At 60.9% G+C, this 114,131-nt stretch carries 105 protein-coding genes and 1 tRNA gene (2 of these 106 only partly in view); 78 read left to right on the top strand and 28 right to left on the bottom strand.

Going from position 1 to position 114,131, the window contains the following annotated elements; all coding sequences use genetic code 11:
• A protein-coding gene (locus ACHZCU_RS02595; RefSeq protein WP_319517526.1) for an adenosine deaminase crosses the window boundary here: on the top strand, positions 1-708 show its 3' portion. The gene continues 261 nt to the left of window position 1, outside the view; 708 of the gene's 969 nt are visible here — the last part of the coding sequence; the start codon falls outside the window, past its left edge; the stop codon is at positions 706-708.
• Between the two features lie 108 nt (positions 709-816).
• The gene (upp, locus tag ACHZCU_RS02590; RefSeq protein WP_319517525.1) at positions 817-1,446 is read left to right on the top strand and encodes a uracil phosphoribosyltransferase; all 630 of its coding nucleotides are present in this window, start codon (positions 817-819) and stop codon (positions 1,444-1,446) included.
• Positions 1,447-1,453: 7 nt separating this feature from the next.
• Here upp and ACHZCU_RS02585 read toward each other — a convergent pair whose 3' ends face one another.
• Both ACHZCU_RS02585 and ACHZCU_RS02580 read right to left on the bottom strand, forming a co-directional pair.
• Positions 1,454-1,909 carry a GNAT family N-acetyltransferase gene (locus tag ACHZCU_RS02585; RefSeq protein ID WP_319517524.1) on the bottom strand — a complete coding sequence of 152 codons (456 nt, stop codon included), beginning with the start codon at positions 1,907-1,909 and terminating at the stop codon, positions 1,454-1,456.
• Positions 1,906-2,856, bottom strand: coding sequence for an aldo/keto reductase (locus ACHZCU_RS02580; protein WP_319517523.1), 951 nt, complete (start codon positions 2,854-2,856; stop codon positions 1,906-1,908). The genes ACHZCU_RS02585 and ACHZCU_RS02580 overlap by 4 nt, the downstream gene beginning before the upstream one ends.
• Positions 2,857-3,025: 169 nt before the next feature.
• Here ACHZCU_RS02580 and ACHZCU_RS02575 point away from each other — a divergent pair, with 169 nt between their 5' ends.
• From ACHZCU_RS02575 to ACHZCU_RS02560, 4 genes are all read left to right on the top strand, one after another.
• Positions 3,026-4,015: a Gfo/Idh/MocA family oxidoreductase gene (locus tag ACHZCU_RS02575; protein ID WP_319517522.1), complete on the top strand. Its 990-nt coding sequence runs from the start codon at positions 3,026-3,028 to the stop codon at positions 4,013-4,015.
• Positions 4,016-4,227: 212 nt separating this feature from the next.
• Entirely contained in the window at positions 4,228-4,581 is a 354-nt protein-coding gene (locus tag ACHZCU_RS02570) for an ArsC family reductase (protein WP_319517521.1), read from the top strand.
• Positions 4,582-4,584: 3 nt separating this feature from the next.
• Complete coding sequence (gene ybaK / locus ACHZCU_RS02565) at positions 4,585-5,058, top strand: Cys-tRNA(Pro) deacylase (RefSeq protein ID WP_319517520.1); 474 nt, start codon at positions 4,585-4,587, stop codon at positions 5,056-5,058.
• Positions 5,059-5,218: 160 nt separating this feature from the next.
• Complete coding sequence (locus ACHZCU_RS02560; protein WP_319517519.1) at positions 5,219-6,475, top strand: aminopeptidase; 1,257 nt, start codon at positions 5,219-5,221, stop codon at positions 6,473-6,475.
• Positions 6,476-6,557: 82 nt separating this feature from the next.
• On the opposite strand, the gene xseA is transcribed toward ACHZCU_RS02560, so the two are convergent.
• The 3 genes from xseA to rpsT form a co-directional block, all read right to left on the bottom strand.
• Positions 6,558-8,048, bottom strand: a complete 1,491-nt coding sequence (gene xseA / locus ACHZCU_RS02555; protein ID WP_319517518.1) for an exodeoxyribonuclease VII large subunit — start codon at positions 8,046-8,048, stop codon at positions 6,558-6,560.
• A gap of 86 nt (positions 8,049-8,134) precedes the next feature.
• A complete protein-coding gene (dnaA, locus tag ACHZCU_RS02550) occupies positions 8,135-9,589 on the bottom strand; it encodes a chromosomal replication initiator protein DnaA (RefSeq protein ID WP_394706090.1) in 1,455 nt (484 codons plus the stop codon).
• Between the two features lie 898 nt (positions 9,590-10,487).
• Positions 10,488-10,754, bottom strand: a complete 267-nt coding sequence (gene rpsT / locus ACHZCU_RS02545) for a 30S ribosomal protein S20 (protein WP_319517516.1) — start codon at positions 10,752-10,754, stop codon at positions 10,488-10,490.
• 319 nt (positions 10,755-11,073) lie between these two features.
• Between rpsT and ACHZCU_RS02540 the strand changes: the two genes are divergently transcribed.
• Positions 11,074-12,066, top strand: a complete 993-nt coding sequence (locus ACHZCU_RS02540; protein ID WP_106310674.1) for a 2-hydroxyacid dehydrogenase — start codon at positions 11,074-11,076, stop codon at positions 12,064-12,066.
• 6 nt (positions 12,067-12,072) lie between these two features.
• Here ACHZCU_RS02540 and mutM read toward each other — a convergent pair whose 3' ends face one another.
• Positions 12,073-12,963 carry a bifunctional DNA-formamidopyrimidine glycosylase/DNA-(apurinic or apyrimidinic site) lyase gene (gene mutM / locus ACHZCU_RS02535; RefSeq protein ID WP_319517515.1) on the bottom strand — a complete coding sequence of 297 codons (891 nt, stop codon included), beginning with the start codon at positions 12,961-12,963 and terminating at the stop codon, positions 12,073-12,075.
• Between the two features lie 140 nt (positions 12,964-13,103).
• Between mutM and ubiE the strand changes: the two genes are divergently transcribed.
• From ubiE to guaA, 11 genes are all read left to right on the top strand, one after another.
• A complete protein-coding gene (gene ubiE, locus ACHZCU_RS02530) occupies positions 13,104-13,880 on the top strand; it encodes a bifunctional demethylmenaquinone methyltransferase/2-methoxy-6-polyprenyl-1,4-benzoquinol methylase UbiE (protein WP_106310482.1) in 777 nt (258 codons plus the stop codon).
• Between the two features lie 9 nt (positions 13,881-13,889).
• Positions 13,890-15,482 (top strand): 2-polyprenylphenol 6-hydroxylase, encoded by a 1,593-nt coding sequence (gene ubiB / locus ACHZCU_RS02525; RefSeq protein ID WP_319517514.1) that lies wholly within the window; start codon positions 13,890-13,892, stop codon positions 15,480-15,482.
• 305 nt (positions 15,483-15,787) lie between these two features.
• A complete protein-coding gene (locus ACHZCU_RS02520) occupies positions 15,788-17,083 on the top strand; it encodes an RsmB/NOP family class I SAM-dependent RNA methyltransferase (protein WP_319517513.1) in 1,296 nt (431 codons plus the stop codon).
• A gap of 151 nt (positions 17,084-17,234) precedes the next feature.
• A complete protein-coding gene (locus ACHZCU_RS02515; protein WP_319517512.1) occupies positions 17,235-18,521 on the top strand; it encodes an imelysin family protein in 1,287 nt (428 codons plus the stop codon).
• A gap of 138 nt (positions 18,522-18,659) precedes the next feature.
• Entirely contained in the window at positions 18,660-20,186 is a 1,527-nt protein-coding gene (locus ACHZCU_RS02510) for a di-heme oxidoredictase family protein (RefSeq protein ID WP_319517511.1), read from the top strand.
• Positions 20,187-20,200: 14 nt separating this feature from the next.
• Entirely contained in the window at positions 20,201-21,289 is a 1,089-nt protein-coding gene (locus ACHZCU_RS02505) for an imelysin family protein (protein ID WP_319517510.1), read from the top strand.
• Between the two features lie 4 nt (positions 21,290-21,293).
• Complete coding sequence (locus tag ACHZCU_RS02500; protein WP_319517509.1) at positions 21,294-22,397, top strand: DUF1513 domain-containing protein; 1,104 nt, start codon at positions 21,294-21,296, stop codon at positions 22,395-22,397.
• 12 nt (positions 22,398-22,409) lie between these two features.
• Positions 22,410-22,865 carry a TspO/MBR family protein gene (locus ACHZCU_RS02495; protein ID WP_319517508.1) on the top strand — a complete coding sequence of 152 codons (456 nt, stop codon included), beginning with the start codon at positions 22,410-22,412 and terminating at the stop codon, positions 22,863-22,865.
• 61 nt (positions 22,866-22,926) lie between these two features.
• Entirely contained in the window at positions 22,927-23,376 is a 450-nt protein-coding gene (locus ACHZCU_RS02490; RefSeq protein ID WP_106310503.1) for a PaaI family thioesterase, read from the top strand.
• Positions 23,377-24,009: a 5'-methylthioadenosine/S-adenosylhomocysteine nucleosidase gene (locus ACHZCU_RS02485; RefSeq protein ID WP_319517507.1), complete on the top strand. Its 633-nt coding sequence runs from the start codon at positions 23,377-23,379 to the stop codon at positions 24,007-24,009.
• Between the two features lie 45 nt (positions 24,010-24,054).
• Positions 24,055-25,617 carry a glutamine-hydrolyzing GMP synthase gene (gene guaA / locus ACHZCU_RS02480; protein ID WP_319517506.1) on the top strand — a complete coding sequence of 521 codons (1,563 nt, stop codon included), beginning with the start codon at positions 24,055-24,057 and terminating at the stop codon, positions 25,615-25,617.
• A gap of 130 nt (positions 25,618-25,747) precedes the next feature.
• Here guaA and ACHZCU_RS02475 read toward each other — a convergent pair whose 3' ends face one another.
• On the bottom strand, positions 25,748-26,506 hold the full coding sequence (locus ACHZCU_RS02475; protein ID WP_319517505.1) for an IclR family transcriptional regulator C-terminal domain-containing protein: 759 nt from the start codon (positions 26,504-26,506) through the stop codon (positions 25,748-25,750).
• Between the two features lie 109 nt (positions 26,507-26,615).
• Here ACHZCU_RS02475 and ACHZCU_RS02470 point away from each other — a divergent pair, with 109 nt between their 5' ends.
• The 3 genes from ACHZCU_RS02470 to pcaF are packed head-to-tail and all read left to right on the top strand — an operon-like array spanning position 26,616 to position 29,226.
• Positions 26,616-27,335 carry a 3-oxoacid CoA-transferase subunit A gene (locus ACHZCU_RS02470; RefSeq protein ID WP_319517504.1) on the top strand — a complete coding sequence of 240 codons (720 nt, stop codon included), beginning with the start codon at positions 26,616-26,618 and terminating at the stop codon, positions 27,333-27,335.
• A complete protein-coding gene (locus ACHZCU_RS02465; protein WP_319517503.1) occupies positions 27,335-28,027 on the top strand; it encodes a 3-oxoacid CoA-transferase subunit B in 693 nt (230 codons plus the stop codon). Before ACHZCU_RS02470 ends, ACHZCU_RS02465 begins: the two co-directional genes overlap by 1 nt.
• Entirely contained in the window at positions 28,027-29,226 is a 1,200-nt protein-coding gene (gene pcaF, locus ACHZCU_RS02460; RefSeq protein ID WP_319517502.1) for a 3-oxoadipyl-CoA thiolase, read from the top strand. Before ACHZCU_RS02465 ends, pcaF begins: the two co-directional genes overlap by 1 nt.
• A 7-nt stretch (positions 29,227-29,233) precedes the next feature.
• On the opposite strand, the gene ACHZCU_RS02455 is transcribed toward pcaF, so the two are convergent.
• The gene (locus ACHZCU_RS02455; RefSeq protein ID WP_319517501.1) at positions 29,234-30,142 is read right to left on the bottom strand and encodes a LysR substrate-binding domain-containing protein; all 909 of its coding nucleotides are present in this window, start codon (positions 30,140-30,142) and stop codon (positions 29,234-29,236) included.
• Between the two features lie 92 nt (positions 30,143-30,234).
• On the opposite strand from ACHZCU_RS02455, the gene pcaD reads away from it, so the two are divergent.
• From pcaD to ACHZCU_RS02430, 5 genes are read left to right on the top strand one after another with little or no spacing between them, the layout of a single operon-like run.
• The gene (gene pcaD / locus ACHZCU_RS02450) at positions 30,235-31,014 is read left to right on the top strand and encodes a 3-oxoadipate enol-lactonase (RefSeq protein WP_394706003.1); all 780 of its coding nucleotides are present in this window, start codon (positions 30,235-30,237) and stop codon (positions 31,012-31,014) included.
• A complete protein-coding gene (gene pcaC, locus ACHZCU_RS02445) occupies positions 31,007-31,393 on the top strand; it encodes a 4-carboxymuconolactone decarboxylase (RefSeq protein ID WP_319517499.1) in 387 nt (128 codons plus the stop codon). Before pcaD ends, pcaC begins: the two co-directional genes overlap by 8 nt.
• Positions 31,386-32,114: a protocatechuate 3,4-dioxygenase subunit beta gene (gene pcaH, locus ACHZCU_RS02440; RefSeq protein ID WP_319517498.1), complete on the top strand. Its 729-nt coding sequence runs from the start codon at positions 31,386-31,388 to the stop codon at positions 32,112-32,114. The genes pcaC and pcaH overlap by 8 nt, the downstream gene beginning before the upstream one ends.
• 1 nt (position 32,115) lies before the next feature.
• Entirely contained in the window at positions 32,116-32,715 is a 600-nt protein-coding gene (pcaG, locus tag ACHZCU_RS02435) for a protocatechuate 3,4-dioxygenase subunit alpha (protein ID WP_319517497.1), read from the top strand.
• A gap of 51 nt (positions 32,716-32,766) precedes the next feature.
• Positions 32,767-33,819: a 3-carboxy-cis,cis-muconate cycloisomerase gene (locus ACHZCU_RS02430; RefSeq protein ID WP_319517496.1), complete on the top strand. Its 1,053-nt coding sequence runs from the start codon at positions 32,767-32,769 to the stop codon at positions 33,817-33,819.
• Between the two features lie 7 nt (positions 33,820-33,826).
• Here the strand turns inward: ACHZCU_RS02430 and ACHZCU_RS02425 are convergent, their stop codons facing one another.
• Positions 33,827-35,491, bottom strand: a complete 1,665-nt coding sequence (locus ACHZCU_RS02425) for an alpha/beta hydrolase fold domain-containing protein (RefSeq protein ID WP_319517495.1) — start codon at positions 35,489-35,491, stop codon at positions 33,827-33,829.
• Positions 35,492-35,652: 161 nt separating this feature from the next.
• On the opposite strand from ACHZCU_RS02425, the gene ACHZCU_RS02420 reads away from it, so the two are divergent.
• The 8 genes from ACHZCU_RS02420 to ACHZCU_RS02385 all read left to right on the top strand — a co-directional run bounded on the left by ACHZCU_RS02420 (position 35,653) and on the right by ACHZCU_RS02385 (position 43,772).
• Positions 35,653-36,549, top strand: coding sequence for a shikimate dehydrogenase (locus ACHZCU_RS02420; protein ID WP_319517494.1), 897 nt, complete (start codon positions 35,653-35,655; stop codon positions 36,547-36,549).
• A 4-nt stretch (positions 36,550-36,553) separates the two neighbouring features.
• Positions 36,554-38,446 (top strand): TIM barrel protein, encoded by a 1,893-nt coding sequence (locus ACHZCU_RS02415; RefSeq protein ID WP_319517493.1) that lies wholly within the window; start codon positions 36,554-36,556, stop codon positions 38,444-38,446.
• Positions 38,447-38,460: 14 nt separating this feature from the next.
• The gene (locus tag ACHZCU_RS02410) at positions 38,461-39,342 is read left to right on the top strand and encodes an SMP-30/gluconolactonase/LRE family protein (protein WP_394706002.1); all 882 of its coding nucleotides are present in this window, start codon (positions 38,461-38,463) and stop codon (positions 39,340-39,342) included.
• A 24-nt stretch (positions 39,343-39,366) separates the two neighbouring features.
• Positions 39,367-40,353 (top strand): sialic acid TRAP transporter substrate-binding protein SiaP, encoded by a 987-nt coding sequence (locus ACHZCU_RS02405; protein ID WP_319517491.1) that lies wholly within the window; start codon positions 39,367-39,369, stop codon positions 40,351-40,353.
• A 109-nt stretch (positions 40,354-40,462) separates the two neighbouring features.
• Entirely contained in the window at positions 40,463-41,449 is a 987-nt protein-coding gene (gene dctP, locus ACHZCU_RS02400; RefSeq protein WP_319517490.1) for a TRAP transporter substrate-binding protein DctP, read from the top strand.
• Positions 41,450-41,514: 65 nt separating this feature from the next.
• Complete coding sequence (locus tag ACHZCU_RS02395) at positions 41,515-42,024, top strand: TRAP transporter small permease subunit (protein WP_319517489.1); 510 nt, start codon at positions 41,515-41,517, stop codon at positions 42,022-42,024.
• A complete protein-coding gene (locus tag ACHZCU_RS02390; RefSeq protein ID WP_319517488.1) occupies positions 42,024-43,316 on the top strand; it encodes a TRAP transporter large permease in 1,293 nt (430 codons plus the stop codon). Before ACHZCU_RS02395 ends, ACHZCU_RS02390 begins: the two co-directional genes overlap by 1 nt.
• A gap of 6 nt (positions 43,317-43,322) precedes the next feature.
• Positions 43,323-43,772 (top strand): type II 3-dehydroquinate dehydratase, encoded by a 450-nt coding sequence (locus ACHZCU_RS02385; RefSeq protein WP_319517487.1) that lies wholly within the window; start codon positions 43,323-43,325, stop codon positions 43,770-43,772.
• A 54-nt stretch (positions 43,773-43,826) separates the two neighbouring features.
• On the opposite strand, the gene ACHZCU_RS02380 is transcribed toward ACHZCU_RS02385, so the two are convergent.
• A complete protein-coding gene (locus tag ACHZCU_RS02380) occupies positions 43,827-45,332 on the bottom strand; it encodes a serine hydrolase domain-containing protein (protein ID WP_319517486.1) in 1,506 nt (501 codons plus the stop codon).
• Positions 45,333-45,667: 335 nt separating this feature from the next.
• Between ACHZCU_RS02380 and ACHZCU_RS02375 the strand changes: the two genes are divergently transcribed.
• From ACHZCU_RS02375 to ACHZCU_RS02345, 7 genes are all read left to right on the top strand, one after another.
• The gene (locus tag ACHZCU_RS02375) at positions 45,668-47,101 is read left to right on the top strand and encodes a M20 family metallopeptidase (protein WP_319517485.1); all 1,434 of its coding nucleotides are present in this window, start codon (positions 45,668-45,670) and stop codon (positions 47,099-47,101) included.
• A 113-nt stretch (positions 47,102-47,214) separates the two neighbouring features.
• Complete coding sequence (locus ACHZCU_RS02370; protein ID WP_319517484.1) at positions 47,215-48,810, top strand: ABC transporter substrate-binding protein; 1,596 nt, start codon at positions 47,215-47,217, stop codon at positions 48,808-48,810.
• Positions 48,810-49,883 carry an ABC transporter permease gene (locus tag ACHZCU_RS02365; protein ID WP_319517483.1) on the top strand — a complete coding sequence of 358 codons (1,074 nt, stop codon included), beginning with the start codon at positions 48,810-48,812 and terminating at the stop codon, positions 49,881-49,883. Before ACHZCU_RS02370 ends, ACHZCU_RS02365 begins: the two co-directional genes overlap by 1 nt.
• A gap of 13 nt (positions 49,884-49,896) precedes the next feature.
• The gene (locus ACHZCU_RS02360) at positions 49,897-50,823 is read left to right on the top strand and encodes an ABC transporter permease (RefSeq protein WP_106310575.1); all 927 of its coding nucleotides are present in this window, start codon (positions 49,897-49,899) and stop codon (positions 50,821-50,823) included.
• A gap of 9 nt (positions 50,824-50,832) precedes the next feature.
• A complete protein-coding gene (locus ACHZCU_RS02355) occupies positions 50,833-51,693 on the top strand; it encodes an ABC transporter ATP-binding protein (RefSeq protein WP_319517482.1) in 861 nt (286 codons plus the stop codon).
• Positions 51,693-52,457: an ABC transporter ATP-binding protein gene (locus tag ACHZCU_RS02350; RefSeq protein WP_319517481.1), complete on the top strand. Its 765-nt coding sequence runs from the start codon at positions 51,693-51,695 to the stop codon at positions 52,455-52,457. The genes ACHZCU_RS02355 and ACHZCU_RS02350 overlap by 1 nt, the downstream gene beginning before the upstream one ends.
• Before the next feature lie 15 nt (positions 52,458-52,472).
• Positions 52,473-53,843, top strand: a complete 1,371-nt coding sequence (locus ACHZCU_RS02345; RefSeq protein WP_319517480.1) for an MmgE/PrpD family protein — start codon at positions 52,473-52,475, stop codon at positions 53,841-53,843.
• 32 nt (positions 53,844-53,875) lie between these two features.
• Here the strand turns inward: ACHZCU_RS02345 and ACHZCU_RS02340 are convergent, their stop codons facing one another.
• Positions 53,876-54,823: a LysR family transcriptional regulator gene (locus ACHZCU_RS02340; protein WP_106310587.1), complete on the bottom strand. Its 948-nt coding sequence runs from the start codon at positions 54,821-54,823 to the stop codon at positions 53,876-53,878.
• Between the two features lie 244 nt (positions 54,824-55,067).
• Between ACHZCU_RS02340 and ACHZCU_RS02335 the strand changes: the two genes are divergently transcribed.
• A complete protein-coding gene (locus tag ACHZCU_RS02335) occupies positions 55,068-56,276 on the top strand; it encodes a M20/M25/M40 family metallo-hydrolase (RefSeq protein WP_319517479.1) in 1,209 nt (402 codons plus the stop codon).
• An 80-nt stretch (positions 56,277-56,356) separates the two neighbouring features.
• Here the strand turns inward: ACHZCU_RS02335 and ACHZCU_RS02330 are convergent, their stop codons facing one another.
• The 5 genes from ACHZCU_RS02330 to ACHZCU_RS02310 form a co-directional block, all read right to left on the bottom strand.
• Entirely contained in the window at positions 56,357-57,382 is a 1,026-nt protein-coding gene (locus ACHZCU_RS02330; RefSeq protein ID WP_319517478.1) for a serine hydrolase domain-containing protein, read from the bottom strand.
• 42 nt (positions 57,383-57,424) lie between these two features.
• Positions 57,425-59,026 carry an ABC transporter substrate-binding protein gene (locus ACHZCU_RS02325; protein ID WP_319517477.1) on the bottom strand — a complete coding sequence of 534 codons (1,602 nt, stop codon included), beginning with the start codon at positions 59,024-59,026 and terminating at the stop codon, positions 57,425-57,427.
• A 30-nt stretch (positions 59,027-59,056) separates the two neighbouring features.
• On the bottom strand, positions 59,057-60,871 hold the full coding sequence (locus ACHZCU_RS02320; RefSeq protein WP_319517476.1) for a S9 family peptidase: 1,815 nt from the start codon (positions 60,869-60,871) through the stop codon (positions 59,057-59,059).
• 166 nt (positions 60,872-61,037) lie between these two features.
• On the bottom strand, positions 61,038-62,579 hold the full coding sequence (locus ACHZCU_RS02315) for a hydantoinase/oxoprolinase family protein (RefSeq protein WP_319517475.1): 1,542 nt from the start codon (positions 62,577-62,579) through the stop codon (positions 61,038-61,040).
• Positions 62,579-63,655 (bottom strand): DUF917 domain-containing protein, encoded by a 1,077-nt coding sequence (locus tag ACHZCU_RS02310; RefSeq protein WP_106310599.1) that lies wholly within the window; start codon positions 63,653-63,655, stop codon positions 62,579-62,581. The genes ACHZCU_RS02315 and ACHZCU_RS02310 overlap by 1 nt, the downstream gene beginning before the upstream one ends.
• 139 nt (positions 63,656-63,794) lie before the next feature.
• Between ACHZCU_RS02310 and ACHZCU_RS02305 the strand changes: the two genes are divergently transcribed.
• From ACHZCU_RS02305 to ACHZCU_RS02280, 6 genes are all read left to right on the top strand, one after another.
• Positions 63,795-64,751, top strand: coding sequence for an AroM family protein (locus tag ACHZCU_RS02305; RefSeq protein WP_319517474.1), 957 nt, complete (start codon positions 63,795-63,797; stop codon positions 64,749-64,751).
• 176 nt (positions 64,752-64,927) lie between these two features.
• The gene (locus tag ACHZCU_RS02300) at positions 64,928-65,605 is read left to right on the top strand and encodes an AroM family protein (RefSeq protein ID WP_319517473.1); all 678 of its coding nucleotides are present in this window, start codon (positions 64,928-64,930) and stop codon (positions 65,603-65,605) included.
• A gap of 34 nt (positions 65,606-65,639) precedes the next feature.
• Positions 65,640-67,244, top strand: a complete 1,605-nt coding sequence (locus ACHZCU_RS02295) for an ABC transporter substrate-binding protein (RefSeq protein WP_319517472.1) — start codon at positions 65,640-65,642, stop codon at positions 67,242-67,244.
• A 63-nt stretch (positions 67,245-67,307) separates the two neighbouring features.
• On the top strand, positions 67,308-68,318 hold the full coding sequence (locus ACHZCU_RS02290) for an ABC transporter permease (protein ID WP_319517471.1): 1,011 nt from the start codon (positions 67,308-67,310) through the stop codon (positions 68,316-68,318).
• Positions 68,315-69,229 carry an ABC transporter permease gene (locus tag ACHZCU_RS02285; protein WP_106310614.1) on the top strand — a complete coding sequence of 305 codons (915 nt, stop codon included), beginning with the start codon at positions 68,315-68,317 and terminating at the stop codon, positions 69,227-69,229. The genes ACHZCU_RS02290 and ACHZCU_RS02285 overlap by 4 nt, the downstream gene beginning before the upstream one ends.
• On the top strand, positions 69,226-70,869 hold the full coding sequence (locus ACHZCU_RS02280) for an ABC transporter ATP-binding protein (protein WP_319517470.1): 1,644 nt from the start codon (positions 69,226-69,228) through the stop codon (positions 70,867-70,869). The genes ACHZCU_RS02285 and ACHZCU_RS02280 overlap by 4 nt, the downstream gene beginning before the upstream one ends.
• A gap of 100 nt (positions 70,870-70,969) precedes the next feature.
• Here ACHZCU_RS02280 and mscL read toward each other — a convergent pair whose 3' ends face one another.
• The 4 genes from mscL to hemB all read right to left on the bottom strand — a co-directional run bounded on the left by mscL (position 70,970) and on the right by hemB (position 74,006).
• Entirely contained in the window at positions 70,970-71,422 is a 453-nt protein-coding gene (gene mscL / locus ACHZCU_RS02275) for a large conductance mechanosensitive channel protein MscL (RefSeq protein ID WP_106310620.1), read from the bottom strand.
• A gap of 137 nt (positions 71,423-71,559) precedes the next feature.
• The gene (locus ACHZCU_RS02270; RefSeq protein ID WP_106310623.1) at positions 71,560-72,312 is read right to left on the bottom strand and encodes an arginyltransferase; all 753 of its coding nucleotides are present in this window, start codon (positions 72,310-72,312) and stop codon (positions 71,560-71,562) included.
• 100 nt (positions 72,313-72,412) lie between these two features.
• Positions 72,413-72,880, bottom strand: coding sequence for an RDD family protein (locus tag ACHZCU_RS02265; protein WP_106310626.1), 468 nt, complete (start codon positions 72,878-72,880; stop codon positions 72,413-72,415).
• Positions 72,881-72,983: 103 nt separating this feature from the next.
• Positions 72,984-74,006: a porphobilinogen synthase gene (hemB, locus tag ACHZCU_RS02260; protein WP_319517469.1), complete on the bottom strand. Its 1,023-nt coding sequence runs from the start codon at positions 74,004-74,006 to the stop codon at positions 72,984-72,986.
• Between the two features lie 143 nt (positions 74,007-74,149).
• Here hemB and ACHZCU_RS02255 point away from each other — a divergent pair, with 143 nt between their 5' ends.
• The 6 genes from ACHZCU_RS02255 to ACHZCU_RS02230 all read left to right on the top strand — a co-directional run bounded on the left by ACHZCU_RS02255 (position 74,150) and on the right by ACHZCU_RS02230 (position 81,017).
• A complete protein-coding gene (locus tag ACHZCU_RS02255) occupies positions 74,150-74,557 on the top strand; it encodes a DUF6163 family protein (protein ID WP_146132358.1) in 408 nt (135 codons plus the stop codon).
• Positions 74,558-74,700: 143 nt separating this feature from the next.
• Positions 74,701-75,981: a L,D-transpeptidase family protein gene (locus ACHZCU_RS02250; protein ID WP_106310688.1), complete on the top strand. Its 1,281-nt coding sequence runs from the start codon at positions 74,701-74,703 to the stop codon at positions 75,979-75,981.
• A 127-nt stretch (positions 75,982-76,108) separates the two neighbouring features.
• Entirely contained in the window at positions 76,109-77,413 is a 1,305-nt protein-coding gene (gene glyA, locus ACHZCU_RS02245; protein ID WP_319517468.1) for a serine hydroxymethyltransferase, read from the top strand.
• Complete coding sequence (gene nrdR / locus ACHZCU_RS02240; protein ID WP_106310632.1) at positions 77,413-77,895, top strand: transcriptional regulator NrdR; 483 nt, start codon at positions 77,413-77,415, stop codon at positions 77,893-77,895. Before glyA ends, nrdR begins: the two co-directional genes overlap by 1 nt.
• 152 nt (positions 77,896-78,047) lie before the next feature.
• Positions 78,048-78,515 (top strand): transcription antitermination factor NusB, encoded by a 468-nt coding sequence (nusB, locus tag ACHZCU_RS02235; RefSeq protein ID WP_319517467.1) that lies wholly within the window; start codon positions 78,048-78,050, stop codon positions 78,513-78,515.
• A gap of 366 nt (positions 78,516-78,881) precedes the next feature.
• Positions 78,882-81,017, top strand: coding sequence for a sodium-translocating pyrophosphatase (locus tag ACHZCU_RS02230; protein ID WP_106310636.1), 2,136 nt, complete (start codon positions 78,882-78,884; stop codon positions 81,015-81,017).
• 104 nt (positions 81,018-81,121) lie between these two features.
• Here ACHZCU_RS02230 and ACHZCU_RS02225 read toward each other — a convergent pair whose 3' ends face one another.
• On the bottom strand, positions 81,122-81,646 hold the full coding sequence (locus ACHZCU_RS02225; RefSeq protein WP_394706001.1) for an outer membrane protein assembly factor BamE: 525 nt from the start codon (positions 81,644-81,646) through the stop codon (positions 81,122-81,124).
• Between the two features lie 301 nt (positions 81,647-81,947).
• Between ACHZCU_RS02225 and ACHZCU_RS02220 the strand changes: the two genes are divergently transcribed.
• The 11 genes from ACHZCU_RS02220 to ACHZCU_RS02170 all read left to right on the top strand — a co-directional run bounded on the left by ACHZCU_RS02220 (position 81,948) and on the right by ACHZCU_RS02170 (position 94,692).
• Positions 81,948-82,502 (top strand): ubiquinol-cytochrome C chaperone family protein, encoded by a 555-nt coding sequence (locus tag ACHZCU_RS02220; RefSeq protein WP_319517466.1) that lies wholly within the window; start codon positions 81,948-81,950, stop codon positions 82,500-82,502.
• Positions 82,495-83,079 carry a DUF177 domain-containing protein gene (locus ACHZCU_RS02215; RefSeq protein ID WP_319517465.1) on the top strand — a complete coding sequence of 195 codons (585 nt, stop codon included), beginning with the start codon at positions 82,495-82,497 and terminating at the stop codon, positions 83,077-83,079. The genes ACHZCU_RS02220 and ACHZCU_RS02215 overlap by 8 nt, the downstream gene beginning before the upstream one ends.
• Positions 83,080-83,257: 178 nt before the next feature.
• A complete protein-coding gene (plsX, locus tag ACHZCU_RS02210) occupies positions 83,258-84,304 on the top strand; it encodes a phosphate acyltransferase PlsX (protein ID WP_106310692.1) in 1,047 nt (348 codons plus the stop codon).
• A gap of 54 nt (positions 84,305-84,358) precedes the next feature.
• Entirely contained in the window at positions 84,359-85,327 is a 969-nt protein-coding gene (locus ACHZCU_RS02205) for a beta-ketoacyl-ACP synthase III (RefSeq protein ID WP_319517464.1), read from the top strand.
• Positions 85,328-85,431: 104 nt separating this feature from the next.
• Entirely contained in the window at positions 85,432-85,776 is a 345-nt protein-coding gene (locus tag ACHZCU_RS02200) for an integration host factor subunit alpha (protein WP_106310646.1), read from the top strand.
• Positions 85,777-85,881: 105 nt separating this feature from the next.
• Positions 85,882-86,406 (top strand): MerR family transcriptional regulator, encoded by a 525-nt coding sequence (locus tag ACHZCU_RS02195; protein WP_319517463.1) that lies wholly within the window; start codon positions 85,882-85,884, stop codon positions 86,404-86,406.
• 286 nt (positions 86,407-86,692) lie between these two features.
• Entirely contained in the window at positions 86,693-89,242 is a 2,550-nt protein-coding gene (locus ACHZCU_RS02190) for a plasma-membrane proton-efflux P-type ATPase (RefSeq protein WP_319517462.1), read from the top strand.
• A gap of 31 nt (positions 89,243-89,273) precedes the next feature.
• Positions 89,274-90,107: a polyphosphate kinase 2 family protein gene (locus ACHZCU_RS02185; protein ID WP_319517461.1), complete on the top strand. Its 834-nt coding sequence runs from the start codon at positions 89,274-89,276 to the stop codon at positions 90,105-90,107.
• 598 nt (positions 90,108-90,705) lie between these two features.
• Positions 90,706-93,294: a cation:proton antiporter gene (locus tag ACHZCU_RS02180; protein WP_319517460.1), complete on the top strand. Its 2,589-nt coding sequence runs from the start codon at positions 90,706-90,708 to the stop codon at positions 93,292-93,294.
• 151 nt (positions 93,295-93,445) lie between these two features.
• A tRNA-Pro gene (locus ACHZCU_RS02175) sits at positions 93,446-93,522 on the top strand.
• Positions 93,523-93,738: 216 nt separating this feature from the next.
• Positions 93,739-94,692: a formylglycine-generating enzyme family protein gene (locus ACHZCU_RS02170; protein ID WP_319517459.1), complete on the top strand. Its 954-nt coding sequence runs from the start codon at positions 93,739-93,741 to the stop codon at positions 94,690-94,692.
• Positions 94,693-94,714: 22 nt separating this feature from the next.
• Here the strand turns inward: ACHZCU_RS02170 and clcA are convergent, their stop codons facing one another.
• The gene (gene clcA, locus ACHZCU_RS02165; RefSeq protein WP_394706089.1) at positions 94,715-96,061 is read right to left on the bottom strand and encodes a H(+)/Cl(-) exchange transporter ClcA; all 1,347 of its coding nucleotides are present in this window, start codon (positions 96,059-96,061) and stop codon (positions 94,715-94,717) included.
• Positions 96,062-96,298: 237 nt separating this feature from the next.
• On the opposite strand from clcA, the gene ACHZCU_RS02160 reads away from it, so the two are divergent.
• On the top strand, positions 96,299-97,342 hold the full coding sequence (locus ACHZCU_RS02160; RefSeq protein ID WP_319517457.1) for a magnesium transporter: 1,044 nt from the start codon (positions 96,299-96,301) through the stop codon (positions 97,340-97,342).
• 3 nt (positions 97,343-97,345) lie between these two features.
• On the opposite strand, the gene ACHZCU_RS02155 is transcribed toward ACHZCU_RS02160, so the two are convergent.
• Positions 97,346-98,194: a hypothetical protein gene (locus tag ACHZCU_RS02155; RefSeq protein WP_319517456.1), complete on the bottom strand. Its 849-nt coding sequence runs from the start codon at positions 98,192-98,194 to the stop codon at positions 97,346-97,348.
• A gap of 214 nt (positions 98,195-98,408) precedes the next feature.
• Here ACHZCU_RS02155 and ACHZCU_RS02150 point away from each other — a divergent pair, with 214 nt between their 5' ends.
• The 5 genes from ACHZCU_RS02150 to ACHZCU_RS02130 all read left to right on the top strand — a co-directional run bounded on the left by ACHZCU_RS02150 (position 98,409) and on the right by ACHZCU_RS02130 (position 101,451).
• The gene (locus tag ACHZCU_RS02150) at positions 98,409-98,909 is read left to right on the top strand and encodes an acyl-CoA thioesterase (protein WP_106310662.1); all 501 of its coding nucleotides are present in this window, start codon (positions 98,409-98,411) and stop codon (positions 98,907-98,909) included.
• Positions 98,906-99,451 (top strand): sugar O-acetyltransferase, encoded by a 546-nt coding sequence (locus ACHZCU_RS02145; RefSeq protein ID WP_319517455.1) that lies wholly within the window; start codon positions 98,906-98,908, stop codon positions 99,449-99,451. The genes ACHZCU_RS02150 and ACHZCU_RS02145 overlap by 4 nt, the downstream gene beginning before the upstream one ends.
• Positions 99,452-99,647: 196 nt before the next feature.
• Positions 99,648-100,223 carry a YceI family protein gene (locus ACHZCU_RS02140; RefSeq protein WP_319517454.1) on the top strand — a complete coding sequence of 192 codons (576 nt, stop codon included), beginning with the start codon at positions 99,648-99,650 and terminating at the stop codon, positions 100,221-100,223.
• A 78-nt stretch (positions 100,224-100,301) separates the two neighbouring features.
• Positions 100,302-100,874: a cytochrome b gene (locus ACHZCU_RS02135; RefSeq protein ID WP_319517453.1), complete on the top strand. Its 573-nt coding sequence runs from the start codon at positions 100,302-100,304 to the stop codon at positions 100,872-100,874.
• A gap of 19 nt (positions 100,875-100,893) precedes the next feature.
• Complete coding sequence (locus ACHZCU_RS02130) at positions 100,894-101,451, top strand: YceI family protein (RefSeq protein WP_319517452.1); 558 nt, start codon at positions 100,894-100,896, stop codon at positions 101,449-101,451.
• Positions 101,452-101,529: 78 nt separating this feature from the next.
• On the opposite strand, the gene lepA is transcribed toward ACHZCU_RS02130, so the two are convergent.
• Complete coding sequence (gene lepA, locus ACHZCU_RS02125) at positions 101,530-103,356, bottom strand: translation elongation factor 4 (protein WP_106310672.1); 1,827 nt, start codon at positions 103,354-103,356, stop codon at positions 101,530-101,532.
• 355 nt (positions 103,357-103,711) lie between these two features.
• Here lepA and ACHZCU_RS02120 point away from each other — a divergent pair, with 355 nt between their 5' ends.
• The 7 genes from ACHZCU_RS02120 to ACHZCU_RS02090 all read left to right on the top strand — a co-directional run bounded on the left by ACHZCU_RS02120 (position 103,712) and on the right by ACHZCU_RS02090 (position 109,893).
• Entirely contained in the window at positions 103,712-105,100 is a 1,389-nt protein-coding gene (locus tag ACHZCU_RS02120) for a hypothetical protein (protein ID WP_319517451.1), read from the top strand.
• A 92-nt stretch (positions 105,101-105,192) separates the two neighbouring features.
• The gene (locus ACHZCU_RS02115) at positions 105,193-106,011 is read left to right on the top strand and encodes an IS5 family transposase (protein ID WP_319519719.1); all 819 of its coding nucleotides are present in this window, start codon (positions 105,193-105,195) and stop codon (positions 106,009-106,011) included.
• 108 nt (positions 106,012-106,119) lie between these two features.
• Positions 106,120-106,686: an XRE family transcriptional regulator gene (locus tag ACHZCU_RS02110; RefSeq protein WP_319519728.1), complete on the top strand. Its 567-nt coding sequence runs from the start codon at positions 106,120-106,122 to the stop codon at positions 106,684-106,686.
• Between the two features lie 9 nt (positions 106,687-106,695).
• Positions 106,696-107,226: a GNAT family N-acetyltransferase gene (locus ACHZCU_RS02105; protein WP_319517450.1), complete on the top strand. Its 531-nt coding sequence runs from the start codon at positions 106,696-106,698 to the stop codon at positions 107,224-107,226.
• 149 nt (positions 107,227-107,375) lie between these two features.
• The gene (locus ACHZCU_RS02100) at positions 107,376-108,413 is read left to right on the top strand and encodes a histone deacetylase family protein (protein ID WP_319517449.1); all 1,038 of its coding nucleotides are present in this window, start codon (positions 107,376-107,378) and stop codon (positions 108,411-108,413) included.
• A 148-nt stretch (positions 108,414-108,561) separates the two neighbouring features.
• Positions 108,562-109,221, top strand: coding sequence for a BA14K family protein (locus ACHZCU_RS02095; protein WP_319517448.1), 660 nt, complete (start codon positions 108,562-108,564; stop codon positions 109,219-109,221).
• A 180-nt stretch (positions 109,222-109,401) separates the two neighbouring features.
• Complete coding sequence (locus ACHZCU_RS02090; RefSeq protein ID WP_319517447.1) at positions 109,402-109,893, top strand: BA14K family protein; 492 nt, start codon at positions 109,402-109,404, stop codon at positions 109,891-109,893.
• 163 nt (positions 109,894-110,056) lie between these two features.
• On the opposite strand, the gene ACHZCU_RS02085 is transcribed toward ACHZCU_RS02090, so the two are convergent.
• The 4 genes from ACHZCU_RS02085 to ACHZCU_RS02070 form a co-directional block, all read right to left on the bottom strand.
• Complete coding sequence (locus ACHZCU_RS02085; protein ID WP_319517446.1) at positions 110,057-111,310, bottom strand: class I SAM-dependent RNA methyltransferase; 1,254 nt, start codon at positions 111,308-111,310, stop codon at positions 110,057-110,059.
• Positions 111,300-112,079, bottom strand: a complete 780-nt coding sequence (locus ACHZCU_RS02080) for a TlyA family RNA methyltransferase (RefSeq protein ID WP_319517445.1) — start codon at positions 112,077-112,079, stop codon at positions 111,300-111,302. Before ACHZCU_RS02080 ends, ACHZCU_RS02085 begins: the two co-directional genes overlap by 11 nt.
• 59 nt (positions 112,080-112,138) lie before the next feature.
• On the bottom strand, positions 112,139-114,058 hold the full coding sequence (dxs, locus tag ACHZCU_RS02075; protein ID WP_319517444.1) for a 1-deoxy-D-xylulose-5-phosphate synthase: 1,920 nt from the start codon (positions 114,056-114,058) through the stop codon (positions 112,139-112,141).
• Between the two features lie 61 nt (positions 114,059-114,119).
• On the bottom strand, positions 114,120-114,131 hold the 3' portion of the coding sequence (locus tag ACHZCU_RS02070) for a pirin family protein (protein WP_319517443.1). Its footprint extends 918 nt past the window's final position; the window shows 12 of its 930 coding nt (coding positions 919-930); its start codon lies beyond the right edge, outside the window; its stop codon occupies positions 114,120-114,122.

The raw sequence follows: 114,131 nt of genomic DNA, 5'->3' as shown, positions 1-114,131 counted from the left end.
TTTGTCTCTCCCGAGCAGGGGCTTGCTGCGGGTCTTTCCCGCGACGGCTATATGCGGGCGATTTCGGCGGGCATCGAGGCGGCCAGAAACAGGACCGGCATTGAATGCCGGATGGCGATGATCGGCGAGCGGCATATGGGGCCGGAGCAGGTCGAGGGTGCTGCGCGCTACGCCGTTTCCTGTGATTTTCCATTGCTGACCGGCTTCAACATGGCTGGCGATGAACGTGTGGGTCGCGTGGCGGATTATGCCCGCGCCTTTGACATCGCCCGCGACGGCGGGCTGAAACTGACCATCCATGCCGGTGAAGTCTGCGGACCGGGTTCGGTGCGGGATGCGCTGGATCTGGTGCGTCCGGACCGGATCGGCCACGGTGTGCGGGCGGTTGAAGACCCCGGCCTTGTCCGCCGGCTTGCCGATGAGGGCGTGGTGCTCGAGGTCTGCCCCGGTTCCAATATCGCGCTGTCGGTCTATCCTGATTTCCGCTCCCATCCGTTGCGAAAGCTGTTCGATGCCGGTGTCCGGGTCACGCTCAATTCCGACGATCCGCCGTTCTTCGACACCTCGCTTGCGCGTGAATATGCGGTGGCACAAAGCGAAATGGGCCTTTCCGCCACAGCGATTGCCGCCATGACGCGCCAGGCGATTGCGGCGGCATTCGTGGATGAGCCGACGCGCGCGCGACTTTACGCCCGGCTTGACGGCTGAAACGGTGGAAAATGCCGGGATATGTGTGCAAAGCCTGCGTGATGCTTGCTGCATTGCTGTCTTTTGCGCCATAACGGGGCCAGTGCACAAAAAGACGGGAAGACCTCCATGAACGGCGCAACGGTCATCGACCATCCTCTGGTTCAACACAAGCTGACGAAGATGCGTCAGAAAGATACGTCGACGGCCGGTTTTCGCAGGCTGCTCAGGGAAATCTCGACCCTGCTCTGTTACGAGGTCACGCGCGATCTCGAACTGACCATGGAGACGATCGAGACCCCGCTGACGACGATGGAAGCGCCGGTTCTCGAGGGCAAGAAACTGGTGTTTGCCTCGATCCTGCGCGCCGGCAACGGTCTTCTGGAAGGCATGCTCGATCTGGTGCCGTCTGCCCGCGTTTCTCATATCGGGGTTTACCGCGATCATGAAACGCTTGAGGCGATCGAATATTTCTTCAAGGCGCCGGAAGATATCGGCGAACGGCTGGTGATTGTGGTCGATCCGATGCTGGCGACCGGCAATTCATCGATCGCGGCCGTTGACCGGCTGAAGGAACGCGGCGTGACCAATCTGCGGTTCCTGTGCCTGCTGGCCGCGCCCGAGGGCATCGTGCACTTTCACAAAAGCCATCCCGACGTGCCGATCTACACGGCCGCCATCGACAGCCATCTGAACGAGAAGGGCTATATCGTTCCGGGGCTGGGCGATGCCGGCGACCGGATGTACGGCACCAAGTAAACTTCCGTCACGATGTCAACGGCAGGCGATACCGCACGAAATTATCGGCCTTGTCGTACCGATCATAGAGCCGGCGCGCGGTTTCGTTATCTTTGTTGGTGTGCCAGTAGAGATTCGTCCAGCCATCGCGCCGGCCCATCGCGATCAGGTCGTCAATCAGCCGTTTGCCGATGCCGCGCCCGCGCTGATTTTCGTCCACGAACAGATCCTCCAGATAACACGCGGGTTCGACCGCCCATGTGCGCGGATGGAGAATGCAGGTCGCAAAACCCACCGGCCTGTCATCGACAACCGCAAGCCGCGTGAACACAGGGGCAATCGGATCAATGATCCGCGACCATGTCATTTCCGTCACATCCGGGGCAATGTCGGAGCCATAAAAGGTCAGATAGCCCTGCCAGAGTGTAAGCCATGCGGCCTTGTCTTCGGCTTTCGCTGTACGAATGCTGATATTTTCGTTCATTCTCCGGCTTCCTGAAGCATTTGCAGGGCTTCCTGGGTGAGGTCGATGTCGGGCGCACGCAGCAGCGTGTCCATCTGTTCGGGGCGTGAAGCGCTGGCAATCGGCGCCGTCACGCCGCGCCGTGTCATCAGCCATGCAAGCGCTATTGCCGCAGGATGTTCACCGGTCTGCGATGCGACGGTTTCAAGCGCGGCGAGAATGCGTCTTCCCCGGTCGTCGAAATATTTCTCGACATGTCTTGCACGCGCCGTCGCCGCGGCGTCGTCGAAAGACCTGTATTTGCCGGTCAGGAAGCCTGCAGCAAGGCTGAAATAGGTGATGACGCCGATATCATGCTCGACACAGAGTTCGGCGAGCGCCCCCTCAAAGCCCGAGCGGTCATAAAGATTGTATAGCGGCTGCAACACATCATAGCGCGCCCGGCCGGTGTGCTCGGCAACCGTCAGTGCCTCCTCAAGCTGCTGCGCATCGAGATTGGATGCACCGATTGCCCTGACCTTTCCCTGTTCGCGCAGTCTTGTGAAAGCGCCGATTGTCTCATCATAGTCGGTATCGGGGTCCGGCCAGTGGGCCAGATAGACATCGAGATAATCGGTCTGCAGGCGTTTGAGCGAATCCTCCACCGCGCGCATGATCCAGCCTTCTCCGAGGCCTTTCCTGCCGGGCCCCATTTCCGATCCTACCTTGGTGATGATGACGACGTCCTCGCGCGCAACGCCTCCGCGCTTCAGCCAGTTGCCGATGATCGTTTCCGATTCGCCGCCGGTGTTGCCCTCCGCCCAGGCGGAATAGACATCCGCCGTATCGATTGCGTTGAAGCCGGCGCCGACAAAGCGGTCGAGCAGCGCAAAGGACGTCTGCTCATCCGCTGTCCAGCCGAACACATTGCCTCCGAAGACAACGGGCGATATTTCTATATCCGTTCTGCCAAGTCTTCGTCTGTGCATTGTTTCCTCCCGGGTGCTGACCCTTTTTCCATCCTTAACGTAGGTTGCCGGCGCCCGCATGGCAATGGAACCGACGTCGAAGCGAAAGCGACAAAACGCCCGATTTGCCGGTTGCACACGTGCCGGCCGATTTCTATGCTGGCCGCGGAATAACAGGTGAGGAAATCCCATGTTGCGTTTTGGAATTGTTTCGACCGCCAAAATCGGTCGTGAAGCCGTCGTGCCGGCAATCGTCGATGCGGACAATGCCGTGCTGTCGGCTGTCGCCAGCCGCGATCTCGAGCGGGCGCAGGCCATGGCCACCCGTTTCGGCGCGCCGCACGCTTTCGCCTCTTACGAGGAGATGCTGGCGAGCGATGTGATCGACGCGGTCTATATTCCGCTACCGACCTCGCAGCATGTGGAATGGGCCATCAAGGCCGCGGATGCCGGAAAGCATGTTCTGGTCGAAAAGCCGCTGGCACTGAAGGCGGAGGATATCGAACCGGTCATCGCGGCGCGTGATCGCAACAATGTGCTGATCAGCGAAGCCTTCATGGTTACCTACGCGCCGGTCTGGCACAAGATACGCGCGCTTCTTGCCGATGGCGCGATTGGCACGCTGCAGCAGGTTCAGGGCTCCTTCACCTATTTTCTGCGCGATGCCACCAATATGCGCAACATTCCCGCGCTTGGCGGTGGCGGATTGCCCGATATCGGCGTCTATCCGACCGTGACCACGCGGTTTGCCACGGGTGCAGAGCCCACGCGGCTTCAGGCAACGGTGCGCTATGACAGCGAATTCGGCACGGATATTTATGCGTCTGTGCGGGCGGAATTCCCGGGCTTCGAGGCAAGCTTTTACATCTCCACGCAGCTTGCCCACCGGCAGTCGATGACCTTCCATGGCACCGAGGGCATGATCGAGGTGCTCTCCCCCTTCAATGGCGAGCGCTGGGGTGAGGAAGCCTTGCTGCTTTCCAACCAGAACCATAGCGAGACCCAGGCCTTCCGCTTTCAGGACAGCCGCCAGTATGTTCGTGAGGTCGAGGCGTTTTCCGAAGCAGCGAGCGGCGGCAAGGCCGAGGTGTTCACGCTCGAAAATTCGGTGAAGAACCAGCGGGTGATCGATGCGATCTACCGTGCGGGCAAGCTCGACGGCGGCTGGGAAACCGTGTGACTGCCGACAGGCAGGTCATTTCTCTCTCGTCACCCCGGCCTTGAGCCGGGGTCCAGGGCCATACGGTGGCGCGTATCGAAGTCGTCGTTGCGCGCGCGTCTTGCGAAGGCCGTGCCGCGTCGCTTTGGATGCCGGCTCAGGGCCGGCATGACGGAGAATCGGCGGTATATTGCTTATCTAAGGGCCACATTCGACTTTGGAAGGACAAGGTCATGGCGGTAACGCTTTACGGAATTCGAAACTGCGACACCATGAAGAAGGCGTGGACATGGCTGGACAATCACGGGGCCAGCTACGAACTCCATGATTACAAGAAAGCCGGCATCGACCGCGCGCATCTGGAGCGCTGGTGCGATGAAGCCGGCTGGGAAAAGGTGCTGAACCGCGCCGGCATGACCTTCCGCAAGCTTTCCGATGCCGAAAAACAGGATCTCGACCGGGAAAAGGCCATCGGTCTGATGCTTTCCAATCCTTCCATGATCAAGCGTCCGGTGCTGGAGGACGGCGACCGGCTGATCGTCGGCTTCAAGCCGGAAACCTATGCGGACTTTTTCGACAAGGCGTGAACGATGGCGAAGACCACCCAGGCAACCCGGTTTCTCGACAAGGCCGGTGTTTCCTACACCATCCAGCAATATGATTATGACCCCAATGCCTTCAAGGTGGGGCTGCAGGCCGCCGAAGCCATCGGGGAACCGGCCGAGCGGGTGCTGAAGACGCTGATGGCGGAAGTCGATGGCAAGCCGGTCTGCGCCGTTTTGCCGTCGAATGCCGAAGCGTCGATGAAAAAGCTGGCTGCCGCCTTTTCGGGCAAGTATGCCCATATGCTGGAAGTGCCTGCGGCCGAGCGCCTGTCCGGCTATCACGTCGGCGGTATCTCGCCTTTCGGCCAGAGAAAGCGCGTGCCTGTGGTCTTCGAAATCGCCGCCCTTGATCATCCCTATGTCATCATGAATGGCGGTCAGCGCGGCCTTCAGGTCAAGCTTGCCCCGGCAGATGCTGTGAAGGCTCTGGGCGCGGCAACCGTGGGCATCATCGCATAACGCCAGACCGATCCGGCAGTCTTCGGCTTGGCCATCGCTTCGGCTTTGCCCTGCGCCAAAGTGCTTGGATCTGGCGCAAATTCCTTGCCGCAGAACGATTCCATTTCAGTCTGAAACGCTTTAGATAGGTCTCAACAGAAACCATCAGCGTGAGGCAATCATGACCGGCGAAACAAAGCTTCCCCATCCCATAGACCTGAAAGCGCTGGAAAAACTGGCGGAAGTGGCTGTGCATGTCGGCCTCAACCTGGCTGAGGGGCAGGATCTGGTGATGACCGCGCCGATCGAGGCGCAGCCGCTGACCCGGCTGATCACCCGCCATGCCTACAAGGCCGGCGCGGGCGTGGTGACGACGGTCTTTTCCGATCCGCAGGCAACCCTCGAGCGTTTCGAAAATGCCCATGATGCCAGCTTCGACAAGGCCGCCGGCTGGCTTTACGAGGGCATGGGGCTGGCTTACGAGCGCGGTGCCGCCCGGCTTGCGATTGCCGGCGACGACCCGATGCTGCTGGCCGCGCAGGACCCGGAAAAGGTTTCGCGCGCCAACCGGGCGAATTCGACGGCCTATAAACCCGCACTGGAAAAGATCGCCGGTTTCGACATCAACTGGAATATCGTCTCCTATCCCTCGCTCGCCTGGGCCAAGACCGTGTTTCCCGACGATCCCGACGCCATGGCCGTTGCCAAGCTGGCAAGGGCGATCTTCGCCGCCTCGCGGGTCAACCAGCCTGACCCGATCGCGGCCTGGCGCGAACACAACGACCAGCTTCACAGCCGCTCTGCGTGGCTGAACGGCAAGCGCTTTTCGGCACTGCATTATACCGGGCCGGGGACCGATCTGACCATCGGGCTTGCCGATGACCATGAATGGAGCGGCGGCGCCTCGATGGCCAAGAACGGCATTGTCTGCAATCCCAATATCCCGACAGAGGAAGTGTTCACCACGCCGCACCGGCTGCGGGTTGAAGGTCATGTCTCCTCGACCAAGCCGCTGTCCCATCAGGGAACGCTGATCGACGATATCCGCGTCCAGTTCGAAAACGGCCGGATCGTGCATGCCGCCGCCGCAAAGGGCGGCGATGTGCTCAACAAGGTGCTGGATACCGACGAGGGGGCGAGCCGTCTCGGCGAGGTGGCGCTGGTGCCGCATTCCTCACCGATTTCGGCAAGCGGCATCCTGTTCTACAACACCCTGTTCGATGAAAACGCCTCCTGCCACATCGCGCTCGGGCAGTGCTATTCGAAATGCTTCATCGACGGCGACAAGCTTTCCTCAGATGAAATTGCGGCCAAGGGCGGCAATTCCTCGCTGATCCATATCGACTGGATGATCGGGTCGGACAAGATCGATATCGACGGCATCGACGCAAACGGCAATGCCACGCCGGTGATGCGTGGCGGCGAATGGGCCGATTGAAACACTGTTTTGCAATAGAAAATTATCCCGTCCCGGAACCGGGGCGGGAGGCATTGGCACCGGCTGCAAAAGGCAAGGCTGGCTAAAACAGGCTGCCCTGTTCGGGCGGTTTTGCCTTCGAGGCGGGCTTCTTGCGGGCCGGTTTCGGCTTTACCGCCTTTGGCTTTTCCGTATTGGGCTCTGCCGGCGACGGGCCGGGCGCACTGTCGCCTGTGACCGCGCTGATACGGCCATCGGCAAACTCGATTTCGATACCGGTGGCAGGGCCAAGGCCTTCGGCCCGGGAGACGGGCCGGTTCTCGCCATCGCGGATCACGGCAAAGCCGCGGGCCAGCACATTCTTGTAGGACAGTGAGTTCAAGACCCGATGCTGGCTGGCCAGGGCGGCACGGTGGGTTTTCATGTTGGCCGCGATCGCCGTGTCGGCACGTGCGGTGAGAACCTGGATCTGCTCGCGGTCTCGAGCCACCATCATCGAAAGCCGCTGCGGCATGCCCGAAAGCCCGGAGACGCTGCGCTCGAACGTCCGCCGCTTGTTGATGGTGTTGAGTTCCAGCGCCCGGCCCAGCCGCAGGCCGGCCTCGTCGAAACGGCGGCGCGGCAGCGCCAGCAACTGGTCGAGCGAGGGCAGGCCGCGCGCAAGACCGGTCAGGGTCTGGCGGCGGAAATCCATCAGCCGGGTCATTGCCGAGGCAAGTCTTGCGGATGTGCGCGCCTGATCTGCGACAAGCTCCGCCTTGACCGGAACGGCACGTTCGGCGGCCCCCGTCGGCGTCGGTGCACGGTAATCGGCGGCGTGGTCGATCAGGGTCCAGTCGGTCTCATGCCCGACGGCGGAAATCAGCGGGAGTTCGCTCTCATAGGCCGCCCGCACCACGGCCTCGTCGTTGAAGCCCCAGAGATCTTCCAGCGAACCGCCGCCGCGCGCGACGATCAGCACATCCGGCCGCTTGACCGGCCCATCGGGCGCGCAGGCATTGAAGCCGCGAATGGCTGCCGCCACGGCATCGCCGGAGCCTTCGCCCTGGACCTTGACCGGCCAGACCACGACGTGAACGGGGAAGCGATCGGTGATGCGGTGCAGAATATCGCGGATGACCGCGCCGGTCGGCGACGTCACGACACCGACGACACGGGGCATGAACGGGATCGGCTTCTTGGCTTCGGCGTCAAAGAGCCCCTCGGCGGCAAGCTTCTTGCGCCGCTCTTCCAGAAGCGCCATCAGCGCGCCGGCGCCCGCAGGCTCCAGCGATTCCACCACGATCTGGTATTTCGAGGCGCCGGGGAAGGTGGTGACCTTGCCGGTGGCAATCACCTCCATGCCTTCTTCCGGCTTGATCTTCAGCCCCGAGAAGACACCTCGCCAGATGACGGCGTCAATGCGCGCCCGCTCATCCTTCAGCGAGAAATAGGCATGGCCGGACGAATGCTGCCCGCGAAAGCCCGAGATTTCGCCACGCAGGCGTATCCGGTCGAAACGGTCTTCGACCGTGCGCTTGATGGAGCCGGAAAGCTCCGAAACGGTGAACTCGGTCAGATTGCCGGCTGATTCGGTGTCAAACAGATTGCTCATGGCGCCAGTCTAACCGATCTGCCCACGTCTTTCACCGGTGACCGCCTTTGGTTTTGGCGATCACCGGGTGAGAGCGTTTGCCGTGTTTACTCGTTGATCAGCCGCTTCAAAAGCTCGACTTCCTGCGAAAGCTTCTGATCCTGTTCCAGAAGATCCTCGATCTTGCGCACGGCATGCAGAACCGTGGTGTGATCGCGGCCGCCGAACCGTCTTCCGATTTCGGGGAAGGAGCGCGGGGTCATGGTCTTGGCAAGGAACATGGCGATCTGGCGCGGCTTCACGATCACCCGCGTGCGGCGGTTGGAAACGAGTTCCTGTCGCGTCACGCAGTAATGACGGGCGACAACGCGCTGGATATCCTCGATCCGGACCCGCCGGGGCTCGCCCGTGCCGACCAGATGGACCAGCAGTTCGTCGACGCGCTCGATCGAAAGGTCGGGTTCGAAGGACCGGCGGAAAAGCAGCTGGTTGAAGGCACCTTCCAGTTCGCGGCCGCTTGCCGTCACCTTGCCGGCGACATGCTCGAGTACGCTTGTGGGAATGTCGATGGACGGATCTTCCTGCTGCGCCAGAAACAGCCGGCGCTTCAGCATTTCGAGCCGCATGGCATAGTCGGGCGCTTCGATTTCAAGCGAGACGCCGCCGGTCAGGCGGGAGCGAACACGCGGATCGAGCGATTCCAGCTCCCAGGGCGCGCGGTCGGCGGCAACGACGACCTGCTTGGCACTGTCGAGCAGCGTATTGAGGAGATGGCAGAATTCGTGCTGGATCATCTTGCCCTGCAGGAACTGCATGTCATCGATCACCAGAAGGTCGATATTGCGCAGCGAATCCTTCAGCGTCAGCGCGTCGTTGTCGCGGATGGCTGTGGCGAATTTCCACATGAAATATTCGGCTGTCAGATAGACCACGCGCTGCTTGTCCGGCGAGGCCAGTGCGGCATTGGCGATGGCCTGCAGCAGATGGGTCTTGCCCAGCCCGACCGAGGAATGGATGAACAGCGGGTTGAAGCGCACGGCTGCCATGCCCGATTCCGCAATCGTCTTGGCGGCCGCAAAGGCAACGCGGTTGGACGACCCTTCGACAAAGCTGTCAAAGGTGAAGAAAGGGTCGAGTGGAGAGCCGAAGACGGTCTTCGCGCCACTGTTCACGCCGCGGGCCGGGGTGTTGTCGGGCTCGGGCATCAGCGGCTGGTCGTTCATCGCACGCGGGATCGGCCGGGTGACCGCTGCCTGCTGTACCGGCGCGGATTTCGGCTTTTCCTGCGAAGGCTGCGGCCGCTGCGGGCGCGTTGCCGAACGCACAAGGACCTCGACCTTGAGCACTTGCGGGCGTTCGTTACGGACCAGCTCGCCGAGTAGGTCGATATAATGGTTGTTGATCCACGATTTCAGAAACGCGGTCGGAACCGAAAAACGAATGACGCTCTTGGAGGACGATTGCAGCTTCAGCCGGCCGAACCAGCTTGCATAGACATCGGCACCCACATGGGCCTTGAGCGCTGTGCAGAAGCGCTCGAAAAACTGATTGTCGGTGTTCAAGTCCGCGTCCGGTGTTTCATCATGCTCCCCGTTATAGACCTCCGAAATGCCCGCATCGTGCCCATTGCCCGGAGCTCCCGTTCTCGTTCTCATTCCTTGCCGCCTTTCAAACTCATCACCCTGGCGCAAGCGAGAAGTGCGCTTGCAGCCTTTTTCCCTGGGGCCTTTTTTTAAAAAAGGCCTTTCGTTGAATTCCCGGTCATTGCCGGGTTTGGGACAGCCCTCACCAACAGCGTCACCTCCTCGTAAAAGATGATGCCGGCGGTAAAGTGTCCGGTCAGTCGATTGTATTTGCCCCCGTATACCCTCGCACGCTTTACTGCCTTCAGAAAAAAGACATAGAATATCCAGCCCGGATTTCGTGAAGAAAACCAGGATGCAACCTGAAATTGTTGGAAAGACGAAGTCGAAACGACTACGCTTCCAGCTTCGGGAAGACAACACGCCCATTGAGAGCGCGCCCCTCCCGATAGGCTCGGGAGCTCAATCCGTCCGCTGATGTGAGACGCATTTAGGCAAGAACGCCGGGTAATTTCAACAGGGATTTTTCACCGAATCGGCGCTGCCAGCATTGACTCGTAGTGGCGATTTTGACTCACGCGCCAAGGCTCAAAAAGAATCGCTGTTGAATCAATTAGATTCAGAAATGGCTCATTTTTTGAGGCTGATTCTGGCCCGAAAAAATAAATTGGCTTGACGCGTTTTGGCGTCGTGATTTCCGGCTGAAAATGGTTGAAATGTGGCGTACCTTCTGCAACCGATTGATATCACATGAAAAAAGCGGTCATTTTTTTGACATCTGTCTGAAACGCAATTGTCACGAAGGGCAAGCCTATGAAGAAAAACAAAAAACCCGGCACATGGCCGGGTTCTAATATTAGATGATGCTGTTGCGCTGTTAGGCGGACAGCGTCTTCACGCGCTGTGCCAGACGCGAAACTTTCCGCGAGGCCGTATTGCGGTGCAGGACCCCCTTGCTGGCGGCGCGTGCGATTTCCGGCTCGGCTGCCTTCAGCGCTTCCTTTGCCTGGTCGACATTGCCGGCTGCGAGCGCCTCTTCAACCTTACGGACGAAGCCGCGAACACGCGAGCGGCGGGACTTGTTGATGGCGGTACGGCGGGCCATTTTGCGCGTCGCCTTTTTCGCCGAAGTTGTATTGGCCATTTAAAGTCTCTCTTCGAATTTGGTCGCAAGCTCCGACATCGGCGGCGCGCCGTAAGGCTCAGATCGCTTTTTTGCCGGAAGCAATTGATGAAGCTGTCATCAGCTTTCAACTCTGTGGGCGGGCATATAAAGGCAAACGGACTGTCCGTCAATGTACAATTGTTGAAAAGTCCCGCCGAAAACCGCGTATACCCGTGCTACACGGCGCATTGCGACGTGTCGCGCCATTGCCATTATGCCGGCGCGTTCTAGAATTCAAGTCGGAGATAATGTCATCCGGCGCCTGTTCCGGCCGGCGCCAGCACAACGGGTAATGAATATGCGTGTCACAGTCTTTTCGGCAAAACCCTATGACGAGGAATTCCTGAAGGCCGCCAATGAAGGGCGCCACGATCTGATCTTCACCGAGGCGGCGCTGCATGCCCCGACGGCGAAGATTGCGGCCGGCACCAAGGCGGTCTGCGCCTTTGTCAACGACGATCTCGGCGCTTCGACACTGTCGGAGCTGAAAAAGGCCGGAGTGAAACTCGTGGCGCTCAGATGCGCCGGCTTCAACCGGCTCGACCTGACGGCGGCGGATCATCTTCATATGGCAACCGCCCGTGTGCCGTCTTATTCGCCCTATGCCATTGCCGAACATACGCTGGCGCTGGTGATGACGCTGAACCGCAAGATCCACCGCGCCTATAACCGGGTGCGCGAGGGCAATTTCGCCTTGAACGGGCTTCTCGGTTTCGATCTGCATGGCAAGACGGTCGGGGTTGTCGGTACAGGGGGGATAGGCCGCAATGTGATGCGTGCTTTCAGCGGATTCGGCTGCGAGATTCTCGCCTTCGATCCCTATCCCAATGAGGAGGCCGTGGCGCTCGGCGCGCGGTATGTGGACAAGGACGAACTTCTCGAGCGCTCCGAGATCATTACGCTGCACTGCCCGCTGACACCGGAAACCCGGCACTTCATCGACGAGGCGGCGATCAGCGCCATGCAGCGCTGCCGTATGCTGGTCAACACCAGCCGCGGCGGGGTCGTCGATACGCTGGCCGTCATCGACGGGCTGAAATCGGGGAAAATCGGCGCGCTGGCGCTGGATGTCTATGAAGAAGAGGAAGACCTGTTTTTCCGGGACCTGTCCTCGACTGTGATCCGCGATGATATCTTTGCCCGGCTGCTGACATTTCCCAATGTGCTGATCACCGGTCACCAGGGGTTCTTCACCGAGGAGGCTCTTTATAATATCGCCCACACCACCATTGCCAATATCACCGCCTTTGAGGAGAAGGGCACGGCGCTCCATCCGATCGAGCGGCGCTGAGCGTCACTAGCCTTTCTGGCAGGCCGGGCAATAGAAGGTCGAGCGGCCGGTCTGGACGGCGCGTGCGACCGTGCCGTTGCAATCTTCATGCGGGCAGGGCGCGCCGGTGCGGTCGTAGACGGAGAAGGAATGCTGGAAATAGCCCAGCGTTCCGTCGGTCTTGCGGTGGTCGCGCAATGTCGAGCCGCCGGCCTCGATCGCCTCGGCGATCACGTTGCGGATGGCGGGCACCAGCCGTTTCAGCCCTTCGCGGGGCTTGCCCGACGGCGTGACGAGATGACCGGCGGTGCGAAACGGCGAAAGCCGCGCCCGCCACAGCGCCTCGCAGACATAGATATTGCCGAGACCGGCAATATTGCGCTGGTCGAGCAGGGCGGATTTGATCGCCTGGGATTTGCCGGCAAAACGGCGGGCGAGGAAGTCTGCATCGAGACTGTTGCCGGTCGGTTCCGGCCCGAGGCCGGCAAAGCTCGGATCGACTTCGAGCATGGTTTTGGGGGCCAGTTTGATGAAACCGAAGCGGCGCGGGTCATTATAGATGATGCGCCGTGCCGGTAATCCACCCAGCTGAAACACCACATGATCATGCAGCGTGTTGACGTTGCGGGGCGTGTGAAACCGGCCCGGCACGTGTTCCTCGTCGTGGTCTTCAACCCGGTAGGAACCCGACATGCCGAGATGGGCAATGATCGTCATGTCGTTGTCGAGGTCGATCAGCAGATATTTCGCGCGCCGTCCAAGGGCGATAATCGTCCTGTTTTCCACAGTCTCGACAAGGTTTTCGGGGAAGGGAAAGCGCAGGTCTGCGCGGTTCAGCACAAGCTTTTCGATCCGGCGGCCCTCCATGGCAGGCGCCAGTCCGCGGCGGACGGTTTCGACTTCGGGCAGTTCCGGCATGTTATTTTAAGCCTTTGGCGTTTCGCTTTTTTCCGTTTCGGTTTATAGCCGCACTGTCGGCAGGCGGCAGCAATAGCGCAAGGTTTCAGGTTTCGCTATGGTCGCCTGAAATTTCAATCGGGTAACAGATAGGTGCGAACATGGCGCAAAGCCGGACCGGTTCGAACGGCGGTATGGAAACCTCCTTCGGCTTCAAGGATGTCGCCGATGGCGAGAAGCAGCCGCTCGTCAACGACGTGTTTCACAAGGTCGCCAAGCGCTACGACATAATGAACGACCTGATGTCGATGGGCCTGCATCGCGCCTGGAAAGACGGCGTGGTGAGCGCGCTCAACCCACCGCCGGACCCGGATTATCGCGTGCTCGACGTTGCCGGCGGCACCGGCGATATCGCATTCCGCATCGTCAAGGCATCGCGTGGCATGGCGAAAGCGACCGTGCTCGACATCAATGGCTCGATGCTCACCGTCGGTGAAGAGAGGGCGAAAAAGAAGGGGATTTCCGACAATCTCACCTTCGTTGAAGCCAATGCCGAGGACCTGCCCTTCGACGACAAGAGCTTTGACGCCTATACGATCGCTTTCGGCATTCGCAATGTGCCGCATATCGACAAGGCGCTGTCGGAGGCCTACCGCGTCCTGAAGCGGGGCGGGCGGCTTCTGGTGCTGGAATTTTCCGAGGTCGAGGCCCCGATCCTCGACAAGGTTTACGATCTCTGGTCCTTCCATGCCATTCCGGTGGTCGGCAAGGTGGCTGCGGGCGACGGCGAGCCTTATCGCTATCTGGTCGAATCGATCCGCAAATTCCCGAGCCAGCAGGATTTTGCCTCCATGATCGAGCGCGCCGGTTTCTCGCGCGTCAAATTCACCAATTATTCGGGCGGCATTGCCGCACTTCATTCAGGCTGGAAGCTTTAGGCACGGCTCATGAGCGCGTTTCGATCCTATTTCAATCTCCTCGGCGTGGGCTGGGTGCTCGCCCGCGAAGGCGTGATCAATGCGCTTCCGTCGGACGGGCTGCCGGCTTATGTGCGGCTGGTCAAGGCGCTGCTCGTGCCCTTTGCCCGACCAAGCGCGCGCAAGAAGGACCGCTCGGACCGGCTCGGCAAGGCGATTTCGCGGCTTGGTCCCTCCTATGTGAAGATGGGCCAGTTTCTGGCAACCCGGCCCGATGTGGTCGGCGATGGCTTCGCCAATGATCTGGCGCAGTTGCAGGACCGGATGCCGTTCTTCTCGGTCGAAGCCTCGAAAGCCACCATCCGCAATTCGCTCGGCCGCCCGGTGGATGACCTCTACACCTCTTTCGGCGATCCGATTGCCGCCGCCTCGATTGCCCAGGTGCATCCCGCCGAAGTGACCGACCGGGAAGGGCGCCGGCAGAAGGTCGCCGTCAAGGTGATCCGCCCCGGCATCCGCCAGCGGTTTCAGGAAGACCTCGGCGCGATGTATCTGGTCTCACGCATGCAGGAGCGGTTCATCCGCTCCAGCCGCCGGCTGCGCCCGGTCGATATCACCCGCACGCTGGAACAGACCACCAGGATCGAGATGGACCTGCGCCTTGAGGCCGCAGCCATCTCAGAGATGACGGAAAACACCGCTGACGATCCGGGTTTCCGTCTGCCGAAAGTGGACTGGGAGCGTACCGGCCGCGACGTCGTGACCATGGAATGGATCGACGGCGTCAAGATGTCGGACCTTGAGGGGCTGAAGGCAGCTGGCCATAATCTCGAGGAACTGGCCGTCACCCTGATCCAGTCCTTCCTGCGCCATACGCTGCGCGACGGCTTCTTTCATGCCGACATGCACCCCGGCAATCTGTTCGTCGACAATGACGGCATGATCGTCGCCGTCGACATGGGCATTGTCGGCCGGCTCGGAAAGAAGGAAAAGCGGGTGCTTGCCGAAATCCTCTACGGCTTCATCACCCGCGATTATATGCGCGTTGCCGAAGCGCATTTCGAGGCAGGCTATGTGCCGGCGCATCATAACAAGGCCTCGTTCGCGCAGGCTGTACGCGCCATCGGCGAGCCGATCCACGGCCAGTCGGCGGAAACCATTTCGATGGGCAAGCTTCTGACGCTGCTGTTCGAGATCACCGAAATCTTCGACATGTCGACCCAGACCCAGCTGATCAACCTGCAGAAAACCATGGTGGTGGTGGAGGGCGTGTCGCGCATGCTCGATCCGCATTTCAACATGTGGAAGGCCTCTGAACCGGTGGTCGGCAAGTGGATCGAGGACAATCTTGGGCCGAAGCGCGTGCTCTCCGATATGCGCGATGGTTTTCACGCGGCGCTGAAACTGGCCGAAGCCATACCGGAAATCGCCGACAAGACGGAGAAATTCCACAACGAGGTCATCGCCATGAGCGAGAAGGGCCTGCGTTTCGACGAAAGCACCGCCGAGGCGATCGGCAAGGCGGAGGCCCGGCATACGCGTTCGGGCCGGGTCGCGCTGTGGCTGATTGCGCTGGTGATGATCTATCTGGCTGGCGTGGCGTCGTTCATGTGGCTGGGGTAGGGCTTGGCTGTGATTTCGACGGGCGATACTTGTGGCCTTTCAGCCTCTCCTCTCTCTCAGGCGTCATCCTCGGGCTTGACCCCAGGATCCAATCACGTTGCAACACGAGCGGAGATGCTGGTTGATCGGCAGAGCGCGAACAAACCAGCGTCATCCTTGTGGCTGTCGTGGATAGATTCTCGGGTCAAGCCCGAGAATGACGCAAGTGGGGACGAGTGGGAGACCGCTTCGAACCTGTCGCGTGCAGCCAATGCTGACCGTTGCTGTCGGTGGCATTTCCCCTCTTATTCCATGGAGCAAAGCTGATGCGCATCGGCGGGCGCCTTGCAGGCGCAATTGAAATTCTGGCAGACGTTGAAGAGCGGCGGCGGCCGATTGCCAGTGCGCTGAAGGACTGGGGCACGGCGCATCGGTTTGCCGGTTCCGGCGACCGCGCGGCAATCGGAAACATTGTCTATGACGCGCTGCGGCTGAAGCTTTCCCATGCCTTCATGATGGATGATGACAGTCCGGCCGCACTTGCCCATGCGGTGCTGTTTCGCCAGTGGGGCATTACGCCGGACGCGCTTGCCGAACGGCTGGACGGCGACAAGTTCGCGCCGGAGCCTTTGCCCGAGGCCACTCTTGCGGCCTTTGCCAGCCGTGATCTTGCCGACGCGCCGGACGCGGTTCGCGGGGATCTTCCGGAATGGATATTGCCGTCGTTCCGGGAAAATTTTGCTGAAAACTGGCTTGGAGAGGCCGAGGCGCTGAACCTGCGTCCGCCGCTGGATCTGCGCGTCAACACGCTGAAGGCGAGGCGGGAGAAGGTGCTGAAGGCGCTCAGCCGTTCAGGGGCGGCGGCGGGTGCAATCGCACCGGAGGCCATCCGCATTCCGCCGGGAAGCGGGCCGGACCGACTGCCCAATGTTACCGCCGAACTGTCCTTTCAGAAGGGCTGGTTCGAGGTTCAGGATCAGGGATCGCAGATCGTTGCCAAACTGGCCGGGGCGAAGGCCGGCGATCAGGTGCTCGATTTCTGTGCCGGCGGCGGCGGCAAGACGCTGGCGCTTGCAGCCGCGATGGACAATGCCGGGCAGGTCCATGCCTATGATGCCGACCGCACGCGGCTTGCGCCGATTATCGAGCGGCTGAAACGGGCCGGCACGCGCAATGTTCAGGTGCATGATGCGCTTGAGGGGCTTTCCGGGCTTGAAGAGCGCTTCGACCGCGTTCTGGTTGATGCGCCGTGCACGGGGACCGGCACATGGCGGCGGCGGCCGGATATCAAATGGCGGCTTTCGGAAAAGAACCTGGAAGAGCGCATGGCCCAGCAGGCCGAGGTGCTGGCGGAAGCGTCGCGGTTCGTCAAACCGGGCGGGCAACTCGTCTATGTGACCTGTTCGCTTCTGCCGGAGGAAAACCAGAATCAGATCGCCGGTTTTCTGGCCAGCGACGCCGGCAGCGCATTCGAACCTGTCGATATGGAAACGATGTGGTCCTCGACCTTTCCCGGCATCGAGGCCAGACCGTATTTTCCCGCCCGCGGCGCTGTCACGCTGACACCGGCGGCAACCGGAACTGATGGTTTCTTTTGCGCAATACTGGACCGTAAGGCGTAATTTACATTATTAATCCGCGATAATAATCAGGTTAAACTGACGCCTGATATTCTCTATTTGTGTCGATAACTGGATTGTTTGACACAAGTTTGGTTTTCCTTCATGTAGACCCGATCGATCAAGTGTGAACTCATTGAAGGAGAGGGATTTCATGAAACGCACGACCCAACTGCGCCTTGCGCTGTCCGCATTTGCGGCTTCCACCGCATTTGTGGCCATGCCGGCGCTTTCGGCAGATGTGACCCCGGAGGACGTCGTCAAGCATTATGCCGACGTGGCGCATGCCAAATATCAGGATTCCCTGACAACGGCACAGGAACTCGACGCGGCAATCCAGGCCTTCATCGAAAACCCGAGCGAGGAAACGCAGGCCGCTGCCAAGGATGCCTGGCTTGCTGCCCGCGTTCCCTATCAGCAGACCGAGGTTTACCGCTTCGGCAACCCGGCCGTTGATGACTGGGAAGGCAAGGTCAATGCCTGGCCGCTGGATGAAGGCCTGATCGACTATGTCGACGCCTCCTACGGCATGGAGAGCGACGAGAACACGCTTTACACCGCCAATGTCATCGCCAATCCGGAAATCGAGATCAATGGCGAGGCCGTCGATGCGACCGAGATCACGCCGGATCTGCTGGCCAACACGCTGCATGAGGCCGGCGGGATCGAAGCCAATGTCGCCACCGGTTATCACGCCATCGAATTCCTGCTGTGGGGCCAGGACCTGAATGGCACGGATGAAGGTGCGGGCCAGCGCTCCTACACGGATTACCTGACGGGCGATGATTGCACCAACGGCAATTGCGACCGCCGCGCCGCCTATCTTTCGGCCGCGTCCGAACTGCTGATCTCCGATCTGGAAGACATCGTGGCGGCCTGGGAACAGGGTGGCGAAGCTTATGCCTATGTCACCGAGGACCCGACCGTCGGCGTTTCCGCGATCCTGACGGGCATGGGCTCGCTTTCCTATGGTGAGCTTGCCGGCGAGCGCATGAAGCTTGGCCTTTTGCTGCACGATCCGGAAGAAGAGCATGATTGCTTTTCCGACAACACCCATGCCTCGCATCTGAACGATGCCATCGGCATTCTGCAGGCCTATACCGGCGATTATGTGCGTGTTGACGGCACGGAAATGAGCGGCGCTTCGGTTTCCGATCTCGTTGCCGCCAATGATCCGGCGCTGGACGAGGAAATCAAGGCAAAGCTGGTCGACACGGTCGACGCCATGGAAGCCATGGCAACGCGTGCCCAGACGGTCGAAGCCTATGACCAGATGATCGGTGAAGGCAATGACGAGGGCAACGCCACCGTTCAGGCCGCAATCGACGGCCTGATTGCCCAGACCCCGTCGATCGAGCGGGCGATTGCAGCGCTGGAGCTTGGCCAGATCGAGCTGGAAGGCTCCGACAGCCTGGACAATCCGGACGCTGTCTTCCAGTAAGAACGGATTGAGGGCGTTGGTCTCTGTCATTTGATTGACCGTGGCCAACGCTCCTTTGCGAACTCCGCGTCATCCTCGGGGATAACGCGGATGGGCAGCAGTTTGAACGTATGGAAGGCTGGAGCGGTCGGGGGTGAGATGACAGCAGCGAAACGGTATCTTCTGGTGGTTCTCGCCACCGCTCTTTGTCCCGTGGTGGCGTTTGCAGACGACTGGACGCCACCCGCCGAACGCACCGATCTTACGCCTAAGGACATGAAGCGGGTGGAAAGCGTTACCCGCCCGACGACGGATTTTTCCAAACCCGAACGGTTCGAGACCATGCAGGGCGGGGCGGCAACAACAAAGGCCACCGTCAACCGCGATGTGTTCTCGCAGTCATCGGAAAACATCACCTTTGCCGAAGAAGAAACCTTCAAGCTCGGCAATGCCCTGTTTCGCAAGTTCTGGGTATCCTCACCGTCATCCACGCAGGCTTCCGACGGGCTTGGCCCGCTTTTCAACGCGCGCTCCTGTCAAAGCTGTCACCTGAAGGACGGGCGCGGTCATCCGCCGGAAGGCGACAGCGACGCGACCTCGATGTTCCTGCGACTGGCGCGGCCCGCCCGCACGCCGGAAGAGCAGGCGCGCATCGACAGCTACGAGACCATCAATTTTCCCGACGCGGTCTATGGCGGCCAGTTTCAGGACTTTGCCGTGCCCGGCCTTGCCGCCGAAGGTCATATGAAGATCGATTATACGGAAAAGCCGTTCACGCTGGGCGATGGCACGGTCGTTTCCCTGCGCGAGCCGACCTACAGCGTGACCGATCTTGCCTATGGCCCCATGGGCGAAGACACGACGCTTTCGCCGCGCATCGCCAACCAGATGATCGGCATGGGGCTGATCCAGGCGATCCATCCCGCCGATATTCTGGCCAAGGCCGATCCCGATGACGCAGATGGCGACGGCATTTCCGGCCGTCCGGCGATCGTCAGCGATCACCGCACCGGCGACGTCAAGCTTGGCCGGTTCGGCTGGAAGGCGCAGAACGCATCCGTCCGCGACCAGTCTTCCGGCGCCTTTTCCGGCGATATCGGCATTTCCTCGCCCGATGCGCCCAATCACTGGGGCGACTGCTCCGAAACCGAGGCCGACTGTCTGGCGATGCCGCATGGCGCCCAGCCCCGTCTCGGCGAAACGGAAGCGCCCGATCCGGTGATGGAGCTGGTGACGTTTTATTCCGAAAATCTGGCCGTTCCCGCGCGTCGCGATGTTGACGACCCCGAGGTGCTGCGCGGTAAACAGGTATTTTACGAGGCCGGCTGCACGTCCTGCCATACGCCGAAATACGTCACCAGCCGCGATGCGGAAAACGCTGCCCACCGCTTCCAGCTGATCTGGCCCTATTCCGATTTCCTGCTGCATGATATGGGCGAAGGACTTGCCGATCATCAGCAGGTGGGCGTTGCCGACGGCTATGAATGGCGCACCGCGCCGCTTTGGGGCACGGGGCTGACCGAGGTTGTCAGCGGTCATTCCTTCTTCCTGCATGATGGCCGGGCGCGCAACCGCACCGAGGCAATCCTCTGGCATGGCGGCGAAGCGGAAGACGCACGCGACAATTTCGCCAATGCCTCGAAAGAGGATAGAGATGCACTGATCAAATTTCTGGAATCGCTGTGAGACATGAGGTCGCTGTGAGACATCTTGCCGGAACCGCCTTTGCCGTCCTTCTTGCGCTGCCCTTGGGCGCAGGCTCCGCCCGGGCCATGAACGAGGACGCCGTGCCGATGGTGTTGGAAAAGGCCGTCGACGGCTTCATCCGCCCCGGCTACCATGCCTTCGAACAGGCCTCCGGCACCATGGCTTCGGCCATGAACGCCTTCTGCGCTACGCCCGACGAGGCGACCTATGGCGAGGCGACGGCAAGCTTTGACGCGCTGGTTGGCGCATGGTCGCATATCGAGATCGTGCGCACAGGCCCGGTGATCGACGATCATCGCTTCGAGCGCATCCTGTTTTATCCCGACCGCAAGAGCATCGGTCTGAAACAGGTGCAGGCGGCGATCATCGAGAAGGACCAAACCGCTACCGATCCCGGTTATCTGCCGGAAAAGAGCGTTGCCATGCAGGGGCTGCTGGCGCTCGAATTCGTGCTGTTCGGCACGCAATACGAGACCATGTTCGATGAGGCAGAAACCTATCGCTGCCGCTACGGCGCGGCGATTGCAGAGAATATCGACACGATTGCCGGCGAACTGGCCGCCGAGTGGGACGCGCCCGATGGCGTTGCCGCCCACTGGAAGAACCCCGGTCCGGACAATCCGCTGTTTCGCACCGATGACGAGGCGTTGACGGCGCTGCTCGGCGTGCTGGTGCACGGCATGGAGACCGTGCGCGACTACCGCATCGAATATTTCTATCGCGGCGAGGAAGGCCCGAATATTCCCACTCGCGCGATCTACTGGCGCTCGGAAAATACCTGGCCCTCGATCCTCGCCAATCTTGAAGGGCTTCAGAACCTGCTCAACAATTCGGACATGGTCGACCTGCTGGATGAAGACGTGCGCTCCATCGTCTCCTCCATCAACTTCCTGTTTGCCTCGGTCGAAGGCGTGGTTGGCGACATGAACCCGGATATCGAGGTCGTGCTTTCCGATCCCGACCAGGTTGCCAAGCTCGACTACCTGCTGATCAACACCAAGGACCTGATCCTCAGGCTCAACGACCGCTATGGCGGCGCGATCGGCCTTGGCGCGGGCTTTTCCTTTTCCGACGGAGACTGACGCCATGCGTTCGGGGCTCGTGGATCGTCGCAGCTTCGTGAAGGCCGCCGGTGCAGCTTTCCTGGCGGGACTCGCCCCATCGGCCGCCTTTGCGTTGGCGCGCGCCGATGCGGTCTATGCCACCGGCATTCGCAAACCCGACCGCAGCTTTGCGCTTGCGCTGATGAGCGAGGGCGGCGACTTCATCGCCGAAATCGAACTGCCGGACCGCATTCACGGCCTTGCAGCCTCACCGGCAACGGGGCAGGTGGCGGCTTTCGCGCGCCGCCCCGGCACGTTCATTCTGGTGTTTTCGCCGGATGGGCGCGGCAGCCGGGCCATCATCCACGCAGCCGATGACCGGCATTTTTACGGCCACGGCACCTTTTCGCCGGATGGACGGTTTCTCTACACCAGTGAAAACGATTTCGAGACCCGCCGGGGCGTGATCGGCATCTATGACGGCCGGAACGGCTTCGCGCGGATCGGGGAATATCCGACCTATGGCATCGGCCCGCATGATCTGGCGGTCTCGCCGGACGGGCGTTTTCTGGTCGCGGCCAATGGCGGCATCGAGACGCATCCCGATTTTGGCCGCACGAAACTCAATCTCGACCATATGGAGCCGTCGCTGGCGCTGATCGACGCGGCTTCGGGCGCTCTTGTCGAAAGGCATGAGCTGCCGGCCGGTCTCAGCCAGCTGTCGACGCGGCATCTGGCCGTGGGAGAGGCCGGGCGCGTCTGGTTTGCCTGCCAGTATGAGGGCCCGCGCAATGCGCTGCCGCCGCTTGCCGGCCGGTTTGCGCCGGGCGAGGCGCTTTCCTTTGCCGCATTGCCGGAAGAGGTGACGATCGGCCTTGGCAATTATGTCGGCGCCATTGCCTATAATCCGCGTGACGGGCTGATCGGCCTGTCGTCGCCGAAAGGCGCGGGCATGGTGGTAACGCTTGATGAGGCCTCCGGCAAACTGCTGTCCTCGCGCAGGCTCGCCGATGCGGCGGGCATTGCGCCGGCGCTTCACGGCTTTGCCGTCGGCACCTATGGCGGATCGTTCAGGGGGCGCCATCATGACGTCGCCTTCGACCAGCATATCCAGCGGCTGACTGGACAACCTGCTGAAGGGCGCTAGATCAGTTTCGCCATGAAAAACATTCTTATCCACGCTGCTTTCATTGTCGGCGTCGTTGTCGCCGGCTTCATCGTCGGCATCGTCAATATCCCGGGCGAATGGTACCAGTCGCTGGCCAAGCCGCCTTTCAACCCGCCGAACTGGGTGTTCGCGCCCGCCTGGAGCCTGCTTTACGTGCTGATCGGCTGGGCCGGCGCCCGGCTTTTCATTGCCCGGCCCGAAACATCGGGCGCGCTGACGCTGTGGACCGCGCTTCTGGTGCTCAATCTTGCCTGGTCGCCGCTGTTCTTCGGCATGGAAATGCCGTCGGCGGCTCTTGTCGTGGTGGTGGCGCTTCTGGCCGGTATCCTGCTGTTTGTCGCCCGCACCTGGAACAAGGACCGGCTTTCAGCCGCTCTGTTCCTGCCCTATGCGGCCTGGGTTTGTTTCGCAACACTGCTCAATGGCGCGATCGTTTACCTCAATTGATGTTTCCGGCTTGCTGGGACAACCCGGCCGTGCCACTCTCGCGCCTGCGACGAGGTAACGCATGACAAATTTCGAGCGCGGCGATTTTCACGCCCGGATCATGAACAGTTTTGCAAGTCAGGGCGCGATGGAGATGCTCGGGGCCGAGCTTACCCGTATCAGCCATGGCGTGGTCGAGATCGAACTGCCGTTCGACCCGAAGCTGACCCAGCAACACGGCATTCTCCATGCCGGTGTGATTGCGACGGGGCTGGAGACCGCCTGCACCTATGCGTCCTACACGCTGATCGATACCGATGCCTCGCTACTCACCATCGAATTCAAGGTCAATCTGCTGTCGCCGGGGCGGGCCGGGCGGTTTCTGTTTCGCGGCGAGGTCACCAAGCCGGGCAGCAACATCATCGTCACCGACGGGCGCGGTTATGCGATGGGCGATGGCCCGGCCAAGCTGATCGCCTCGATGACCGGCACATGCATGGTCGTGCGCGACCGGGAAGGGTTTCAGGGCTAGATGCGGATCGAGACGATTGCGGGAAAGACGGTTCTTTTCGTGATGGCGGCCGATGCCGAATATGGGGAGAAGCTGCGCGCCCGCATCGAACCGCTGATGACGGGTGTCGGGCCGGTGGAGGCGGCAATCTCGCTGACGAAGGCGCTCACCGTTGCAACCGCTGCCAACAGTCCGCCGGCGCTGGTCGTGTCGCTCGGTTCGGCCGGTTCCGCCACGCTGGAACAGACCGAAATCTATCAGGCCGCCTCTGTTTCCTATCGCGACATGGATGCTTCGCCGCTCGGTTTCGAAAAGGGGCGGACGCCGTTTCTGGACCTTCCGGCCGAAGTCGTCCTGCCGTTTTCAATACCCGGCCTGCCGACGGCGCGCCTGTCGAGCGGCGCCAATATCGTCTCCGGCGCGGCCTATCAGTCAATCGATGCGGATATGGTCGATATGGAAACCTTCGCGCTTTTGCGTGCCTGCCAGCTGTTTGGCGTGCCGCTGATCGGGCTGCGCGGTATTTCCGATGGCAGGGACGAACTCAAACACGTCACCGACTGGACCCAATATCTGCATATCATCGATGAAAAACTCAGCCATGCCGTTGATCAACTCGAAAGCGCCATTGAAACCGGCGCGATTCCGCTCTAAAGGCAGCGCTTAGCCCTTCCTTTCGTCGGCAAGAAGGCCCCAGCCATGACAGAGATTACGCATCCCGATTCCGTTCTCATCATTGATTTCGGCAGCCAGGTGACGCAACTGATCGCGCGCCGTGTGCGCGAAACCGGCGTGTTCTGCGAAATCGTGCCGTTTCAGAAAGCTGAGGAAGGGTTCGAAAGGCTGAAGCCGAAGGGCGTGATCTTTTCCGGCGGGCCGGATTCAGTCACCCGCGAAGGCTCGCCCCGCGCCCCGCAGGCGGTGTTTGACAGCGGTGTGCCGATCCTTGCGATCTGTTACGGCCAGCAGACGCTGGCGCTGCAGCTTGGCGGCGAGGTCGAGGGCGGTCATGCGGCCGAGTTCGGCCGTGCGGATGTGGAAATCCTGAAACCTTCGCCGCTGTTCGAAGGCATCTGGGAGGTCGGCCAGAAATATCCGGTGTGGATGAGCCATGGCGACCGTGTGACCCACGCGCCGGAGGGTTTTGAAGTCATCGGCACTTCGCCGCACGCCCCGTTTGCCATCTGCGTCAACGAGGAAAAGCGCTACTACACCACCATGTTCCACCCGGAGGTGGTGCACACGCCTGATGGCGGCAAGCTGCTTTCCAACTTCGTGCACAAGATCGTCGGGCTGAAATCCGACTGGTCGATGGCCGCCTACCGCGCGGAAATGGTGCAGAAGATCCGCGATCAGGTCGGCGACAAACGCGTGATCTGCGCGCTTTCCGGCGGCGTTGACAGTTCGGTTGCCGCATTGCTCATTCACGAGGCGGTCGGCGACCAGCTGACCTGCATCCTCGTCGACCACGGGCTGATGCGCAAGAATGAGGCGGCCGAGGTCGTTGCCATGTTCCGCGAGCACTACAATCTGCATCTCATTCACGTGGATGCCGTGGACCGGTTCGTCGGCGAACTGGAAGGCGTCGCCGACCCGGAAACCAAGCGCAAGATCATCGGCCGGCTGTTCATCGAAACCTTCGAGGACGAGGCGAAGAAGCTTGGCGGCGCCGATTTCCTGGGGCAGGGGACGCTCTACCCGGACGTCATCGAAAGTGTGTCCTTCTCCGGTGGTCCCTCGGTCACGATCAAGTCGCACCACAATGTCGGCGGCCTGCCCGAGCGGATGAACATGCAGCTCGTCGAACCCTTGCGCGAATTGTTCAAGGACGAGGTCCGCGTGCTCGGCAAGGAACTCGGCCTGCCCGACAGCTTCATTGGCCGCCATCCCTTCCCGGGACCGGGCCTTGCGATCCGCTGCCCCGGCGGCGTGACCCGCGAAAAGCTCGACATCCTGCGCGAGGCCGATGCCATCTATCTTGACGAGATCCGCAAGAACGGCCTTTACGACGTCATCTGGCAGGCCTTCGCCGTGCTGCTGCCGGTCCAGACCGTCGGCGTGATGGGCGACGGCCGCACCTATGAATTCGTCTGCGCGCTGCGCGCCGTCACCTCGGTCGACGGCATGACCGCCGATTTCTACCAGTTCGACATGAACTTCCTCGGCAAGGCCGCGACCCGCATCATCAACGAAGTCCGCGGCATCAACCGCGTCGTCTACGATGTGACGTCAAAACCGCCGGGCACGATCGAGTGGGAATGATATCGGGTCTCGGCTCATAATAGTGAGCGAGGCCAGACTTTACGGCTCAGGGGGGCAAGCGCGCACATATCCGCTGTCTTCCGAGCCATGTCTGCTCGTCTCCCCGCCTCTCATGCCTTTTGTCTCCAGATCACAGCACGCGGCGAAGGCCTGACTGGACGCTGAGCAGTTTTGGCAGGAAGCGTTCGGCAAGCGAATCCGCATCTGCAGAGGTTGCGGACAGGCCGATATTGAGTGCGGCAACGGTTCTGCCGTGCTTGTCGAAAAGGGGGATGGCGATGGAGCAAAGGCCGAGTTCCACCTCCTGGTCGATGACGGCGAAGCCGTTTTCGCGGGCCTGATCGACGCGTCTGATGATCTCTGCCGGATCGGTCACCGAAAAGGGCGTGCGGGGCGTGAGATCGGATTTTTCGATCAGGGCGATGGCCTGTTCGCGCAGCAGCGATGCCAGCAGGATACGGCCCATCGATGTGCAAAAGGCCGGCAGGCGCGAGCCGGGCATCAGGCCGATGGACATCACGCGCTTTTGCGCGGCGCGGGCCACATAGACGATTTCCGTTTCATCCAGAAGCGCGACAGAACAGCTTTCGCCGATCTGTTCGGAAAGCTGGTCCAGCCATGGCTGGACAAGCTGCGGCAGCGGCAGGGAGGCCAGTGCCGAAACACCCAGACGCAGGACGCGCGGCGTCAGCGTGAAGAATTTTCCGTCATAATCGGCGTAGCCCTCACGCGCCAGCGTCAGCAGCACGCGCCGTGCCGTGGCGCGGTCAAGGCCGGTTGCCGATGCCGCTTCGGCGATCGAAAGCCGGGGTGTGTCCGTGCCGAACGCCTCGATCACCCTGAGGCCTTTCGCGAGCGAGGCGATGTAGTCGGTCGGTTTGTTCAGCATGCGCACGCCATTATTCATTATTTGAACAAATCTCAATATATGAACAAATAGACTGGTCACGCAAGCGATTGACGCCTTATTTGTCTTTTAGGAAAATGAGGAGAACATCATGAAAAAGGTCATGTCATCGGTCGCCGAGGCGGTTGCCGACATCCATGACGGCGCTTGCGTGATGATCGGCGGGTTCGGCGGCTCCGGCGCGCCGATCGAGCTGGTCCATGCGCTTGTCGACCGGTTTCGCGCCACCGGCAGCCCCGCCAATCTGACCATCATCAACAACAATGCCGGCAATGGCGCGGTCGGTATCGCCGCGATGATCAAGGCTGGCATGGTGGCGAAGATGATCTGTTCATTTCCGCGCTCCTCCAATGCGGAGGCCTTCAACGCGAAATACGGCGCCGGCGAGATCGCGCTGGAACTTGTTCCCCAGGGCACGCTTGCCGAGCGCATCCGTGCTGCCGGGGCTGGCATTCCGGCCTTCTTCACGCCGTCGGGCTACGGCACGGAACTGGCGGAAGGCAAGCCGGTCGAGGAATTCGATGGCAAGATGTATGTACGCGAGCGCTGGCTGAAGGCCGATTTCGCCCTCATCAAGGGCCAGAAGGGCGACCATGCCGGCAATCTCACCTATCGGCTGGCGGCGCGCAATTTCGCGCCGCTGATGGCCATGGCCGCGGACAGGACGATTGCGCAGGTCTCGGAACTCGGCGCACCCGGTTCGATCGATCCCGAACAGGTGATCACGCCGGGTATCTTTGTCGATGTTGTCGTCGCGGTGCCCGAGCCGCAACAGGAAGAAGCGCTGGTGCGCGCGGGAGAGGTCTACTGATGAGTGATTTCAACATCAATGACGTCAAGCTGTCCAATGCGCAGATCGCATGGCGCGTCGCGCAGGATATCGAGGACGGTTCCTATGTGAACCTCGGCATCGGTTTTCCGGAGATGATCGCGACCTTTCAGCCCGAGGGGCGTGAGGTGACCTATCACACCGAAAACGGCGTGCTGGGCTTTGGCCGGGCGCCGAAACCCGGTGAGGAGGACTGGGACCTGATCAATGCCGGCAAAAAGGCGATCACGCTCAAGCCCGGCGCATCCTTCTTTCATCATGCCGACAGCTTCGCCATGGTGCGCGGCGGTCATCTCGATCTTGCCGTGCTCGGCGCCTATCAGGTGGCTGAAAATGGCGATCTTGCGAACTGGCGGGTCGGTTCGAAGGGCGTTCCCGCCGTCGGCGGCGCGATGGACCTCGTGCATGGCGCCGGGCGCGTTGCGGTGATCACCGACCACGTCGCCAAGGATGGTTCGCCCAAACTGGTCAAGGCCTGCACTTTCCCCTTGACCGGCGTGGGCTGCGTCGACCGCGTCTACACATCGCTTGCCGTGATCGACATCGTGGATGGCCATTTCGTGCTGCGCGAAAAACTGGCCGCCATCTCCATGGACGCGCTCCAGTCCGTGACCGGCGCACCGATCCACCTTGACGGCGATGTCGCCGAGCTTGCCGTACCGGAGGATATCTGATGGCTGACGTTTTTATCTGCGACTATATCCGCACGCCGATTGGCCGCTATGGCGGTGCCTTGTCAGCCGTTCGCCCCGATGATCTCGCGGCCATTCCGCTTCGCGAACTGGTGGCGCGCAATCCGGGCATGGACCTTGCCGCAATCGACGAGGTGATCCTCGGTTGTGCCAATCAGGCCGGCGAAGACAACCGCAATGTGGGGCGGATGTCGCTTCTGCTCGCGGGTTTCCCGGAAAGCGTGCCGGGCTCGACCGTGAACCGCTTGTGCGGTTCCGGCATGGATGCGGTTATTACCGCAGCTCGCGCGATCAGGGCAGGCGAGGCCGAGCTTGTTATCGCGGGCGGTGTGGAAAGCATGTCGCGCGCGCCCTTCGTCATGCCGAAGGCCGAGACGGCGTTTTCGCGGGCCAATGCGATCGAAGACACCACCATCGGCTGGCGGCTGATCAATCCGTTGATGAAGGCGCAATATGGCGTCGATTCCATGCCTGAAACCGCTGAAAACGTGGCGGAGGATTTTTCCGTCTCCCGCGCCGATCAGGACGCATTCGCTCTTCGCTCGCAGCAGAAAACGGCGCAGGCCATGAACAGCGGACGTCTTGCGCAGGAAATTGTTCCTGTCGCGGTGCCGCAGCGCAAGGGCGATCCGGTCATTGTCGATACCGATGAACATCCGCGTCCGTCGACCGATCTTGCCGGTTTGCAGCGGCTGAAAACCTTCGTCAAGGCGGATGGCACGGTTACCGCCGGCAACGCATCCGGCGTCAATGATGGCGCTGCGGCACTGGTGCTGGCAACCATGGACGCGGCCCGCAAACACGGCCTGACGCCGATTGCCAAAGTTCTCGGCGGCGCAAGCGCCGGTGTGCCGCCGCGCATCATGGGTTTCGGTCCCGCGCCGGCATCGGCAAGGCTGATGGAGCGTCTCGGGTTGCGGACGGATGATTTCTCCGTGATGGAGTTCAACGAGGCCTTCGCATCGCAGGCGCTCGCCACCCTTCGCCATCTCGGCATCGCCGACGACGACCCTCGGGTCAATCCCAATGGCGGCGCGATTGCGCTTGGCCATCCGCTTGGCATGTCCGGCGCGCGGATTACCGGCACGGCCATGCGCGAACTGAAATCCGGCGAGAAATCGCTTTCGGCCATGTGCATCGGCGTCGGTCAGGGCATCGCAATCGCGCTGGAAGCCGTGTAATCTCGGTCTACCGCCGGCCTGCGGCTTCGACGAGTGCTAAGAGCAGGGAGCGTTGTTCGTCGGTCATCACCGCATTATTGCGCATGGCGACGCCGACCGGGCCGCCCAGCAGGTCGTCGTTCAGGCGGATGCCGGAAAGCAGGCCGGTTTCAAGCTCGTCGTGAACCACGCCGGCGGAGATAAACCAGATCGCGTCGGATGACAGAACCACCTTGCGACCGAAGGCAAGGCCGACATTTTCGAAGGCTGCCTGCGGATCGAAAAGCCCGATCCCGTGCAGATAGGCCTGCACCAGCGGGGCAATGACCGCGCCCGGCGGCGGCAGCATCAGCGGAAAGCGACCAAGCGTGGCGCCATCCGCCTCCTTGCCGTCTAGAGGATGGCCGGGGCGTACGACCGCCATGATCGGCTCGGAATAAAGCTGGCGAAAGGAAAGCCCTTCCATCAGTTGAGCCGCGGCCATGCGCCCGACCACCATGTCGAGTGTGCCTTCGCGCAATTGCGATAAAAGCAGCCAGTTCGGCCCGGTCGTCACCCTCAGCAGGCATTCCGGCGCGGACTGCCTAAGCGAAAGGGCGGCCTGCGGCAAAAGCACGGTGGATGCCGTCGGCAGCGCGCCGACGGCGATGCGCGAGCGCCGCGCCGGCCGTTCGCGGACCAGTTCCTGCGCGCGGCCGAGTTCGATAAGCGCGGACCCGACATAGCGCTGAAAGGTCTTGCCGGCCTGTGTCAGCGCCAGCCTGCGGCCCGACCGGTCGAAAAGCGCGACCTCGAGAATATCCTCAAGCTCCCGGATCGTCTTCGATGCGGCGGGCTGGCTGACATTCAGTGTTTGGGCGGCGGCACTCAGCGAGCCGCGGCGCGCGGTCTCGACAAAGCAGTGCAGGTGCCGCATGCGAATACGGGGATCGAACATACATATAACCCTGGGGTTATGAATTTTTCCGGAAAATATAATTTTTAATGCCGGTTGGCTATGGCAAAAAGAAATCAGGAGGACAGAGGATGATGATCCGTTCGGGAGATGCTGCACTTCATGTGCGTGACGAGGGGCCGCGTGACGGCCCGGTGGTTCTGTTCGCCAATTCGCTTGGCACCGACCTTCGGGTTTTTGACGCGCTTGTTGCACAGCTGCCGCCGGATTTGCGGATCGTGCGCTACGACAAGCGCGGCCACGGCCTTTCCGACCTCACCCCCGGACCCTACACGATCGACATGCTCAGCGATGATGCCATCGCCATCTGTGAGACGCTCGATCTTCGCAACGTAACCTTTGTCGGCCTGTCCATCGGCGGGCTGATTGCCCAGTCTTTCGCAATCAAGCGTCCCGACCTGACGCAGGCGCTGGTGCTGATGGATACGGCGGCGAAGATCGGCACGGCGGAAAGCTGGGGCGAGCGCATCGCAGCCCTCAGCGAAGGCGGCATTGCCGCGATTTCCGATGGCATTCTGCCGCGCTGGTTTTCCCCTGCGTTTCTTGGCAGCCCCGAGGCATCGCAGTGGCGCAACATGCTCGAGCGCACGACGCTTGAGGGCTATATCGCCTGCTGTCACGCTCTGGCAGCGGCGGATCTGACCGAAGGCAGCACGCAGATCGCCTGTCCGGCAATGGCGATTGCCGGTGCGCTCGATGGCTCGACGCCGCCCGAACTGGTCGCCGAAACCGCAAAGCTCTGCCATGCGACATTCCATATCGTTGACGATGCCGGGCATCTGCCCTGTGTCGAAAAGCCGGAGGCCGTCGCCGCATTGATCACCGACTTTCTGGAGAAGACCCGCCATGACTGAGCGTTATGCAGACGGCATGAAAACCCGCCGCGCCGTGCTCGGCGATGCCCATGTCGACCGGGCCGAGGCGGCAAAGACCGGGCTGGACGAAGCCTTTCAGACGCTGATTACCGAAAGCGCCTGGGGTACGGTCTGGGCGTCCGATGCCATTTCCCGGCGCGAACGGTCTATGCTGACGCTGGCGCTTCTGGCGGCAACCGGAAATTTCGATGAAATACCCATGCATATCCGCGCCACCCGGCGCACCGGTGCCAGCAGGCAGGATGTCATCGAGGCATTCCAGCATGTGGCGATCTATGCGGGCGTGCCGCGCGCCAATCATGCCCTGAAGCTGGCAAAGGCAACTTATGCCGAAATGGAGGAGAATGACGATGACTGATCTCGGGCCTTTGATCCCGCGAAACCGCACGGTTCATCCACCGGCCTATGCGCCGGACTACAAGACGTCGGTCGCGCGTTCGCCGACGCTGCCGCTGCTCTCTCTTGAAAGCGGCCCGTCGGAGGAGACCGGGCCGATGTTCGGCCACGGCATGTTCGGTGCGCTCGACAACAATCTGATCCTGAACTGGACCAAGGGCGCAGCACCTGCCATCGGCGAGCGCATCCTCGTATTCGGCCATGTGCTGGATGAGCGCGGCAGGCCGGTTCCCGAAACGCTGGTGGAAATCTGGCAGGCCAATGCCGGTGGCCGCTATCGCCACAAGAAGGACAGCTATCTGGCGCCGCTCGATCCGAATTTCGGCGGCTGCGGGCGCACGCTCACCGATGAGAACGGCTATTACGAGTTTCTGACCATTCGCCCCGGCGCCTATCCCTGGCCCAATCGCGGCAATGACTGGCGGCCGATGCATATCCATGTTTCGGTCTACGGTCACAGCTTCGGCCAGAGGCTGATCACCCAGCTCTATTTCGAAGGCGACCCGCTGATCGACCTCTGTCCCATCGCCAACACCATCAAGGAACGCAGCAATCTCGACCGGCTGGTCGCGCCGCTGGACATGTCGATGGCCCGCCCGCTCGATTTCCTGGCCTACCGGTTCGATATCGTCCTGCGCGGCCGCCGGCAGACCATGTTCGAAAACAGACTGGAGGGGTTGTGAGATGATCAAGAGACCCGAAATTCTGGCCGAAACGCCGTCGCAGACCGCAGGTCCCTACGTTCATATCGGCTGCATGCCGACCTACGCCGGCAATCCCGGAAGCTACGACGAGGAGATCGGCGAACACGCGATTTCAGATGGCGCGAAAGGCGAGATCATCGAAATTCGCGGCTGCGTCCTCGATGGAACCGGTTATGCCATCCGCGATGCGATGTTCGAAAGCTGGCAGACCGATGCCGCCGGTATCTTTCCCGGTCAGCCGGGTGCCGATCCCGCCGTTTCTGGCCATTGCCGCTTTGCCGCCGATGCCGATAGCGGTGAGTTCGTGCTGCGCACCGTCAAGCCGGGTGCCTTCAGGGGGCGCGGCGGATCGCATAATGCGCCGCATATCTCGATCTGGATCGTGGCGCGCGGCATCAATATCGGCCTCAACACCCGCATCTATTTCGATGACGAGGACAATAGCGGCGACCGGCTGCTGAGTGCCGTTGAACTGAAGCACCGGGTGCCGACGCTGATCGCGAAAAAGACGGTCGAGGGGCAATATCGTTTCGATATCCGCTTGCAGGGCGAGGGCGAAACGGTTTTCCTCGACATCTGATCAGTCGCGCCGGCGCGGAAACACTGTGCCGGCGCTCTTGGAGCATAATGCGTGAACACATCGGTCTTCGATCATCCCTGGCTTGGTGGCCTTTTCGGCGATACGGAAACGGCGGCGATCTGGTCGCCTGAAAGCCAGTTGCGGCACATGCTGGCCTTCGAGGCGGCGTGGAGTCGGGCGCTGGGCGCCTGCGGGATTTTCGACGCGGCACAGGCTGAAAGCGCGGCCAGCGCCATCGAGCAGGCGGACGTAGAGCCGCAGGCGCTTGCGGCAGGCACCGGTGCTGACGGTGTGCCGGTTCCGGCGCTTGTCGAAATGCTCCGCCGGGTCGCGCCTGCCGAGGCCGTGCACAAGGGCGCGACATCGCAGGACGTGATCGATACGGCGCTGGCGATGACCCTGCGCGAAACGACCGCGCTTTTCCTCGCCCGTCTCGAACGGCTGATTGCGGCGCTGACCGCGCTGGAACGGCATTTCGGCGAGAACCGGTTGACCGGGCGAACACGCATGCAGGCCGCCGTGCCGATTACGGTCGGTGACCGGCTGCTGTCCTGGCGGCTGCCGCTTGGCGATCATGTCCCGCGTCTCAAGGCATTGCGCCTGCGCGTCGAAAAGGTGCAGATCGGCGGGGCGGCGGGAAACCGTGCCGCATTGGGCGACAGGGCGGATGCCGTTGTTGCCGATGTCGCCGAAAGGCTGGGCCTTCAGCCGACACAAAAAGCCTGGCATGCCATGCGCGACGGGATCGGCGAATATGCCGCGGTGCTGTCGCTGATCTCCGGCACGCTGGGAAAGATGGGGCAGGATATCGCGCTGATGGCGCAGCAGGGCGTCGATGAAATCGCGCTGTCGGGCGGCGGCGGATCATCAGCCATGCCGCACAAGAGCAATCCGGTTCTGGCCGAGCTTCTGGTCACCCTTGCCCGCTTCAACGCCGCCCAGCTTTCCGGCCTGCATCAGGCGCTGGTCCATGAACAGGAGCGCTCGGGCGCGGCCTGGTCGCTGGAATGGATGATCCTGCCGCAGATGGCGCTGGCGACCGGCCGCGGGCTCGGTGCCGCCATCGACCTTTGCGGAAAGGTCGAGCGGATGGGTACGGGCTGAAACCGTGTCAGGCACCGTCACCGGCAAACCGGAAGACCTCATAAAGCCAGTCGCTGATGATCCTGAGCTTGTCTTCGGCAAGCGGGCAATGGCTCAGGGTTCGCAGATAGTCGTGGGCGAGGCCCTCGCCCTCGTCGATGCTCACCGCAACGCCAGCCTTCTTCAGGGCCGAGGCATAGGCCGCGCCGCTGTCGCGCATCGGGTCGTTGGCGGCAAGCGCGATGAAGGCCGGAGGCAGATCCGTAAGCGTCGGCGCCGAGAGCGGCGTGATCATCGGGTCGGACATCAGTCGTTTTTTGTCCGGACAGTAGCGGGCGCCCATGTCGGCGACGTTCTCCGGGCGCAGCAAGGGGCCCTCGGCATTCTGCCTGCAGGACGTCCGGGTCAGGTCGAAATCGCAGATCGGATAGATCAGCAGTTGGGCGCAAAGCGGTATGTTCCTGTCCCGGCAGGTCATCGCCGTGACGGCGGCGAGGTTTCCGCCCGCGCCGTCGCCGCCGATGGCGATTCGCTCCGCATCGATACCGAGCGTCTCCGCCTTTGCGCGCGCCCAGGCAATGACCGAAAGCGTCTGTTCCAGCGCCGTCGGACAGGGATGCTCGGGCGCCAGCGCATAATCCACGGAAATCACCGTCTGCCGTGTCCACGAGGCAAGGCGGGCCGTGGTGTCCCAGTGCGATTCGGGGCTGCCGCGCCAGAAACCGCCGCCGTGCAGATAGATCAGGGCCGGTTGCGGGCCGCTGCTCATGTGCCGGAAGATGCGCACGCGCACGGGCCCGCCGTCACTGTCGATCCAGTGTTCGGTGTCGGTCTCGATATTGGGCGGCGTGGGCAGTCGCAGGTTGCGGGCAATCGAATTGTAGAGCACGCGCCGCGCCTCGAGCGTCGTGCCGGCGGGAAGGCTGGCCTGTTGTGCTTCCAGAACCTCGATAAAGCGGTAGATTCCGGGATCGATCTTGCGCGGTTTCGTCTGCGGGCGCTGCTCGACATCCTCGGGCGAAAGCCCCGGCTTCATCACGAAGCGCAGCACCATGTCGCCGGTGTGCCGGCGCAGCATGTCCTGCCCCTTGGGTTCGAACAGCTCTGTGCCGAAAATGTTCGAGAAGGTGGCGCGGTTGGAAACGTTGAAGATGGCAAGCGCCGAGATGTGCCAGTGCAGCTCCAGCGCCGTCAGGCCGGAGCGGAACAGGCCCTCGTCGCAGCCGCGCCTGTAGATCTCCTCCAGAAGCCGGATGGCGGAGCTGTTCTGCCCCGCGATCATCTCGGATTTCGACATGTGACGGCCCTGGTGGATGTTCTCGACCATCACCAGCCGCACGAAATCGCGCTCCCGGCTGTGGTGGTCGAATGTGAACTCCGTCAGCTGCCGCAGGGCCTCCACCGGATGAAGGCTTTCGAGTTCGAGATCGTCCTCCGCGCGGCGCATGCGGGCATAGGCATCTTCCAGAACGGCGCGGTAAAGGCCCTCCTTGTCGCCGAAATAGTAATAGATCATGCGTTTCGAGGTGCGGGTGCGCGCCGCGATTTCGTCCATCTTGGCGCCGGAAAGCCCGTGGGCGACAAACACGGCGCGGGCCGTCTGCAGGATATTTTCGCGTACGGCCTCCGGATCCTGCTTCCAGCTTCGCCGCGCGGTCACATCTACCTCGTCCCTGATTTCGCCCTTCGCCAAGTTCTCTCCTCCCGAACGTGTCCCCATGCGCGTCTACTACATAATAAACCGCAATTTCACGACCCACAAAACAAAACTAACCGTGCCGAACATTCCCTTGACATAATTAACCGAATTGAACAAAATCAAGAACAGGAGATTATTTGGGAGGTTGTTTCTGCATGGTCGTCACACAGGCACGTTCGGCGCGGGCCGGCTCGGGGCAGGTCTTCAAGGCCGGTCTCCTGGGGCAGGGAATCGGTGGTTCGCGGACGCCGGGCATGCATATGGCCGCCGCGAAGGCGCTGGGTCTCGACTACCAGTACGATTTTATCGACGTGCTGGAACGTGACCTGCCTTCCGATGTCGGCGCGATCCTCGATCTGCTGCAAGCCGAAGGCTATCGCGGCCTCAACGTGACCTATCCCTTCAAACAGGCGGTAATGCCGCATCTCGATGAATTGTCGCAGGACGCGCAAATGGTCGGCGCGGTGAATACGGTCGTTTTCGAGGATGGCCGGCGCATCGGCCACAACACAGATTGCTGGGGCTTTGCCCAGAGCCTGCGCCGCGGGCTGGCCGAAGATGCCGCGCGCGACCGGGCGTTGCTTATGGGCGCCGGCGGCGCCGGTGGGGCGGTCGCGCATGCGCTTCTCGATGAAGGCATTGGCCGGCTGTTCGTGTTCGATCCCGACCGAAAAAAGGCTGACGCGCTGGTCGCGGTTCTGGCGCAGCATTTCAGTGCGGAGCGGGTTCAGGCCGTTGAAAATACGGACATTGCCGCCGATGTCGATGGCATCGTCAATGCCTCGCCCGTGGGCATGGAAAAACTGCCGGGCTGTCCGCTTCCAAAACATCTGATCGCGCCGCGTCACTGGGTGGCCGATATCGTCTATTTCCCGCCGGAGACGGAACTGATCAAGGCTGCGACCGAAAAGGGGTGTGCGGTTTTGCCGGGCACCGGCATGGCGCTCTGGCAGGCTGTGCGCGCCTTTGAGCTGTTTACCGGCAAGGAACCCGATATTGCCGAAATGAAGCCGGTTCTGCTTGCAAAAGCTGCACCGGAGAGGGGAGCGTGACGGGATGAAGACCTCAATCGCCACCGTTTGCATTGCCGGCGATCTGCCTGAAAAACTGGCCGCCATCGCTGCCGCCGGTTTCGATGGCATCGAGATTTTCGAGCAGGATTTCATCGCCTTCGACGCCTCGCCGCGCGAGGTCGGACGCATGGTGCGCGATCACGGGCTGGAAATCACGCTGTTCCAGCCGTTCCGCGATTTCGAAGGGCTGCCGGAGCCGTTGCGGGCGCGCGCCTTCGACCGCATGGAGCGCAAATTCGACCTGATGCAGGAACTGGGCACCGATCTGGTGCTGGTCTGCTCGTCGACCCACCCGGAAGCGCTCGGCGGGATCGACCGCATGGCGAATGACTTCGCAGCGCTCGGTGAACGGGCGGCAAAGCGGGGCTTGCGCGTCGGTTTCGAGGCGCTGGCATGGGGCAAGCATGTCTGGGACCATCGCGACGCCTGGGAAGTGGTGCGCCGCGCCGACCATCCGAATATCGGGCTCATTCTCGACAGTTTTCACACGCTCGGCCGCGGCATCGATCCCGATACCATCCGCCGCATTCCCGGCGACCGCATCTTTTTCGTGCAGCTTGCCGATGCGCCGATCATCGAGATGGACCTGCTCTACTGGTCGCGTCACTTCCGCAATATGCCGGGCGAGGGCGATCTCGATGTCGTCTCCTTCATGCGCGCGGTTGCGGCAACGGGATATTCCGGGCCGCTGAGCCTTGAAGTCTTCAACGACCAGTTCCGTGGCGGCAGTCCCGGTGCGATTGCGCGCGACGGACACCGTTCGCTGGTTTATCTGATGGATCAGGTCCGACGGCAGGAGCCGGACAATGCCTTCAACCTGCCCGACATGCCGCCGCGGATTTCGACACGTGGCGTTTCCTTCGTGGAATTTGCCGCCGATGAGACGGAAGCGGCGGAACTGGCCGGTATTCTGTCGGCGCTCGGTTTCCGGCGGGCGGGGCGGCACATCTCCAAACAGGTGGAACTCTGGCAGCAGGGCGACATCCGCGTGGTCATCAATACCGAACGCGAGGGCTTTGCCCACAGCGCGCATATCGTGCACGGCCTCAATATCTGCGATATCGGGCTGCAGGTGGAAAGCGCCGCCGATACCGTCACGCGCGCCGAGGCGCTCGGCATCACGCCGTTCCATCAGCCGGTGGGAACCGGAGAGCTGGACATTCCAGCGATTCGCGGCGTCGGCGCGGGACTGATGCATTTCATTGATGATACCAGCGGCCTTGCCGGGGTCTGGGACAAGGAATTCCGCCCGGTCTCCGACGATACGCCAACGCGTGACGCCGGGCTGAAACGGATCGACCACATTGCCCAGACAATGAACTACGAAGAAATGCTGACATGGTCGCTGTTCTACCTGTCGCTTTTCGAGACCGAAAAAACGCCGACCGTCGATGTCGTCGATCCCGGCGGTCTGGTCCGCAGTCAGGCCATTCAGTCGCCCGATGGCGCGCTGCGCGTGACCCTGAACGGCGCCGAGACGCACAGAACCTTTGCCGGCCGGTTCGTTGCCGACAGTTTCGGTTCGTCGGTGCAGCATGTCGCCTTCGAGACCGATGACATCTTCGCCACGGCCGAGGCGCTTGCGGCAAACGGTTTTGCATTCCTGCCGATGCCGGACAATTACTACGACGACCTCGTGGCGCGACTGGCGGTGGAGCCGGAGACGATCGATCGTCTCAAACGCCACAATATCCTTTACGACGAAGACAAGAACGGCGCCTATTTCCAGCTTTACAGCCGGCCGTTCGGCGATGGCATTTTCTTCGAGATCGTTCAGCGGCAGGGTGCGTATTCGGGCTATGGCGCGGTCAATGCGCCATTCCGCACCGCAGCTCAGCGCAGGCTGATGCGGCCTGCATCGGTGCCACGGCAATGACGGGGGCACGGATGATGACACCTGAAGTGGACTGTATCCAGACGGTAAAGGCCCGGCTTGGCGAAACGCCGCTGTGGTGCGAGCAGACCCGGCGGCTTGTGTGGATCGATATCGAGGATCCGCAGTTCTGGCAGCTTGATCCGTCGACCGGCGAGGCGTTTTCGCGCGCCCAGCCCTGCACCTATCTGGGCAGTCAGGCGCTCACCCGTTCCGGCAAACACCTTGTCGCGCGCGATCTGGATCTGGTGCTGCTCGATCCGCAGACGGGGGCATCCGAACCCTTTGCCCGCGTGCCGGATGAAAAATTTCCCGCCACCCGGCTGAATGACGGCCGCGTCGACCGCAATGGCCGGCTCTGGATCGGCACCATGGACAACGGGCTGAAAGATGGTCTCGGGAGCCTCTACCGTGTCGACCCGGATGGTTCGTTTACCGCCTTTTACGACGACGTTATCGTTTCGAACGGCATCGCCTTCGATCCTGACGGGCGGCATATGTATTTCACCGATACGCGGCGGCATCTGACCTGGAAGATCACGCTGGATGACGCCGGCGAACGGCCGGTTTCGCGCACGGTGTTTGCCGATTATACGGCCGGCGGCGAACGTCCCGACGGGGCATGCGTGGATGCCGACGGCTGCCTCTGGCAGGCCTTTTTCGCCGGTGGCGCTGTCGTGCGCTACACGCCCGATGGCCGCATCGACCGCAGGATTTCCCTGCCGGTGACCAACCCGACCTGCCTGTGTTTTGGCGGTCCGGATTACAAGACGCTGTTCGTGACCACGGCGTTCAAGTTTCTAAGCGAAGAGCAGCTTGCCAGGGAACCGCTTGCAGGCAGCGTTTTTGCGATAACCGGTGCCGGTCAGGGGCTGGCCGAGCATCGATTTTGTTTCTAGGGATATTCAGGAGGAAGAATAAAAATGACAATCCATACAAAAATGCGACGATTGGCTCTGATGGCTGCCGTCACGGTTGCCATGGCGGCCGGTGCACAGGCGCAGGACAAGATCGATCTGCTTTATTCCGATGTCACATCGGCCGATGTGCCGCGTTCGCAGGCAATGACCGGCATTTTTGCCGACGAAATCAGCGATGACTTCAATCTGAAAGCCCACTTCAACGGCACACTGGTCAAGCAGGGTGCGGAACTGGTTGCCGTCCAGCGCGGCAATCTGGATCTGGCCATCCTGCCGCCGTCGGACTTTGCCGAGCAGGCCCCGGCATTCTATATTCTCGGCGCGGCCTATGTCGTGCGCGATGCCGATCACCTGATGCGGATTTTCAACAGCGAGGTCGGCGATACGTTCCGCGAACTCGCGCGCGATAAAATGGGCATCGAGATCCTGGCGCCCGCCTATTACGGCCGCCGGCAGGTCAATGTCGTCGGTGACGAGAAGATCATGACGCCGGAAGACATGTCGGGCATCAAGCTGCGCATGCCGGGCGGCGAAAGCTGGCAGTTCCTCGGTAAGGCGATTGGCGCCAATCCGGCGCCGATTCCCTATCCGGAAGTTTATACCGCCCTGCAGACGGGCGTCATCGACGGGCAGGACAATCCGCTTCCCAACGACAAGGCGATGAAATTCTACGAGGTGACGGACCAGATCGTTCTGACCAGCCACAATGTCGGCTTCGGCATGCTGATCATGAGCGCGAAGAAGTTCGACAGCCTGAGCGAGGAACAGCAGCAGACCCTGCGCGATGCCGCGACCGAGGCCTTTACCTGGTCGAATGGACAATATCTGGAGCAGGAAGACGAACTGGTGACCTTCTTCAAGGATCAGGGGCTCGACGTCTATACGCCCGATGTCGATGCGTTCCGCACCTACGCACAGAAGCAGTATCTCGATTCGGACATGTCGAAGGACTGGCCGGAAGGCATGCTGGAAAAGATCAACAATCTTTGAGGAATAAGGCCCGCGGGCCTGAAAAATCATGGGAGCGTGCGATAATCGCACGACAATGAGGACATCCTGCGGCGGGAAAACCGCAGGGTGCAAACTGGAGGAGAGAGAAATGATCAATCGTAGAAACCTGTTGGGCGCTGTTGCGTCCGTTGGGCTGGCTCTTGGACTTGTCACGCCTGCGCTGGCGCAGGAGGATACGCCGCAGCTTCGCTTCTCGGCGGTGTTTTCCGAACAGGATATCCGTGCCGATATGATGAAGCGGCTTCAGGAAAACGTGGCCGATATTGCCGATCTGGAGCTTTACTATGGTGGCAATCTGTTCAAGCAGACCACCGAGATTATCGCCATCCAGCGCGGCAATCTGGAAATGGGCAACGTCTCGCCGCAGGATATCGCGACGCAGGTGCCGGCCTTTTCCATCCTGACATCGGCCTATCTGTTCCGCGATGCCGCGCATCTGAATGAATTCTTCAAGAGCGATGCCGGGGCCGAGATGAAGGCTTTGGCCGAAGATCAGCTTGGCATTCACATCCTCGGACCGACCTATTTCGGCACGCGTCAGGTCGGTTTGCGGATCGACAAGGAGATCAACACTCCGGAAGACATGGCCGGCGTGAAGCTCAGGATGCCCGGCGGCGATGCCTGGCAGTTCCTCGGCCGCGCTCTTGGCGCCAATCCGACGCCGATGGCCTATGCCGAGGTCTATACCGGTCTCCAGACCGGGGCGATCGATGGCCAGGACAATCCGCTGCCCAACGTCGAGAACATGAAGTTCTACGAAGTCATGGACCAGATTGTCATGACCTCGCATCTGGTGGGATATGACCTTCTGGTGATTTCGCAGGAGGTCTGGGATTCCTTCACCGATGAGCAGCGGCAGGAATTCGAGGCGGCCGCGGACGAGGCGATCGCCTGGAGCACCGAGCAGCATCTGGCGCGTGAGGGCGAACTGGCTTCATTCTTCGAAGAACAGGGCCTCAACATCTACACGCCCGATGTCGATGCGTTCCGCACCTATGCGCAGCAGATGTATCTCGATTCCGATCTGTCGAAAGATTGGCCGGAAGGCATGCTTGATCGCATCAACGCGCTCTGAATTTATCCAGTAACCGTCAGTGATCGTACCCGGAAACGGGTACGATCCGTTTGAGGCAGAATATCTTGCAAAAACTAACGCAAATAGGTGCATGGCTGCACAGAAGGGCCGAGAATATCGCAGCCCTGATGCTGGCGATCATGTTTATCGCCTTCATTGTTCAGGTGGCGTTCCGCTATCTCCTGAACCTGCCGATCGGCGGCGCGTCCGAACTGACAATCCTGATGTGGCTGTGGCTCGTGCTTTGGGGCGCGGCCTTCGTTCTGCGTGAAGCCGACGAGATCCGCTTCGACTTCGTGCTGGCGCTTGCCGGCCACCGTGTCCGGCGCGTCATGTCGGTGCTGGCGGCCGTGGCGCTCTTGTTTCTCTACGGCTATTCGCTGCCGGCCGTGTGGGACTATGTGACCTTCATGAAGGTCCAGGATACGTCCTATCTCGATATTCCCTATGACTATGTCTATTCGATCTACATCATCTTCGCCGTCGCTACTCTGATACGTTATGCGTGGCTGCTATGGAGCGCGCTGACGGACCGCTACGTTGAGCATGCCGAACTCGGGGGGCAGGAAGAATGATGGATCCCTTCACAATCTGCATCATCTCGATCCTCCTTCTGGCGCTTCTGGGGCTGCCGGTCGGTCACGCGATGATCGCATCGTCCATCCTTTATCTGATGCTGGCCGGTCTCGACATGGGCACGGCCGCCGAGCAGATCCTCAACGGCCTGTTTTCCAGCTACATCCTGCTGGCCGTGCCGCTGTTCATCCTTGCCGCCGAACTGATGAATTCCGGCAGCATGACGCTGCGGCTTCTGGCCTTCTGTAACGCCTTCGTCGGCCGGTTTCGCGGCGGGCTGGCGCTGGTGAATGTGGCGCAAAGCATCATTTTCGCCGGCATGTCCGGTTCCGCGCTTGCCGATGCGGCGGGCACCGGCAAGATGATGCAGAAGATGATGACGGCGGACGGCAAATATCCGCCGGCGTTTGCGGCTGCGCTCACGGCCTCCACCGCGGTGATCGGGCCGATCATTCCGCCATCGATCCCGATGGTCATCTACGCGCTGGTCTCGGATGCCTCCATCGGCTACCTGTTCCTTGCCGGCATGATTCCGGGGCTTTTGATGGGCATTGTGCAGGCCACCATCGTTCTCACCAGCGCGCGCCGCCGGTCGTTTCCGGTGGAAGAGCCGGTGCCGATGCGCAAGCTGCCGGGCATTGTGGTCAAGGCTTTCCCGGTGCTGATGATGCCGGTGGTGCTTCTGGGCGGCATTTATGGCGGCGCCACGACGCCGACCGAGGCGGCCGCGATCGCCGCACTCTATGCCCTTCTCGTTTCCGCATTGCTTTACAACAGCGTCAGCGCAAGCGCGGTCTATCATTCACTGCTGTCGAGCGCGCGGACCACGGCCTCCATCGGCATGCTGATCGCAGGCGCCCTGGTCTTCAATTATGTGGTGACGATCGAGAATGTGCCGACAACGTTGAGCAACTGGCTTTCGGGTTTCAATCTCTCGCCGATCATGTTCCTGCTGATCGTCAACGTCATCCTGCTGGCGCTGGGCTGCCTGCTTGAAGGCACGACCGTGCTTCTGGTGATTGTGCCGGTGTTCATTCCGACAGCCAACGCGCTCGGCATCGATCTGGTGCATTTCGGCGTTGTCTGCGTGGTCAACATCATGCTGGGCCTGATTACGCCGCCCTATGGGCTGCTGCTTTTTGTGATGTCGAACATTTCGGGCAAGTCACTGCATGCCATCATCCGCGAAATCCTGCCTTTCCTGCTGGCGCTTATCGCCGCGCTGCTTGTGATCACGCTGTTTCCGGATCTCTCGCTCTGGCTGCCGCGCCAGTTCGGCTACAAGGGGTAAATGCGCATGACCAAACCCGTTTATGTCCTGAACGGACCCAACCTCAACCGGCTCGGCCTGCGCGAGCCGGAAGTCTACGGGCACACGACACTGGCCGAAGTCGAAGCCATGTGTATGGAAGCGGCCGGCGAGGAGGGGCTGGTGTTTCGCCAGACCAATTCCGAACAGGAAATGATCGAGTGGATACACGAGGCCATCGATGCCTCTTCGGCGCTGCTGATCAACCCCGCCGCCTTCACCTTTTATTCGATGGCGATGATGGATGCGCTGAAGATGTATCCCGGCCCGCTGATCGAGTTCCACATCTCCAACGTCCACAAGCGCGAACCGATGTACCACAATTCGCTGGTCTCGCCCGTGGCAACGGCGGTAATGGCCGGCTGCGGTGCCCGCGGCTATCCCCATGCCGTGCGCCTGCTGCGCGAAATGGCGGCGGAGACGACCCAAGGGGCGTGATGTTTCAGTCAGGCGGCGGGGTGAGGCCAAAGCGCTGGCAATGAGCGCCCGGCCTTATGCCAGGCGCTTATATTCGATCATCCGCGCGCGGCTCAGAACCAGTTCCAGTCGGTCTTCCGTCAGCCTGTGCAGCAATATCCGCTTGGTCCAGGGGCCATCCGCGAGACTGAACAGAAAACGGCCCCGGCCCAGTGATTTGAGCGGCATGCGCCGTTTTACCGGGCCGGTGCCGATAATCACGTCGGTGCCGTCTATGGCGAACATTGCCCCTTCCGGGGAAAGCCATCGGCCCTGAAGGCCGGCCGGGACGGGTTCGGGATCGGCGGGCAGAAAGCGGCGTTCGGCATGGCCGATTTCCCCGGTAATCGCGCTTCCGTCCCATCGCAGCCGGGCCGGCGATGTCGGCGAGCGCGATGCCACGGTCCCGTCACCGTCCGCATAAAGTGTGTCTGAATTGTTCAGATAGGTCAGAGACGATCCTTTGACCTCGATCCACCATGGACCGTTTGCAGTCACGTAAAGCCCGTCCGGCAGGCGCGTTGCAGGCTTCGGCAGGCTCTCGCCCGTGAGCGCCGCCATGACATCCATTGCCATCGCGTAGGCATCGACATCTTCGCGGTTTGCCACAATAACAGCGCCGGTCATGCTTTCGCGGTCGATGAGAAAATGGCTCTTGTAGCCCGGATGCGATCCGCCATGGCCGAACAATGTTCTGTTGCCGAGCTGGACGCGGCGTATGCCGAGGCCGTAATCCGTCGGGCGTCCATCCGCGAGATAGCGCCGGGCGGCAAGACGCTCCAGAATGCCGGCATATTCGCCTCTTTCCGTCATCAGCGCCTGCACCCACGCGGCCAGCGCGGCGGCGCTGCCGGTCATGCTGCCGGATGCGGAAATATGCAGGCCCGCTGATGACAGCCGCCATTGCGCGCCGTCGCGCCAGTATCCGGGAGACAGGTTACGGACGGGGTCGCTCCACACATCCGGCGCATCGAAGGTGACGCCGAGCGTCTCGCCCTGCCGGCGGATATAGTCGCGGAAGAATATATTCCTGCGTTCCAATGCGGTTTCCACCAGCCGGTAGCCGGTGTTGGAATAGGAAATCTCCGTGCCGGCGGGAAAATTCAGCCGGGTCATGCGGGTGAGGAGTTCAAACAGGGGACGGGCGGCGGTTTCGGTAAAAACGGAAAGGCCGAGCAGGGTCAGGCATTCGCGCACATCCGGCAGGCCGCCGGTCATATCGAGTGCTTGCCCCACGGTTACCTCCGCCAGAGGCGGTTGCAGTTCGGGAAGGTGACGCCCGAGCGGATCGTCGAGTCCGATGATATCGTTATGCGCCGTGACCAGTGAGGCGAAGGCGTGTTTGGTGACGGAGGCGTAGCGGACGACAGTGTCTGCGGTAAACGGCTTCAGCGTCGAAAGATCTTCCACGCCGCCTGCGACGGCAATACGTGGACCGCCCGCGTCGAAGACGATAATGGCACCGCCCGGCTCCGTTTCCCGCCATGCACTGAGGCGCGCTGCCGCCGCCTTCTCCGCATTACCCCAGTTCAGTTCTGTCATATCCCATTTCCTGTGTGTCTGCGGGCACGGCATAAAGCCACTGGCCTGAGAGGCGGTTGGTGTTCGCCAGACATTTGACGTGAACCCGGAACCGAAAGCCGGTTTCTGAAAACGGCCTTCTCATATCCTGATTAGCAGCCGCGCCTGTGGCTGACCAATTCGATGTTTTCCAGAAACTATTCCTGAAGCGCATCGGCCGGCGGCGCGGTCGGCGAAGGGGAAGATCATCTATTCTTATGATGACTGGAATCTGCGCGCATTGTCATTGGACAGAACCACGGCCTGGCCGGAAACTCGATAATCGTTGCAAACAAAATAACGTTCAGGGGAATGAAATGCAGAATTCCGAGCCGGTGTGGGATTATGTCGATGAACACAGCGCGGATCTGATCGGTCTTGCCGATCGGGTCTGGGGCATGCCGGAAACGCTTTATGCGGAATACCGCTCCTGCGCCGAACACACGGCGATGCTGCGTGACAAGGGTTTCAGGGTGACGGAAGAGGTCGCCGGTATTCCGACCGCCGTGATGGGCGAAGCGGGTGAGGGCGGTCCCGTCATCGCCATTCTCGGCGAATATGACGCGCTCCCGGGGCTGAGTCAGGAAGCCAATATTGCCGAGCCCAAACCGCTGGAAGCCAATGGTCCCGGCCATGGCTGCGGTCACAATCTTCTGGGCAGTGCGGCGCTGCTGGCCGCCTGCGCGCTGAAGGACTGGCTGGCGGCAACCGGCACACCCGGCCGCGTGCGCTATTACGGCTGCCCGGCGGAAGAAGGCGGCGCTGCCAAGGCCTTCATGGTGCGCGACGGCGCATTTGACGATGTCGATGCCGCGATCACCTGGCACCCCGCCGCCATGACCGGCGTTGCCAAGGCGCAGAGCCTTGCCAATACCCGCATGGATTTCGAATTCACCGGCCGCTCCAGCCACGCTGCCGCCGCCCCGCATCTTGGCCGTTCCGCGCTCGATGCCGCCGAACTGATGAATGTCGGCGTGCAGTATCTGCGCGAACATGTCCCGCAGGAAAGCCGTATTCACTATGCCTATCTGAACGCCGGAGGCACCGCCCCGAACGTAGTTCAGGGCAAGGCGAAGACCCGTTATGCCATTCGTTCGACCACGCTTTCCGGCATGTTCGATCTCAATGCGCGGGTCGAAAAGATCGCCCGCGGTGCGGCTATGATGACCGAGACGAGCGTCGATATCTCGATCATGTCCGCCGTTTCCAACATGCTGGGCAATAAGCCGCTCGACGAGGCAATGCAAAAGGCGTTCGAGGCGCTGGGCGGCATCGCCTTCGACGAGGCGGACCGAACGTTTGCCGCTGAAATCCAGAAGACGCTGACGCCGGCCGACATTGCCGCGGCCTATCGCTCCGTCGGGCTTGAGCCGCGCGAAGGCGAGCCGCTGTGCGATTATGTTCTGCCGCTCGAACTTGAAGGCGAGAAGATGATGGGCTCGACCGATGTTGCCGACGTTTCCTGGGCCGTGCCCACGGTTCAGGCGCATGCGGCGACCCACGCCATCGGCACGCCGGGGCACAGCTGGCAGATCGTCGCGCAGGGCAAGGCGCCGGCCGCCCACAAGGCCATGACCTATGTCAGCAAGGTGATGGCAGCAACCGGCCGCATGCTCATGGAAGATGAAACGCTCATGGCGCGGGTGAAGAAGGCGCATGCCGAAAATCTCGCCCGCGAGCCTTATGTCTGCCCGATTCCGGCAGATGTGAAACCGCCGCTCCAGCCGCGGCCTGCTGCCGCTGCCGAGTGACAGTCACACCCGGCCTTTCGAGCGCCGGGGTGCGGAGAATATCCGGACCGACAAAAGGGCAAAAAGCCACGGTCCGGCAAACTGAAAACGGGAACAGTAAGGATATCAGCCAAATGAACGGAATTCCGCGACTTCTCACAGCCGCTTTGCTCGCCGGCGGCAGCGCTCTGCCGGCACTGGCGGCCACGCCTGACGACGCACTCGTCATGGCATGGAATATCGACGCCATCTCGACATTCGACCCGGCGCAGGTCGGCGAGGTCGTCACCAACGAATTGCTGCAGAACACATGCGATGCTCTGGTCAGCTTCAAACCGGAAGCCGAGGCCGAGGTCATCCCCGCTCTGGCCGAAAGCTGGACGGTCTCCGAGGATGGCAAGACCATCACCTTCAACCTGCATCAGGACGCCGTCTTCCCCTCCGGTAACCCGGTGACGGCGGAAGATTTCGTCTGGTCGCTGAAACGGGCGATTTCACTTGGCTACGGCAATGCGGCGGCACTGACGGATTACGGGTTTTCCGTCGACAACATGGATGAGCGCATCACCGCGCCGGACGACTATACGCTGGTGCTCAAATTCGGAGATGTCTATCCGTCCTCGCTGCTGATGCAGGCCATTGCTGCCAATCGCGTATCGATCGCGCTCGACAAAGAGCTGATCATGCAGAACGAGCAGGATGGCGATTTCGGCAATGCCTATCTGAAGGACAAGACCGCCTGCGCCGGTCCCTATCATCTGGCCAGCTGGAATCAGGGGCAGGGCGTGCTTCTGGAAGCCAATGACAATTACTACGGCGAAAAGCCGGGTCTGTCGCGGGTGATGATCCGCCATGTTGCCGAAACCGGAACGCAGCGCCTGATGGTTGAAAAAGGCGATGTCGATATCGCCCGCGACCTGACGCCGGAAGACCTGCGCGAACTGGAAGCCATGGACGGCATCCATGTCACTTCGGCGCTGAAGCCGCAGCTGATCTTCTGGACCTTCAACACCGCCGACGAGATTTTCAGCCATCAGAAGGTGCGGCTGGCGATGAAATATCTCATCGATTATGACGCGCTCGGCGATACGGTGATGCAGTATCTCGGCAAGCCGTGGAACAGTTTCGCCCAGTCCGGCGCGTTTGGCGCGCTGCCGGAAGACGAGGCCCGTCCGTTCCACCTCGATCTGGACAAGGCCAAGGAACTCATCACCGAAGCCGGGTATCCGGATGGTTTCGAGGCGACGATCCTTGTCGGCTCGCTGCCCTGGTCGGCGCCGCTTGGCCAGCATGTTCAGCAGAACGCCGCCCAGATCGGCGTCAAACTCAATATCGAGCAGATGGCCAATGCACAGTTCTTTGCGCGGGTGCGTGGCCGCGAATACCAGTCCGGGATCAAGGCCTGGCAGACCGGTGTTCCCGATGCCCATGGCAATGCCTCGCGTCTGGTCATGAACCCGGACAATTCCTTTGAGGCGCAGCTGACGCAGTATCCGGCATGGCGCGCCTCCTATCAGGACCCGGAATATAACGCGATCGTGGAAGCGGCCGCCGTCGAGACGGACCCGGAAAAGCGCAAGGCCATGTATGCCGACCTCCAGAAGCGCTGGATGGAAACCGGTGAAATGGCGATCATGTTCCAGACCTATTTCGTGGCCGCTGCGCGCGACACGCTGAAGAACTGGACCTGGAACGGTTTCCAAGTCTACTACGACATGGCGAGTAAATAATGGCTGACGCCGGAACGCTTGATAAAAGCGCGTCCGCAGGCGCGCGCGGCAGGTCCCTTCGCCTGCCGCGCATCTTCGGCGGCGCAAAATTTCTTCTGTCGTTTGCGGCAACGCTGATCGGCCTTGCCGCCCTGACCTTCATCATCGGGCGGTTGCTGCCGATCGATCCGGTTCTGGCGATCCTCGGCGACAATGCCACGCAGGAAGCCTATGATGCGCTGTATCAGAAACTGGGGCTGGACCAGCCTCTTCTCGTGCAGTTCGCGCATTATCTCTGGGATGTTGCCCGGTTCGACTTCGGCAATTCGCTGATCTCGGGGCGGCCGGTATCGGACGAGATCGCCCGGGTTTTTCCGGCCACCATGGAACTGGCGACGCTGGCAATGCTGATCGGCACGGTGATCGGCGTTCCGCTGGGCGTGATTGCTGCCGTCTATCGCAATTCGATCGTCGATCACGTCGCGCGCATCCTCTCGCTGCTCGGCTATTCGGCGCCGAATTTCTGGCTGGGCCTGATGGGTCTGGTTCTGCTCTATGCCCAGCTTGGCTGGGTCAACGGGCCGGGGCGGATCGATTTCACCTGGGAATTCGAGCTTCATCAGGTCACCGGTTTCTTTCTGGTCGACGCCGCGCTCCAGCATAATTGGGGGCTTTTCAAGAACGTGTTCGGTCACATCATCCTGCCGGCCTCGATCCTGGCGCTGAGCGCGCTCGCCTATATCAGCCGGATGACGCGCTCGTTCATGATCGACCAGCTCGAGCAGGAATATGTCATCAGCGCCCGTGCCAAGGGGCTTGGCCTGTGGCGCATCGTGTGGACCCATGTGTTTCGCAATGTCGCCGTGCAGGTCATCACCGTCATCGCGCTGTCCTATGCCTATCTGCTGGAAGGGGCGGTGCTGACGGAAACGGTGTTCGCCTGGCCCGGTTTCGGTCGCTTCATGACCAATTCGCTGCTGTCGGGCGACATGAATGCCGTGGTCGGCTGCACGCTGGTCATCGGCGTCATCTTCGTCGTGCTCAACCTGATCTGCGATCTTCTCTATCGCGTCATCGATCCCAGAACCCGCTGAGAAGGAAAAGGATATGAGTGACACCACCACCCATCCGGCCAAGGCGCCGTCCTTCCGCGAGTGGCTGACGGCCGAAAACCCGGTTTCGCCGGCGCAGGCACGCGCCCAGCAGGTGTGGCTCGGCTGGCGCAAGCTGCGCCGCAACGGCTCGGCCCTTCTTGGTTTCGCCCTGCTGGCGATCATCGTTTTCGCCGCTGTCTTCGCGCCGCTTCTCGCCACGCAGGACATTTTTACCCAGGACCTTGCAAACCGCCTGCAGGGGCCATCGCTTCAGCACTGGTTCGGCACGGATGAACTCGGGCGCGATATCTATTCGCGGCTTCTGTTCGGCGCTCGCATCACCCTTTACATCGCCTGCCTGACGGCGGTGATCGCAGCCCCCGTCGGCCTGATCGTCGGCACGGTTTCCGGCTATTTCGGCGGCTGGGTCGATATCGTGCTGATGCGGATCACCGAAATATTTCTCGCCTTTCCGTCGCTGGTTCTGGCGCTCGCCTTCGTCGCAGCCCTCGGGCCGGGCATCAACAATGCCATCATCGCCATTTCGCTGGCGTCCTGGCCGCCGATTGCCCGTCTGGCGCGGGCCGAAACCATGGTCATCCGCCGGTCGGACTATATTTCCGCCGTCCGGCTGCAGGGTGCGTCCAACACAAGGCTGATCGTCAGCCATGTCATGCCGATGTGCATTCCCTCGGTCATAGCCCGGATCACCCTCAACATGGCCTCGATCATCCTGTCGGCGGCGGGGCTCGGCTTTCTCGGCCTCGGCGCGCAGCCGCCATCGCCGGAATGGGGCGCGATGCTGTCGGCGGCCCGGCAGTTCATCCTGACAAGCCCGCATGTCGCGGCCTTTCCCGGCATCGCCATTCTGGTGACCTCGATTGCGTTCAATCTCGTCGGCGACGGTCTGCGTGACGTTCTCGACCCAAGGCATGAATAGGAGCGCGGCATGACTGACGATCCGATTCTGAGCATCCGCAAGCTCAACATCCACTTCCACGGCGAAAACCGCACCACCCACGCCGTCCGCAATGTCTCCTTCGATCTTGGCGTCGAAAAGCTCGGCATTGTCGGGGAAAGCGGCTCCGGCAAGAGCCAGACCGGCCGCTCGATCATGCGGCTGTCGCCGCCCACCGCAAGGGTGACGGCCGAACGGATGGTGTTCAACGGCGAAAATATTCTTTCCCTGTCGGAACGGCGCATGCGGCGCATCCGCGGGCGCGAAATCGCGATGATCCTGCAGGACCCGAAATATTCGCTCAATCCGCTGATGACGGTGGGAAAGCAGATTTCGGAAGCCTACCGCGTCCACCACCGGGCAAGCCGCACCGAGGCCCGCCGCCGCGCGCTTGAAATGCTCGAAAGCGTTCATATCCGCGATCCGGAGCGGGTTTTCGACCTGCTGCCGCATGAAGTCTCCGGCGGCATGGGCCAGCGCATCATGATCGCCATGATGCTGATCCCCGAGCCCGAGCTGATCATCGCCGACGAACCGACCTCCGCACTCGACGTGACCGTGCGCCGGCAGGTTCTGTCGGTTCTGCAGGAACTTGTGGACCGCGCCGGCGCCAGCCTGATCTTCATCTCCCACGACCTCAACCTTGTGGCGGATTTCTGCGACCGGGTTCTGGTCATGTATGGCGGGCGTGTGATGGAAGACCTTGCCGCCCGCGATCTCGGCCGGGCGCAACACCCCTATACGCGCGGCCTGCTGGACAGTCTGCCGCGGCTGGACAGTCCGCGCGCCGAACTGGCCGTGCCTGTGCGTGACCCCGCCTGGCTGGACGACACCGAAGTGGAGCCGGCATGATGGCGGAAAACATTCTCGAAACGCTCGGCCTGACGGTTCGCTTTGGCTACGACGCTGCGACCATTACCGTGGCCGACGACATTTCCTTCGAAATTCCGCGTGGCAGCGCCTTTGGCCTGATCGGGGAGTCAGGTTGCGGAAAATCGACCGTGCTGCGTGCGATTTCCGGCCTCAACAGCGATTATGAAGGCTCGATCCTGCTGAACGGCAAGGAGTTGCAGAACAAGCGTCGCGGCGACTTTTTCCGCCGGGTTCAGATGGTGTTTCAGGACCCCTATGCCTCGCTGCATCCGCGCAAGATGGTGCAGAGTGTGCTGGCGGAGCCGATCAAAATCATGAAGCTCGGCAAGTCGCAGCAATGGATCGATGAGGTCCTGCAGTCCGTCGGGCTTAATTCCAGTTTCCGGTTCCGCTATCCGCACGAATTATCCGGCGGGCAGCGCCAGCGCGTGGCGATTGCGCGCGCGCTGATCTGCGAGCCGGAGCTTCTGCTGCTGGATGAACCGACGTCTGCGCTCGATGTCTCCGTGCAGGCGGAAATTCTCAACCTCCTGAACCGCCTGCGCCGCGAGCGGGGCCTGAGCTATCTGATGGTCAGCCACGACATCGCCGTCATCGCCCATATGTGCGACCGCATCGCGATGATGCAGGGCGGCCGCATCCTCGAACAGCTGACGCCCGATCAGCTTCGCGCGGGCAATGTCCGCGAGACCTATACCCGCAACTTTCTTGCCGCCTCGGCGCCGGCCGTGGCGCGCAGCTGAACTCCGGAAAAACGCATGGAAACCATCCTTGAACAGATCGCCGCCCGCGCGGCAGGCGGCGTCGCCGTCACCACCGAAAACCGTGTCGCCGCGCGCAATGCCATAGCCGATACGCTGGCCTGCATGGTTGCCGGGCAGGGCGACATGGCCGTTCTTGCCGCCCGCAGCGCATTGCTGAGGACGGGACACGAGGGGGGGGCAACGCTGGTCGGCGGCGGCTCTGCCGATCCGGCGCAGGCCGCTATGATCAACGGTATCGCCGCACACGCGCTCGATTTTGACGACAATTTCGGGCCGGGCATGAGCCATGCCTCGGCCGTGCTCGTGCCTGCGCTTCTGGCGCTGGGCGAGACGCTGGATGTCTCCGGTGCTGCCTTTATCGACGCCTATCTGACAGGCCTTGAGGCACAGGCGCTGGTCGGCTCGGGCGTGCGGCCGGAACATTATGCGGCGGGCTGGCATGCGACCTCGACCGTCGGTGCAATCGGCACTGCCGCCGGATGTGCGGCTCTTCTGGGGCTTGATCATGCCGGCGTTGTGCAGGCCATGTCGCTTGCCGTCAGTTCGGCGGCCGGCATGAAGGGCCAGTTCGGCACGCCGGCCAAACCGTTTCACGCCGGCATGGCCGCGCGCAACGCTGTCGAGGCGGCGCTTCTGGCCCGCAGCGGTCTTTACGGGCGGGCCGATATTCTCGAACGCGCGCAGGGGTTCGGTGCGCTGATGGGCGGCGGTGCGGCGGCCGCGTGGACAATGCCGGAAGCCGCCACGCCCCATGTGATCGAAACCGACGGGCTGATGCCGAAAATTCATCCCTGCTGCGGCTCGACCCACAATTCGGCCGACATGATTGTCGCCCTGCGCCGCGAACACGGCTTTACCGCCGACGACGTGGACAGCATCGTGCTCACCGTCGGCCGCGCCAATTTCCGCAATCTCGCCTATTCCGAACCGCTGACGGCGATGGAAGGGCGGTTTTCGATGCAGTATTGCGTGGCGCTGGCGCTGTTCGAGGACGAATTATCGCTTGCCGACTTTACCGATGCCGCCGTCATGCGACCGCATCTGCGCGCGCTTTTTTCGAAGATCACGATGGAGGTCATGCCGCCGGAACAGGAGCAGGGCAGCACACGGCCGCCGCATCAGGCACGGGTGCAGCTGAAAGATGGCCGAGTGCTGACAGCCTCGCTTGCGCATGCGCGCGGCACGCTGATGGACCCGCTTTCCGAAGAGGCCCGGCAGTTCAAGCTCCGCGACTGTTTCGCCGCCGCCGGGCTGCCGTTCGACGCCGCCATGCAGGCAACGCTTGATGACATCGACGGCCTTGCCGCGCTGAAACCGCTGGCGAAGCTTGTCGCCCGGAAACCGGGGCGCTCCGAAGCCGCATGAAACCTTCATGTCGGATACAGGCGACGCCCTGCTCAGGCGTAAGACTGGGCGTAACGCTGCGGGAAGGGCGTCACCACGGAACGCGCTTCTTCCTGCGTCGCCTGCCAGACCTTTTCGGCAAGAGGCCGGTGTTTCGCAGATGTTTTCCGGTAGAGGGAAATATCGGCGAAGATCGTCCAGTTGTCCTTTCCGGCGACAACCAGACGCCCCTCCTCGAGATCGCGATGCGCAAGGCTTTCCGGGATCCAGGCAACGCCCGTGCCGACCAGCGCCAGCGAGTGCAAACCGACGCTCATGGCATTGACCGCGACGACATTGAGCGGCAGGGGATGTTCGCGCAGCACCGGGGCGAGAACCTGACCGAAGAAACTCTGCGTTCCGTAGCTCAGATAGCGGATGATGCCGTCGGTCTCGAGCGAATGCAGCGGTTTCCCGTCGGAATCGGGCGCGCTGACCGGCAGAATGCGTTCGCGCCCGAGCGTGATCGATTCCAGTTCCGAGGCTTCAAAGCCCATGCTGACCGAGGGGTGAACATAGGTCAGCAGAAAGTCGCTTTCATCATTGCGAAACTGGCGCACGGTCTCGCTGTAGGCGGTGTTGGCCGGGCAGGGATATTCCTCAAACGAACCGATGCGCGTTTCCACCGCCTTGTGCCAAATCGGAATACAGGTCACACGCAGCGTATGCATGGCGAGGACGCGAATCTTTTCATCCCGGTCGAGGCCGGAACTGCGAATTCCAGCCCGCAGCCCGTTGATCTGCCGCACCAGTTCACGCGCCTGCGGCAGCATGATCCGGCCTTCCGCCGTCAGCGAAACCGGATAGCTCGACCGGTCGACCAGCGCCGCGCCGACCCAGTGTTCCAGCATCCTGATCCGCTTCGACAGGGTCGATTGCGTGACATGGCGCAGCTCGGCGGCGCGCGAAAAATTGCTGACTTCGCTCAGGCAGACAAAATCTTCCAGAAGTCTCAGTTCCATGGCGGGCAGCTCGTATCCAGGACGGTTGAATATCGACTTTCGATCAGACTGCCGAAGACCGCGCGAGTCAAGTTTTTGATGAATTTTACGTCAACTTTGTGCGTTGCAATTTTTTTGCGCAATTTTTCGAGGCGCTCGCTGGTGAATGCCGCCGCAAAATCCCTCTCTCTCCTCCAACGACAGGTGTTTGAACGCCTGTATCCCAGCAGAAATGCCCTTTGCAGGGCGAAGGAACCGTAAACCCATGACAGAAATCGAAACCATTCTCGCGTCGCAACAATTCAAGGCCGCTGCAGCCGTGCTGAAGGCGGATCATGACCGTTTCGTCGAAGACATCATAACGCTGACGGAAATCCCTTCGCCGCCCTTTGGCGAAGAGAAACGTGCCTTAGCTTACGAGGCGATGTTCAACGCGCTCGGGTTGGAAGATGTCGGCCGCGACGGGATCGGCAATGTCACCGGCCTCAGGCGCGGGCGCGGCAATGGCGGGCTGACGGTCGTGGCCGCGCATCTCGATACGGTTTTCCCGGAAGGCACCGATTGCACGGTGCGGCGCGAGGGCACGAAACTGTTTGCGCCGGGTGTCGGAGACGACACGCGCGGGCTGGCCGTGCTGCTTGCCTTCATCCGTGCGCTCGATGCCGCGAACATCGAGACGGAAAGCGATCTTCTGTTCGTCGGCGATGTCGGTGAGGAAGGCAAGGGCGACCTGCGCGGTGTCCGCCACCTGTTTACGGAAAACGCCTATCGCGACCGGATCACCGCGTTTTTCACCATGGACGGCATCAGCCTTGACCGACTGGTAACCGGCGCCGTCGGCTCCCGCCGCTATCATATCAGCTTTACCGGGCCGGGCGGCCATTCGCTGGCGGCGTTCGGCACGGTCAATCCGGCCCATGCCCTGGCGCATGTGGTCACCGGCCTGTCGCGGACGGAGGTTCCCGAAAATCCGCGCACCACCTATTGCGCCTCGGTTCTCGGCGGAGGAACCTCGATCAACGCCATTCCCAACGCAGTCTGGCTTGAAGTCGATCTGCGCTCCGAAGACGCCGGCGCGCTGGAAGACCTCGACGCGACCCTGCACCGGCTGATCGCCGAAGCCGTTGCGGCGGAAAACGAGCGTGGCGATACCGAAACGGGCGTCATCGCGGCAAAGGCCGAGCTGATCGGCAACCGTCCCGCCGGGCGCACGGACGAAGACAGCCGGATCGTGACGGCGACGACGGCGGCCCTTCAGGCTTTCGGCTTCAAGGCGGAGCCGGAATTCAGCTCGACCGACGCCAATATCGCCATGAGCCTCGGCATTCCCGCCGTTTGCGTGGGTACCGGTGGCGATGGCGGCCGGGCGCATTCCCTCGAAGAGTGGATCGATGTCGAGCCGGAAAATTCGGTCCGGGGCCTGACCGCCGGACTGGCGGCAATCCTTGGCACGGCAGGGCTGTGGAATAGCTGAACCCGCTGCCCCCTATCAGCAATCCGGCGGCAGGATGGTTCCCGCCGTCGGATTTTGTCGTTTTCCTGGGGGCGAAAAGGTCAGCCCGCTGCGGCCACCAGCACAGCCTTCAGGAAACGGCCGAATTCATGCTTGGAAATCGCGCGACCCTTCTTGTCGGTATCGACGCGGTGAATGATGACCATGTCCAGCGCCGGCACCACCATGCAATAATGCCCGCCGGCCCCCTGAGCGGCATAGGAGCCTGTGGGTGTGCGGACGCCGGGGGCGAAAACGCCGTCGCGCTCCAGCCACCAGCAATAGCCGTAAGCGCCTCTTGCGCCGGCGTGGGAATAGGGCATGACGTTTTCCTCGGCCCAGCCATCGGGCAGAACCATCTTCCCCGACCATGAGCCGTTCTGCAGGAAAAGCTGGCCGAACCGCGCAAGGTCGCGACTGGAAAGGCGGAACGGATAGGCCTCGTGCCGCGAGACTTCGAACGTTTCCGTCCACGCGTCCGGCCTGTCGCCATCGAGCGAAAAGTCCTCCATGCCCAGCGGCGCTGCGATGCGCTGTGCAAAGGCTTCTGCCACGCTGAGACCGGTCTGCTGAACGAAGATGGAGCCGAGGGCATTGAAGTCCCAGTTATTGTAGCACCAGAAGGTGCCGGGCGCGTGGGAATGGCGCTTTTCCTTGATCATCTTCATCCATTCGGTTTCATAACCGGCCGGATGGTAGATGCCCGAACGCGCCGTCAGGAGGTCATAGACCGTGGCATTGCGCTCAACCGGGCTCAAGGGATCGAGATCGTCGATGCCGAGCTGTTCCAGCGTTGCCGACGGGTCGATGCGTCCGGCTTCGACATCCTCGCCGATCAACGCCGCAAGAAAGCTCTTGCGCATCGAATGGCACAGATATTTGTGTTCGATATCACCATGGGTGAAGACGATCCGTCCGCCCTGGGCGATCAGCACGCAATCGGTGTTCTGGCGGCCGATGACGGCTTCGAGTGCTGCGACGGCCTTCTCATTCCATCCCGCCGCTGTCGGCGTTTCGTAACGGTCCCAATGCGCTGCGGGATTGGCATTGATGCTGCCCACCTTGTCTACCTTTCTGAATTGTTTCATGGATTTCCCGGCGCCTGAACGCCGGGAAAGAGAGGGAGGCACTTATTTCGTGGCCTTGCCGTAGTAGATACGGAAGCCGTTCCACGTCCAGTCATGCAGCGTTTCGCGCTTGGCCGCGCTGTTCATCGTCTGCATGACATAGGCCATCGGCCCCTGCTGCATGATGTCTTCCTGAAGCGCGTGGTACATCTCTGCGCGCTTTTGCGGGTCTTTCTCGAAAAGGGCAGCCTGAACGCGCGCGTTCATCTCCTCATCGAAATAGCCGGAGCGCCATGCCGGATACTGGGTCAGCTTGGCATCGAAACTGTTGTCGGGATTGTAGACGAAACGCGATGCCATGCCGTTGGCATCGGGAACATTGGTCTTGAAACCAAGCAGGGCAGCCTGAAAATCCCGGCCACGGTTTCGGGAATAGAGCTGGGCATTGGACATGCGTTCGATATTGAAGGTGATGCCGGCCTGGCTGGCGGCCTGCTGAATCTGCTGGGCAATCGGCGTCCCATAGGGATGCGAGCCGACGAGAAGCGTGACCTCGAAACCATCGGGATAACCGGCTTCGGCCAGAAGTGCCTTCGCCTTGTCGATATCGAGCGAAAAGGGCTCGCCCGCCGCTTCGTCGAGAGCGCCGAAGGAGCCGAGCGGCACAAATGATGCGCGGGCAACGCCAACGCCGTCAATGACGGTTTTGGACAAGCCCTGATAGTCGATCAGGTAGCGCATGGCGAGGCGCACCTTCGGATCGTCAAACGGCTTTTCCTGGGCGTTCATGCCCATATAGAACATCGAGGGGATCAGCGTGCGGACAACTTCGACACCCTCGGCATCCGGCAGTTCGGCAAGATCCTCGGGCGCCAGATTGCGGGCGATGTCGATATCGCCCTTTTCCAGCAACAGGCGCTGCGTGCCGGTTTCGACAACATGGCGGATCATGACGCGACTGAGATTGGGCTTCGGTCCGTTGTAGTTTTCGTTTGCTTCCAGAATGACGGCCTCGCCCGGGTTCCAGCGCGCCAGATGATAGGGGCCGACGCAGGCCGTCCTGTCCTGAAGATAGGCATTGCCGAGGTCGCCATCCTTCTCGTTGGCCTCGACTTCGGCGCGGTTGAGCATGACGGAAACGCGGTTGGCCGCGACGGAAGCGAGAACCAGATTGAGCGGATAAGGCTTGTCGAGCTTCATCACGATCGTGCTGTCGTCCGGCGCGGTGATGAGATCGTCAATCGTTTCCTTGGTGAAGCCGTATTCCGTCAGGGAAGCGGAGTTTCCGAAGCCGAGATTGACGACGCGTTTCATCGACCACAGCAGGTCATCGGCCGTTCCGGGCGTTCCGTCGGGAAAGACGATATCGTCCTTCAGGTGAAAGGTGATCTGCAGGCCATCGTCGGAAACATCCCAGCTTTCGGCAAGTGCGGGAACGAAGCTGGCCTCGTCTTCGGGGTCGTAGTTCACCAGCGCGTCACAGGTGTTCATCACGATCTCATCGGTGACGACTTCCGCGATCTGGGCCGGATCGAAGCTTGAAATGGCATCGATGTTGTAGGCCATGACCAGTGCATCCTGTGGCGTTGCCGCCAGCGCCGGCGTCATCGCGGCGGGCAGCGTCAGGGCCGTCAGGCATAAAAGGGATGTTTTCATGAACTTCATGGAGCGCTCCTTTGGAAACATGATTGCGGGTCAGGTGATGAGGTGTTTTTGAAGAAAGGCGGAAACGGCGGAGAAAACCTGTATCCGGTTGGCCGTGCGGGAAAAGCCGTGGCCTTCGTGGTCGATGCGTAGATATTCCACCGGCCGGTCGTGTCCCTTGAGCACGGAATAGACCTGTTCGCTCTGTTCGATCGGGACGCGCGGATCGCAGTTTGCGTGGACCAGCAGAAGAGGCGCGTTGATCCGCTCAATCCGCGTCATCGGGGAAATGTCGGCCAGCAGGGCGGCATCCTCGACCGGATCGCCATATTCCGCCGCGCGCAGCTGCATCCGCCACGGACCGGTGGTCATCATCAAGGTGGTGAAATTGGAGATACCGTAAAAATCGATCCCGCAGCGCCAGGCCTGCGGCGCTTCGGTCATGGCGGCCAACACCATGAAGCCACCATAGCTCTGGCCCATGACACCGATGCGCGACGCATCCACATCCGGGCGGGCGGCAATGGCATCGCGCAGCGCCAGAAGGTCGCGCACGCTGTCCATGCGCTTCTCGCGGTCGTCCATCTGGTGGTAGCGGCGGCCATAGCCGGTGGAGCCGCGCACATTCGGCGCAATCACCATGATCCCCTGTTTCAGATAATATTGCAGGTCTGCCCGGAACTGCGCCTTCCACTGGTTTTCGGGGCCGCCATGGACCATGAACAGAACCGGCCATCCGCCGGCCGGTGGCGCCTGGTTCGGCGTGTAGCGAAAATACGGGACGGACAGCCCGTCGAAACTGGCAAGGCGTTCGACAACCGGTTCTGTAAAGTCATAGTCGCCGGTCGCGCTGTCCGGTTCGGCTAGCCGGGTAAACTGCCCGCTCTCCAGCGCCAGACGCCAGTTATCCGACGGAAAGGCGGGGCCTGCCAGCGAAAACAGGAGCGCCGTATCACCTTCGGTGAATTTCAGGCCCCCGATCTGCCCAGTGCCGGGCGCGCCGAAGTGGCGTATTGAACCATCTGCGAGAGTGATGAGTTCTATGCGGTCAATGCCCTCATGGTTGACGGTGCAGGCCAGTGTCGTCTTGTCGGAAGAAAGTGCGGCAATATCGACATCAACGCCATCCGGCGCGAAAACGGGGGATAGTGCCGCAGTCTTGAAATCGGCGATGCAGGGGCGGAGAAAGTCATTGTCCTGATCCGTCAGGATCACCGTCCTTTGCGCGTCATCATCGAGGAATTTGACAGAGAGATAGCGGGCGCGACCTGCATGCGGCAGGGCCGGTGTCACGGCGAGGGTCGCAAGATCGACCCAGACCAGATCCTGATCGCTCATCGACCGGCGAGAATCGTTGACCAGCAGGCGTTTGCCGTCCGGGCTGAAGGCAACCGGTTCCGCATAGCCGTGGTTTTCCATGACGATGCGGCTTTTGCCGGTGGCGATATCCATGACGTGGATATCCATTTTCGCCGCATTCCGCCCGTTACATCCATAGGCAATCGAGGCGCCATCGGGCGACCAGCAGCCCCATGCGTGGACGCGACCCGGCGCGTGGGTCAACGCAATGGGCTCTCCTTCGGCATTTTTCAGCAGAAACAGCCGAAAGCGTTCGTCCATGCCGCAATCGGTCACGAAAAGCAGGTCCCGGCCCTTGGGCGAAAACGCCATCGAGACGACCCGCTCGTCCAGATCAGTCACCTGCCGCGCCGGTCCGGTAGGGCGCCCGTTTTCGGCCGGCATCAGCCAGATTTGGGCAATGCCGGTTTCATTGGAGAGAAAGGCGATCAGCGACCCGTCGGTGGAAACGGCCGGGGCGGATTTTTCCGGTATCGATAAAAGGGCTGATATTGAGGGAGATGTCATGATCGGTCTCTGCTTCCAGCGAACATCGCAAGGGGATGATGGAAATTAGAAACCGTATCGGACGTGAATTCCAACGATCAGTCGGAATGGTTTAAGTCATTTCGGGCATAGACTGTATTCGGCAAGGCGCGCTGCCATCATTCATGCAGCGCGCCTTGCCGTTTTTTTATGAGAACGCGGCAATATCGCCGACAACGCGCACGCGCACGCGCCGCGCACCGCCCGGCAGATAGGCGATCGGAATGTCTTCGGTGTCGATCACGTTCACGCTTTCGGCCTTTGCGCCGGCGGCAACGGCGCGGTCACGCGCCAGGCGTTCGGCTTCGGCGAGGGCTTCGTCGCGACTCATCTCGGAAAACACCTGGTCGACTTCGCCGGAAACCTGCGCCATGGCCGCGCCGAGCGCGTTGGCAACGCCGGCGTGTTCAACCTTGACCACCTCGCTGATGCCCTTGATCTTTTCCGGGATCAGGAAAGCGCCGCCACCGACGGCGATCAGCTTGACGCCTTCGGATGAAGTCTTCATCCGGTCGATGCCGTCTTCGACCATGCGTGCGATGCGGGCGAGCATGTCGGAGACGAAAGCCTGGTCCAGATGGCGCACGCGGTCACGGTCGCCGATATCGGCAAGCCCGGCGGCCACCGCAATATCGGTCGTCGTCAGCGTGTCGCCGCCGAAGACCAGCGCCTTTTCGGTAATCCTGTAGCCGACCGAACGCGGGCCGATGGTTCTGGTTTCGGGGTCGATGATGGTGCCGCCGCCAAGCGCCAGCGGCAGAAGATCGGGCATGCGGAACAGTGTGCGCACGCCGCCGACGGCGACGACATTGTTGGCCTCGCGCGGGAACCCGCCGACAAGGCAGCCGATGTCGCTGGTGGTGCCGCCGACATCGACAACCATGGCCTCGCTCAGCCCGGTCAGGCTGGCCGCGCCGCGCATGGAATTCGTCGGCCCCGAGGCAAAGCTGTAGACCGGGTTGGCGGCGGCCACTTCCGCCAGCACCACGGTTCCATCGTTCTGGGTGAGGTAGAAGGGCGCATGAATGCCGGCCTGCCTGAGTGCCGCGCCGAAAGCGTCGATCGTATACTGTCCGAGGTTCTGCAAAGCGGCATTCAGCAGCGTGACATTTTCGCGCTCGAGAAGTCCGATACGGCCGAGCGTGCTGGAAAGGGTGATCCGCGCTTCAGGAATGACGGAGCGGACGATTTCGGCGGCCTCATGCTCGCAGGCATCGGTCAGCGGCGAGAACAGTGCGGTAATGCCGATGGCGGTGATACCGGCATCGCGTATCTTCATCGCGGCTTCGCGGACTGCGACAGTATCGAGCGGCACAAGTTCGCGCCCGTCATATTCATGGCCGCCTTCGACCATGAAGGAAAGCGCGTCGACCTCGTTTCGAAGATCCGCCGGCCAGTCGATCATCGCCGGAAGCGAAGCGCCTGCGGGCAGCGCGATGCGGATCGCGCCGACGCGTTCCAGCCGCGCGCGTTCGACAACGGCATTGGTGAAATGGGTGGTGCCGATCATGACCGCGTCAACCGGCGTGGCCGTTGCGGTCTCGTCGGCCATCACCTTGCCGATTGCCTGAACGACGCCCTGCATGACATCGGCCGTCGTCGGAAGCTTGACTGCGGCAAGAACCTTATCGCCATCCAGCAGAACGGCATCCGTATTGGTGCCGCCAACGTCAATACCTATACGTTTCATTATGCAAAAACCGATTTGTAATCAATGTCATATCCGAAGGCGCGCGGGCCGACATGGGCAATGCCCTTCGCTGTCGTCAGCACATCCGGCGCGGGCAGGGCAACGGCGGTCACGCGCTGGCCGTAGCGAACGGTTTCCGTGCCGATGGCCTCGCCGGAGACGCTGTCGAGCAGGCAGATCAGGTCCGGTGTCATTGCCACCGGCGCGCCATTGCGGAAGGCAACGGCCCATTCGTTCTGGAACGCCAGTTCGAGCGTCGCGCCGTTATCGTCGTCGAGGCCGCCGATCGTCGCCATGCCGCGCAGAAAGCCGCCCGTCGTGGTCCTGTCGATATCGGTCACCTTGCCGCGAAACAGAACCTTGCCGCCCTCGTGGCCGACAACGGCTGCCACCGGATCGGAGTGTGCCGCGCGGGCATCCTGCACGGCTCGCCCGAGCGCAATCGCCTTGGTGACGGTGTGAAGCACGCCCCAGTCCTTGACCTCGCGGCCGGTGCGCGGCGCCTTGCAGGTCGCCGAAGTCGAGCCGACTTCGGTGCAGATCTGGCGTGAAATCCGTTCCATCCATTTCCAGGATGCTGCCTTTGCAACGATCGCCTCGTTGTCGCGGCAGTCGACCAAGGTCAGCGGATACATCGGCAGATCGCCGATCGCAAAACTGGTCATCTGTGCTTCCGGATAGGCGCGGCCCATGGCATCGGCATCCAGCACCGGTATGTCGAGCATCGCGCCCGCAAGGAAGGGCGACAGCGCATTGCCTCCGCCGATCTCGACGCTCATGATGGCGCGGAATTTCCGGCCCGTATAGTCTTCCATCAGGCGCACGGCGCGGGCCAGATGGGCGGGATCCACCAGCCGTTCCTGGCCGACGAGCGGCGCGCCCATCTTGGAAACCACGGCAACCGCATCGTCGTCATCGAGGGCCAGCGGGTCGAGAAGCCGGCACCGTTTGCCGTCGCTGTAAAGTTTCTTGAGATTGAGTTGGGCCAGATAGGGGCTTCCGCCACCACCGGTTCCCAGAATCCAGGCGCCGGTCGCCAGAGCATCGATCTCTGCCTCTTCAAATTCACGGATCATTCTTACCTCCGAAGATTGGACAGGAGCCTAACTTCTGAGTAGTTTTGCAGCTATAGGGGATTGCACCTAGAAATGCAGTGCCTTTTTATTAGGCATTTAGCTGGCGGTTTCACCGCCTTTTCTGATACGGAATTCATACTTGCAGATTTCAGACGATCCAGATCGGCACCTTTCGCCCGGCGGCACGGAAAGACCGCGCCAGATCATGTTTGTCAGCGTCGGCCAGTCGCCGCGCACGGAACTGGTCGACAGCGTAATGCGCGATGTCGGCATGCCTGTCGAGGCGCACGAAATCGGCGCGCTGGATGGGCTGGATGAAGAGGCTATCGACGATCTCAGGCCGTTGCCGGGCGAGGCGAGGATCATCACCGTGCTGCGCAATGGCGAGAGCATCGTCTTGTCGAAACCGCGTATTGCCGACCGCATGTCAAGGATTGTCGCGAATTTGCCTTCCGGCGCATACGATCTTGTGGTGATCCTGACCACCGGTCTTTTCCGGGATTTCCAGAGCTCGTGCCCGACGGTCAATACCCAACGTGTCATGGAGGCGACGGTCATGTCGCTGGCATTTCGGGGGGATGCAATCGGCCTTATCCAGCCGCTGGAAGATCAGGTGGACGAGCTGGATATTCCGGCGCTCGGCCTGTTCCAGATCACGGCCACGCATGCACAGAACGCCAACCGCGCGTCTCTGGCCAGCGCGCTTCTCGACCTTGCCGAATGCGAGATCATCGTTCTCAATTCCGTCAGCTTCGATGAGGAAGACCGCCAGACGGTTGCCAAGGCCAGCGGCAAGCCGGTCATCCTTGCCCGCCGGCTGGTGGCCGGCGCCATCCGGCTGCTGCTAGGCCGTCCCTATCCGCCGCCACAGCCGGGCGCGTCGCAGGATTTCACGGACAAGCTGATGCGCCTGACCCCGCGGGAAAAACAGGTTCTTTCCCTGGTCGCCGAAGGACTTTCCAACAAGGCCGTTGCCCGCCAGCTTGGCATTAGCCCGAAGACCGTCGAAATTCACCGCGCCAATGTGATGAACAAGATGGAAGTCAGTTCCGTCGGCGCGCTGATCCGGCTTGTGGTTTCTTCCGGTCAGTTCTGATCCGTTCGGCGGTTTGGCTGATTTTTAGGCGTGTCTTTTCATGAAATGCCTGTTTTTGCGGCGGGTTTGCCCGGCAGGAAAAACGCCGGTTTAGGGGCTATTCCTGATAGAAGTGCGCGCGTCCCTGACGCTAGGCTGTTTTCATTCATGTATAAAACAGCTTGCGGAATAAAGCCTTGAAAACCTCGCGCCTCGCTTTCGTCACCATCGGTCAGACACCGCGGATCGACCTTGTGCCTGAGATGGTTTCCGAAATCGTCGCCGGCCGTGAGGGCAACCCGCCCGAGATCGTCGAATTCGGCGTTCTGGATGGGCTTTCCGGCGCTGATCTCGATGCGCTGCGGGCAGAACCCGGCGAACACTCCTTTGCAACGCGGCTTGCCGATGGTAGCGAAATCGTCACCTCCAAAGACCGCACGGAAGAACGGCTGAACCAGCTTTTGCAGGACATCGACAGCAAGGGTTTCGACCTGATCGTGCTGTTGTGCACCGGCACGAAAATCGAGCCGTTGGCGCACACGCTTGTGGTCGAAGCCCAGCGCATCGTCGATTCCACCGTGGAAGCGCTGGCGCAGTCAGCGCGCAATCTCGGCGTCATTCTGCCGCTGGAGCGGCAGGTTGCCGATTTTGCCGAGCGGCATGTTTTCTCCCGTAAGGCAAAGGCTGTGGCGGCCTCGCCCTATGCTGGAGACGATATGGCCGCACGGGCCGCCGCGCTTGCGGATTGCGACCTGATTGTCATGCATTGCATGGGCTATTCGGCCGCCATGCTGGAGGCGGTCCGCACATCGGTCGGTGCGCCGGTGCTGCTGTCGCGTCGGCTTGTGGCCGGTGTGGTCCGCCAGATGGTCTGATCTTTCAACCAAGTAACGATAAAGAGGGAATGAAATGAAGAGACGCAGTTTATTCCAGGGCCTGGCTCTGGGCTTTTTCGCAGCTTCGGTCATGGGCACCGTGCTTCCGGCTGCCCCCGCCGCAGCTTTCGAGCGCACCGATGATGGCGAGATCATCGTTTTCGGCGGTCGGCAGGCCATTCCGGTGCTCGACCCGCATGTGCGTTACGACTGGTCGACGCGCATGATCCAGCAGGGCGTCTACGATGCGCTGGTCAAATATGAGGGCGATCCGGCCGAAGTGAAGCCGTGGCTGGCCGAAAGCTGGGACATCAGCGACGATGGCAGCACCTGGACCTTTCACCTCGCCGAAGGCGTGACATTCCACAATGGCGATCCGGTGACGGCGGAAGCCGTGCGCTATTCCTTCGTGCGCGGCCTTGAGCTGAACAAGGGCGTGGCCTGGATGCTCAAGGATTTTCTGAAGCCGGAAGGCATCAAGGTTGTCGACGACTACACGGTCGAGTTCAACCTCGAAAAACCCTATTCGCCGTTCCTGTCCTTCCTGCCCTGGTGGTATGTGGTCAACCCGGCACAGGTGGAAGCCAATATCGTTGACGACGATTACGGGCAGAAGTGGCTGACCGACCACGAAGCCGGCTCCGGTCCGTTCACGCTTGGCCGCTGGGAGCCGAATGTCCTTTATGAAGTCGAAGCCGTCGACGACTACTGGAAGGGCTGGCCGCAGGGCGACAGCCATCCCGCCGGCGTCATTTACCGGATCATCCGCGAACCGGCTGCCCAGAAGGCGGCGCTGCAGCGCGGCGAGGTCGATATTGTCGAAGGTCTGACCTCCGACGATTATGTCCAGATCGCCAATGCACCGGGCATCGCGATCGAAAACCACAAGGGCATGACCACGTTCGGCATCAAGTTCAACAACCAGAAGGGTCCGACCGCCGACATCAACTTGCGCAAGGCGATTGCCTATGCAATGGACTACGATGCGCTGGTCCAGATCTACAACGGTGCGGCAACGCTTGAAACGAGCCCGCTGCCGGGCGCAATGAAGGGCCATGTCGACGTGGCCGGCATTCCGCGTCAGGATATCGAAAAGGCGAAGGAATATCTGGCCAAGTCCGATTATCCCGATGGCGGCATCACGCTCGACTATGTGCATGTTGCCGGTCTGGAAGAGGCGCGACGGATCGGACTCGTTCTGCTGGACAATCTCAAGGCGCTCAATATCGACGTCAACATCCGTCCGGAACAGTGGCCGAACATGGTAGCCGCCGGCGCCTCGATCGACACCACGCCCGACATGACGTCGATCTATGCGACGCCGATCTCGACCGACCCGGATTCGGTGGCCTACATGTATCACCGCGACAGCTGGGACAAGTATTACGGCATTGCCCATTACGACAATCCCGAGGTCTGGGCGATGATCGACGAGGCCCGTGCGGAAACCGACTGGGACAAGCGCGCCGATCTCTATGCCGAAATCCAGACGCAGATTGTGGCCGATCAGCCGGAAGTTTTCGGCATGCTGCAGAACCGTCGCTGGGCGCGGCGTGACTATCTTGAAGGCTTTACCTTCAGCCCTGTCCGCTTTACCGGCGAAGTCGACCTTTATCCGCTGTGGATCAAGACCGAATAAGCCTGACCTTCAATCCGCCCCGGCCGGGTTCGCCCGACCGGGGCACCACCCATGCGGACGACAATGCTTTCATTTCTGCTGCGCAAGCTCCTGACGATTATCGGCACCATGATCGGTATCGCGGTGCTGACTTTCGTGATCACCAATATCGCGCCCGGCGATCCGGCGCGGCTGGTGGCCGGCCCCAATGCCACGCCGGACATGGTCGAGACCATCCGTGTGGAAAACGGGCTCGACAAGCCGATTGCCGAACAGTTCGTGATCTATATGGGCAATCTGGCGCGCGGCGATCTCGGTACGTCGATCGTCACCACCCGCCCGGTGCTGGATGAACTGCTGCGCTATGCGCCTGCAACCATCGAGCTTGTTCTGGTTGCCATGTCGCTCGGTGTTCTCGTCGGTGTCCCGCTCGGCATGCTGTCCGCCGTCTACAAGGATACGCCCTTCGACCATGCGGTGCGGATTTTCTCGATTTCCGGCGTGGCGTTGCCGGCCTTCTGGTTCGGCATTCTGCTGCAGCTTCTGTTTGCCGTCGATCTCGGTCTGCTTCCGGTCTCCGGCCGGCTGCCGCTGGTCACCCGTCCGCCCGACACTGTGACCGGGCTTCTGCTCATCGACAGCTTGATCCAGGGCCAGTTTACGACCTTCGGCAAGGCTGTTTCGCACATCATTCTGCCGGCGGTGGTGTTGTCCTTCCCCTGTCTCGCATCGATCCTCAGGGTCAACCGCGCCGAGATGATCGAAGTGCTGCAATCCGACTATATTGTCGCCGCCCGTGCGCATGGCATTGCCCGGACGCGGGTGATTATCGTTTACGCGCTGAAGAATGCCCTGTTGCCGACCCTTGCGATGATCGGGCTGCGTTTCGGCTGGATGCTGGGGTCGACGGTTCTGGTCGAAACCGTGTTCGACTGGCCGGGCATTGGCCTTTATGCCGTGTCATCGGCGCTTTCATCCGATTTCAAACCCGTCATCGGCGTCACCCTCGTGATCGGGTTCTTCTTCATCGTCACCAATATGCTCGTTGATCTGGCCTATGTCTGGATCGATCCGCGCCTGAGGAAAGCCCGATGAGCGATCTGCCAAGCGAAGTGCCGCAAACCCTTTCGTTCCGCGAGCGTCATGCCAGCACCATTCGTCAGTGGCGGCTTTATGCGTTCATGTTCCGCAAGAGCTTTTCCTCGATGCTGGGGCTGTTTCTTGTTGCCCTGTTTCTGATTCTGGCGGCAATCGGCCCGTGGATCGTGCCCCATCCCGAAGATGCGCTTGGCGCGGTCAATATGGGAGAGCGACTGCTGCCGCCATCCTTCGCCCATCTTTTCGGAACCGACGAAATGGGGGCCGATATCTTTTCCCGGGTGATTGTCGGCACGCGCACATCGCTGTGGATCGGCATCGTGATTACCGGCGTGGCGGCGCTGATCGGTGTGCCGCTCGGCATTATCGCCGGCTATCGCGGCGGGTTTCTCCGCGCCGTCATCATGCGGGTGACGGAGCTTTTTCTGGCCGTGCCGGGGCTGGCGCTTGCGCTCGCTATCGTCGCCGCCCTCGGGCCGGGCATCACCAATTGCGTGGTGGCGCTTTCCCTGGTCTGGTGGCCGGGTTATGTCCGCCTCGTCGAGGCCAAGACGCTGGCGGTCAAGGAAGAGCTTTTCATCGAATCTGCGCGCTCCATCGGGGCGAAAACGCCCTGGCTGCTCTGGCACCACATCCTGCCGAACTGCCTGTCGCCGATCATCGTCAAGATGAGCATGGATATGGGCATGGCCATTCTGGCCGCAGCCTCGCTCGGCTTTATCGGCCTCGGTGCGCCGCCGCCGGCGCCGGAATGGGGCTCGATGATTTCGATTGCGCGCAGCTATATGCCGGACTGGTGGTGGTATTCCTTCTTCCCCGGCATGGCGATTTTCCTGACCGTTCTGGGGTTCAACCTGCTTGGCGACGGTCTCCGCGACATTCTCGATCCCAGGAGCCGTGAACGATGACCGATCTGCTTTCCATTCGCGACTTCTCGCTCGATATCGATACCTTCGATGGCGTCATTCCGGTTCTGAAGAACATCAATCTTTCGGTTGAGCGCGGCCAGACACTCGGTATCGTCGGCGAAAGCGGCTCGGGAAAGACGGTGCTGGTGCGTTCGGTCATGGGCATCGGCCCGCGCCAGTCACGGCGCACCGGCGGTTCCATCACTTTCGACGGGACCGAACTGACCGGACTTTCCGACAAGGCCTGGGCCGGGATCCGCGGCATCCGCATTTCGATGATCTTTCAGGATCCGATGACCTATCTGAACCCGCTCTTCACCATCGCCACGCAGGTCGGCGATGTGGTGGCGGCGCACCGCCGGGCGGCGGGCGAGCCCGTGCCGCCGCGCAAGGCACGGCTGGCGCGCGTGGTCGAACTGCTGGATCAGGTCGGCATTCACGAGCCCGCGCGGGTGGCCGGGCAATATCCGCATGAATTGTCCGGCGGCATGCGTCAGCGCGTGCTGATTGCCATGGCGTTGGCCGGCAAGCCCGACCTGCTGATTGCCGATGAGCCGACAACCGCGCTCGACGTGACGGTTCAGGCACAGGTGCTGGACCTGATCGGCAGCCTGGTCAGGAAGCTCAACCTGACCGTGGTGATGATCAGCCACGATATTGGCGCGATTGCCGCCGTGGCGGAGCGTTGTGCGGTGATGTACAAGGGCGAGATCGTGGAGCAGGGGCTGACGGTGGATATTCTGCGCAATCCCCAGCAGGACTATACGCGGCGTCTTCTCGCCGCCGTTCCCGATATCGACCGGGCGCCGCCCGAACGGGCCGGCGACCGGCCGGAGCGAACCGATCACGCGCCGCTTGTCGAGGTCAACGGGCTCGAAAAAACATATTCGGTCGGCGCGACCGGCACCATGAAAGCCGTCGACAATGTCAGCTTCCGGATTGAAAAGGGCGATGTGCTGGGTGTCGTCGGCGAAAGCGGGTCCGGCAAATCAACGCTGGCGCGGATGGTCCTCAGGCTGATCGAGCCGAGTGCCGGCGATGTGATCTTCGACGGCGTCAACCTGTCGGGGCTGACGGCGGAGGCGCTGCGGCGCAAGCGGCAGGACATGCAGCTTGTGTTCCAGAACCCGCATTCCGCTCTCGATGGCCGCCACACGATCGGCGACGCCATTGCCGAACCGCTGCGCCTGCAGACAAGGATTGGCCGTCGCGAGATCGAGCGCCGTGTGGAAACGCTTCTCGATATCGTGCAATTGCCGAAACTGTTCAAATATCGCTATCCGCACGAACTGTCCGGCGGACAGAAGCAGCGTGTCTGTATTGCCCGGGCGGTGGCGCTCAATCCGAAGCTGCTGGTGCTCGACGAGCCGACATCGGCGCTTGATGTTTCGGTGCAGGCGCAGGTGCTTGCATTCCTGCGGTCGCTGCGTGACGAACTGGACCTGACCTATGTCTTCATCTCCCATGACCTCGCCGTCATCCGGCAGGTCTGCAACAGGACGCTTGTGATGCAGCGGGGCAGGGTTGTCGAGCAGGGGGAAACAGAGAAGCTGTTTTTGAACCCCGACCACGACTATACGCGCGCGCTCATCGAAAGCGGACGGCGGACATCGCCTGCGGCGCTGCAAGGGCGAATGTGAGGCGCGTCCGGCGTCTTCGGTGCTGACGGCGTTCGCGCTCCGGTGACGGGGCGGGGCCGCGATGCAGGATGCGCAGGCCCCGGCTTTTGCGGTTGGGCGGTTATTGCTGCTTCTTCAGCGCATCGCGGATTTCGAGGAGAACATCCAGCTCGCTTGGTCCGGGCGGCGGGGCTTCTGCCGCCTTGATCTCTTCCTGCTTCTTGGCCTTGCGTTCAGCGGCTGCACGCACCCGGTTGATGGTCTTGACCAGCATGAAGACCACGAAGGCGATGATCATGAAATTGATGACGGAGGTGATGAACGCGCCATAGGCAAAAATCGCCGCGCTTGAGTCGCGCGCGTCGGCAAGGCTCGCGCCGGCAGGCACCGTGCCGTTCATCACGAAATACATGTCCGAAAAATCGATGCCGCCGACGATCAGGCCGATGATCGGGTCGATAATGTCGGCAACCAGCGAGCGGACAATGGCGGTGAATGCCGCGCCCACGATGATGCCAACGGCCATGTCCACGACATTGCCCCTGGCGATGAAATCCCTGAATTCCTTCAGCATGGTCCCTCTGTCTCTCCTGCTGGCGCGATATTTCAACGCAATGACTGACGGAATGACGTTAGGCGAATGCGACCATGGGTTCCAGACGCTACGGTGCAAAAACGATGCTGATGGTAAAAATGGCGCTGGCGGACGCGCTATTCCACAGGCTCTTCAGCCTCGGCGGGTTCCCACCCGCGGGCTGTCAGGTGTTCCTGCGGCTGAAAGCGCTTCTTGTAGTCCATCTTCTGCGAGCCTTTGACCCAGTAGCCGAGATAGACATAGGGAAGGCCAAGCCTTTGCGCCCGGGTCACATGGTCGATGATCATGTAGCTGCCGAGTGAACGCTTCACATAGGCCGGGTTGAAGAAGGAATAGACCATCGAAAGCCCGTCGGAGAGAACATCGGACAGAGCGACGGCAACGAGTTCGCCTTCTTCGTCCGCACGGCCGGTCGAGGCCCGATATTCGAATATCCGGGTTTCCACATGGGTTTCCTCCACCATCACGGCATAATCGTCGATGGTCATGTCGGCCATGCCGCCGCGCTGGTGGCGGCTGTCGAGATAGGTGCGAAACAGGTCGTATTGTTCGGCTGTGGCAATGGCCTGCCGCTCGCTCGACACGAGATCGCCGTTGCGGGTGAGGATGCGTCGCAAGGAACGCGGCTTTTCAAATTCCTCGGCCACGATCCTGACGGAGACGCAGGCGCGGCAGTTTTCGCAGGCCGGGCGGTAGGCGATGTTCTGAGAACGCCGGAACCCGCCTTGCGTCAGAAGGTCGTTCATCTCGTTGGCGCGCGGGCCGACGAGATGCGTAAACACCTTGCGCTCGCGCTCGGCCTCCAGATAGGGGCACTGCGCCGGAGCGGTCAGATAAAACTGTGGCGACTGAGTGGCTTGCGTATTCATGGCCAGCACAACATGCTTCGGGTTCCTGTCCCTAGCATGGCGCAATCGAACAAAAGGTCAACCGTGCTGGCGGCGATCTTGTTGCAACAATGTTCCTGTTTCAGATCGTTTCTTCGCGCACGACAACGGCGCCGATCAGGAAATCATGCAGCAGGCGCTTGCGGTCGGTGAAAATGCCGACCAGCAGAACCAGCGGCGTCAGGACGGAGTTGAACAGCCAGAACAGCGCCAGATGCACGGCGGCGGTCAGAAAATCCATCCGCAGGCCATCGGTGCGCACCACCTTCAGCCCCATTGTCCGCATGCCCGGAGAGGCCTGGGCCGGGCCGCCCATGGTCATGCCGAAATAGCACACGGCGACGATGAAATAGAGCGCCGGATAGAGCAGGAAGGCGAGGCCCAGTGTTGCAATGCCGACGAAGAACAGCACAACCGCTGCCGGCACCCACAGGATGGCGATGATGAGGTAATCGACCAGAAACGCCAGAACCCGGCGCGACAGCACACCGGAATAGGCAGGGCTGCCGGCATTCGGCGCGGCATAAGGCATGTCTCGTTCAATGCTCATCGGTTTGGCTCGCTCGTTTCATCGGGCAGCACCGTTGCGCTGCCTCTCCAGACCCCAATGTGGGACAGCGGCTGCCGATTACAACGTTACCGCGCCGTCGCGATCACGATTTTGCCAGCTTTTCCGCCACTTCCATGGCGAAATAGGTGAGAATGCCGTCGCAGCCGGCACGTTTGAACGACAGCAGCGTTTCCATCATCACCCGCTCGCCGTCGATGGCGCCGCGTTCGGCGGCCATGCGGATCATCGCATATTCGCCGGAGACCTGGTAGGCGAACACCGGCAGGCCGAAGGCCTCCTTCATCCGCCAGCAGATATCGAGATAGGGCAGGCCGGGTTTGACCATCAGCATGTCGGCGCCTTCCTCGACGTCGAGCGCGGCGTCACGCAGGGCTTCCGTGCCGTTGGCAGTGTCGATGTAGTAGGTCGCCTTGTCGCCCTTCAGCAGTCCCTTGGTCGAGATCGCCTCGCGGTAGGGGCCGTAAAAGCCCGATGAAAATTTCGTGGCGTAGGACATGATTCCTACGTTCTGAAACCCCGCGGCGTCGAGCCGCTCGCGGATTGCGCCGATGCGGCCATCCATCATTTCAGACGGCGCGATGATGTCGGATCCGGCTTCGGCCTGACGCACCGCCGCCTCGCAGACGTGATCGACCGTTTCGTCGTTGACGATCTCGTCGCCGACGAGAATACCGTCATGACCATGGCTGGTGAACGGATCGAGGGCGACATCGGTAATGACGCCGATACCGGGGGCTGCCTTCTTGACGGCGCGGGTTGCCTGATTGAGGAGATTGTCCGGCTTCAGGATCTCCGAGCCGGTCATATCGCGTTTTTCCATCTCGACATTGGGGAAGGTGGCAATCGCCGGAATGCCGAGATCTGCGGCCTTTTTGGCAGCTTCCGCCAGCCGGTCGACGCTCATGCGAGAGACACCGGGCATGGCAGGGATCGGTTCCTCGACGTTTTCGCCCGGAATGACGAAAACCGGCCAGATCAGGTCATCGACGGTCAGGCTGCTTTCGCGGACCATCCTGCGGGTCCAGTCGGCCTTGCGGTTGCGGCGCATGCGGCGGTGGCCGGTGATCCGGTCAACGAGGTGGGTTTTGTCGCTGGCGTCGTTCATCCTGTGCCTCCGGCTTTCTCTGTCGTCTTTGCTGTTTGTCAGGCTTGTAGCATGGCGCCCGCACCGGCAAAACAATCCAATTTGTCACATCGCCGATATCGTCCGGGGGTTGTCAGCCGGCAATTGCCGCGTATAAGGCGATCATGTCTTCAGAGCCGAGCGTTACGCCCAGACCCAGTTTTTCGCAGACCGCTTTTCTCGTCTTCAAGCGGTGCGTTGCCGTGTTTCTGATCGTGCTGGCGCTTTCGAGCTGGGCGGCGCTGATCGGTATCACCGAAGGCGGCGCCGGGCGGTTCGATCTGGTTCATGCCGATGTCCGCGTTGTCGAGGCCATGCTTTCGGTGCTTTATCCGGTTGCCGCGGCCGGGCTCTGGTTCGGTGTTGGCTGGGGCTTTGTGCTCTGGGTGCTTGGCGCCGTCGTGCAGATCGGCGCGCACAGCACCTATCCGCACATATTCGGCGAGGCTGCGGGGGTGTCCGCGCTTCACATTCTGTTGATCGGTCTCTACGTATCCTTCTGGGTTTACCTTACCTTCATTCGTCGGCGCTAGGTGTTGGATAACCATTGGCTGTCCGAGGGTTTGAAAGCCGACAATAATTAGCCATATTGATGTGCAAACGCCTTCGATGGAGAGCGGGGCGCGCTTTGAGCGCCCGAGGGACTGAACGAGATTTGGATTTGATGACAAAAGACCTGAACCCGAAAGCGCATTCCAAAACTGTGTCGCGCCGCCGTTTTATCGCCGGCGCCGCCGGTGTGCTGGCGATGCCGCATCTGGCCTCGGCCCAGTCCGCGGTCGATGCGCTGATCAATACGCCCGGACGCGGCACCTGGGACGACCAGTTCGACGCGGTGACATCGCGCGCCCAGGCCAGCGTCAGCTCCAACCAGCCGATCCTTGGTCCGAACGCGCCGTCCAACCTGATGCAGGCGATTGCCGAATACCAGCGGATCGTCACCAGCGGCGGCTGGCCGCAGGTGCACCCGAATGTGCCGTTGCAGTTCGGCGTCTACGACCCCTCCGTGCAGCAACTGCGCCAGCGGCTGATCGTCTCCGGCGACCTGCCGTCTTCGGCCGGCATTTCCGATTCCTATGATTCCTATGTGCAGGGGGCGGTTCGCCGTTTCCAGGCGCGCCACGGCCTGGCCGAAACCGGCTATATCGATGAGTACACGCTGAAGGCGCTCAATGTCAGCGCCCGGGTGCGGCTGGCGCAGCTTGAGACTAACCTGACCCGTGTGGAAGATACCGGCTCGGATCTCGGTGAGCGCTATGTGCTGGTCAATATTCCGGCAGCCTATGCCGAGGCGGTGGAAAACAATGCCGTTGCGCTGCGCAACGTCGCCATTGTCGGCCGTCCGTCGCGCCAGACGCCGCTGCTGAACTCGAAAATCTTCGAGATCATCTTCAATCCGCCGTGGACCGTGCCGCGCTCGATCATCCAGAAGGATATCATGCCGCTGATGCGCGAGGACCCGAACTATCTGGTGGATAACAAGATCCGGCTCTACGACAACAAGGGCAATGAAGTCGATCCGATGACCATCGACTGGAACGCCGAAAAGGCGCCGAACCTGACCTTCCGTCAGGATCCCGGCCCCAACAGCGCGATGGCCTCGACCAAGATCAACTTCCACAACAAGTATGCCGTCTATATGCACGACACGCCGAGCCAGTCGCTCTTCAATGAGATCGTGCGTTTCGAATCATCCGGCTGTGTGCGGATCGAAAACGTGCGCGACCTCGATGTCTGGCTGCTGAAGAACACGCCCGGCTGGAACCGTCAGAAGATCGAGGAAACAATCCGCGCCGGTATCTCGACACCGGTCAACCTTGCCGATCCGGTGCCGAACCATTTCGTCTACATCACCGCATGGTCTGCCAAGGACGGCGTGGTGCAGTTCCGCGACGATATCTACAATCTCGACGGCGCACCCGAGCTTGCCCTGCAGACGACCAGTGGCATCGAATAGGCAAGGCCTTCGTAATCATGATTGAAAATGCCGCCGGCGGACCATGTTCGCCGGCGGTTTTCGTCTATTGCACGATCATGCAGCGGACGCTAGAACGCTTCCGCCCGCCACAATTGAGGAACCCGCGATGACAAGCCAGACTGTGTTTACTGAAAACTTCTTCAACCGCACGCTTGCCGACACCGATCCGGAGATCTTCGATGCGATCGGCAAGGAGCTGGGCCGCCAGCGCCACGAGATCGAGCTGATCGCTTCGGAAAATATCGTCTCGCGCGCTGTGCTTGAGGCGCAGGGCTCCATCATGACCAACAAATATGCCGAGGGCTATCCGGGCAAGCGCTATTACGGCGGCTGCCAGTTCGTCGACATCGCCGAGGAACTGGCGATCGAGCGCGCCAAGAAGCTGTTCGGCGTCGAGTTCGCCAATGTGCAGCCGAATTCCGGCTCGCAGATGAACCAGGCCGTGTTCCTCGCGCTTCTGCAGCCAGGCGATACCTTCATGGGCCTCGACCTCAACTCGGGTGGTCACCTGACCCATGGCTCGCCGGTCAACATGTCGGGCAAATGGTTCGATGTCGTCTCCTACGGCGTTTCCCGCGAGGACAACCTCATCGATATGGACGAGGTCGCCAAAAAGGCCGAAGAGCACCGTCCGAAGCTGATCATTGCCGGCGGCACGGCCTATTCGCGCGTGTGGGACTGGAAGCGTTTCCGCGAGATCGCTGATTCGGTCGGCGCCTACCTGATGGTCGACATGGCCCATATTGCCGGACTCGTCGCCGGTGGCGCGCATCCTTCGCCGTGCCCGCATGCCCATGTCGTGACCACGACCACCCACAAGTCGCTGCGCGGCCCGCGCGGCGGCATGGTGCTGACCAACGATCCCGACATCGCCAAGAAGATCAATTCCGCCGTGTTCCCCGGCCTTCAGGGCGGTCCGCTGATGCATGTGATCGCCGCCAAGGCCGTGGCCTTCGGCGAGGCGCTGCAGCCCGAATTCAAGGCCTATGCCGAACAGGTGGTGAAGAATTCGCGGGCGCTTGCCGCTTCGCTGATGGAAGGCGGTCTCGACGTCGTTTCCGGTGGCACCGACAACCACTCCATGCTGGTCGATCTCAGGCCGAAGAATGCCACCGGCAAGCGTGCCGAGGCTGCCCTTGGCCGCGCCTATATCACCTGCAACAAGAACGGCATTCCCTTCGATCCGGAAAAGCCTTTCGTCACCTCCGGCGTTCGTCTCGGCGCGCCGGCCGGCACCACCCGCGGCTTCACCGAAGCCGAATTCGGCGAGATCGGCAAGCTGATCGTCGAGGTGCTGGACGGGCTCAAGGAGTCCAATTCCGACGAGGGCAATGCGGCGGTTGAAAAAGCCGTGCGTGAAAAGGTCGTCGCTCTGACCGACCGTTTCCCGATGTATGGCTATATGGGCTGATGCGCTGCCCGTTCTGCAATTCGCCTGACACCCAGGTCAAGGATTCGCGCCCGGCGGAGGACAATACGTCCATCCGCCGCAGGCGTGTCTGTCCCGATTGCGGCGGGCGCTTCACCACGTTCGAGCGCGTGCAGCTGCGCGAGCTCGTCGTGGTCAAGAAGAATGGCCGCAAGGTGCCCTTCGACCGCGACAAGCTGGTGCGTTCCTTCGAGATCGCGCTCAGGAAACGTCCGGTCGAGCGCGAGCGCATCGAACGCGCCGTTTCCGGCATTGTCCGGCGGCTGGAAAGTGCGGGCGAGCCTGAAATCCAGTCCGAAGAAATCGGGCTTCTGGTGCTCGAGGCGCTGAAAAATCTCGACGATGTCGCCTTCGTGCGCTTTGCCTCGGTCTATCGCGATTTCTCGACAACGGAAGATTTCGAGGAAATCATCGCCGAGTTTTCGGCCAAACTTGCGCGCGATTCGGAGACAGGCGAGCTTTGAGCGCAGTGCAATTCTGCCCGTCATAGCCGATCTGAAACAGCAAAACACTTGCAACTGACCCGCAGGCGTGGTTAAGCCGCTCGTAATGACAGGCTGGCGATGTTGCGCGGCCCTTGAAAATGACCGCATCCTTTCGGAATGCGAGGAGACCCATGACGACCGAAAAGACCGCAAACCAGCGGGGTGCAGCGCGCCTTGCCGCCGTTCAGGCGCTCTATCAGATGGATCTGGCAGGCACGGCGCTTGCCGATGTGCTTGCAGAGTATGAGGTCTACCGTCTCGGCAAGGAAATCGATGGTGACGTCTACCTGAAGGCCGATCCCGCCTGGTTCCGCTCGATTGTCACCGGCGTGGTTCGCGATCAGAAGGCGCTCGATCCCAAGATCTCGGATTCGATCTCCGAAGGCTGGACGCTGTCGCGCCTTGATTCCACCTTGCGGGCCATTCTGCGTGCCGGCGTGTTCGAGATCATGAGCAAGCCGGATGTTCCGACTGCCGTCATCGTGACGGAATATGTCGAGATCGCCACGGCTTTCTTCGAGGGCGACGAGGGCAAGCTGGTCAATGCCGTGCTTGACCGTATCGCCCGGCGTGAGCGCGGTCAGCCCGGACAGGCCTGATCCTCCTGCCGACTGCCTGCCCGGCGGGCATTCGGCTCAGGCCGGGACAATGCCGGTTTCCTGCGGTTTTTAAATCGTTTGATTTCTTCGTTTTCTTTGCGTTATCGCAAAGTCTCTCTCCTTAGCAGCGTTCTAATGTGTCCCCGAAGCCCTTGACGCTTCGTTCGCTCCACAGCACTCTCGGATTTCCGCGGGGCGTGTGGAGGGAATGAGGCGCTTGGTGGTTTGAAACGGTGCGGTTTGTTTTGCTGTCATGAGATGGTTTTCCGACAGCTTGCAATGCGCCCGATGAGCAATTTCGGCTGAGCCGGACGGGTGCGAAGAACACTGCTCCGGTTCCAGCCGTAGAGGGAAGGAAAGCGAGAAATGACGATACTGCTTGCCGTGATTGTCTGCGGCCTGTTGTCGATTGTGTACGCCCTTTGGGCGACGCGCTCGGTGATGGTCGCCGATCAGGGAACCCCGCGCATGAAGGAAATCGCGGGCTTCATTCGAGAAGGGGCGCAGGCCTATCTGACGCGCCAGTATACAACGATTGCGATCGTGGGCGTGGTCGTCTTCATTCTGGCCTGGCTGCTGCTCTCCCTGAGTGCTGCAATCGGCTTCGTCATCGGGGCGGTGCTGTCGGGGGCGGCGGGCTTCATCGGCATGCATGTTTCGGTGCGCGCCAATGTCCGCACCGCGCAGGCGGCCTCCTACAGCCTGCCGGCGGGCCTTGATATCGCGTTCAAATCCGGCGCGATCACCGGCATGCTGGTCGCCGGTCTCGCCCTTCTCGGCGTCTCGGTCTATTACTACGTCCTCACCGCTGTCATGGGCCATGCTCCGGCCGATCGCGAAGTCATCGACTCGCTGGTCGCGCTCGGCTTCGGCGCTTCGCTGATTTCGGTGTTCGCGCGTCTGGGCGGCGGCATCTTCACCAAGGGGGCAGACGTCGGCGGCGACCTTGTCGGCAAGGTCGAAGCGGGGATCCCGGAAGACGATCCGCGCAACCCGGCAACGATTGCAGACAATGTTGGCGACAATGTCGGTGACTGCGCCGGCATGGCCGCCGACCTGTTCGAGACCTATGCGGTTTCGGTCGTGGCCACCATGGTGCTCGGCGCCATCTTCTTCGGCGGAACCGCCATCCTGGCGGATGTCATGCTGCTGCCGCTCGCCATTTGCGCGGTCTGCATCCTGACCTCGATCGTCGGCACCTTCTTCGTCAAGCTCGGCGCCAACGGTTCGATCATGGGCGCGCTTTATCGCGGTCTGATCGTGACCGGTATTCTGTCGATCGTGGGCCTCGGCATCGCCACCTGGGCGACGGTCGGCTTCGGTAGTCTCGGCGAGGTTGCCGGTCGCGAAATCACCGGCTGGGCCTTGTTCATCTGCGGTATTGTCGGCCTGATCGTCACCGCGCTGATCGTGGTGATCACCGAATATTATACCGGAACCGGCAAACGTCCGGTGGTTTCGATTGCCCAGGCATCGGTCTCCGGCCACGGCACCAATGTCATCCAGGGCCTTGCCGTTTCGCTTGAGGCGACGGCCCTTCCGGCAATCGTGATCTGCGGCGGCATCATCTCGACCTACCAGCTTGCCGGCCTGTTCGGCACGGGTATCGCGGTTACCGCCATGCTCGGCCTTGCCGGCATGATCGTAGCGCTCGACGCCTTTGGTCCGGTCACCGACAATGCCGGCGGTATTGCCGAAATGGCAGGTCTCGATCCGGACGTGCGCAAATCCACCGATGCGCTGGATGCCGTCGGCAACACAACCAAGGCCGTCACCAAGGGCTATGCCATCGGTTCGGCCGGTCTCGGTGCGCTGGTGCTGTTTGCGGCCTATTCGAACGACCTCTCCTATTTCGCGGCCAATGGCGATCAATATCCCTTTTATGCGAATATGGGCGATATCTCGTTCTCGCTGTCGAACCCCTATGTGGTGGCCGGCCTGATCTTCGGCGGGCTGATCCCCTACCTGTTCGGCGGCATCGCCATGACGGCGGTTGGCCGGGCGGCCAGCGCCGTTGTCAGCGAAGTGCGCCGGCAGTTCAAGGAAAAGCCCGGCATCATGGGCGGCACTGAAAAGCCGGATTATGGCCGCGCGGTCGATATGCTGACCAAGGCTGCGATCCGCGAGATGATCATCCCGTCGCTGCTGCCGGTTCTGGCCCCGCTGGTCGTGTTCTTCGGCGTCTGGCTGATGTCCGGCTCGAAAGCCTCGGCCTTTGCCGCACTCGGCGCTTCGCTTCTCGGCGTGATCGTCAACGGCCTGTTCGTCGCCATCTCGATGACCTCCGGCGGCGGCGCCTGGGACAACGCCAAGAAGAGCTTCGAGGATGGTTTCGTCGATGCTGACGGCGCGACCCACGAAAAGGGCTCGGATGCCCACAAGGCCTCCGTCACCGGCGATACGGTCGGCGATCCCTACAAGGATACGGCCGGTCCTGCCGTGAACCCGGCAATCAAGATCACCAACATCGTGGCATTGCTGCTGCTGGCGGTTCTGGCCTGATCGAAAGACCTTTTCCGGCGGGGACCTCTCCGCCGGAAATTCCAAAAAAAGAAGACCCCGCTGTCGACAGCGGGGTCTTTGCATTTGGTTCTTCGGTGCGCTCTTTACTGAATGGCGCCGTTACTATTGGTGCCGAAGAAGTCGCGGGCGGCGCTGGAGCCGGAGCCCTGCAGGATCTGCTGGATGAAGGTGATGTCCTTGCCGCCGGTCGGCGTGGTATCGGAAACCATGTCGACGACGCGACCATCCTGCAGCGTGTAGCGGGCGATCCTGTCCACGCGGCCATTATTGTTGAAATAGATGGCGAGGATTTCCTGACCAACGAGGCGCGGCTTCTGGAATTCGAAGCGCCGTTCCTTCCTCTGCGAAATGTAGAAGAACACCTCGTTATCGAAGGTTGCCGTTGTCGACGGTTCGCCCAGCGTCAGGACGACCTGCTCGCGGCTGGAGCCTTCCTTGACCAGCTGCAAGCGCTCTTCATCGATGACATAGCCCTGATAAAACACGTCCTTGGAGCCGATAATGTCGCTCGTCGAGCAACCTGCGGTCAGAAGCGCGACGGCAAACAATGCACCCGCGGCAGCCGGTCGAACCGGTCTGAAATCAAAATACTGTCGGCGCGTCTTCAAACGTACACTCCCTGGCAAAGCTTTTTCTGGGCCGCAGATAAACACCTTGCGGCTGTCTTCGTTTCAATTTGCAAACGCCACCTTCAGCGAAGGCCGGCCTGGACAACGATTTCCCGGTTGCGGGCGGGCGGCGCGCAAACTACCATTGACCATGGTTCGTTTTGGAAGCACAGACCGCCTGTCGCCGGAATACCTCGAAGCCTCGCGTTTTCCAACTCAAATGGATAAACCAGCTTTTGCCCGGATGCAATTGTGGCGGGCGGATTGCGGCCAGACGTTATAGCGGATTGAAGAGAGTGGGATGATCCTCAGGATTTTCGGCAGAAACCGTAGCAACAAGCAAATCGTGCAGCGCCAATATGGCGTGATCACGGCGACGGCGCGGCAGCCCTGCTTTTTCACCGATTATGGCGTGCCCGATACCGTGATGGGCCGTTTCGAGATGCTTTCGGTGGTGATGATCCTGTTTCTCGGACGAACCTCGAAATCATCGGAAAGCGGCAAGCAGATGGCGCAGGAGGTTGTGGATGCGTTTTTCATGGATATCGACTATTCAATCCGTGAACTGGGCGTCGGCGATAATTCGGTGCCCAAGCGAATGAAAAAGCTGGCCGGCATGTTCTACGGTCGCCTGGAGCGTTATATGCGCTGTCTTCAGGAACGTGACCTGGAACAGCTTGCCATTGCGCTGGCTCACAATATTCATTCCGACGATGGCGAGACTACAGAAATGGCGGAACTTTCCCGCTGGATGCTGGAAAACGCCGATCATCTGGAGCAAACCGATGAAATTGTCGTGGAAACGGGGATGGTAAGCTTCCTCGTGCCCGAAAGCATGGAGACAGGACGTGTCTGACAAGAATGCGAACGAGATAACGCTGCCGTTTTCGCGCCCCTTCACGGTCGCGCGGGCGGCCGCCGTGCCGTTCGAAATGCGTATCGATGTGGAAGGTGACGAACTGGAGCGGCTTGCCGGTTTTCTGGAAGTCGATGCCGTGACCAGCCTTTCGGCCGATCTCAGGATCACGCCCTGGCGGCGCGAAGGCGTAAGGGTCCGGGGCGAGGTCAGGGCGCATGTCGTGCAGTCCTGCGTCGTGACGCTGGAGCCGATCGAGACCGATTTCTCGGAGCCGGTCGATGCGACCTATCTTCCGGAAAACTCGCGGCAGTTCAAACGCAAGATCAATGCGGAAGGCGAATTGCTCGTCGATCCCGAAGGGCCGGATGATCCCGAACCGTTCACCGGCAGCGATATCGACCTTGCCGCTGTCGTGATCGAGATGCTTGGCCTTGCGATCGATCCCTATCCGCGCAAGCCGGATGCCGAACTGCCGTCCGAAGTGATCGATGAAGATGACGGCGAAGACGCGGTTGCAGACAGGGGATCGCCGTTTGCGGCATTGAAGGACTGGAAGGGCGGAGGATCGAAATAGCCGTAAAAGGCGAGGGGGTTATGGTCCTTTCGGCGCCGCGCGTTGCGGCGTCGCGGATAGGGCTTTCGGCAAAACGCACGTAAATTGCGGTTTTTACACGGCGGTAGTTGTCTCCCGCAGCAAAAACGGTATTTTGGCCCGGCTTCTCCGGATGCGTGCAAACAGGGATCTCGAACGTTTGATTAGAATTTCCATTGATGCCATGGGCGGAGATGTCGGTCCGGAAGTTGCCGTTGCTGGCGCTGCCCAGGCGCTGACGCGGCACCCCGACATCAGCTACATACTTTATGGCAAGTCGTCCGTTATTGAACCGCTTCTTGCGTCCTATCCCAAACTCAAGGATCAGGCGCGTGTGGTCGACTGCGAAATCGCCGTCGGTATGGACGAAAAACCGAGCCAGGCGCTGCGGCGCGGCCGCAATGTTTCCAGCATGTGGAAGGCAATCGAGGCGGTCAAGGACAAGGAATCCGACGTGGCGGTTTCGGCCGGCAATACCGGTGCGCTGATGGCCATGGCGATGTTCTGTCTGAAAACCATGCCGGATATCGACCGTCCGGCGATCGCCGGCATCTGGCCGACGCTGAAGGGTGAAAGCATTGTTCTCGACATCGGCGCCACCATCGGCGCCGACGCCAAGCAGCTTCTCGATTTCGCGCTCATGGGCGGGGCGATGGCGCGCGCGCTTTTCGAACTGAAAAAGCCGACCATCGGCCTGCTGAATGTCGGCGTCGAGGAGGTCAAGGGCGTCGAGCAGGTCAAGGAAGCCGGAAAGTTTCTGCGTGAAGCCGATATCGACAATCTCGATTATGCCGGCTTTGTGGAAGGCGACGACCTTGGCCGCGGCACGGTCGACGTGTTCGTGGTCGAAGGCTTTACCGGCAATATTGCCCTGAAAACGGCGGAGGGCACGGCCCGGCAGATCGCGCAATATCTACGTTCGGCCATGTCGCGCACATTGATGTCACGGATCGGCTATCTTTTTGCCCGCGGCGCGTTTCACATGCTGCGTGAGAAGCTTGATCCGCGAAAAGTCAATGGCGGCGTCTTTCTCGGGCTCAACGGCATTGTCATCAAGAGTCACGGCAGCACCGATGCCGAAGGTTATGCCTCGGCCATCGAGGTGGCTTACGACATGGTGCACAACGGGCTTCAGGCTAAGATCCAGCATGATCTGAGTGAGTATCATGCGCGTAATGAATCACCCATGGGGCCGGAAGCGGCTTGACGCGGATGGGCAGACGGTTTTTCGCCGCTATGCCCGCCAACAAGGAATAACAATATGATCCGTTCTGTCGTTTGCGGTTTCGGGGCTGCGCTGCCAAAGCGTGTGGTGACCAATGAAGAACTGCGGCAGCTGGTGGATACATCCGACAGCTGGATCCAACAGCGCACCGGCATCCGCCAGCGCTACATTGCAGGTCCGGATGAAACCACGGCCTCGCTTGGCGAACAGGCCGCGCGCAGGGCTCTCGACAATGCCGGCCTGACGCCGGACGATATCGACCTGATCGTGGTGGCGACCTCGACGCCCGACAACACCTTTCCGGCAACGGCGGTGAATATCCAGAGCCGTCTCGGCATGCAGCACGGTTTTGCCTTCGACATGCAGGCGGTGTGCTCGGGCTTCGTCTATGCATTGACGACGGCGGACAATTACATCCGCGCCGGACGGGCGCGGCGTGTGCTGGTGATCGGCGCCGAAACATTCTCGCGCCTTCTGGACTGGACCGACCGGACAACCTGCGTGCTGTTCGGCGATGGCGCCGGTGCGGTCATTCTCGAGGCGCAGGAAGACAGCGCTGCCGGAGAACGCGGGATTATCGCCGCCAGCCTTCGCTCCGATGGCGCCCATTGCAAGAAGCTTTATGTCGATGGTGGGGTTTCGACCACCGGCGATATCGGCCACCTGCGCATGGAGGGCCGCGAGGTTTTCAAACATGCCGTGGGCATGATCACCGATGTGATCGAGGCGGCTTTCGCAGAAGCGAAGATCGATATCGATCAGCTTGACTGGCTGGTGCCGCATCAGGCCAACCGCCGGATCATCGAAGGCTCGGCCAAAAAGCTCGGCATTCCGATGGACAAGGTGGTTGTGACCGTGGATCAGCACGCCAACACATCGGCGGCCTCGATCCCGCTGGCACTGGCGACGGCAGCCGGCGACGGCCGGATCCAGCGCGGCGATATGGTGATGCTTGAGGCCATGGGCGGCGGATTTACCTGGGGCGCGGTGCTTTTGCGCTGGTAATCTCTGTCTGGGACGGAATTGAGTTCCTTGATGCGCTTGACCGTTTTGCCACACGGCAATAGTGTCTTGGCCAAGGGGAAATTAGACAAGCTTGGGATGCGGTAATGCCTGGCAAAACTGTGACGCGTGCGGATCTGGCCGAGTCGGTGTTCCGTAAAGTGGGACTGTCTCGTACGGAATCGGCGGAACTGGTCGAAACTGTGATCGATGAAATCTGTGATGCAATCGTGAAGGGGGAAACGGTCAAGCTCTCCTCGTTCGCGACATTTCAGGTGCGCGACAAGAATGAACGCATCGGCCGAAATCCGAAAACCGGTGAGGAGGTTCCGATCTCCCCGCGCCGGGTCATGACCTTCAAGGCCTCGAACGTGCTGAAGCAGAAAATTCTGAAGGCGCATCTCAATCGCAAGCAGCGTGCGGAAAAAGCGGCCCAGAAGACTGCGTCCTGAGCATCTGCTCTGGGGGTGTTTGACGCGGCATCTTGTCTTTCGACGGTGATCGGGTTGAAATACGCTTGATTCGATCACTGTGGTTGGCGAGGACGTTTGAACATCATGGACAAGTCTCCCGAGGCGTTTCGCACCATTTCGGAAGTGGCGGAAGAACTGGAACTGCCGCAGCATGTGCTGCGCTTCTGGGAAACGCGCTTCACGCAGGTCAAGCCGATGAAGCGGGGCGGCGGCCGCCGCTACTACCGCCCGGAAGACATCGAGCTTCTGAAGGGCATCCGCCATCTCCTCTATGATCACGGCTACACCATCAAGGGTGTGCAGAAGCTTCTGAAAAGCAACGGCAACCGTTTCGTCACCGCTATCGGCAGTGGCGATGCCGAGCTTGTCGAGGCCCTGGCGCCCCAGCCCGAACGCAGGGTGGAAGAAGATCAGCCTTCCATCTTCGACGACGATCAGGTCGTCGGCCGCCCGAAAAAATCGGGTGGTACCGGGTTCTTTCGCCGGAAGAAGGATGAAGAGGGCGACGTTGATCCGGCCTCCGGCATTACCCGCTCCGACGATGCCTTGCTGCAGGAGGTGCTCTACGACCTTCTCGAATGCAAGCGCCTGCTCGATCAGGTTCGCTGAACTGAGGTCTTGCCCGTTTGGGCCGCTGTTTTCAAAACGGAAAAGCGCTATTGTGGAACCTGTGCCGGCGACGTCTGACGGGTGTCAAGATCGTGTCTTCATAACTGCGCTATAGTGTCCCCGCAGCGGGGAATCCATTCTCCGGTATTGCCAAAACCGCCTCATTCTGCTTCCACTCTAGGTGGCAGGCCGTTATTTTTCGATAAGAAAGAGCGGCTTTTGGAGGCAAGTTTGCGCATCGCGGCAGGATGCCTGACGCGGTACGCCATTATGCTGGAGAATGATGATGGCGGAAAATGCAGCGTCCAGTGACCTGGAGACCATGCCTGTCGACGCGGTTCTCGAAAAGCTTGGCGTCGACCCGGAAAAGGGACTTGCCGAGGCCGAGGCGAGAGAGCGGCTTGCGCAATATGGCCCGAATGCGCTGCCGGAAGAAAAGGTCAGTCTTTTCAAACAAATCGCCGGGCATTTTGTCGGGCCGATCGCGTTCATGATCGAGGCCGCTGCCCTGGTTTCGCTGATTCTGGGAGACTGGGGCGATTTCTTCATCATTTTCGGTCTGCTGGTCTTCAATGCCGGTCTCGAATTCTATCAGGACAGCAAGGCGACGAGTGCACTGGCAGCGCTGAAGAACTCGCTCGCGCCGCAGGCAACGGCGCTTCGGGACGGAAGGTTTTCCGTCATCGATGCGTCGACCCTGGTGCCCGGCGATATCATCAAGATCAGGCTCGGTGGCATTGTTCCCGCCGATGTCCGTCTGGTGTCGGGGGAATACGCCTCGATCGATCAGGCTGCATTGACGGGGGAATCGCTGCCGGTCAACAAGACGGTCGGCGATATCGCCTATTCGGGCAGCGTGGTGAAACAGGGCGAAATGGCCGCTGTCGTCACCGCCACCGGGTCGGAAACCTTCTTCGGCCGCACCGCCAAGCTGGTGGCCGGGGCAGGGGCCGTCAGCCAGGCGCAAAAGGCGATGTTCCAGATCGGCAATTTCCTGATCGTGGTCGCCGTGGTGCTGGCGCTGATCATGGTTGCCGTTCAGGTCTATGTCGATATCGTCCAGACCGACGCCTGGGGGCTTGCCGATGCGCTCGGCATTCTGCAATTCGTGCTGGTGCTGCTGGTTGCCTCCATTCCGGTAGCGATGCCGGCGGTTTTTTCCATCACCATGGCGCTTGGCGCGCTGGCGCTTTCCAAGGAAAAGGCGATCGTTTCGCGCCTCTCATCCATTGACGAAATGGCGGGTGCGGACATCTTGTGCTCCGACAAGACCGGTACGCTGACAAAGAATATCCTGACCCTTGGCGATCCGATTCCCGTTGGCGGTGCCGATGCGGCGGATATCGTGCTGGCAGGCGCTCTGGCCTCGCGCGCCGAGGATGGCGATGCGATCGATGGTGCGGTAATCGGTGCGCTTGCCGACAGGTCGGTTCTTGATCAGTACGCGGTCGGCAAGTTCACGCCGTTCGATCCGGTGTCGAAACGGACCGAAGCGGCGGTGACGGGGCCGGATGGCACGGCCTTCCTGACATCGAAGGGCGCGCCGCATGCCATCGTCCTGCTGGCCAAAGCGGAGCAGGCGGTGGCCGATGAGGTCGATGCGCATGTCGCTGAACTGGGCGCGAAGGGCTATCGTGCGCTGGCCGTTGCCCGGTCCGATGATGGCGGTGCAAGCTGGAAACTTCTCGGCATCCTGCCGATGTTCGATCCGCCGCGCGACGATTCGAAACAGACGATCGAGAATGTCCGGGCCAAGGGCGTCGAGGTGAAGATGATCACCGGCGACGATACCGCGATTGCAAAGGAAACCGCGCGTCAGCTCGGCCTCGGCACCAATATATTGCCGGCAGCGGAAGTGTTTCCGAAAGACATGGACCCGGACAATGTGCCCGGTTCTATCGCCAACCGGATATTGACGGCGGATGGTTTTGCCCGCGTGTTTCCCGAGCATAAATATGCCATCGTCAAGACGTTCCAGAAAAACGGCCATCTGGTGGCCATGACCGGCGACGGCGTCAATGATGCGCCGGCGCTGAAACAGGCCGATTGCGGCATTGCGGTTTCCGGTGCGACCGATGCTGCCCGCAGCGCTGCAGCGCTGATCCTGACGGCGCCCGGCCTTTCGGTGATCCAGAACGCCGTCGACGAGGCCCGGCGGATTTTCGGGCGGATCACCAGCTACACGATCTATCGGGTGGCGCTGACCATGGACATCATGTTTCTCGTGGTGCTCTCGACCATCTTCCTCGGCGTTCAGCCGCTGACGCCGATCATGATCGTGCTGATGTCGCTGCTGGACGATATTCCGATCATGACGGTGGCCTATGACAATACCAGCGTGTCCGATCAGCCGATCCGATGGCGCATGCCGCATCTTTTGAGCGTGTCCGCAGTTCTCGGCTTTGCGTCCATCGTCCAGTCTTTCGGTCTGCTGCTGATGGGCATGGAGGTGCTGTCGGAACCGGCCCGCTGGCTGGGGCTTGGTCTGACGGACCAGTCGCATCTGCAATCGATGATGTTCCTGCAACTGGTGGCCGGCGGGCACCTTCTGATGCTGGTCAGCCGCAAGGAAAACTGGTTCATGAAGCGGCCCTATCCGGCAAAGCCGCTGGTCATCGCCATTGTCGCGACCCAACTCGTGGCGGTGCTGATGTGCGGCTTCGGCATTCTCGTTCCGCAAATTCCCTGGAAACTTATCGGCCTCGTGTGGGTTTACCTGATTGTCTGGCTGTTCATTATCGGGCTTGTCAGGATCGGCATTGACCATGTGCTCGAAAACCGCAGTGCCCGGCGGGCAATGTCCATAGACGTGGTCAATAAACGGTTGTTCCGCTAGACTTGACAGGGAATGCAAGGGAGGTGCGCTGATGGATTTTGGCGAAAAGCTGATGATCAAACCGGGAAGTTCCGTCAAGCTGGCGGATATCGACCCGTCCTTTCACGGCGATATCAGGAACAAGGCGGCCGGCAAGGACGCGCTGGCTGAGGTTCTTGATGAGATCACGCCGTTGCAGGAAAAGCTTTACGCCGAAAAGAAACATGCCCTCCTGATCGTGCTGCAGGGCATTGATGCCGCCGGCAAGGACGGCGTGTGCTGGCATGTGATCCGGGCGATGAACCCGCAGGGCACCTATGTTGCAAGCTTCAAGCAGCCGACGGAAATCGAAAAGGCACATGATTTCCTGTGGCGCGTGCATCAGCGCACGCCGGCCATGGGGCAGGTCGGGGTTTTCAACCGCTCGCATTATGAAGATGTTCTGGTGGCGCGGGTCCACAATCTCGTGCCGGAGCATGTCTGGTCGAAACGCTACCGCCAGATCAATCACTTCGAGGAATTCCTCAGCGAAAACGGCGTGAGCATCGTCAAGTTCTTCCTCTATATTTCCAGGGACGAACAGCTGGACCGGTTCGAAAAGCGCCTGGAGGACAAGGAACGCCAGTGGAAGATTTCCGGTTCGGATTATTCCGAACGCGAACGCTGGGATGAATATATCGCCGCTTATGAAGATATGTTGTCGAAGTGCTCGACCGAACATGCCCCCTGGTATGTGCTGCCGGCAAACCGGAAATGGTTTCGCAATCTGGCTGCGGCCAACATCATCCATCAGGCCCTTGTCGATATGCGGATCGAAACGCCCGAACCGAGCGTCGATCTGCACGAAATCTACCGCAAATATCACCACGCCATCCGCAACGGATAGGCCACGGCCCGTCGGGTAGGACGGGCTTTTTCCATAAAATACGCCGCGGTGTTTGCGCTGCAGTGCAAAACGTCGTCTTGTCAAATGTCAAAATTATGCGATAGATTCCGTTTAGATGAGTTTGTGCTAATATTCGATCGGCATTTTTATGCTGCATTGCGTCAGTATGCATGACGCGACCTCGTCCAGAAGAAGCGAAAAGCGCCTGAAGCCAAGCCCCTATCTGGCCGTTGTGGTCATTGACGTTGATGCCTTACAGAAGGACGCAGCGAAATGCGGCTTTTCCATTGCAAGTTTTGCGGACACCACCTTCGTTTCGGTCAGGCATTTTGTACAGCCTGTACAATGCCGACCAGACCGGCCAATCGCTACGGATTCTGGATCGCGGTCTTTATCGTCCTGTTGATCGCTCTTGCAGCGATTGGGTTTTCTTTCCTGTTCTGAATTTCCGCGGCTTCCTTCAATCCGCATGTCAAAAACATGCTGCGATTGCTGACTCGCATGCCTGATTTCGGCTAAGGAAGAAGCTGAAATCGTTCATGGCTTCGGTAAGGCCGTGGCTTCGGTCGGGTCGTGCGTTCGGGAAAGGGAGTGCGGGGTGGATCTCGCGATACTTGTCGCCATAGCAGCAGGCATATTCGCGGTCATTGGTTTGAGCGAACCGCTGGCCGCGCGTCTGCGGTTGCCTTATTCGGTGATCCTTGCCGGTATGGGCATCGGCATCGGCGTTGCCGCCACCTTCTTCTGGCAGACGAACCTGACCAATGCGCTCAACCCGCTGGCACTCGGCATACTCAACCTGCCGATCCGGGCGAGTTTCTTTCTGAATGTGTTTCTGCCGCTGCTGGTGTTTCAGGTGGCGCTCAATATCGACATCAGGCGCATGCTCGATGACTGGGTGCCGATCCTGGTGCTGGCCGTCTTCGCGGTGTTTGTGGCAATGCTCGCCGTCGGCTTTGCACTTTATCCGGTGGCCGGCCTGCCGCTTGCCGGCTGCCTGCTGATCGGCGCGATCGTTTCGACAACCGATCCCTCGGCCGTCGTCTCGATTTTCAAGGCGACGCCGTCGCCCCAGCGGCTGGCACGGATTGTCGAAGGCGAAAGTCTGCTCAATGACGCGGCGGCCATCGCCCTGTTTTCACTGTTTCTGGGCTTTGTGACCGTCAATGTCGCCAATCCTGAAATCGGCCCCACACTGCTGACCTTTCCGTGGATTGCCGGGGTCGGCGGTCTGATCGGCATCGCCTTCGGCCGGATCGGGGTTGAGGTGATCGCCCGCATGCCGGATTTTCCGCGCGGGCAGCTGTCTGTATCGATGGCGGTTCCGCCGCTCACCTTCCTGCTGGCCGAGCAGCTGTCGGCGTCGGGCGTGATTGCCGTGGTCGCGGCAGGCCTGACCATCAACCTGCATATGACAGCCCGTTTCACACCGGCAATGAACCTGCAAATGCGCGCCACATGGGATCTGATTGCTCACTGGGCCGGGTCACTGATCTTCATTCTGGCGGCCATCCTGATCCCGAAGCTGCTGTCGGAATTCGTTCTTTATGACGTTCTGCTGATCGGGATCGTGGTTGTCGCGGCGCTGGCTGCCCGCGCGCTCATCCTCTTCGGTGTATTGCCGGTCCTCACCCATTTCAGGCTTTCTCCGCAGATGGAGCGTCCCTACAGCGTGGCGATCCTGTGGGGCGGTCTGCGCGGCGCCGTCACTCTGGCGCTGGCGCTGGCGGTGACCGAGAACCGGTTCGTGCCACCCGATGTCAAACACCAGGTCGGGCTGATTGCCACCGGGTTTACCCTTTTCACCCTGATTGTGCAGGGCACGACGCTGCGCTGGATCATCAGGAAACTGCGGCTTGACCAGCTGAGCCCGCTGGATGTTGCGCTCTCCAATCAGGTGATTGCCGTGGCATTGCAGAGTGTGCGTGAGCGCGTTGCCGAGACCGCGCGCGATCTAGGCCTGACGCGCGAGATCGTCCGCGACGAAGCCAAGCAGTTTGCCGAGCGTGTCGATGACGCCGTCTCGAAGACCGACGCCACGGACCAGCTTCAGGACAGGGACCGCGTCACGCTGGGCCTTGTGGCCCTTGCCGCGCATGAGCGCGATACCGTCCTTGATGAATATCGCAATCAGGTGATCTCCGCCGATCTGGCAGAGCGCCTTGTGATCGGCGCGGACAGGATCATCGAGGCGACGCGGACAGGCGGACGCGCCGGCTACCGGACGGCGGCGCGCCAGACCTATGTCACCGGCCTGCGGTTTCGGGTTGCCACCTTGCTGCACAATTACCTCGGCATCACGCGGCCGCTTGCCCGCATCGTGGAAGACCGGTTTGACGTTCTGGTGTTTTATGGAATGGTGCTGCCGCGCTTGGCGCTGTTCATCGATGACCGCATTCGCCGCATCCATGGACGGCGCATTGCCGATCTGCTGCACGAATTGCTGAACCGTCGTCTTGATGAGGCCCGTCAGGAACTGGAAAGCCTGCGCCTTCAGTTCCCCGGTTATGCGGAGGCGCTGGAGCGGCGGCTGATCCGGCGGACCACATTGCAGCTTGAGGAAGGCGAGTATGAAGCGCTGGTGGAAGACGGGTTGATCGGCCCCGAACTGCGCTCCACGCTCGGTGCAGACATCGACAGCCGTCGGGCGCGGCTGAAGGGCAGGCCCGTTCTCGATCTCAGACAACAGAAATCCGTCACGATCGACGGATTTGCCGCATTTGCCGATTTCAGCGAGAAGGAGCGCAAGCTGCTCGGCAAGAAGGTCCGCATTGTCTATGCCGCTCCCGGTCAGCAGATATTGCGGAAGGAAAGTTCGGCCCGCGAAGTCTGGTTCATTGCCGCAGGCACAGTGAATGTCGTGACCGATGGCGTGAAGATAAGGCTGACGGAGGGCGATCTGTTCGGCCAGTTCGCTGTGCTCGCCCGGTGGCGCCGGTCGATCCAGGTTACGGCGGTGACGGATTGCACGCTTTTGACGCTGGACGAACACACCTTTCGCACGCTCGTCGCGCGCGAAGGCACATTCCGCACGGCCGTGATCGAAAGCGCGGCAGCGCGCGGCGTCGAAATTCCACGCGAAGTTTTCGACCAGCCGGAAGAACAACGGACCGGCACGATCCGCGCGATTCTGGTCAAAGCCGGATCGCTGCGCCTCAAGGCGCGCAAGGCGACTGCAGAACGCTAGAATTCAAGGCGTATCGTTCGGCAGGGCACGGGATTTCCGTTCCCGTTGCCGGTCTTTCAGGGCTATTTTTCCGTTTTTGTTCAAGAAACCCAATTTCCCTCTTGCGCGCAGAAACCCGAAAGTCTAATGGGGACGGGCCGTTATGGCTGGTCGGGGTGTAGCGCAGCCCGGTAGCGCACTTGACTGGGGGTCAAGGGGTCGTGGGTTCGAATCCCGCCACCCCGACCATTTAAACTTCCCCCAATTTTCTTGATAAAACAATCAGATATGGGCGATGTGAGTCTGAAGTCACGTCACCATTCTGCGTGGTATCACGGTGCCATATGGCCGTTTGACGGATTTGTTCGGTTACGGGAAGACGGTTTTCATCCAGATTAAAAAGTTCTAGAAATCGCTTCAATGTAACCGGGGCGGATGAAGTCTGGTTCTGTGAAGGGAGAGATGATGACGGATGCGGTAAAGGGCAGTTGTTGCGCCGTTTCTCGAAATGCCTCGGAGCCGCCGCCGGCCGCTGCCGCAACGGTGCGTGACGCGCCGGTAACGGCGGGCCAACGGGTCAATCCGATTTTCATTCCCGGCGGGCGCAGCCATGTCGGCACTGACAAGCCTGAAATTCCGCTTGATGGCGAAGGCCCGGCGCGCAGCGTCAAGCTCAATCCGTTTCATCTTGAGGCCGAGGCGGTGACCGTCCGCCGCTTTGCCGATTTTGTGGCTGCGACAGGTTATGTCAGCGAGGCGGAGCGTTTCGGCTGGTCGGCGGTGTTTGCCGGGCTTTTGCCGCCGGATAGCAATGTGAACGGCAATGCGCCTTCGACGCCCTGGTGGGTGCGTATCGATGGCGCGTACTGGCGTCAGCCCGAGGGGCCGGGCAGCAACACCGATGACAGGCTCGACCACCCCGTGACCCAGGTTTCCCTTGCCGATGCGCAGGCTTTCGCCGAATGGGTCGGCGGCCGGTTGCCGAGCGAGGCGGAATGGGAGCGGGCCGCCCATGGCGGCGTGCGTGGCCGCAAGTTCACCTGGGGCAATGCCGAACCGGACGACGAGACCATCTTCTGCAACATCTGGCAGGGACAGTTTCCGCATCACAATACGATGGCCGATGGCTATATGGCGACAGCCCCCGCGCGCTCCTTCGAGCCGAATGAGGGCGGTTTCTACAATATGGCCGGTAATGTCTGGGAATGGACCGCCGATCCCTATCGCATTCGCTCGCTGTCACGCCATGCCAAGAAGCGCAATGCCGATGCGGTGGCCGCCGATGAGCGGCTCTTGAAGGGCGGCTCGTTCCTCTGCCATATTTCCTATTGCTACCGCTACAGGATTGCCGCGCGCATGGCGCTCACCCCGGATAGCGCGGCCAGCAATGTCGGCTTTCGTGTCGCTTACGACGCCTGACATGTCGGCCTGACGGCACGGCTCAGGCAATACCGGTGCCCGAACGTTTTTTCGGCATGCGCTCGGGGTGGACGCCGGCCTGTGCAAGGGTGCGTTCCAGAAGCTGCTCGTAGATCGGATGGCCGCCGAGCCACTGGGCGATCAGGTTGGCCGTCAGGCAGGTGGCGATCAGCGGCATGGTCATCGTATAGGCGCCGGTGAGTTCCAGCGTCAGCGCCACGCCGACAATCGGGGCGCGCACGGAGGCGGAGAACAGGCCGCCCATGGCCGCAATCCCGAAGGCGAGCGGCACGGCGGTTCCGGCAGGTAGCAGGCCTTCGAGCGAAGTGCCGAAGGCAAGACCGATGCAGATGGCGAGCGCCAGCATCGGCGCGAAAATGCCGCCCGGCGTGCCCGTGGAATAGCTGGCCACCATGCTGATGTAACGCAGCACTGCAAGCCCCAGAAGCGCGCTCAGCGCCAGATGTTCGCGCGCCATCATGACAATCACGTTCTCGCCGCCGGTGACGGCGCGCGGAAACAGGATGAACATCGCCCCGACGGCAAGGCCGATCAGCGCCGGCATCAGGAAGGGCACGTGTTTGTGCATGCGTATGACGAAGCCGCTCACGGCCATGAGCGCGGCATTGAGGCTGACGCCGACGGCCCCCAGAACGCATCCAAGCAGCACGAAGGCCGGCAGAAGGGCGAGCGCGGGGGCGGGAACCGACATCGAGAAATCCGGTGCCGTGCCGCCGATGACCTCTGTCATCACGGTCGAAAAGAAGGCGGCGGCGATAACGCCCATATAGGTGCGGAATGTGTAGGGGAACTGGCTGTGGGTTTCCTCGATGATGAACAGCACAGCCGCCAGCGGCGCGTTGAAGGCGCAGGCAAGCCCTGCCGCAGCCCCGGCGCCCAGAAGCCCGCGCCGCTCGACATCGGAGACCTTGAAAAAACCGGTGATCGCTGCCGAGAGCGACGCCCCGATATGGATCGTCGGCCCTTCGCGGCCGAGCACAAGTCCTGACGACAATGCAGCAATACCGGTCAGGAATTTCACCGGAAGAACCCTGCGCCAGTGCACGGTGCGCAGGTTGCTCATCGCGCCTTCGATTTCCTGCACGCCGCTGCCGCCCGCCTCGGGCGCATAACGGCGCACGATATAAACCGAGGCAACGGTGATGCACATGGTGATGACCGCGGCGGCCGCGACCAGAACCGCGCCGTTCAGGTGGTGCGTCAGCACTTCCGGCCATCGCAGCAGTCTGTCGATGACGAGATGGAAGAACGACCCGACGGTTCCGGTCAGAATGCCCGCGGCCACCGCCAGAATGATGAAACGCGCCTCGGCGCGCCGGTTGCCGGGTTGATCGGGAAGCTGTGACATGTCATCCATGAGGAACGCGCCGGATTGCAAAGGGTCAGTATCAGCAGAAAAGTGGGTATGTCATGCCTGTTTGCGTTGCAGGCGCGCCATGTGTCATCCCCTTCACGCAGGCTCAGTATGCAGACAAGCGAAATGAAGTCCAGCCTTGGCGGCGGGTCGTTCACACCTGTTGGGCAAACCGTCATCAAGGTTTCAAACGGCTTTGTTTCATAAGGGAAAACTGAAAGGAGCTCTGCCGTGACGGATGCAACAGCTGGTGATTTTGAACTGGGCGCTCCTCTGACGCCGCTGGCGCGGATAACCGATACCTCACCGTTGACGCTGAAGCCGGACGCAAGCTGCGGCGAGGCCGTGAAGCTTTTCTCCAAGAGGGCAGGCAGGCACACGACGATGGCCTGCATTCGTGATGCGCAGGGGCTTTTTGCCGGTGTCGTCTGCCTGCATGACTGTTTGCGCCATCCGGCGGATGAACCCGTCGGAAAGATCGCACGGACTGACGGTCCGGTGGCGCAATCCGGCCGGTCCGCCGAATCCGTGGCCCACGAGATGGTTGAGGGCGACTGTGATTTCATGCCGGTCGTGGATCCGCAAAACCGGCTTGTCGGCGCCGTGGAAGGTGCAACAGCCAGCCGCTTCATGGTGGATACGCTTCAGGAGGACGCCCAGGTTTTTGTCGGCCTTTCCGGTGCGGTCAATGATGATTATTTCGAACATTCCGTATGGTCGGATTTCCGCCGCCGCTTTCCCTGGGTGCTGGGGTTGGCAATCGCCGGTCTTGCCGCGGGCTATGTCGTCCACATCTACGAAAGCGCGCTCGATGCGCTGGTGATCCTCGCGCTCTATATGCCGATGGTTGCCGATACCGGCGGTAATGTCGGCACCCAGTCGGCAAGTCTCGTCACCCGTGTTCTGACCACCGGCAGTATTCGCTGGAGCCAGGCCGTTTCGATCATGTGGCGGGAAATGCGGGTGTCGTTGATGATGGCTGCGATGCTGTTTGCCTTTGCCTTCCTCAAGGTGGTGCTGATCTCCAATGTCGCCGACGTGCCGGAGGGGCTGACACTTTCGGGCATCGGTCTGGCGATTGCCGTTGCGCTGGCCGCTCAGGTGGTCTCGGCCACGCTGATCGGCGCATTGCTGCCGCTCGGGGCCATTGCGGTGAAGCAGGATCCCGCCGTCGTTTCAGGTCCGGCACTGACCACGATTGTCGATCTGACCGGGCTTCTGCTCTATTTCACCATCACCACCATGATGCTCGGTATCGTCGTCGTCCACCAGTAGATTTCAGACCGCAGCATTGTTTCCCGCATGGCGGGCTTCGCGCATGCTGAGGGCGGCTGCGAGGGCGAAGCAGAACGCACCCAGCCAGAGATTGGCGTTGGAAATATCCATCACGACGTCCGAGATACCGTGACGTGGCACATAGGCGATCGTCGACGCGATCATGAAGGCGATGCAGCCGATGAGGTTGATTGCCGCAATCCACCAGCCAAGTTCGCGGCGGGGGCGGGAGAAATGGGCGTGGCCAACCTCGATATAGGCGAGATAGGCCGAGACCAGAAACAGCACCGAGCCGATCATGCCGGGCACCCAGATCACAAGGTCCTGGGCAGCCCAGCCCTTCGGCGTGTTGATGGCATCGAACGTGTTGAAATTGAAGGCCACGGTGCCGATGAACTGGGTGATGGCGCTGAGCCAGCCGGGGCTTTCGGGTGACCATCCGAAGAGCTTGACCCGTGTGCCGGCGGTCGCTGCCGTCTGGTCGGCATTGGCGGCCTGGAACAGTTGCAGATAGGCGGCGGTCGTGAACGGAATGGAACCGATGAAGAAGGTGACATTGGTCGTCCAGGCCGGCAGGCCGGCAACGATTTTCGGAAACAGCGCCATGGCGCTGCCGGCCATGAACAGCGAGGCGCCGATCACGAAAACAAGGCCCATGATCCAGTTGTAGAACGCAGTCTGCCAGACGGGGGCGCGTACACCCGCCAGTGCGCGCCTGTGCCTGAACAGGCCCTTGCGGTGATCGCGGGCACGCCAGTCCAGCATTTGCCCGCCGCGCGTTTCATGACGCAGCGTCACGAAAGGCCACGGCCCTCGCTGAAGATGCGCCTCGGCATGGGTGACCTGTGACATCGTGAAATCTTCTGTTATTGGCATGTATCCGGTTGCCGGCGACTTTGGCTGCTTGCGCGCACAAGGTCAACACAGCCGGTTGTGTGCATTGTCTGAAACGATCTGTGATCCGCTGTTGATTGCAAGACGCTTTCGGGCAAAACTCACCGGCCGCGCTTGCTGAGCGGGACGGCAAACCGATGCGACATACGATAAATGAGAGGGACAGTTACAGATGGATCGTGCTCACGACCCGAGCCAGCTCGAAATGGTGGTCTTGATGACGCCCGATATGGCGAATTTTTCCGGAAAGGTGCATGGCGGTGCGCTGCTGAGCCTGCTTGACCGGGTCGCATATTCCTGCGCCGCCCGCTATTCGCAGGACTATGCCGTCACGCTGTCGGTCGATCAGGTCACGTTCAAGGAACCGATCGCTGTCGGCGAACTGGTGACGCTGCGCTCATCGGTCAATTATACCGGCCGGACGTCCATGGAAATCGGCATCCGTGTTGAAGCGGAAGATGTTCGCAGCGGTCAGCGGCGGCATACGAATTCCTGTTATTTTACCATGGTGGCGGTGGACGAACACGGCAAACCGACCCCTGTTCCGCCTCTGGATCTGAACACGGACGACAAGAAACGCCGGTTCGAGGAAGCAAAGATGCGCCATCAACTGCGTCGTGAATATGCCGAGAAGTTCAGGGACCTCAAATCGGGCAAGGCCGACCGGGGATGACGGAAAAGGACCGGATGCTGGCGGGAGAGTGGTATTGCTGCCTCGACCCGGAGCTCGATAGTTTGCGGGCGGCGGCCCGGAAAGCGGTGCATGAGCATAATACTTTGTCGCCGGACCGGCGCGGCGCTCTTGGCCCGCTGCTTTCCGCCTGTTTTGCCGGCGTTGGCGAAGGGGTGTTCGTCGAAGCGCCGTTTCATTGTTCCTACGGTTTCAACATCAGGCTCGCCGATCAGGTTTATATCAATGCCGGCTGTACCATTCTGGACAGCGGCAGGGTGGAAATAGGCGAGGGGACGATGCTCGGGCCTTCGGTACAGATCTATTGTGCCGAACATCACCGGGACGCAGAACGGCGCCGGGCGGGCGAGGAGGTGGCGCGGCCCGTCAGTATTGGCCGGAATGTCTGGATCGGTGGCGGAGCGATCACTCTCGGCGGTGTTTCGATCGGGGATGCGGCAATCGTCGGGGCGGGGGCTGTTGTTACCCGTGATGTTGCAGCGGGCAGCATTGTTGCCGGAAATCCGGCCCGCCCGCTGCGGTGATTGAGGTTGCATTGCAGCATCTTTCGGCCGCTCACGTTTTTTTCATCTTAAAAAAGTGTATTTGAAACAATGCTTTGAGGTGTTGAACAGTTCGTTCAATATTTGCGAAATTGTCGATGACGCGAAATGCTCTAGGTGTTGTTGCGAACGCGGCCATTCCGGTCGTCACTCCAACCGCACCAGCGAGAGGTTATTTATGATTCGTTTTGCTACTACGGCTGTCGCTCTGTCCTTGATGTCCGCTTCGGCCTTTGCCGCGCCGGTCTCCTACGAATTCGACAAGTCGCACAGCAACCTGTCATTCAGCTACAATCATCTGGGCTATTCCATCACCGATGGTCGCTTCGGTGACTGGGATGCCACGCTGGCAATCGATGCCGATGCGCCGGAAAATTCCTCGGTTGAGTTCGTGATCGACGCCGACAGCCTCGACACGTTCTGGGAAGCCCGCGACGAGCACTTCAAGAGCGCTGATTTCTTCGACGTTGCCAATTACCCGGAAATCACCTTCACCAGCACCGAAGTGAAGAAGGTTTCGGATACCGAGCTTGAAGTGACCGGCGACCTGACCATCAAGGACATCACCAATCCGGCAGTTCTCACCGTTGATGTGCTGTCGTTCGGTGAGCATCCCATGGCGGAAAAGCAGGCTGCCGGTTTCCTGATGGAAGCCACCGTCAAGCGCTCTGATTACGGCATGGACATGTATTTGCCGTATGTCGGTGATGAGGTTTCCGTCGTGTTCTCCGGCGAAGCGCTGATTGCCGAGTAAAATCCGAACAGCTGATATCGCGCTGTTCCAGGCGGAACCGGGCAACCGGTTTCGCCCGCGCGCTGCGGAGATTTTTCGATGATCAAGAACACACGACTTGGCTATGGCGCCGTCGCCATCCTGTTTCACTGGACCATGGCACTGCTGATTATCGGCATGCTTGGCCTTGGCCTTTACATGGTGCGGCTGCCGCAATCGGATCCGAATGCCTTCGCACTGTTTCAGCTGCACAAGTCGATCGGCTTCGTGGTGCTGACGCTCGCCGTGCTGCGTCTGGCCTGGCGGCTGGTCAATCCATCGCCGAAGCTTCCAGCGGATATGCCGGTCTGGGAAAAGGGTGTCGCCCATCTCGGTCATACCGGGCTTTACGCGATGATGTTCCTGCTGCCGCTTTCCGGTTGGCTGGTGGTCTCGGCCTCGCCCTGGGGCATTCCGACGATTGTGTTCAATCTGTTCGAGATGCCGCATCTGCCGGTGCCGGGGGACAAGGCGCAGGCCGAGGTCTTTGCCTCTGCCGTGCATGAATACGGCGCCTATTTCCTGATCCTGCTGATTGCCGGCCATGTTGCCGCAGCCTTCAAACACCATTTTATCGCCCGTGACGAGACGCTGAAGCGCATGGTTTCCGTGCGCACCTCGCGCGCGGCCTGACAGAAAACCGGAGAACGATATGTCCCTGAATATCAAAGCTCTCGCGACCGTTTTTGCGCTCGCTGTTCCGTTTGCCTCACCGGCCATGGCCGAGACATGGACGGTCGACCAGGACAGCAGCACGCTGGGTTTCGAAGTGCCGCAGGGCGGCAAGACGCTGACCGGCACGTTTGAAAACTGGACGGCGTCGATCGACTTCGACACGGACGCGCCGGAAGACGCGCTCATCACCGTCGAGATCGATACCGGCAGCGCGGACACCGGAAACGGACAGTATGACGGCATGCTGAAGACCGCCGACTGGTTCGCGGTCGATGAATTCGGATCAGCCGATTTCACCACCGACAATGTGATGGTGCTGGACGACGGCAGCTACAAGGCCGACGGCCTGTTGACCATCAAGGCCGTGACCTTGCCGATCGAGCTGAATTTCACGCTCGATATCGAAGGCGACACCGCCCATGCCGTCGGCACGGCCACGCTTAAGCGCAAGGACTATGAACTCGGCCCGGCGGTGAACGCCGAGACCGTGGGCGAAACGGTGACGGTAACGCTGGACCTGACCGCGACGCGATAAAGCAGTCTGCGATTTATACGGAAAAAGCCGCTGCATCGATCAGATGCGGCGGCTTTTTATCGATAGCAGCCTTGCTTGTTACTCGTCGCTCATCTTCAGCGCGGCGATGAAGGCTTCCTGCGGGATTTCCACCTTGCCGAACTGGCGCATGCGCTTCTTGCCCGCCTTCTGCTTTTCCAGAAGTTTGCGTTTACGGGTGGCGTCGCCGCCATAGCACTTGGCCGTCACGTCCTTGCGCAGCGCCGAAATGGTTTCGCGGGCGATCACATTGCCGCCGATGGCCGCCTGGATCGGGATCTTGAACATGTGCTTGGGGATCAGCTCCTTCAGCTTCTCGCACATGTCGCGGCCGCGCTTTTCCGCTGCCGTGCGGTGCACCAGCATCGACAGCGCATCGACCGGCTCGCCATTGACGAGGATCGACATCTTCACGAGATTGCCGGCTCGATAGTCGTCGAGGTGATAGTCGAAGGAGGCATAGCCCTTGGAGATCGACTTCAGCCGGTCGTAGAAATCGAACACCACCTCGTTGAGCGGCAGGTCGTAGGACAGCATTGCCCGGTTGCCGACATAAGTGAGGTTGGTCTGGATGCCACGCCGGTCCTGGCAAAGCTTGAGGATGCCGCCGAGATGGTCATCCGGCGTCAGGATCGAGGCCTTGATCCACGGTTCGCGGATTTCTGCGATCTTGACCACTTCCGGCATATCGGCCGGGTTGTGCAGCTCGATTTCCGAACCGTCCGTCATCGTCAGCTCATAGACCACGGACGGGGCGGTGGCGATCAGGTCGAGGTCGAATTCGCGCTCCAGCCGCTCCTGGATGATCTCCAGATGCAAAAGCCCGAGGAAGCCGCAGCGGAAACCGAAGCCGAGTGCGGCCGAACTTTCCATTTCATAGGAGAACGATGCGTCGTTGAGGCGCAGCTTGCCGACGGCGGCGCGCAGGTCTTCGAAGTCGTTGGCATCGACGGGGAACAGGCCGCAGAACACCACCGGCTGGGCCGGTTTGAAACCCGGCAGCATGTTTTCGGTCGGGCGCTTGTCCTCGGTGATCGTGTCGCCCACGCGGGTATCGGCTACTTCCTTGATGGAGGCGGTGATCACGCCGATTTCGCCGGGGCCGAGTTCGTCCACGACCAGCAGTTTCGGCGTCAGTACGCCGACGCGGTCGACCGGATATTTCGCATCCGTGCCCATCATGCGGATGGTCTGGCCCTTTTTCAGCACGCCGTCGATGACGCGCACCAGAACCATGACGCCGAGATAGGTGTCGTACCAGCTATCGACCAGCAGCGCCTTCAGCGGTGCGTCGGCGCCTTTTTCGGTCTTCGGCGGCGGCAGCTTGTGGACGATGGCTTCCAGCACATCCGGCACGCCCATGCCGGTCTTGGCAGAGATCAGCAGGGCATCCGAGGCATCAATGCCGATGACATCCTCGATCTGCTCTTTCACGCGTTCCGGGTCGGCGGCGGGCAGGTCTGCCTTGTTGAGCACGGTGACCAGTTCATGGTCGTTGTCGATCGCCTGATAGACATTGGCAAGCGTCTGCGCTTCCACCCCTTGCGACGCGTCAACCACCAGCAGCGAACCTTCACAGGCCGACAGCGACCGGGAGACCTCATAGGCGAAGTCGACATGGCCGGGCGTGTCGATCAGGTTCAGCACATAGGTTTCGCCGTTGTTTGCCTTGTAGTGCAGGCGTACGGTCTGGGCCTTGATGGTGATGCCGCGCTCGCGCTCGATATCCATGTTGTCGAGAACCTGGGCGGACATCTCACGCTCCGCCAGCCCGCCGCATGTCTGTATCAGGCGGTCGGCCAGCGTCGATTTCCCGTGGTCGATATGGGCCACGATGGAAAAGTTGCGGATATGGTCCAGCGGAATGCGATCATCTTGTGTGCTCATGCGCGCGCATATAGCAGCGCGCGCGGCTTCCTGAAAGCGAAATTGCACACGACGGTTCAATAATAGCCATCCCGCAGAGACCCTGGAGGTCCTGAAACCGACTGTTCGTCAAGCTGACTCGACAAGGCCGGAAGGGCGACCAATTTAATGTTTTCGTCGACGGTCGCTGGAAGGGGCTCCGGTAAGCTCGAAAGCCTGACAGTTTATTTGCACGGGTTAAAACCCCCATGAATGGCAGTGGGCGAACCAAATTGCGATGCCAGCGGCGTTGTAAGATACACATAAGTTGCAAAAATTGGTAAGAATGCAATTATTAATTGCATTCAAAAATCTGAACATACCAATGGAGAACCACATGAAGCCCGGCATGCGTGGATATGTTTCTGGCGACCTTGTATATTGGGGTGACCCAGTCGAAGTTGCCTCTCATCTGTATTATCAGGCGAATTCGGGAGCACGCTGTACGCGTCTCAACGGCGAAGATTGGGTGTTCTGGAAGGACTTATACTCCAATACCATCCTCTACAAGTGTGGAACCGATCAAACGTGGCCCTCCTGCTCCGTGTATTCGTTCAGGTTCTCCTCGGATGAGGTTCCCGGCGTAGCGACCTATAGAAATCAGGTCCACGCTGCCTACAAACACGCTGGTTCCGGCGCGATTTATTGGTCTGTCTATAATCGCGGCTGGAGTAACGCGATACAAATTTCAGGTGCTTTCACAAGTGCTTCTCCGGCGCTTGCAGTCTATAACGATCAACTTTTTCTTGCCTGGAGCACGAATGACAGTACTCCCTCGCTGTCGTATTGCTGGTTTGACGGAACAAACTGGTCCGCACCGCAAAATACTCGCTACCCCGTCACCGGCGGCCCGGCAATGGCGGCGCATAATGGCGAACTATTTTTTGCCTGCGCTAGAGGTAACAACTCACCGATTGTCTACCTTCGGCACGCAAACGACACGTTGTCCACACCGGCAATCATTAATGCCAATTACATTTCTGAATGGGCGCCCGCTCTTGCAAGCAATGGTAAAGAACTGCGGATGACATGGTACGGTTATCCTAACCTCCACGCATTGACGACGGCCTGGACCAGAAATTCGGGCTGGAGCGCTGCCAAACAACTTGAGAAAGTATATCCAGTTTGCTCACCGGGAATGTATGGTGATTTTTCCGGGATCAGAATCGTATGGGTCACATCCTCTCCTGGCGGCATTCTGACACTGAGCAAGACCGTTGACGGCTGCCGAAATTACTGGGTAAACGGGAAGGCAATGCCCGATAGCTGGGTGACGGTCACTGTGACAGAAAATTCGACAACCCGAAGCTATGCTACAGTGCAGGCTGATGGACACGGCGCCTGGTCCATGGACTTCGACGCAAACCTGAACGATGGCGATAGAATAGAAGCCACTGCGTCCTTTGAAAAATATGGACCACAATCGGGTGCCTTTGTAACGGTCATCGGTCAATCGCAAGACGACAATTATGTCTACGTTCGCAACGTCACGCCGACAGGCGTTACCGGCATTGCCCCGCTGCCCGGCCAGGTCATCAAGGGCTGGCGATCGAGCGACGGGAAATTGGTTGTCAACTATACTGTCGCCGGAACAAGTTTCGAAGCGCCGTACCTGTTTCCTGGCGCTTACATAGACGGCGACACCATCAACCTCGTTTCGCAGTTTCCTGATGATGGCACCATGACGCACTTCAATGGTGGGCCGGCGCCTTATTCCTATCCCTGAGTGTCTGTCCAAGAATGGCGATGACGTCGCGGGGTTGAGTGAAGGGCGGCAATCAGATTCTTTGTATTTTGCGACAAATACGGAGATATCGAATGGCCTGGACACCCTTCACCCGGCGTCACCATGACAGAAGCCGCCTGCGCTACGCAAGTGACCTGACGGATCGGGAATGGAGCATGATCGCGCCTTTTATGCCATCTCAGCCGTCGCGCGGCCGCAGGCGCAGGACTTCGCTTCGCGCCGTGATAAACGCCATTTTCTACCTGCTGCAATCGGGTTGCCAATGGGCTTTGCTGCCTCACGACTTTCCGCCGAAGAGCACAGTCCATCACTATTTCAAACGGTTCTGCCGGGACGGGACATGGCGACGTATTCATGACGCGCTCTATTGCCGGACCCGGCGATTGGAGGGGCGTGAGGAACAGCCGTCGTTTGCCATCATTGACAGCCAGTCGGTGAAGACTGGCCCGGATGCCCGCCGTGATGTCGGCTATGATGCCGGCAAAAAGGTCAAGGGCCGCAAACGGCACATCCTGGTCGACACGCTCGGTATGCTTCTAAAGGCCGAGGTTCACTCGGCAGACATTCAGGATCGTGACGGAGCAGCGTTCGTGTTCAACAAAATCGCCAATCGTTTTCCCTTCATCGAAAAAATCTGCGGTGATGGCGGCTATCAAGGCCAAAGGGTCGAAGAGGCAAGCCCGAGACCGATGGAGATCGTCAAGCGCAGTCAAGCAGGTTTTCAGGTTCTGCCGAAGCGCTGGATTGTCGAACGAACATTGGCGTGGCTCGGGATAAACCGCCGTTTGGCAAAGGATTTCGAGCGGTTCTCAGCAACAAGCCTCGCCTTCATTCAGACCGCTATGATCAAGCTCATGACAAGGCGGCTCGCTCGATATCCGCTTTCTTGAACAGACTCTGAGATATCCACGCTGACAGCACCCGACGATGTGTGCACTTCTTCAGAATAAACGCTTGACTCTCCTATAATAGAATTACATGATCTCATCATGGATATTATCGATTCAACCTTCGACCGGACCATTGCGCTCAACCTCAAGCGGCTTCGCGCCGAAAAGGGGCTGACCCTCGACCGGCTTGCCGAATATTCCGATGTCAGCAGGGCAATGATCTCACGCATCGAGCGGGCCGAGGCGTCGCCTTCGGCTCTGGTGCTGGCCAAGCTCTGTGCTGCGCTCGGCACTTCGCTTTCCGCTTTCTTTGCCGATGCCGACAGACCGTTCGATCCGTTGTCGCGGCGGGCCGATCAGCCGGTCTGGCGCGATCCCGAAACAGGCTATTCGCGCCGTTCGATTTCGCCTGCGGGCACCGGATCGTCGGTCGATATCGTGCTGATCCGCTTTCCGGCCGGCGGCCGTATTGCCTACCCGCCCAAGCATGGCGCCGAGGGATTGAACCAGCATATCTGGGTGCTGTCGGGTGTTCTCGATGTCGCTTTCGGCGAGGAAAACTGCCAGCTTTCCAAAGGGGACTGCCTGTTCATGCCGGTTGCCGAACCGCATGTTTTTTCAAACCCGGGCCAGGTCGACGTCACCTATTCCGTGATCATTGAACGCGCACCATAGACAGGGTTTATGATGAAAATCACGCTCCTGAACGGGCAGCAGGCCGAAGCCGCCATCCCCGCACTTTCAGCACTTCTGGCCGATAGTATCGAAGACAATGCCTCCATGGGCTTCATGGCGCCCTATGATAACGAAGGGGTTGAAACCTACTGGCAGCAGGTGGCCGCGGGGGTTGCCGCCGGTTCCCTTGTGCTTCTGGCGGCTGAGATCGAGGGTGAAATCGTCGGGACGGTGCAGGCCGGCTTTGCCCAGAAACCCAATCAGCCGCATCGCGCCGATGTGATGAAACTGATCGTTCACCGCAAGGTTCGGGGACGGGGGATTGCCCGCAAGCTGATGGAAACACTGGATGCGGTCTGCATCGAAGCGGATCGATGGCTTCTGGTACTCGACACGGCGACGGGAAGCGATGCCGAGGCCATTTATCCGCGCCTTGGCTGGCAGCGGGTGGGCGTTGTTCCCGACTATGCGCTTTATCCCGAAGGCGGTTATTGCGGCACCACGTTCTTCTACAAACGGCTCGGTGATCAGCCACGGTAAAAGCCGTTATTTTCGTTCCGGGCCGGCGGGGCCGGACGGGCAAATGGCATGCCGCTGCAATTGTCCGGCTGAACTTGTCGTGTGTTGTGGATTTTGCGTCAGAATGGGGCTACCGAAAGGGAGTAACTCTTGAATGAAGGGGCCTCGAAATGCGCGTTATCTACTCCGAAGACCACAAGCTGCGTGATGCCAGAACCGAGCTGCATGGCGGTGAACTGGTGCAGCCCTTCGAGGGACCTTTCCGGGTGGAGTGGATCCGCGCGGCGTTAAAGCAAAAGGGCTTTGCCGACGAGGTCGCGCCGACCCGATATGATCTCTCCGTGCCGCTGAAACTGCATGATGCGGGCTATCTTGGGTTTCTTGAAACGGTATGGGAGCGCTGGCTTTCAGCCGGCTTCACCACAGAGGCAATTCCGATTTCGCTGCCGGTTCGTCGCTCTGATCATGCCCGCCCGCCACACAATATCGACGGTCTCATCGGTTACTATGCCAATTCCGTCGAAACCTCGATCACCGAGGGCACCTATCAGGCCGCACTGGCGGCCAAGGATTGCGCCATGACCGGGGCCGACTATCTGAGCAAAGGGAACCGCTTTGCTTTTGCGCTCTGCCGTCCGCCGGGCCATCATGCCGGTATCGACCTGTTCGGCGGCTACTGCTTCCTGAACAACGCTGCGATTGCCGCCCAGCGGCTTCGCGACAACGGCGCGAAAAAGGTTGCGATCCTCGATGTCGATTTCCACCATGGCAATGGCACACAGGATGTCACCTATGAGCGGGATGACATCTTCTTTGCCTCGCTGCATGGCGAGCCGGACCATGCATTTCCCTATTTCTGGGGCCACAAGGAAGAAATCGGCAAGGGCAGGGGCGAGGGCTTCAACGCCAATTTCCCGATGCTGCGCAATACCGCCTGGCCGGTCTACAGCGAAGCGCTGGAGGCGGCGCTGGAGCGGATTTCGGCTTTTGGCGCCGAGGCGCTGGTGCTGTCGCTCGGCGTTGATACCTTCGAGAAGGACCCGATTTCCTTCTTCCGCCTCAAGACCGAGGATTTCCTCACCATGGGGACACGCATTGCCGCATGCGGATTGCCGGTGCTGACCGTCATGGAGGGCGGCTACGGCGTGCATGAGATTGGCGACAATGTTGCCAATGTTCTGATCGGGTTGGAAAACGGCAAAGCCTGAACGGCCGTCCAGGGCGACATATTTTCGATGCCTTTTGCGTTAATGTTGCATTCAGGTTGAATGTTCTAACGAGACGACCCAGGATTGCGGACGGGTCGCTTATGCGGTGATCCGCCGACGCTTCCGATGTTTGTTCAGGAGGCAGCTCATGTTCAAGACAGCGAGAAAGGCATTTGTTACACTTGTAACGGCGGGCATGTTGGCCTCGGCGGCCATCGTTCCCGCACAGGCGCGGCCCATGGGTGGATTCCATGGCGGCGGCATGCATTTCCACGGCGGCGGAATGCCGCATGCCGGGGGACCGGCTTTTCACGGTGGTTTTCCCAGAGGCCCCGGGCCGGCGCTTCACGGCGGACTGCACCGGCCACCGGCGTTTCATCCCACAGGCAATCCCCATTGGCATGGCGGCCCCCCGCACGGGCATGGTGGTCCTCCCCACGGGCACGACGGTCCGCATTACGGACATGGCGGCCCGCATCATGGCCATCCGCCGCCGCCCTACAGGCCGTATCCCGTGCCCTATCCGGTGCCGGCCTATGGCGGCCCCTACGGCCCGTACGGACCCGGCTGGTATGGTGGGCCGTACTGGAACAACTGGGGCCCGGCCCTGACCTTCGGTGCAGGCGCTCTGATTGGCGGTGGTGTTGCCGCTGCGGCAACGAGCAGCAATACGGCGCCGGCACAGGCGGGGATAAACCCCAAGCATTATCAATGGTGTGAGGACCACTACAAATCCTACCGGGCATCCGACAATACCTATCAGCCCTATCACGGGCCGCGCAAACAGTGCACCTCGCCGTATTACTGACAGGCGAGTGAAACACGATTTGTGAACGCATGCGCTGTCATTTTACCGGCAGCGCGTGCACCCTATCTGGTTTCTGAAACGTTAATCCCGGGTTCAGATTGGATCTATTAGCATCTGCTTTGAAAGTAACGAATTCGGCGTCCGGTCGTTCGGCACTGAAGCAGAAAACAGGAGAAACAGATGACCAGATTGGCAAACAAAACGGCAATCGCCGCAATTGCCTCCGCATTCATGGCGGTGAGCGTTCTGCCTGCGGAAGCAATGCCGGTGATGAACCCGGCTTCCTCGGTCAGCGATAATATCGAGACGGTGCAGTATCGCGGTGGCGATCGCCGTCATCACGGTGGAGGCCATTACCGCCACGGCGGCAGGAACTATCACAATGGCCACAACAACGGCCATGGCTGGGGCCATCGTCCGCCGCCCCGTCACCATCGTTATGATGACGATAATGATTCATGGGTTCCGCTCGCCATTCTCGGCGCGGGCGCCCTCATCATCGGTGGCGCGGTTGCCTCCAACAACCAGCGGAGCCGGCCGCAGCAGGCCTACGGGCTCAATCCGAAGCACTATAACTGGTGCGAGTCGCGCTATCGCTCCTATCGCCCGAGCGATAACAGCTTCCAGCCCTATAACGGGCCGCGCAAGCAGTGCCTGTCGCCGTATTACTGATTTCGGCGCATGCCATGAAAACGAAAACCCCGGCGGCCAGCGGCCCCGGGGTTTTTTGTGTCCTGGATCATCGGGCGGTTCATCTGAACCGCCCGATGATCCAGCTCTTGTTTTGACGCATCGGGTTATCGAAAAACCGGATTCCACTTTTTCGCCCGATGCTCTAACCGCGGCTGAGAAAGGCAACCGCCTCCACATGGGCGCTTCGGAAGAACTGGTCGATCGGGACAATTCTGTCGATGCGATAACCGCCCGCCTTCAGGATTGCCAGATCGCGGCCAAGTGTCTGCGGATTGCACGACACCGCAACAATGCGCGGAACGGCAGAACGCGCCAGTTCCTCGGCCTGTTCTTTCGCGCCCGCGCGCGGCGGATCAAACACCACGCCATCATAGGGGGCCAGTTCGCGCGGCAGAAGCGGACGGCGGAAAAGGTCGCGTCGCTCGGTCGTTACCTGCCGCAGGCCCTGCCGGTTTCGCGCCGCCTGATCCAGTGCGGCGAGCGCCGGCCCGTCGAATTCCACGGCATGAACGCGTGCTTTTTCCGCCAGCCGGAGCGCGAAAGTACCGAAGCCGCTAAACAGGTCTGCCACACGTTTGCGGCCTTTCAGGTGCTTGAGAACCAGTGCGGCCATGGCCTCTTCCGCCGCGCGCGTTGCCTGGGCAAAACCGGCAGGCGGCGGTAGAATTCTGGTGCCCGCCATTTCAAGCGCGGCTTTCACCGGTTCCACGACGATTTCGTCGCCAATTGTCAGCCGGGCGATGCCCTTGACGGTCATGACCGCGCGAATAGCGGCCTGCCGGCGTTTTTCAGACGGCGCCGCTATATCGGTAAAGCTGATGTCGAGGCCGGTCTGCGTTTCCAGCACGGCGATACGGAACGGTTCGCCGGAGGAGACCAGTATGCCGGCAAGAAGCTTCAGTGCGGGCAGGCGCGCAAACAGCGTCGGCGTCAGCACCGGACATTCCTCGATGGCAACGATGTGATGGCTTTCCGGGCTGGAAAAGCCGAGCAGGATGCCCTTTTCGGTGCGTCGCCCGGCAAAGCTTGCCCGCCTGCGCTCGCCGGGGCCTGATGGCACCAGCGGCGCGACGGGACAGTCGATGCCGTGGGCGGCAAGCGCATCGATCACCACCTGCCGCTTGAAGGCATCATAGGCATTGCGCTCGAGATGTTGCAGGGAACAGCCGCCACAGGTGCCGTTCTCGCCGTCCGGGCCGAAATGGCGACAGAGGGGAGCGATGCGCTCGGGCGACGTCTCCAGCAGCGACAGCATTGTCGCCTTCGATTTCTCGCGCGCGACGGTGACCTTCTCTCCGGGCAGGGTGAAGGGGATATAGACCGGCCCATCGGCGCTTGCAGCAATGCCGTCGCCCTGGCTTCCGAGCCGTTCGATTACAAATGTTTCAGCAGCCATGGCGGTCCTGTTTTCCGGTTGCGCCGGGCTTTTTGCCGGCAAGCAGATATTCACGGTTTCCGTCTCCGCCTTCAATCGGCGAGGGGGCGATGCCGAAACTTTCCCATCCCTGCTCGTCAACGAGCCAGGTTTCGAGTTCGGCGGCAATTTCCGGGCCGAGCGCTGCATCCCTGAGCAGGCCCTTCTTGCCGATATTCGCCTTGCCGGCCTCAAACTGCGGCTTGACCAGCAACACGCAGAATGCGCCGGGTTCGGCCAGCGAAAGTGCAGGCGGCAGGGCAAGTTTGAGCGAGATGAACGAGACATCGGAGACCACGAAGCCGACCGGCCTTTCGCCGATGTCGTCACGCGAAAGATGCCGTGCATTCACACCCTCGATATTGGTCACGCGCGGGCTGTCGGCAATCCGTGCCGCCATCTGGTCATGGCCGACATCGATGGCGGTCACATGAGCCGCGCCGCGTTCCAGCAGAACCTGCGTGAAACCGCCGGTGGAGGCGCCGATATCAAGCGCGTTCGCATCCTTCGGCGACAGGGCGAAATGGTCGAGCGCGGCAATCAGCTTCAGCGCCGCGCGGGAGACATAACCGCCGGCCGGATCTTCAACCGAAATCAGACTGTCGGGCGAAACGGTTTCACCCGGCTTCCTGGCGGTTTTTCCGTTGACGCTGACGGCGCCGCGCAAAATGGCATCGCGCGCCCTCGAGCGGGTTTCAAAATGGTTGAGGCTGACCAGAAGCTGGTCGAGGCGCCGGGCGGTATCGGTCATAGCCGCTCCATGAACGCATTTTGCCGAAAGTGCAAGCGGCGCGCCTGCGACAGCCCCTGTTACCCCGTCGTGCCGGTCGAGATGCCGGAACGGCCGAGTGCGCGGAAGACCGTATCGACGATGCCGTCACGATCAAGCCCCGCCTTCTGGTACATGACCTCGGGTTTGGCCTGTTCCATCCAGATATCGGGCAGCACCATCTGGCGCACCCGAAGGCCCTGATCGAGCAGGCCCTCATTGGCGAGGAACTGGATGACATGGGCGCCGAAACCGCCGGCTGCACCCTCTTCGATGGTCACCAGCACTTCGTGATGTGCGGCAAGCTGGCGGATCAGGTCACGGTCGAGCGGCTTGGCAAAACGGGCATCGGCGACTGTCGTCGACAGGCCTGCCGCATTCAGCACGGTTGCCGCCTCGCGACATTCACCAAGGCGCGTGCCGAAGGACAGCAGCGCCACCTTCGAGCCTTCCGAAATGATCCGGCCCTTGCCGATCTGAAGGATATCGCCGCGCTCCGGCAGTTCGATGCCCGTTCCCTCGCCACGCGGATAGCGAAACGAGATCGGCCCCTCGCTGTAATCGGCGGCCGTGCGGACCATGTGCATCAGCTCCGCCTCGTCGGCTGCCGCCATCACCACGAAGCCGGGCAGGGTGGCAAGGTAGGTGGTGTCGAACGAGCCGGCATGGGTTGGGCCGTCAGCGCCGACGAACCCGGCCCGGTCAATGGGAAAGCGCACCGGCAGGCCCTGGATTGCAACGTCATGAACCACCTGGTCATAGCCGCGCTGCAGGAAGGTCGAATAGAGCGCACAGAAGGGCTTTATGCCTTCGCTCGCCAGACCCGCCGCAAAGGTGACGGCGTGCTGTTCGGCAATGCCGACATCAAAAAGCCGGGTCGGATAGAGTTCCTGAAACTTGTCGAGACCGGTGCCGGAAGGCATTGCCGCGGTAATCGCCACGACATTTTCGTCGCGCCGCGCTTCCTCGATCAGGGCCTTGGAAAAGACGGAGGTATAGCTCGGCGCATTCGGCTTCGACTTCGTCTGCGTCCCGGTCACCACATCGAAGCGGCTGACGGCGTGGCATTTGTCGGCCGCGGCTTCCGCCGGCGCATAGCCCTTGCCCTTCTGCGTTACCACATGGATCAGCACGGGGCCGCGGGCGTTGTCGCGGGCGTTGCGCAGCACCGGCAGCAGATGCTCGAAGGAATGGCCGTCAATCGGGCCGATATGATAGAAGCCGAGCTCCTCGAACATGGTGCCGCCGGTGACGAAACCGCGGGCATGGCCGACGGCGCGCGAAATCACGCGATCGATCGACTTGCCGAGATAGGAGGTGATCCGCTTGGAGAAATCGCGAACCTCGAGATAGGCGCGGCCGGAGGCAAGACGCGCCAGATAGGCGCTCATCGCCCCTGTCGGCGGGGCAATGGACATATCGTTGTCGTTGAGGATCACGATCTGGCGGGCGCCGATTGCGCCGGCATTGTTGAGCGCCTCGAAGGCCATGCCGGCGGACATCGCGCCGTCGCCGATGACCGAGATGACGTTGCGCGGATTTTCCTGCAAATCGGAAGCGACCGCCATGCCCAGCCCGGCGGAAATCGAAGTGGAGGAATGGCCCGCGCCAAAGGGGTCGTATTCGCTTTCCGCGCGGCGGGTGAAGCCGGAAAGGCCGTTTTCCTGCCGCAAAGTGCGCATCCGCTCACGTCGCCCGGTCAGGATCTTGTGCGGATAGCACTGGTGCCCGACATCGAAGATCACCCGGTCATGCGGTGTATTGAAAACCTTGTGGATCGCAATCGTGAGTTCGACAACGCCAAGGCCTGCGCCCAGATGGCCACCGGTGCGCGAAACCGCGTCGATCATCTCCGCGCGCACTTCACCGGCAAGCTGCGGCAAATCGTGATCCTCCACCTCACGCAGGTCTGCGGGCAGGTTGATCCGGTCGAGAATGGAAGTTTTGGACGGTAGCGTCACTGCAACGGGCCTCATGCGCGAGCCGATCGCGCTCTTGTTTCTAAATCGTTTCTAGCGAATTTCAGCGTCCGGG

It is taken from the genome of uncultured Martelella sp. (assembly GCF_963677965.2).
GTDB classification, from domain to species: Bacteria; Pseudomonadota; Alphaproteobacteria; order Rhizobiales; family Rhizobiaceae; genus Martelella; species Martelella mangrovi.
This window is presented reverse-complemented; position numbering and strand designations above follow the sequence as displayed.

What these genes read in the sequence shown, in the direction of transcription:
- upp (WP_319517525.1), top strand. Translation starts at nt 817, where the DNA reads ATGAACGGCGCAACGGTCATCGACCATCCTCTGGTTCAACACAAGCTG.
- ACHZCU_RS02585 (WP_319517524.1), bottom strand. Translation starts at nt 1,909, where the DNA reads ATGAACGAAAATATCAGCATTCGTACAGCGAAAGCCGAAGACAAGGCC.
- ACHZCU_RS02580 (WP_319517523.1), bottom strand. Translation starts at nt 2,856, where the DNA reads ATGCACAGACGAAGACTTGGCAGAACGGATATAGAAATATCGCCCGTT.
- ACHZCU_RS02575 (WP_319517522.1), top strand. Translation starts at nt 3,026, where the DNA reads ATGTTGCGTTTTGGAATTGTTTCGACCGCCAAAATCGGTCGTGAAGCC.
- ACHZCU_RS02570 (WP_319517521.1), top strand. Translation starts at nt 4,228, where the DNA reads ATGGCGGTAACGCTTTACGGAATTCGAAACTGCGACACCATGAAGAAG.
- ybaK (WP_319517520.1), top strand. Translation starts at nt 4,585, where the DNA reads ATGGCGAAGACCACCCAGGCAACCCGGTTTCTCGACAAGGCCGGTGTT.
- ACHZCU_RS02560 (WP_319517519.1), top strand. Translation starts at nt 5,219, where the DNA reads ATGACCGGCGAAACAAAGCTTCCCCATCCCATAGACCTGAAAGCGCTG.
- xseA (WP_319517518.1), bottom strand. Translation starts at nt 8,048, where the DNA reads ATGAGCAATCTGTTTGACACCGAATCAGCCGGCAATCTGACCGAGTTC.
- rpsT (WP_319517516.1), bottom strand. Translation starts at nt 10,754, where the DNA reads ATGGCCAATACAACTTCGGCGAAAAAGGCGACGCGCAAAATGGCCCGC.
- ACHZCU_RS02540 (WP_106310674.1), top strand. Translation starts at nt 11,074, where the DNA reads ATGCGTGTCACAGTCTTTTCGGCAAAACCCTATGACGAGGAATTCCTG.
- mutM (WP_319517515.1), bottom strand. Translation starts at nt 12,963, where the DNA reads ATGCCGGAACTGCCCGAAGTCGAAACCGTCCGCCGCGGACTGGCGCCT.
- ubiE (WP_106310482.1), top strand. Translation starts at nt 13,104, where the DNA reads ATGGCGCAAAGCCGGACCGGTTCGAACGGCGGTATGGAAACCTCCTTC.
- ubiB (WP_319517514.1), top strand. Translation starts at nt 13,890, where the DNA reads ATGAGCGCGTTTCGATCCTATTTCAATCTCCTCGGCGTGGGCTGGGTG.
- ACHZCU_RS02520 (WP_319517513.1), top strand. Translation starts at nt 15,788, where the DNA reads ATGCGCATCGGCGGGCGCCTTGCAGGCGCAATTGAAATTCTGGCAGAC.
- ACHZCU_RS02515 (WP_319517512.1), top strand. Translation starts at nt 17,235, where the DNA reads ATGAAACGCACGACCCAACTGCGCCTTGCGCTGTCCGCATTTGCGGCT.
- ACHZCU_RS02510 (WP_319517511.1), top strand. Translation starts at nt 18,660, where the DNA reads ATGACAGCAGCGAAACGGTATCTTCTGGTGGTTCTCGCCACCGCTCTT.
- ACHZCU_RS02500 (WP_319517509.1), top strand. Translation starts at nt 21,294, where the DNA reads ATGCGTTCGGGGCTCGTGGATCGTCGCAGCTTCGTGAAGGCCGCCGGT.
- ACHZCU_RS02495 (WP_319517508.1), top strand. Translation starts at nt 22,410, where the DNA reads ATGAAAAACATTCTTATCCACGCTGCTTTCATTGTCGGCGTCGTTGTC.
- ACHZCU_RS02490 (WP_106310503.1), top strand. Translation starts at nt 22,927, where the DNA reads ATGACAAATTTCGAGCGCGGCGATTTTCACGCCCGGATCATGAACAGT.
- ACHZCU_RS02485 (WP_319517507.1), top strand. Translation starts at nt 23,377, where the DNA reads ATGCGGATCGAGACGATTGCGGGAAAGACGGTTCTTTTCGTGATGGCG.
- guaA (WP_319517506.1), top strand. Translation starts at nt 24,055, where the DNA reads ATGACAGAGATTACGCATCCCGATTCCGTTCTCATCATTGATTTCGGC.
- ACHZCU_RS02475 (WP_319517505.1), bottom strand. Translation starts at nt 26,506, where the DNA reads ATGCTGAACAAACCGACCGACTACATCGCCTCGCTCGCGAAAGGCCTC.
- ACHZCU_RS02470 (WP_319517504.1), top strand. Translation starts at nt 26,616, where the DNA reads ATGAAAAAGGTCATGTCATCGGTCGCCGAGGCGGTTGCCGACATCCAT.
- ACHZCU_RS02465 (WP_319517503.1), top strand. Translation starts at nt 27,335, where the DNA reads ATGAGTGATTTCAACATCAATGACGTCAAGCTGTCCAATGCGCAGATC.
- pcaF (WP_319517502.1), top strand. Translation starts at nt 28,027, where the DNA reads ATGGCTGACGTTTTTATCTGCGACTATATCCGCACGCCGATTGGCCGC.
- ACHZCU_RS02455 (WP_319517501.1), bottom strand. Translation starts at nt 30,142, where the DNA reads ATGTTCGATCCCCGTATTCGCATGCGGCACCTGCACTGCTTTGTCGAG.
- pcaD (WP_394706003.1), top strand. Translation starts at nt 30,235, where the DNA reads ATGATCCGTTCGGGAGATGCTGCACTTCATGTGCGTGACGAGGGGCCG.
- pcaC (WP_319517499.1), top strand. Translation starts at nt 31,007, where the DNA reads ATGACTGAGCGTTATGCAGACGGCATGAAAACCCGCCGCGCCGTGCTC.
- pcaH (WP_319517498.1), top strand. Translation starts at nt 31,386, where the DNA reads ATGACTGATCTCGGGCCTTTGATCCCGCGAAACCGCACGGTTCATCCA.
- pcaG (WP_319517497.1), top strand. Translation starts at nt 32,116, where the DNA reads ATGATCAAGAGACCCGAAATTCTGGCCGAAACGCCGTCGCAGACCGCA.
- ACHZCU_RS02420 (WP_319517494.1), top strand. Translation starts at nt 35,653, where the DNA reads ATGGTCGTCACACAGGCACGTTCGGCGCGGGCCGGCTCGGGGCAGGTC.
- ACHZCU_RS02415 (WP_319517493.1), top strand. Translation starts at nt 36,554, where the DNA reads ATGAAGACCTCAATCGCCACCGTTTGCATTGCCGGCGATCTGCCTGAA.
- ACHZCU_RS02410 (WP_394706002.1), top strand. Translation starts at nt 38,461, where the DNA reads ATGACACCTGAAGTGGACTGTATCCAGACGGTAAAGGCCCGGCTTGGC.
- ACHZCU_RS02405 (WP_319517491.1), top strand. Translation starts at nt 39,367, where the DNA reads ATGACAATCCATACAAAAATGCGACGATTGGCTCTGATGGCTGCCGTC.
- dctP (WP_319517490.1), top strand. Translation starts at nt 40,463, where the DNA reads ATGATCAATCGTAGAAACCTGTTGGGCGCTGTTGCGTCCGTTGGGCTG.
- ACHZCU_RS02390 (WP_319517488.1), top strand. Translation starts at nt 42,024, where the DNA reads ATGGATCCCTTCACAATCTGCATCATCTCGATCCTCCTTCTGGCGCTT.
- ACHZCU_RS02385 (WP_319517487.1), top strand. Translation starts at nt 43,323, where the DNA reads ATGACCAAACCCGTTTATGTCCTGAACGGACCCAACCTCAACCGGCTC.
- ACHZCU_RS02380 (WP_319517486.1), bottom strand. Translation starts at nt 45,332, where the DNA reads ATGACAGAACTGAACTGGGGTAATGCGGAGAAGGCGGCGGCAGCGCGC.
- ACHZCU_RS02375 (WP_319517485.1), top strand. Translation starts at nt 45,668, where the DNA reads ATGCAGAATTCCGAGCCGGTGTGGGATTATGTCGATGAACACAGCGCG.
- ACHZCU_RS02370 (WP_319517484.1), top strand. Translation starts at nt 47,215, where the DNA reads ATGAACGGAATTCCGCGACTTCTCACAGCCGCTTTGCTCGCCGGCGGC.
- ACHZCU_RS02365 (WP_319517483.1), top strand. Translation starts at nt 48,810, where the DNA reads ATGGCTGACGCCGGAACGCTTGATAAAAGCGCGTCCGCAGGCGCGCGC.
- ACHZCU_RS02360 (WP_106310575.1), top strand. Translation starts at nt 49,897, where the DNA reads ATGAGTGACACCACCACCCATCCGGCCAAGGCGCCGTCCTTCCGCGAG.
- ACHZCU_RS02355 (WP_319517482.1), top strand. Translation starts at nt 50,833, where the DNA reads ATGACTGACGATCCGATTCTGAGCATCCGCAAGCTCAACATCCACTTC.
- ACHZCU_RS02350 (WP_319517481.1), top strand. Translation starts at nt 51,693, where the DNA reads ATGGCGGAAAACATTCTCGAAACGCTCGGCCTGACGGTTCGCTTTGGC.
- ACHZCU_RS02345 (WP_319517480.1), top strand. Translation starts at nt 52,473, where the DNA reads ATGGAAACCATCCTTGAACAGATCGCCGCCCGCGCGGCAGGCGGCGTC.
- ACHZCU_RS02340 (WP_106310587.1), bottom strand. Translation starts at nt 54,823, where the DNA reads ATGGAACTGAGACTTCTGGAAGATTTTGTCTGCCTGAGCGAAGTCAGC.
- ACHZCU_RS02335 (WP_319517479.1), top strand. Translation starts at nt 55,068, where the DNA reads ATGACAGAAATCGAAACCATTCTCGCGTCGCAACAATTCAAGGCCGCT.
- ACHZCU_RS02330 (WP_319517478.1), bottom strand. Translation starts at nt 57,382, where the DNA reads ATGAAACAATTCAGAAAGGTAGACAAGGTGGGCAGCATCAATGCCAAT.
- ACHZCU_RS02325 (WP_319517477.1), bottom strand. Translation starts at nt 59,026, where the DNA reads ATGAAGTTCATGAAAACATCCCTTTTATGCCTGACGGCCCTGACGCTG.
- ACHZCU_RS02320 (WP_319517476.1), bottom strand. Translation starts at nt 60,871, where the DNA reads ATGACATCTCCCTCAATATCAGCCCTTTTATCGATACCGGAAAAATCC.
- ACHZCU_RS02315 (WP_319517475.1), bottom strand. Translation starts at nt 62,579, where the DNA reads ATGAAACGTATAGGTATTGACGTTGGCGGCACCAATACGGATGCCGTT.
- ACHZCU_RS02310 (WP_106310599.1), bottom strand. Translation starts at nt 63,655, where the DNA reads ATGATCCGTGAATTTGAAGAGGCAGAGATCGATGCTCTGGCGACCGGC.
- ACHZCU_RS02295 (WP_319517472.1), top strand. Translation starts at nt 65,640, where the DNA reads ATGAAGAGACGCAGTTTATTCCAGGGCCTGGCTCTGGGCTTTTTCGCA.
- ACHZCU_RS02290 (WP_319517471.1), top strand. Translation starts at nt 67,308, where the DNA reads ATGCTTTCATTTCTGCTGCGCAAGCTCCTGACGATTATCGGCACCATG.
- ACHZCU_RS02285 (WP_106310614.1), top strand. Translation starts at nt 68,315, where the DNA reads ATGAGCGATCTGCCAAGCGAAGTGCCGCAAACCCTTTCGTTCCGCGAG.
- ACHZCU_RS02280 (WP_319517470.1), top strand. Translation starts at nt 69,226, where the DNA reads ATGACCGATCTGCTTTCCATTCGCGACTTCTCGCTCGATATCGATACC.
- mscL (WP_106310620.1), bottom strand. Translation starts at nt 71,422, where the DNA reads ATGCTGAAGGAATTCAGGGATTTCATCGCCAGGGGCAATGTCGTGGAC.
- ACHZCU_RS02270 (WP_106310623.1), bottom strand. Translation starts at nt 72,312, where the DNA reads ATGAATACGCAAGCCACTCAGTCGCCACAGTTTTATCTGACCGCTCCG.
- ACHZCU_RS02265 (WP_106310626.1), bottom strand. Translation starts at nt 72,880, where the DNA reads ATGAGCATTGAACGAGACATGCCTTATGCCGCGCCGAATGCCGGCAGC.
- hemB (WP_319517469.1), bottom strand. Translation starts at nt 74,006, where the DNA reads ATGAACGACGCCAGCGACAAAACCCACCTCGTTGACCGGATCACCGGC.
- ACHZCU_RS02255 (WP_146132358.1), top strand. Translation starts at nt 74,150, where the DNA reads ATGTCTTCAGAGCCGAGCGTTACGCCCAGACCCAGTTTTTCGCAGACC.
- glyA (WP_319517468.1), top strand. Translation starts at nt 76,109, where the DNA reads ATGACAAGCCAGACTGTGTTTACTGAAAACTTCTTCAACCGCACGCTT.
- nrdR (WP_106310632.1), top strand. Translation starts at nt 77,413, where the DNA reads ATGCGCTGCCCGTTCTGCAATTCGCCTGACACCCAGGTCAAGGATTCG.
- nusB (WP_319517467.1), top strand. Translation starts at nt 78,048, where the DNA reads ATGACGACCGAAAAGACCGCAAACCAGCGGGGTGCAGCGCGCCTTGCC.
- ACHZCU_RS02230 (WP_106310636.1), top strand. Translation starts at nt 78,882, where the DNA reads ATGACGATACTGCTTGCCGTGATTGTCTGCGGCCTGTTGTCGATTGTG.
- ACHZCU_RS02220 (WP_319517466.1), top strand. Translation starts at nt 81,948, where the DNA reads ATGATCCTCAGGATTTTCGGCAGAAACCGTAGCAACAAGCAAATCGTG.
- ACHZCU_RS02205 (WP_319517464.1), top strand. Translation starts at nt 84,359, where the DNA reads ATGATCCGTTCTGTCGTTTGCGGTTTCGGGGCTGCGCTGCCAAAGCGT.
- ACHZCU_RS02200 (WP_106310646.1), top strand. Translation starts at nt 85,432, where the DNA reads ATGCCTGGCAAAACTGTGACGCGTGCGGATCTGGCCGAGTCGGTGTTC.
- ACHZCU_RS02195 (WP_319517463.1), top strand. Translation starts at nt 85,882, where the DNA reads ATGGACAAGTCTCCCGAGGCGTTTCGCACCATTTCGGAAGTGGCGGAA.
- ACHZCU_RS02190 (WP_319517462.1), top strand. Translation starts at nt 86,693, where the DNA reads ATGGCGGAAAATGCAGCGTCCAGTGACCTGGAGACCATGCCTGTCGAC.
- ACHZCU_RS02185 (WP_319517461.1), top strand. Translation starts at nt 89,274, where the DNA reads ATGGATTTTGGCGAAAAGCTGATGATCAAACCGGGAAGTTCCGTCAAG.
- ACHZCU_RS02170 (WP_319517459.1), top strand. Translation starts at nt 93,739, where the DNA reads ATGACGGATGCGGTAAAGGGCAGTTGTTGCGCCGTTTCTCGAAATGCC.
- clcA (WP_394706089.1), bottom strand. Translation starts at nt 96,061, where the DNA reads ATGTCACAGCTTCCCGATCAACCCGGCAACCGGCGCGCCGAGGCGCGT.
- ACHZCU_RS02155 (WP_319517456.1), bottom strand. Translation starts at nt 98,194, where the DNA reads ATGTCACAGGTCACCCATGCCGAGGCGCATCTTCAGCGAGGGCCGTGG.
- ACHZCU_RS02150 (WP_106310662.1), top strand. Translation starts at nt 98,409, where the DNA reads ATGGATCGTGCTCACGACCCGAGCCAGCTCGAAATGGTGGTCTTGATG.
- ACHZCU_RS02145 (WP_319517455.1), top strand. Translation starts at nt 98,906, where the DNA reads ATGACGGAAAAGGACCGGATGCTGGCGGGAGAGTGGTATTGCTGCCTC.
- ACHZCU_RS02140 (WP_319517454.1), top strand. Translation starts at nt 99,648, where the DNA reads ATGATTCGTTTTGCTACTACGGCTGTCGCTCTGTCCTTGATGTCCGCT.
- ACHZCU_RS02135 (WP_319517453.1), top strand. Translation starts at nt 100,302, where the DNA reads ATGATCAAGAACACACGACTTGGCTATGGCGCCGTCGCCATCCTGTTT.
- ACHZCU_RS02130 (WP_319517452.1), top strand. Translation starts at nt 100,894, where the DNA reads ATGTCCCTGAATATCAAAGCTCTCGCGACCGTTTTTGCGCTCGCTGTT.
- lepA (WP_106310672.1), bottom strand. Translation starts at nt 103,356, where the DNA reads ATGAGCACACAAGATGATCGCATTCCGCTGGACCATATCCGCAACTTT.
- ACHZCU_RS02120 (WP_319517451.1), top strand. Translation starts at nt 103,712, where the DNA reads ATGAAGCCCGGCATGCGTGGATATGTTTCTGGCGACCTTGTATATTGG.
- ACHZCU_RS02115 (WP_319519719.1), top strand. Translation starts at nt 105,193, where the DNA reads ATGGCCTGGACACCCTTCACCCGGCGTCACCATGACAGAAGCCGCCTG.
- ACHZCU_RS02105 (WP_319517450.1), top strand. Translation starts at nt 106,696, where the DNA reads ATGATGAAAATCACGCTCCTGAACGGGCAGCAGGCCGAAGCCGCCATC.
- ACHZCU_RS02100 (WP_319517449.1), top strand. Translation starts at nt 107,376, where the DNA reads ATGCGCGTTATCTACTCCGAAGACCACAAGCTGCGTGATGCCAGAACC.
- ACHZCU_RS02095 (WP_319517448.1), top strand. Translation starts at nt 108,562, where the DNA reads ATGTTCAAGACAGCGAGAAAGGCATTTGTTACACTTGTAACGGCGGGC.
- ACHZCU_RS02090 (WP_319517447.1), top strand. Translation starts at nt 109,402, where the DNA reads ATGACCAGATTGGCAAACAAAACGGCAATCGCCGCAATTGCCTCCGCA.
- ACHZCU_RS02085 (WP_319517446.1), bottom strand. Translation starts at nt 111,310, where the DNA reads ATGGCTGCTGAAACATTTGTAATCGAACGGCTCGGAAGCCAGGGCGAC.
- ACHZCU_RS02080 (WP_319517445.1), bottom strand. Translation starts at nt 112,079, where the DNA reads ATGACCGATACCGCCCGGCGCCTCGACCAGCTTCTGGTCAGCCTCAAC.